General features: G+C 72.0%; 104 protein-coding genes and 4 tRNA genes. 41 read left to right on the top strand and 67 right to left on the bottom strand.

Annotation, left to right across the window (positions count from 1 at the left end; genetic code table 11):
• Positions 1 to 70: 70 nt before the first annotated feature.
• The gene (gene secE / locus ACIO5D_RS05480) at positions 71 to 430 is read right to left on the bottom strand and encodes a preprotein translocase subunit SecE (protein ID WP_363605860.1); all 360 of its coding nucleotides are present in this window, start codon (positions 428 to 430) and stop codon (positions 71 to 73) included.
• Between the two features lie 150 nt (positions 431 to 580).
• Positions 581 to 653: transfer RNA gene (locus ACIO5D_RS05475), tRNA-Trp, on the bottom strand.
• 239 nt (positions 654 to 892) lie between these two features.
• Between ACIO5D_RS05475 and ACIO5D_RS05470 the strand changes: the two genes are divergently transcribed.
• Positions 893 to 2,140 (top strand): pyridoxal phosphate-dependent aminotransferase, encoded by a 1,248-nt coding sequence (locus tag ACIO5D_RS05470; protein ID WP_363605861.1) that lies wholly within the window; start codon positions 893 to 895, stop codon positions 2,138 to 2,140.
• Between the two features lie 150 nt (positions 2,141 to 2,290).
• Complete coding sequence (locus tag ACIO5D_RS05465) at positions 2,291 to 3,343, top strand: adenosine deaminase (protein WP_363605863.1); 1,053 nt, start codon at positions 2,291 to 2,293, stop codon at positions 3,341 to 3,343.
• Here ACIO5D_RS05465 and ACIO5D_RS05460 read toward each other — a convergent pair.
• The 6 genes from ACIO5D_RS05460 to ACIO5D_RS05435 all read right to left on the bottom strand — a co-directional run bounded on the left by ACIO5D_RS05460 (position 3,333) and on the right by ACIO5D_RS05435 (position 5,904).
• Positions 3,333 to 4,373: a UDP-N-acetylmuramate dehydrogenase gene (locus tag ACIO5D_RS05460; RefSeq protein WP_363605865.1), complete on the bottom strand. Its 1,041-nt coding sequence runs from the start codon at positions 4,371 to 4,373 to the stop codon at positions 3,333 to 3,335. The genes ACIO5D_RS05465 and ACIO5D_RS05460 overlap by 11 nt on opposite strands.
• A gap of 54 nt (positions 4,374 to 4,427) precedes the next feature.
• Positions 4,428 to 4,850, bottom strand: coding sequence for a MaoC family dehydratase (locus ACIO5D_RS05455; RefSeq protein ID WP_363605866.1), 423 nt, complete (start codon positions 4,848 to 4,850; stop codon positions 4,428 to 4,430).
• Positions 4,851 to 4,854: 4 nt separating this feature from the next.
• Positions 4,855 to 5,313 (bottom strand): MaoC family dehydratase N-terminal domain-containing protein, encoded by a 459-nt coding sequence (locus tag ACIO5D_RS05450; RefSeq protein ID WP_363605867.1) that lies wholly within the window; start codon positions 5,311 to 5,313, stop codon positions 4,855 to 4,857.
• Positions 5,314 to 5,467: 154 nt separating this feature from the next.
• Entirely contained in the window at positions 5,468 to 5,632 is a 165-nt protein-coding gene (gene rpmG, locus ACIO5D_RS05445; RefSeq protein ID WP_006604855.1) for a 50S ribosomal protein L33, read from the bottom strand.
• An 83-nt stretch (positions 5,633 to 5,715) separates the two neighbouring features.
• Positions 5,716 to 5,788: transfer RNA gene (locus ACIO5D_RS05440), tRNA-Met, on the bottom strand.
• 43 nt (positions 5,789 to 5,831) lie between these two features.
• A tRNA-Thr gene (locus tag ACIO5D_RS05435) sits at positions 5,832 to 5,904 on the bottom strand.
• A gap of 253 nt (positions 5,905 to 6,157) precedes the next feature.
• Here ACIO5D_RS05435 and ACIO5D_RS05430 point away from each other — a divergent pair.
• Positions 6,158 to 7,429: a hydrolase gene (locus tag ACIO5D_RS05430; protein WP_400794006.1), complete on the top strand. Its 1,272-nt coding sequence runs from the start codon at positions 6,158 to 6,160 to the stop codon at positions 7,427 to 7,429.
• A 257-nt stretch (positions 7,430 to 7,686) separates the two neighbouring features.
• On the opposite strand, the gene ACIO5D_RS05425 is transcribed toward ACIO5D_RS05430, so the two are convergent.
• The 8 genes from ACIO5D_RS05425 to ACIO5D_RS05390 form a co-directional block, all read right to left on the bottom strand.
• Positions 7,687 to 8,361, bottom strand: a complete 675-nt coding sequence (locus ACIO5D_RS05425; RefSeq protein WP_363605871.1) for a response regulator — start codon at positions 8,359 to 8,361, stop codon at positions 7,687 to 7,689.
• Positions 8,362 to 8,464: 103 nt separating this feature from the next.
• A complete protein-coding gene (locus tag ACIO5D_RS05420; RefSeq protein WP_400794005.1) occupies positions 8,465 to 11,089 on the bottom strand; it encodes an ATP-binding protein in 2,625 nt (874 codons plus the stop codon).
• 103 nt (positions 11,090 to 11,192) lie between these two features.
• Positions 11,193 to 11,822 (bottom strand): potassium-transporting ATPase subunit KdpC, encoded by a 630-nt coding sequence (kdpC, locus tag ACIO5D_RS05415; RefSeq protein ID WP_400756186.1) that lies wholly within the window; start codon positions 11,820 to 11,822, stop codon positions 11,193 to 11,195.
• 14 nt (positions 11,823 to 11,836) lie between these two features.
• Complete coding sequence (gene kdpB / locus ACIO5D_RS05410) at positions 11,837 to 13,951, bottom strand: potassium-transporting ATPase subunit KdpB (protein WP_363605876.1); 2,115 nt, start codon at positions 13,949 to 13,951, stop codon at positions 11,837 to 11,839.
• The gene (kdpA, locus tag ACIO5D_RS05405) at positions 13,951 to 15,612 is read right to left on the bottom strand and encodes a potassium-transporting ATPase subunit KdpA (RefSeq protein WP_363605878.1); all 1,662 of its coding nucleotides are present in this window, start codon (positions 15,610 to 15,612) and stop codon (positions 13,951 to 13,953) included. Before kdpA ends, kdpB begins: the two co-directional genes overlap by 1 nt.
• A 1-nt stretch (position 15,613) precedes the next feature.
• The gene (kdpF, locus tag ACIO5D_RS05400; protein WP_097237446.1) at positions 15,614 to 15,703 is read right to left on the bottom strand and encodes a K(+)-transporting ATPase subunit F; all 90 of its coding nucleotides are present in this window, start codon (positions 15,701 to 15,703) and stop codon (positions 15,614 to 15,616) included.
• Between the two features lie 408 nt (positions 15,704 to 16,111).
• Positions 16,112 to 18,106: an APC family permease gene (locus ACIO5D_RS05395; protein WP_363606049.1), complete on the bottom strand. Its 1,995-nt coding sequence runs from the start codon at positions 18,104 to 18,106 to the stop codon at positions 16,112 to 16,114.
• A 298-nt stretch (positions 18,107 to 18,404) separates the two neighbouring features.
• Positions 18,405 to 20,237, bottom strand: a complete 1,833-nt coding sequence (locus tag ACIO5D_RS05390; protein ID WP_400794004.1) for an APC family permease — start codon at positions 20,235 to 20,237, stop codon at positions 18,405 to 18,407.
• 391 nt (positions 20,238 to 20,628) lie between these two features.
• On the opposite strand from ACIO5D_RS05390, the gene ACIO5D_RS05385 reads away from it, so the two are divergent.
• The gene (locus tag ACIO5D_RS05385) at positions 20,629 to 21,303 is read left to right on the top strand and encodes an HAD family hydrolase (RefSeq protein ID WP_363605880.1); all 675 of its coding nucleotides are present in this window, start codon (positions 20,629 to 20,631) and stop codon (positions 21,301 to 21,303) included.
• 82 nt (positions 21,304 to 21,385) lie between these two features.
• Here the strand turns inward: ACIO5D_RS05385 and ACIO5D_RS05380 are convergent.
• Positions 21,386 to 21,467 (bottom strand) — tRNA-Tyr (locus ACIO5D_RS05380).
• A gap of 216 nt (positions 21,468 to 21,683) precedes the next feature.
• Here ACIO5D_RS05380 and ACIO5D_RS05375 point away from each other — a divergent pair.
• Positions 21,684 to 22,172: a YajQ family cyclic di-GMP-binding protein gene (locus ACIO5D_RS05375; RefSeq protein ID WP_363605881.1), complete on the top strand. Its 489-nt coding sequence runs from the start codon at positions 21,684 to 21,686 to the stop codon at positions 22,170 to 22,172.
• 62 nt (positions 22,173 to 22,234) lie between these two features.
• On the opposite strand, the gene ACIO5D_RS05370 is transcribed toward ACIO5D_RS05375, so the two are convergent.
• Positions 22,235 to 22,723: a hypothetical protein gene (locus tag ACIO5D_RS05370; RefSeq protein WP_363605882.1), complete on the bottom strand. Its 489-nt coding sequence runs from the start codon at positions 22,721 to 22,723 to the stop codon at positions 22,235 to 22,237.
• A gap of 223 nt (positions 22,724 to 22,946) precedes the next feature.
• On the opposite strand from ACIO5D_RS05370, the gene ACIO5D_RS05365 reads away from it, so the two are divergent.
• From ACIO5D_RS05365 to mug, 4 genes are all read left to right on the top strand, one after another.
• Positions 22,947 to 24,299 carry a dipeptidase gene (locus ACIO5D_RS05365; protein ID WP_400794003.1) on the top strand — a complete coding sequence of 451 codons (1,353 nt, stop codon included), beginning with the start codon at positions 22,947 to 22,949 and terminating at the stop codon, positions 24,297 to 24,299.
• Positions 24,300 to 24,477: 178 nt separating this feature from the next.
• On the top strand, positions 24,478 to 25,557 hold the full coding sequence (locus ACIO5D_RS05360; protein ID WP_400654557.1) for an aminopeptidase P family protein: 1,080 nt from the start codon (positions 24,478 to 24,480) through the stop codon (positions 25,555 to 25,557).
• 102 nt (positions 25,558 to 25,659) lie between these two features.
• Positions 25,660 to 26,670, top strand: coding sequence for a phosphatase PAP2 family protein (locus ACIO5D_RS05355; RefSeq protein ID WP_400756193.1), 1,011 nt, complete (start codon positions 25,660 to 25,662; stop codon positions 26,668 to 26,670).
• Between the two features lie 150 nt (positions 26,671 to 26,820).
• Positions 26,821 to 27,363 carry a G/U mismatch-specific DNA glycosylase gene (mug, locus tag ACIO5D_RS05350; protein WP_400756195.1) on the top strand — a complete coding sequence of 181 codons (543 nt, stop codon included), beginning with the start codon at positions 26,821 to 26,823 and terminating at the stop codon, positions 27,361 to 27,363.
• Positions 27,364 to 27,449: 86 nt separating this feature from the next.
• Here mug and ACIO5D_RS05345 read toward each other — a convergent pair whose 3' ends face one another.
• On the bottom strand, positions 27,450 to 28,139 hold the full coding sequence (locus tag ACIO5D_RS05345; protein WP_363605889.1) for a response regulator transcription factor: 690 nt from the start codon (positions 28,137 to 28,139) through the stop codon (positions 27,450 to 27,452).
• Positions 28,118 to 29,347 carry a sensor domain-containing protein gene (locus tag ACIO5D_RS05340; protein WP_400794002.1) on the bottom strand — a complete coding sequence of 410 codons (1,230 nt, stop codon included), beginning with the start codon at positions 29,345 to 29,347 and terminating at the stop codon, positions 28,118 to 28,120. The genes ACIO5D_RS05345 and ACIO5D_RS05340 overlap by 22 nt, the downstream gene beginning before the upstream one ends.
• 277 nt (positions 29,348 to 29,624) lie before the next feature.
• Here ACIO5D_RS05340 and ACIO5D_RS05335 point away from each other — a divergent pair, with 277 nt between their 5' ends.
• Complete coding sequence (locus ACIO5D_RS05335; RefSeq protein ID WP_400794001.1) at positions 29,625 to 31,535, top strand: FtsX-like permease family protein; 1,911 nt, start codon at positions 29,625 to 29,627, stop codon at positions 31,533 to 31,535.
• Positions 31,536 to 31,625: 90 nt separating this feature from the next.
• On the opposite strand, the gene ACIO5D_RS05330 is transcribed toward ACIO5D_RS05335, so the two are convergent.
• Complete coding sequence (locus tag ACIO5D_RS05330; RefSeq protein ID WP_400794000.1) at positions 31,626 to 32,531, bottom strand: LysR family transcriptional regulator; 906 nt, start codon at positions 32,529 to 32,531, stop codon at positions 31,626 to 31,628.
• A gap of 136 nt (positions 32,532 to 32,667) precedes the next feature.
• Here ACIO5D_RS05330 and ACIO5D_RS05325 point away from each other — a divergent pair, with 136 nt between their 5' ends.
• The gene (locus tag ACIO5D_RS05325) at positions 32,668 to 33,678 is read left to right on the top strand and encodes an NADP-dependent oxidoreductase (protein ID WP_400793999.1); all 1,011 of its coding nucleotides are present in this window, start codon (positions 32,668 to 32,670) and stop codon (positions 33,676 to 33,678) included.
• A gap of 69 nt (positions 33,679 to 33,747) precedes the next feature.
• On the opposite strand, the gene ACIO5D_RS05320 is transcribed toward ACIO5D_RS05325, so the two are convergent.
• On the bottom strand, positions 33,748 to 34,647 hold the full coding sequence (locus ACIO5D_RS05320) for a sigma-70 family RNA polymerase sigma factor (RefSeq protein WP_363605897.1): 900 nt from the start codon (positions 34,645 to 34,647) through the stop codon (positions 33,748 to 33,750).
• A 76-nt stretch (positions 34,648 to 34,723) separates the two neighbouring features.
• Between ACIO5D_RS05320 and ACIO5D_RS05315 the strand changes: the two genes are divergently transcribed.
• Positions 34,724 to 35,419 (top strand): FMN-dependent NADH-azoreductase, encoded by a 696-nt coding sequence (locus ACIO5D_RS05315; RefSeq protein ID WP_400793998.1) that lies wholly within the window; start codon positions 34,724 to 34,726, stop codon positions 35,417 to 35,419.
• A 61-nt stretch (positions 35,420 to 35,480) separates the two neighbouring features.
• Here the strand turns inward: ACIO5D_RS05315 and ACIO5D_RS05310 are convergent, their stop codons facing one another.
• The 12 genes from ACIO5D_RS05310 to ctaD form a co-directional block, all read right to left on the bottom strand.
• The gene (locus ACIO5D_RS05310) at positions 35,481 to 37,217 is read right to left on the bottom strand and encodes a SpoIIE family protein phosphatase (RefSeq protein WP_400793997.1); all 1,737 of its coding nucleotides are present in this window, start codon (positions 37,215 to 37,217) and stop codon (positions 35,481 to 35,483) included.
• A gap of 20 nt (positions 37,218 to 37,237) precedes the next feature.
• Positions 37,238 to 37,447: a hypothetical protein gene (locus ACIO5D_RS05305; RefSeq protein WP_363605902.1), complete on the bottom strand. Its 210-nt coding sequence runs from the start codon at positions 37,445 to 37,447 to the stop codon at positions 37,238 to 37,240.
• 108 nt (positions 37,448 to 37,555) lie between these two features.
• Complete coding sequence (locus ACIO5D_RS05300) at positions 37,556 to 37,957, bottom strand: YccF domain-containing protein (RefSeq protein WP_363605904.1); 402 nt, start codon at positions 37,955 to 37,957, stop codon at positions 37,556 to 37,558.
• Between the two features lie 133 nt (positions 37,958 to 38,090).
• Entirely contained in the window at positions 38,091 to 38,645 is a 555-nt protein-coding gene (locus tag ACIO5D_RS05295; protein ID WP_400756202.1) for a hypothetical protein, read from the bottom strand.
• Between the two features lie 38 nt (positions 38,646 to 38,683).
• Positions 38,684 to 39,157, bottom strand: a complete 474-nt coding sequence (locus ACIO5D_RS05290) for a hypothetical protein (RefSeq protein ID WP_400654459.1) — start codon at positions 39,155 to 39,157, stop codon at positions 38,684 to 38,686.
• Between the two features lie 33 nt (positions 39,158 to 39,190).
• Positions 39,191 to 39,979 carry a hypothetical protein gene (locus ACIO5D_RS05285; protein WP_363605908.1) on the bottom strand — a complete coding sequence of 263 codons (789 nt, stop codon included), beginning with the start codon at positions 39,977 to 39,979 and terminating at the stop codon, positions 39,191 to 39,193.
• A 69-nt stretch (positions 39,980 to 40,048) separates the two neighbouring features.
• On the bottom strand, positions 40,049 to 40,474 hold the full coding sequence (locus tag ACIO5D_RS05280; RefSeq protein WP_400654455.1) for a hypothetical protein: 426 nt from the start codon (positions 40,472 to 40,474) through the stop codon (positions 40,049 to 40,051).
• A 41-nt stretch (positions 40,475 to 40,515) separates the two neighbouring features.
• Positions 40,516 to 42,072: a hypothetical protein gene (locus ACIO5D_RS05275; protein WP_400793996.1), complete on the bottom strand. Its 1,557-nt coding sequence runs from the start codon at positions 42,070 to 42,072 to the stop codon at positions 40,516 to 40,518.
• 10 nt (positions 42,073 to 42,082) lie between these two features.
• A complete protein-coding gene (locus tag ACIO5D_RS05270; RefSeq protein WP_400793995.1) occupies positions 42,083 to 43,666 on the bottom strand; it encodes a pyridoxal phosphate-dependent decarboxylase family protein in 1,584 nt (527 codons plus the stop codon).
• A 435-nt stretch (positions 43,667 to 44,101) separates the two neighbouring features.
• Positions 44,102 to 45,052, bottom strand: coding sequence for a M56 family metallopeptidase (locus ACIO5D_RS05265; RefSeq protein WP_363605913.1), 951 nt, complete (start codon positions 45,050 to 45,052; stop codon positions 44,102 to 44,104).
• A 3-nt stretch (positions 45,053 to 45,055) separates the two neighbouring features.
• A complete protein-coding gene (locus tag ACIO5D_RS05260) occupies positions 45,056 to 45,481 on the bottom strand; it encodes a BlaI/MecI/CopY family transcriptional regulator (RefSeq protein ID WP_363605914.1) in 426 nt (141 codons plus the stop codon).
• A gap of 109 nt (positions 45,482 to 45,590) precedes the next feature.
• A complete protein-coding gene (gene ctaD, locus ACIO5D_RS05255; RefSeq protein WP_363606052.1) occupies positions 45,591 to 47,249 on the bottom strand; it encodes a cytochrome c oxidase subunit I in 1,659 nt (552 codons plus the stop codon).
• Positions 47,250 to 47,524: 275 nt separating this feature from the next.
• Here ctaD and ACIO5D_RS05250 point away from each other — a divergent pair, with 275 nt between their 5' ends.
• On the top strand, positions 47,525 to 47,995 hold the full coding sequence (locus ACIO5D_RS05250; RefSeq protein ID WP_363605916.1) for a hypothetical protein: 471 nt from the start codon (positions 47,525 to 47,527) through the stop codon (positions 47,993 to 47,995).
• Positions 47,996 to 48,141: 146 nt separating this feature from the next.
• Here the strand turns inward: ACIO5D_RS05250 and htpX are convergent, their stop codons facing one another.
• The 11 genes from htpX to ACIO5D_RS05195 all read right to left on the bottom strand — a co-directional run bounded on the left by htpX (position 48,142) and on the right by ACIO5D_RS05195 (position 59,182).
• Positions 48,142 to 49,005 carry a zinc metalloprotease HtpX gene (htpX, locus tag ACIO5D_RS05245; RefSeq protein ID WP_363605918.1) on the bottom strand — a complete coding sequence of 288 codons (864 nt, stop codon included), beginning with the start codon at positions 49,003 to 49,005 and terminating at the stop codon, positions 48,142 to 48,144.
• Positions 49,006 to 49,147: 142 nt separating this feature from the next.
• Positions 49,148 to 50,782, bottom strand: coding sequence for an NADH-quinone oxidoreductase subunit N (locus ACIO5D_RS05240; RefSeq protein WP_400654446.1), 1,635 nt, complete (start codon positions 50,780 to 50,782; stop codon positions 49,148 to 49,150).
• A gap of 2 nt (positions 50,783 to 50,784) precedes the next feature.
• On the bottom strand, positions 50,785 to 52,341 hold the full coding sequence (locus ACIO5D_RS05235) for a NuoM family protein (protein ID WP_400654444.1): 1,557 nt from the start codon (positions 52,339 to 52,341) through the stop codon (positions 50,785 to 50,787).
• A 56-nt stretch (positions 52,342 to 52,397) separates the two neighbouring features.
• Complete coding sequence (locus ACIO5D_RS05230; protein WP_400793994.1) at positions 52,398 to 54,425, bottom strand: NADH-quinone oxidoreductase subunit L; 2,028 nt, start codon at positions 54,423 to 54,425, stop codon at positions 52,398 to 52,400.
• Positions 54,422 to 54,793, bottom strand: a complete 372-nt coding sequence (gene nuoK, locus ACIO5D_RS05225; protein ID WP_363605921.1) for an NADH-quinone oxidoreductase subunit NuoK — start codon at positions 54,791 to 54,793, stop codon at positions 54,422 to 54,424. Before nuoK ends, ACIO5D_RS05230 begins: the two co-directional genes overlap by 4 nt.
• Positions 54,793 to 55,497, bottom strand: coding sequence for an NADH-quinone oxidoreductase subunit J (locus tag ACIO5D_RS05220; protein WP_400793993.1), 705 nt, complete (start codon positions 55,495 to 55,497; stop codon positions 54,793 to 54,795). Before ACIO5D_RS05220 ends, nuoK begins: the two co-directional genes overlap by 1 nt.
• Positions 55,494 to 56,054, bottom strand: a complete 561-nt coding sequence (locus ACIO5D_RS05215; protein WP_363605923.1) for an NADH-quinone oxidoreductase subunit I — start codon at positions 56,052 to 56,054, stop codon at positions 55,494 to 55,496. The genes ACIO5D_RS05220 and ACIO5D_RS05215 overlap by 4 nt, the downstream gene beginning before the upstream one ends.
• A complete protein-coding gene (locus ACIO5D_RS05210) occupies positions 56,051 to 57,004 on the bottom strand; it encodes a complex I subunit 1 family protein (protein ID WP_363606055.1) in 954 nt (317 codons plus the stop codon). The genes ACIO5D_RS05215 and ACIO5D_RS05210 overlap by 4 nt, the downstream gene beginning before the upstream one ends.
• A 2-nt stretch (positions 57,005 to 57,006) precedes the next feature.
• Entirely contained in the window at positions 57,007 to 58,134 is a 1,128-nt protein-coding gene (locus tag ACIO5D_RS05205) for an NADH-quinone oxidoreductase subunit C (protein ID WP_400793992.1), read from the bottom strand.
• A complete protein-coding gene (locus tag ACIO5D_RS05200) occupies positions 58,131 to 58,775 on the bottom strand; it encodes an NADH-quinone oxidoreductase subunit B family protein (protein ID WP_363605925.1) in 645 nt (214 codons plus the stop codon). Before ACIO5D_RS05200 ends, ACIO5D_RS05205 begins: the two co-directional genes overlap by 4 nt.
• Complete coding sequence (locus ACIO5D_RS05195) at positions 58,766 to 59,182, bottom strand: NADH-quinone oxidoreductase subunit A (protein WP_400756212.1); 417 nt, start codon at positions 59,180 to 59,182, stop codon at positions 58,766 to 58,768. Before ACIO5D_RS05195 ends, ACIO5D_RS05200 begins: the two co-directional genes overlap by 10 nt.
• Positions 59,183 to 59,566: 384 nt before the next feature.
• Between ACIO5D_RS05195 and ACIO5D_RS05190 the strand changes: the two genes are divergently transcribed.
• Positions 59,567 to 60,706, top strand: coding sequence for a sensor domain-containing protein (locus ACIO5D_RS05190; protein ID WP_363606057.1), 1,140 nt, complete (start codon positions 59,567 to 59,569; stop codon positions 60,704 to 60,706).
• 139 nt (positions 60,707 to 60,845) lie between these two features.
• On the opposite strand, the gene ACIO5D_RS05185 is transcribed toward ACIO5D_RS05190, so the two are convergent.
• Positions 60,846 to 62,015, bottom strand: coding sequence for a trypsin-like peptidase domain-containing protein (locus tag ACIO5D_RS05185; RefSeq protein WP_363605927.1), 1,170 nt, complete (start codon positions 62,013 to 62,015; stop codon positions 60,846 to 60,848).
• Between the two features lie 123 nt (positions 62,016 to 62,138).
• Here ACIO5D_RS05185 and galE point away from each other — a divergent pair, with 123 nt between their 5' ends.
• Complete coding sequence (galE, locus tag ACIO5D_RS05180) at positions 62,139 to 63,125, top strand: UDP-glucose 4-epimerase GalE (RefSeq protein WP_363605928.1); 987 nt, start codon at positions 62,139 to 62,141, stop codon at positions 63,123 to 63,125.
• Between the two features lie 25 nt (positions 63,126 to 63,150).
• Here galE and ACIO5D_RS05175 read toward each other — a convergent pair whose 3' ends face one another.
• On the bottom strand, positions 63,151 to 65,592 hold the full coding sequence (locus ACIO5D_RS05175) for a PQQ-binding-like beta-propeller repeat protein (protein ID WP_400793991.1): 2,442 nt from the start codon (positions 65,590 to 65,592) through the stop codon (positions 63,151 to 63,153).
• Positions 65,593 to 66,039: 447 nt separating this feature from the next.
• On the opposite strand from ACIO5D_RS05175, the gene ACIO5D_RS05170 reads away from it, so the two are divergent.
• Positions 66,040 to 66,687: a TetR family transcriptional regulator gene (locus tag ACIO5D_RS05170; protein ID WP_363605931.1), complete on the top strand. Its 648-nt coding sequence runs from the start codon at positions 66,040 to 66,042 to the stop codon at positions 66,685 to 66,687.
• Between the two features lie 204 nt (positions 66,688 to 66,891).
• Here the strand turns inward: ACIO5D_RS05170 and ACIO5D_RS05165 are convergent, their stop codons facing one another.
• The 6 genes from ACIO5D_RS05165 to ACIO5D_RS05140 form a co-directional block, all read right to left on the bottom strand.
• A complete protein-coding gene (locus ACIO5D_RS05165; RefSeq protein WP_363605932.1) occupies positions 66,892 to 67,836 on the bottom strand; it encodes a beta-ketoacyl-ACP synthase III in 945 nt (314 codons plus the stop codon).
• A gap of 130 nt (positions 67,837 to 67,966) precedes the next feature.
• Positions 67,967 to 69,169 carry a L,D-transpeptidase family protein gene (locus tag ACIO5D_RS05160; protein ID WP_400793990.1) on the bottom strand — a complete coding sequence of 401 codons (1,203 nt, stop codon included), beginning with the start codon at positions 69,167 to 69,169 and terminating at the stop codon, positions 67,967 to 67,969.
• 129 nt (positions 69,170 to 69,298) lie between these two features.
• The gene (mqnE, locus tag ACIO5D_RS05155) at positions 69,299 to 70,462 is read right to left on the bottom strand and encodes an aminofutalosine synthase MqnE (protein WP_363605933.1); all 1,164 of its coding nucleotides are present in this window, start codon (positions 70,460 to 70,462) and stop codon (positions 69,299 to 69,301) included.
• A 51-nt stretch (positions 70,463 to 70,513) separates the two neighbouring features.
• A complete protein-coding gene (locus tag ACIO5D_RS05150) occupies positions 70,514 to 71,476 on the bottom strand; it encodes a threonine/serine dehydratase (RefSeq protein ID WP_363605935.1) in 963 nt (320 codons plus the stop codon).
• 5 nt (positions 71,477 to 71,481) lie between these two features.
• The gene (locus tag ACIO5D_RS05145; protein ID WP_363605937.1) at positions 71,482 to 71,943 is read right to left on the bottom strand and encodes an Lrp/AsnC family transcriptional regulator; all 462 of its coding nucleotides are present in this window, start codon (positions 71,941 to 71,943) and stop codon (positions 71,482 to 71,484) included.
• 129 nt (positions 71,944 to 72,072) lie between these two features.
• Positions 72,073 to 72,732: a UbiX family flavin prenyltransferase gene (locus tag ACIO5D_RS05140; protein WP_363605939.1), complete on the bottom strand. Its 660-nt coding sequence runs from the start codon at positions 72,730 to 72,732 to the stop codon at positions 72,073 to 72,075.
• 67 nt (positions 72,733 to 72,799) lie between these two features.
• On the opposite strand from ACIO5D_RS05140, the gene ACIO5D_RS05135 reads away from it, so the two are divergent.
• The 3 genes from ACIO5D_RS05135 to ACIO5D_RS05125 all read left to right on the top strand — a co-directional run bounded on the left by ACIO5D_RS05135 (position 72,800) and on the right by ACIO5D_RS05125 (position 74,796).
• On the top strand, positions 72,800 to 73,555 hold the full coding sequence (locus ACIO5D_RS05135; protein ID WP_400654425.1) for a cyclase family protein: 756 nt from the start codon (positions 72,800 to 72,802) through the stop codon (positions 73,553 to 73,555).
• Positions 73,556 to 73,623: 68 nt separating this feature from the next.
• Positions 73,624 to 74,334, top strand: a complete 711-nt coding sequence (locus tag ACIO5D_RS05130) for an MOSC domain-containing protein (RefSeq protein WP_363605942.1) — start codon at positions 73,624 to 73,626, stop codon at positions 74,332 to 74,334.
• Between the two features lie 219 nt (positions 74,335 to 74,553).
• Positions 74,554 to 74,796 carry a DUF4287 domain-containing protein gene (locus tag ACIO5D_RS05125; protein ID WP_363605943.1) on the top strand — a complete coding sequence of 81 codons (243 nt, stop codon included), beginning with the start codon at positions 74,554 to 74,556 and terminating at the stop codon, positions 74,794 to 74,796.
• Here ACIO5D_RS05125 and mqnP read toward each other — a convergent pair.
• Positions 74,774 to 75,679: a menaquinone biosynthesis prenyltransferase MqnP gene (mqnP, locus tag ACIO5D_RS05120; RefSeq protein WP_363605944.1), complete on the bottom strand. Its 906-nt coding sequence runs from the start codon at positions 75,677 to 75,679 to the stop codon at positions 74,774 to 74,776. The two genes, ACIO5D_RS05125 and mqnP, sit on opposite strands and share 23 nt — an antisense overlap.
• Positions 75,676 to 77,133 carry a menaquinone biosynthesis decarboxylase gene (locus tag ACIO5D_RS05115; protein ID WP_400793989.1) on the bottom strand — a complete coding sequence of 486 codons (1,458 nt, stop codon included), beginning with the start codon at positions 77,131 to 77,133 and terminating at the stop codon, positions 75,676 to 75,678. Before ACIO5D_RS05115 ends, mqnP begins: the two co-directional genes overlap by 4 nt.
• Positions 77,134 to 77,224: 91 nt before the next feature.
• Here ACIO5D_RS05115 and ACIO5D_RS05110 point away from each other — a divergent pair, with 91 nt between their 5' ends.
• The 4 genes from ACIO5D_RS05110 (at position 77,225) to ACIO5D_RS05095 (ending at position 80,801) form a co-directional block, all read left to right on the top strand.
• A complete protein-coding gene (locus ACIO5D_RS05110) occupies positions 77,225 to 77,629 on the top strand; it encodes a PLD nuclease N-terminal domain-containing protein (RefSeq protein ID WP_363605947.1) in 405 nt (134 codons plus the stop codon).
• A 438-nt stretch (positions 77,630 to 78,067) separates the two neighbouring features.
• Positions 78,068 to 79,669, top strand: coding sequence for an acyl-CoA carboxylase subunit beta (locus ACIO5D_RS05105; RefSeq protein ID WP_363605948.1), 1,602 nt, complete (start codon positions 78,068 to 78,070; stop codon positions 79,667 to 79,669).
• Between the two features lie 77 nt (positions 79,670 to 79,746).
• Positions 79,747 to 79,956 carry an acyl-CoA carboxylase subunit epsilon gene (locus ACIO5D_RS05100; RefSeq protein ID WP_363605950.1) on the top strand — a complete coding sequence of 70 codons (210 nt, stop codon included), beginning with the start codon at positions 79,747 to 79,749 and terminating at the stop codon, positions 79,954 to 79,956.
• 221 nt (positions 79,957 to 80,177) lie between these two features.
• Positions 80,178 to 80,801, top strand: coding sequence for a ScbR family autoregulator-binding transcription factor (locus tag ACIO5D_RS05095; RefSeq protein WP_400654419.1), 624 nt, complete (start codon positions 80,178 to 80,180; stop codon positions 80,799 to 80,801).
• Positions 80,802 to 80,886: 85 nt separating this feature from the next.
• On the opposite strand, the gene ACIO5D_RS05090 is transcribed toward ACIO5D_RS05095, so the two are convergent.
• Positions 80,887 to 81,510: a ScbR family autoregulator-binding transcription factor gene (locus tag ACIO5D_RS05090; protein ID WP_400654417.1), complete on the bottom strand. Its 624-nt coding sequence runs from the start codon at positions 81,508 to 81,510 to the stop codon at positions 80,887 to 80,889.
• A 350-nt stretch (positions 81,511 to 81,860) separates the two neighbouring features.
• Between ACIO5D_RS05090 and ACIO5D_RS05085 the strand changes: the two genes are divergently transcribed.
• On the top strand, positions 81,861 to 82,943 hold the full coding sequence (locus ACIO5D_RS05085; protein WP_400793988.1) for a ScbA/BarX family gamma-butyrolactone biosynthesis protein: 1,083 nt from the start codon (positions 81,861 to 81,863) through the stop codon (positions 82,941 to 82,943).
• Between the two features lie 20 nt (positions 82,944 to 82,963).
• Here the strand turns inward: ACIO5D_RS05085 and ACIO5D_RS05080 are convergent, their stop codons facing one another.
• The 7 genes from ACIO5D_RS05080 to hemL all read right to left on the bottom strand — a co-directional run bounded on the left by ACIO5D_RS05080 (position 82,964) and on the right by hemL (position 89,946).
• Complete coding sequence (locus tag ACIO5D_RS05080) at positions 82,964 to 83,368, bottom strand: hypothetical protein (RefSeq protein ID WP_363605955.1); 405 nt, start codon at positions 83,366 to 83,368, stop codon at positions 82,964 to 82,966.
• Between the two features lie 122 nt (positions 83,369 to 83,490).
• On the bottom strand, positions 83,491 to 84,621 hold the full coding sequence (gene ccsB / locus ACIO5D_RS05075) for a c-type cytochrome biogenesis protein CcsB (RefSeq protein ID WP_363605956.1): 1,131 nt from the start codon (positions 84,619 to 84,621) through the stop codon (positions 83,491 to 83,493).
• A 3-nt stretch (positions 84,622 to 84,624) separates the two neighbouring features.
• Entirely contained in the window at positions 84,625 to 86,409 is a 1,785-nt protein-coding gene (locus ACIO5D_RS05070) for a cytochrome c biogenesis protein ResB (RefSeq protein ID WP_400793987.1), read from the bottom strand.
• A gap of 3 nt (positions 86,410 to 86,412) precedes the next feature.
• A complete protein-coding gene (locus tag ACIO5D_RS05065) occupies positions 86,413 to 87,186 on the bottom strand; it encodes a cytochrome c biogenesis protein CcdA (RefSeq protein ID WP_363605959.1) in 774 nt (257 codons plus the stop codon).
• The gene (locus tag ACIO5D_RS05060; protein WP_363605960.1) at positions 87,183 to 87,791 is read right to left on the bottom strand and encodes a TlpA disulfide reductase family protein; all 609 of its coding nucleotides are present in this window, start codon (positions 87,789 to 87,791) and stop codon (positions 87,183 to 87,185) included. Before ACIO5D_RS05060 ends, ACIO5D_RS05065 begins: the two co-directional genes overlap by 4 nt.
• Before the next feature lie 110 nt (positions 87,792 to 87,901).
• A complete protein-coding gene (locus tag ACIO5D_RS05055) occupies positions 87,902 to 88,549 on the bottom strand; it encodes a histidine phosphatase family protein (RefSeq protein WP_363606060.1) in 648 nt (215 codons plus the stop codon).
• A gap of 68 nt (positions 88,550 to 88,617) precedes the next feature.
• A complete protein-coding gene (gene hemL, locus ACIO5D_RS05050; RefSeq protein ID WP_400756225.1) occupies positions 88,618 to 89,946 on the bottom strand; it encodes a glutamate-1-semialdehyde 2,1-aminomutase in 1,329 nt (442 codons plus the stop codon).
• Positions 89,947 to 90,236: 290 nt separating this feature from the next.
• On the opposite strand from hemL, the gene ACIO5D_RS05045 reads away from it, so the two are divergent.
• Complete coding sequence (locus ACIO5D_RS05045; RefSeq protein ID WP_363605963.1) at positions 90,237 to 90,866, top strand: hypothetical protein; 630 nt, start codon at positions 90,237 to 90,239, stop codon at positions 90,864 to 90,866.
• 66 nt (positions 90,867 to 90,932) lie between these two features.
• On the opposite strand, the gene ACIO5D_RS05040 is transcribed toward ACIO5D_RS05045, so the two are convergent.
• Positions 90,933 to 92,234: a tyrosine-type recombinase/integrase gene (locus tag ACIO5D_RS05040; RefSeq protein ID WP_400793986.1), complete on the bottom strand. Its 1,302-nt coding sequence runs from the start codon at positions 92,232 to 92,234 to the stop codon at positions 90,933 to 90,935.
• A gap of 601 nt (positions 92,235 to 92,835) precedes the next feature.
• Between ACIO5D_RS05040 and ACIO5D_RS05035 the strand changes: the two genes are divergently transcribed.
• From ACIO5D_RS05035 to ACIO5D_RS05005, 7 genes are all read left to right on the top strand, one after another.
• A complete protein-coding gene (locus tag ACIO5D_RS05035; RefSeq protein ID WP_243436521.1) occupies positions 92,836 to 93,051 on the top strand; it encodes an AlpA family transcriptional regulator in 216 nt (71 codons plus the stop codon).
• Positions 93,052 to 93,198: 147 nt separating this feature from the next.
• Entirely contained in the window at positions 93,199 to 94,368 is a 1,170-nt protein-coding gene (locus ACIO5D_RS05030) for a DUF3631 domain-containing protein (protein ID WP_400793985.1), read from the top strand.
• An 883-nt stretch (positions 94,369 to 95,251) separates the two neighbouring features.
• Positions 95,252 to 95,806, top strand: a complete 555-nt coding sequence (gene mobC / locus ACIO5D_RS05025; protein ID WP_400793984.1) for a plasmid mobilization relaxosome protein MobC — start codon at positions 95,252 to 95,254, stop codon at positions 95,804 to 95,806.
• Positions 95,803 to 97,527 (top strand): relaxase/mobilization nuclease domain-containing protein, encoded by a 1,725-nt coding sequence (locus tag ACIO5D_RS05020; RefSeq protein ID WP_400793983.1) that lies wholly within the window; start codon positions 95,803 to 95,805, stop codon positions 97,525 to 97,527. The genes mobC and ACIO5D_RS05020 overlap by 4 nt, the downstream gene beginning before the upstream one ends.
• Before the next feature lie 209 nt (positions 97,528 to 97,736).
• Positions 97,737 to 98,120, top strand: a complete 384-nt coding sequence (locus ACIO5D_RS05015) for a hypothetical protein (RefSeq protein ID WP_400793982.1) — start codon at positions 97,737 to 97,739, stop codon at positions 98,118 to 98,120.
• 137 nt (positions 98,121 to 98,257) lie between these two features.
• A complete protein-coding gene (locus ACIO5D_RS05010; protein WP_400793981.1) occupies positions 98,258 to 98,590 on the top strand; it encodes a hypothetical protein in 333 nt (110 codons plus the stop codon).
• A gap of 226 nt (positions 98,591 to 98,816) precedes the next feature.
• Positions 98,817 to 99,773: a hypothetical protein gene (locus ACIO5D_RS05005; RefSeq protein ID WP_400793980.1), complete on the top strand. Its 957-nt coding sequence runs from the start codon at positions 98,817 to 98,819 to the stop codon at positions 99,771 to 99,773.
• A gap of 33 nt (positions 99,774 to 99,806) precedes the next feature.
• On the opposite strand, the gene ACIO5D_RS05000 is transcribed toward ACIO5D_RS05005, so the two are convergent.
• Both ACIO5D_RS05000 and ACIO5D_RS04995 read right to left on the bottom strand, forming a co-directional pair.
• Entirely contained in the window at positions 99,807 to 100,742 is a 936-nt protein-coding gene (locus ACIO5D_RS05000) for an SUMF1/EgtB/PvdO family nonheme iron enzyme (protein ID WP_400793979.1), read from the bottom strand.
• Between the two features lie 59 nt (positions 100,743 to 100,801).
• Positions 100,802 to 101,575, bottom strand: coding sequence for an aminotransferase class IV family protein (locus tag ACIO5D_RS04995; RefSeq protein ID WP_400793978.1), 774 nt, complete (start codon positions 101,573 to 101,575; stop codon positions 100,802 to 100,804).
• 252 nt (positions 101,576 to 101,827) lie between these two features.
• Between ACIO5D_RS04995 and ACIO5D_RS04990 the strand changes: the two genes are divergently transcribed.
• From ACIO5D_RS04990 to ACIO5D_RS04970, 5 genes are all read left to right on the top strand, one after another.
• Complete coding sequence (locus ACIO5D_RS04990) at positions 101,828 to 102,403, top strand: ATP-binding protein (protein ID WP_400793977.1); 576 nt, start codon at positions 101,828 to 101,830, stop codon at positions 102,401 to 102,403.
• A 212-nt stretch (positions 102,404 to 102,615) separates the two neighbouring features.
• On the top strand, positions 102,616 to 103,215 hold the full coding sequence (locus tag ACIO5D_RS04985; protein WP_400793976.1) for a hypothetical protein: 600 nt from the start codon (positions 102,616 to 102,618) through the stop codon (positions 103,213 to 103,215).
• A 46-nt stretch (positions 103,216 to 103,261) separates the two neighbouring features.
• Entirely contained in the window at positions 103,262 to 104,302 is a 1,041-nt protein-coding gene (locus ACIO5D_RS04980) for a glycosyltransferase family 4 protein (RefSeq protein WP_400793975.1), read from the top strand.
• Between the two features lie 54 nt (positions 104,303 to 104,356).
• Complete coding sequence (locus ACIO5D_RS04975) at positions 104,357 to 105,238, top strand: radical SAM protein (protein WP_400793974.1); 882 nt, start codon at positions 104,357 to 104,359, stop codon at positions 105,236 to 105,238.
• Positions 105,235 to 105,900 (top strand): PIG-L deacetylase family protein, encoded by a 666-nt coding sequence (locus tag ACIO5D_RS04970; RefSeq protein WP_400793973.1) that lies wholly within the window; start codon positions 105,235 to 105,237, stop codon positions 105,898 to 105,900. The genes ACIO5D_RS04975 and ACIO5D_RS04970 overlap by 4 nt, the downstream gene beginning before the upstream one ends.
• An 11-nt stretch (positions 105,901 to 105,911) precedes the next feature.
• Here the strand turns inward: ACIO5D_RS04970 and ACIO5D_RS04965 are convergent, their stop codons facing one another.
• Positions 105,912 to 107,618: a proline--tRNA ligase gene (locus ACIO5D_RS04965; RefSeq protein ID WP_400793972.1), complete on the bottom strand. Its 1,707-nt coding sequence runs from the start codon at positions 107,616 to 107,618 to the stop codon at positions 105,912 to 105,914.
• Between the two features lie 176 nt (positions 107,619 to 107,794).
• On the opposite strand from ACIO5D_RS04965, the gene ACIO5D_RS04960 reads away from it, so the two are divergent.
• The 4 genes from ACIO5D_RS04960 (at position 107,795) to ACIO5D_RS04945 (ending at position 111,754) form a co-directional block, all read left to right on the top strand.
• Positions 107,795 to 108,661, top strand: a complete 867-nt coding sequence (locus ACIO5D_RS04960) for a class I SAM-dependent methyltransferase (RefSeq protein WP_400793971.1) — start codon at positions 107,795 to 107,797, stop codon at positions 108,659 to 108,661.
• A gap of 440 nt (positions 108,662 to 109,101) precedes the next feature.
• Positions 109,102 to 110,016 (top strand): hypothetical protein, encoded by a 915-nt coding sequence (locus tag ACIO5D_RS04955; RefSeq protein WP_400793970.1) that lies wholly within the window; start codon positions 109,102 to 109,104, stop codon positions 110,014 to 110,016.
• Between the two features lie 357 nt (positions 110,017 to 110,373).
• A complete protein-coding gene (locus ACIO5D_RS04950) occupies positions 110,374 to 111,204 on the top strand; it encodes a hypothetical protein (RefSeq protein WP_400793969.1) in 831 nt (276 codons plus the stop codon).
• A 232-nt stretch (positions 111,205 to 111,436) separates the two neighbouring features.
• Complete coding sequence (locus ACIO5D_RS04945; RefSeq protein ID WP_400793968.1) at positions 111,437 to 111,754, top strand: transposase; 318 nt, start codon at positions 111,437 to 111,439, stop codon at positions 111,752 to 111,754.
• The last annotated feature ends 67 nt before the right edge of the window (positions 111,755 to 111,821 follow it).

Raw genomic sequence — 111,821 nt, 5'->3', positions numbered from 1 at the left:
GCGCCGACAGCTCGACCCGGGCCGAGGATCGGCCCGGGTCGGGAAGCTGTTTCACAGGTGGGACGCTCGGTCAGCCGAAGATCCAGAGGCTGAGCTTGGAGAATCCGTAGTCGAGGCCGGCCACGAAGGCCATCACCACGACGACGAACACGACCACGACGGTGGTGTAGTTGACCAGCTCGCTGCGGGTGGGCCAGACGACCTTGCGCAGTTCGGCGATGATCTGGCGGTAGAACAGGGCAAGACGGGCGAACGCGCCCTTCTTGGCCCGCTTGCCGGACTTCTTGTCGCCTGAACGGTCTGCCCGCTTGCGGTCGCGGCGCGAAAGGGCCTTCTCATCGCCCTCGGCGGGCGTGGTCTCGGCAGCGCCGTCGGCACCCTCGGGGTTGCCGCTCTCAGGCGTTGCGGTGGAGCCCGTGGTCTCCGTCACTCGTCCTCACCTGAATCCGGGTCCTGCCGAGCATCACCTGCGTGCCCGACAGGGCACGAGCGGCCGGCTAAAGCGGGTGCTGATCGGTGCCCTCTCCGCATCAAGCCCGCTCGCTCTGTGGAGCGAACGGGCTGAATACGGATCAAGCAGCAGGGCAAGAGGGACTTGAACCCCCAACCGCCGGTTTTGGAGACCGGTGCTCTACCAATTGAGCTATTGCCCTACGGTGCCTCGCGGCTCCGGTAGCGACCACCAACCTACCTCATCTCCCGCCGCTGTCTGTACAGGCAGTGGAAGCTTTGGCTTCTCGGTGGCCGTCGAGCAGTGAGTGTACGTGGTCCGGGGGTGTTTGGTCGAACCTTTTCTTCGAGCCGTCGCAGGTCCGGGCCGCCATGTGGACGAGCGGGTACGCATGGTGAAACCGCCATGCCCGGTCCGTCCCGGTTCTGCGACGATGCAGGCATGAGCGCTTCCACCCCGCAGCCCGACAGTTCCGTCCGCCCCGCCGACCGACGGGTCTCCGCCCGGATCGGCGCCATCGCCGAGTCCGCGACCCTCGCCGTCGACGCCAAGGCCAAGGCCCTCAAGGCGGCCGGCCGTCCGGTGATCGGCTTCGGTGCCGGTGAGCCGGACTTCCCGACCCCGGACTACATCGTCGAGACGGCCGTCGAGGCCTGCCGCGACCCGAGGAACCACCGCTACACCCCGGCCGGCGGCCTGCCGGAGCTGAAGGCCGCGATCGCCGCCAAGACGCTGCGCGACTCCGGCTACGAGGTGGACGCCTCCCAGGTGCTGGTGACCAACGGTGGCAAGCAGGCGATCTACGAGGCGTTCGCCGCGATCCTCGACCCGGGCGACGAGGTCATCATCCCGGCCCCGTACTGGACCACCTACCCGGAGTCGGTGCAGCTGGCCGGCGGTGTGCCGGTGGAGGTCGTGGCCGACGAGACCACCGGCTACAAGGTCTCGGTCGAGCAGTTGGAGGCCGCCCGCACCGAGAACACCAAGGTGGTGCTCTTCGTCTCGCCGTCCAACCCGACCGGCGCGGTGTACACCGAGGCCGAGGCCGAGGCGATCGGCCGCTGGGCGCTGGAGCACGGCCTCTGGGTGCTCACCGACGAGATCTACGAGCACCTGGTCTACGGCGACGCGACGTTCACCTCGCTGCCGGCCCTGCTGCCCGAGCTGGCCGACAAGACCATCGTGGTCAACGGGGTCGCCAAGACCTACGCGATGACCGGCTGGCGGGTGGGCTGGGTGATCGGCCCCAAGGACGTCGTCAAGGCCGCGACCAACCTGCAGTCGCACGCCACCTCGAACGTCTCCAACGTCGCGCAGCGCGCCGCGATCGCCGCCGTCAGCGGCGACCTGACGGCCGTCGAGGAGATGCGCACCGCCTTCGACCGCCGCCGCAAGACCATCGTGCGGATGCTCAACGAGATCGAGGGCGTGCTCTGCCCCGAGCCCGAGGGCGCGTTCTACGCCTACCCGTCCGTCAAGGGCGTGCTGGGCAAGGAGATCCGCGGCAAGCGCCCGCAGACCTCCGGCGAGCTGGCGGCGCTGATCCTGGACGAGGCCGAGGTCGCGGTCGTCCCCGGCGAGGCCTTCGGCACCCCGGGCTACCTGCGGCTGTCCTACGCGCTCGGCGACGCCGACCTGGCCGAGGGCGTGAGCCGGATCCAGAAGCTGCTCGGCGAGGCCCGCGACTGACCCGCGACTGACCCGCGCCGCACCGCCCCCGTCGGCGCCGACCCGGCGCATTGACGGGGCGCGTTGAGTGGAACCGCCCCCTTTTCACCCCTTCGGGGGATGCGAAGGGGGCGGTTCCCGTATCCGGGCCCGATACGGCAGTATCGGCGAATGGAACGCCTGCCAAATCCGCGAGACGTCAGGGACCTCCCCAAGGCCCACCTGCACCTGCACTTCACCGGCTCGATGCGCCCCGCCACCCTGCTGGAACTGGCCGACAAACACGGCATCCGGCTGCCGGAGGCGCTCAGCTCCGGCGAGCCGCCCAGACTGCGGGCGACCGACGAACGCGGCTGGTTCCGCTTCCAGCGCCTCTACGACACCGCCCGCTCCGTCCTGCGGGGCGAGGACGACATCCGCCGGCTGGTGCTGGAGACCGCCCAGGACGAGCGGCGGGACGGCTCCCGCTGGCTGGAGATCCAGGTCGACCCGACCTCGTACGCGCCCATGCTCGGCGGGCTGATCCCCGCCCTGGAGCTGATCCTGGACGCCGTGGAGCAGGCCGCCGAGGCCACCGGGGTGGGCATCCGGGTGCTGGTCGCCGCGAACCGGATGAAGTCCCCGATGGACGCCCGGACCCTGGCCCGGCTGGCCGTCCGGTACGCCGACCGGGGCGTGGTCGGCTTCGGCCTCTCCAACGACGAGCGCCGCGGCCTCGCCCGGGACTTCGACCGGGCCTTCGACATCGCCCGCAAGGGCGGTCTGCTGGCCGCCCCGCACGGCGGCGAACTGGCCGGGCCGGAGTCCGTCCGGGACTGCCTGGACGACCTGGGCGCGGGCCGGATCGGTCACGGCGTCCGGGCCGCCGAGGACCCCTGGCTGATGCAGCGGCTGGCGGACCGCCAGATCACCTGCGAGGTCTGCCCGTCCTCCAACGTCTCGCTGGGCGTCTACGAGTTCGCCGAGGACGTCCCGCTGCGCAGGCTGTTCGACGCCGGCGTGCCGCTGGCGCTCGGCGCCGACGACCCGCTGCTGTTCGGCAGCCGGCTGGCCGACCAGTACGCCCTGGCCCGCGACGTGCTCGGCTTCGGCGACGCCGAGCTCGCCGAGCTGGCCCGCCAGTCGGTGCGCGGCTCGCGCGCCCCGGAGAGCGTCCGCAAGGAGCTGCTGGCGGACATCGACACCTGGCTGGGGGACGGCACCGGCCCGTGGCCTACAGCCTGACGCCCACCATCACCGGCTCGTTGACCAGCTCGACGCCGAAGGCCGCCCGGACCCCGTCGCGGATCTCCCGGGCCAGCGCCAGCAGGTCGTCGGCGGTGGCGGCGCCGCGGTTGGTCAGGGCCAGGGTGTGCTTGGTGGAGAGGGTGGCCGGGCCGTCGCCGTAGCCCTTGCCGAAGCCGGCCCGGTCGATCAGCCAGGCCGCCGAGGTCTTGGTGCAACCGTCCGGCGCCGGGTAGGCGGGGGCGTTCTCGGTGCCCGGGCGGGTGCGGAAGGACTCGTACTGGGCGGCCGTCAGCACCGGGTTGGTGAAGAAGGAGCCCGCCGACCAGGTGTCGTGGTCGGCCGCGTCCAGCACCATGCCCTTGCCCGAACGCAGCGCCAGCACGGCGTTCCAGGCGACGTCGACGCCGACCCGCTCGCCCTGCTCGACGCCCAGGTGGCGGGCCGTCTCGGCGTAGCGGACGGGGGTGGAGAGGCCGCCGTTGTCCTCCAGCGCGAAGCGCACCCGGAGCACCACGTAGCGGTCCGGGTCGGCCTTGAAGCGGCTGTGCCGGTAGGAGAAGACGCACTCGGCGTTGGAGAGGGTGACCACCTCGCCGGCCCGGCGGTCGTACGCGACCACCTCGGTGACGGACTGCGCCACCTCTTGGCCGTACGCGCCGACGTTCTGCACGGGCGTGGCGCCGGCCGAGCCGGGGATGCCGGCCAGGAACTCGATGCCGGCCAGGCCGTGACCGACGGTGCGGGCCACCGCGTCCTCCCAGACCTCGCCGGCGGCCAGCTCCAGCGTGAGGCCGTCCAGCGCGAAGCCGGTGGTGGCGATCCGCAGCACGGTGCCGGCGAAACCGGCGTCACCGATCACCAGGTTGGAGCCGCCGCCGATGACGAGCAGCGGCTCGCCGGCCGCGTCGGCCTCACGGACGGCGGCCACCACCTCGTCGTCGGTGTGCGCGGACACCAGTCGGCGGGCCGGGCCGCCGAGCCGGAGGGTGGTGAGCGGGGCGAGGGGGGCGTCGAGTTCTACCAGCACGCCCACCAGCGTACGGGGAGGGCGCGGCGCCCCTCTCCCCGTACGCCCCGGGGCTCAGGCCAGCCGGACGACCGCGCGGGACATGCCCAGCACCTTCCGGCCGTCGGCGGTGGCCAGCAGGTCGACCTGGACCCTGCGGTCGTCCAGCAGCTTGGCCACCTTGCCGGTGACCTCGATCACGGCGCCGACGCCGTCGTTGGGCACCGGCACCGGGCGGGTGAACCGCACGCCGTACTCGACCACCGCGGCCGGGTCGCCGACCCAGTCGGTGACCACCCGGATCGCCTCGGCCATGGTGAACATGCCGTGCGCGATGACGTCCGGCAGGCCGACCTCCAGGGCGAACTTCTCGTTCCAGTGGATCGGGTTGAAGTCGCCGGAGGCACCCGCGTACCGCACCAGGGTGGCGCGCGTCACGGGAAAGGACTGCGCGGGCAGCTCGGTGCCGACCGCGACCTCGTCATAGCTGATCGCCATCGCGTTACTCCCCCGCCTCGTCGGCGGCCCGGGCCACCAGGGTCATGATCGACGTCACCACGTGCTCGCCGCTGCCGTCCGTCACCTCGCCACGCACCGTGAGGACGTCGTTGCCGGCGAGCGACTTGATGTTGTCGATGGTCACCGCGACCGAGAGCCGGTCCCCCGCGCGCACCGGCCGGGTGTAGGCGAACTTCTGGTCCCCGTGCACCACCCGGGTGTAGTCCAGGCCCAGCTGCGGGTCCTCGACCACCTGGCCGGCGGCCTGGTAGGTGATCACGAACGGGAAGGTCGGCGGGGCGATCACGTCCGGGTGGCCGAGGGCCCTGGCGGCCTCCGGGTCGCTGTACGCGGGGTTGGCGTCGCCCACGGCGACGGCGAACTCGCGGATCTTCTCCCGGCCGACCTCGTACGGCTCGGTGGGCGGATAGGTCCGCCCGATGAAGGAGGGGTCGAGCGCCATGGGCAACTCCTCAACTGTCCGGTGCCACCGAAGTGGGTCACAGAGAGCGGGTCACGGAAACGGGTGACAAAAAAGACTCCGGACCGCACCCAGTGAGGGATGCGGCCCGGAGTCGAAGACCTGAGTCACACAGGCCCGATGCCCTGCAACAGGGTCAGCGGGTCTCGCGGTGCGCGGTGTGCGAGTTGCAGCGGGGGCAGTGCTTCTTCATCTCAAGACGGTCCGGGTCGTTACGCCGGTTCTTCTTGGTGATGTAGTTCCGCTCCTTGCACTCCACGCAGGCCAGCGTGATCTTCGGGCGGACATCGGTGGCAGCCACGGGAGTGCCTTCCTTGGACAATGAATAAGAACACAACAAGAGTAGCCGACCGGGAGTGCGATCTCCCGACCGACTACGCGGGGTAGCGGTGACCGGACTTGAACCGGTGACACAGCGATTATGAGCCGCTTGCTCTACCAACTGAGCTACACCGCCACAGTGATCCGCAGCACAGCCGTAGCTGACCGCTTTTCACCAGAGCCCCCATGCGGAATCGAACCGCAGACCTTCTCCTTACCATGGAGACGCTCTACCGACTGAGCTATAGGGGCGAACGAGGAAGAGATTACACGTTCCGCGCCCAGAGGTGAAATCCGTATCCCGGCGCGAAGACCGCAGGTCGGCGGGGTGCGCGGATGACCGATCGAAGGCCGGGCGTTCGACCACCCCCCCGGCCGCGCGGCCCGACCCGATACGACTATTGCCCGCCTCCCGTCGCCCCGCGCCCGGCCGCCATAGGCTCGTCGCTCATTGATCGGGACGGGCCGGGGTACGAGACGGGCCAGCGCGAGAAGGAGCCGGGCGATGGACAGCGCACCCGCCGACGGGCCTCAGCCGGGACCCGGCCCGGCGGCCAACCCGCTCGGGCACGGCCCCGTCCTGCTGCTCACCGACGCCCGGCTCGCCGACGGCCGGGTGGTGGACGTACGGATCAGCGGCGACCGGATCCAGGCCGTCGGCACCGCCGGCAGCCTCGGACCGCTGCCCGCCCTGCCGGGCACCCCCACGGCCACCACCGGCGCCCGGATCGACCTCAAGGGCTACCTGCTGCTGCCCGCCCCCGCCGAGGCGCACGCCCACTACGACGTCGCCTTCTCCGCCGCGCTGCCCGCTCCGCCGCCGGAGACCCCCACCGACCTCACCCGCCGGGTCACCGAGGCCGCGCTCACCTCGCTCGGCTACGGCGCCACCGCCCAGCGCACCCACGTCCGGATCGGCGACGTGCACGGGCTGCGCCGGCTGGAGGCCGTGCTCACCGCCCGGCAGGCGCTGCGCGGCCTGGCCGAGCTCCAGGCGGTCGCCATGCCCCGGCTGCTCACCGGCCGCGCCGGGGCGGACGGCCGGGCCCAGCTGCGCGAAGCCCTCAAGCTGGGCGCCACCGCGGCCGGGGGCTGCCCCGAACTGGACCCGGACCCGGCGGGGTACGCCCAGGTGCTGCTGGAGGCCGCCCGGGAGGCGGACTGCCCGGTCGACCTGCACGCCACGGCCGCCGACCCGGCGCGGCTGGCCCGGCTGGCGAGCGCGCTCGCCCCGCTGCGGCCGCGGGTGATGCTCGGCCCGTGCGGCGCGCTGGCGCCGGGCTCCCCTGCGGTGCTGGCCGGTCACGGCATCCGGGTGGTCTGCCTGCCGCAGAACGGCTGCTGCACCGGGCTGGAGGGCCGGCCCAGCGGGCTGCGGCCGGGGCTGCTGCGCGAGCTGGCGGAGGCCGGGGTGCCGCTCGCGGCGGGCAGCGGTTCGCTGCGCGACGCCGCCAACCCGGTCGGGCGGGCCGATCCGCTGGAGGCCGCGTACCTGCTGGCGGCGAGCGGGGTGCTGACCCCGGAGGCGGCGTACGACGCGGTGGCGAACCAGGCGCGGGTGGCGCTCGGGCTCCCCCCGGTCCGGGTGGACGCCGGGTTCCCGGCCGAGCTGCTGGCGGTGCGCGGGGACAGCCTGGCGGGGGCGCTCGCGGGCGGTCACAGCCGCCTGGTGGTGCACAGCGGACGGATCGTCAGCCGGACCAGCGCGGTCCGGGAGTTCGCCGACACGGTGGCGCTGGCCCTGCCCCGGCAGTCCGGCGGTGCCGGCGGCGGCTGACCGCGGGCCGGGGCCGAAACAGATGGGGGCGCGCGGTGTTGAACCGCGCGCCCCTCCCCCACCTGCTGGCCGCCGATGACGTCGGTGGGCCCCACCGGCGGCGGAGCGGCCCCAGGCATCCCCCACATGGAGCGGGGCCGCTCTCCCAGCGCTGACGCTACGCCCACGGACGACCCGTTCCGCCCGCTCTTGACGCCCTCCTGTCGTGCGACTGGCCCCCCTTGACGGACCGTTGACACCGCGGGGTTCCCGTCCGGTCAGGGCTCGTAGCGGTAGCCGATGCCGGGCTCGGTGATCAGATGGCGCGGCCGGGCCGGGTCGCGTTCCAGCTTGCGGCGCAGGCCGGCCAGGTAGACCCGCAGGTAGTTGCCGCGCTCCTCCTGGGCCGGCCCCCAGACCTCGCGCAGGATCCGCCGGCCGGGCACCAGCCGGCCGGGGCTGGCGAGCAGCAGGGCGAGGATGCGCCACTCGGTCGGGGTGAGCCGGACCGGGCCGTCCGGGCCGCTGACGGTGGTGGCGGCGAGGTCCACGGTGTGGTCGCCGATCACCGGTGCGGGCAGGGCGATCCCGCCCGGTGGCCGGCGCAGCACGGCGCGCAGCCGGGCCAGCAGCTCCTCCATCAGGAAGGGCTTGGTGAGGTAGTCGTCGGCGCCGGCGTCGAGGGCGCCGACCTTGTCGGCGGCGCCGGCCCGGCCGGAGAGCACGATGATCGGCACGGCGCTGCGGCTGCGCAGGCTCCGGATCACCTCCATGCCGTCCAGGTCGGGCAGGCCGAGGTCGAGCAGCACGGCGTCGGGCGCGGTGTGCGCGGCCCGGTCGAGGGCCTCCCCGCCGCTGGCCGCCGTCCGGACGGCGTACTGCCGGGCGCTCAGGTTGATCCGCAGGGTGCGCAGCAGCGCGGGTTCGTCGTCGACGATCAGGATCTCGCTCATGCGCGCGCCACTCCCCCGGTCCCGGAGGCCGGAAGGTGCCCCCGTCGCCCGGCGCCCGCCTCGCGGGACAGGCGCGTTTCGGTCATTCGTCGGCTTCGCTCTCTCATACGGGCGCTTCTCCCGGGTGGGCGGCGGGCAGGGTGAGCAGCATGGTGGTGCCGCCACCGGGGGTGTCCTCGACCTCCAGACTGCCGCCCATGGCCTCGGCGAGGCCGCGGGAGAGGGCGAGACCGAGGCCGACGCCGGTGGTGTTGTCGGTGTCGCCGAGGCGCTGGAAGGGCAGGAAGACCCGGTCGCGGTCCTCGGGGGCGATGCCGGGGCCGCGGTCGATCACCCGGAGCTCGACCTGGTCCCGGTGGTGGCTGGCGGTGACCAGCACGGGTGCGCCGGGGGCGTTGTGGCGCAGGGCGTTGGTGATGACGTTGGCGAGGACGCGTTCCAGCAGCGGCGGGTCGGCGAGGACGGCGGGCGCGGTGTCCAGGTCGAGCGGCTGGACCGGGGCGTACGGGGCGGGGAGGGTGTCCAGGGCCCGGGGCAGGATCTCGTCGAGGTGGGTCTCGGCGAGGTGCAGGGTGAGCGCGCCCGCCTGGAGGCGGCTCATGTCGAGCAGGTTGTCGACCAGCCGGGTGAGCCTGACCAGGGACTCGTCGGCGGTGGCGAGGAGTTCGGCCTGGTCCTCGGCGGAGAACTCGACGTCGGGGCTGCGCAGCGAGCCGACCGAGGCGAGGGCGGCGGCGAGCGGGGTGCGCAGGTCGTGGCTGACGGCGGCGAGCAGGGCGGTGCGCATCCGGTCGGCGGCCTTGATGGGTTCGACCTCGGCGGCGACGACGGCGAGCCGGTCGCGTTCGAGGGCGGCGGCGACGTGGGCGGCGAAGGCGGTGAGGACGCGCTGGTCGGCGGCGGGCAGCCGGCGGCCGGTGAGGACCAGGACGGCGTCCGCGCCGACCGGGACCTCGGTGGTCTCGCCGGTTCCGGCGCTTCCGGCGCGGTCGGGGGCGGCGGGGGTGTCGGGGGCGCCGTCGGCCGGGGCCTCCCCGTCGCAGCGGGCCAGCACCTCGCCGCCGGCGCGTTCCAGCAGGGCGACGGAGTCCATGCCGAAGGCCGTCCGGGACTTCTCCAGCAGGGCGGGCAGGGCGTCGGCGCCCCGCAGCACGCTGCCGGCGAGGGTGGAGAGGGTCTCGGCCTCGGCGGTGGCCCGGGCGGCGCGGCTGGTGAGCCGGGTCGCGTGGTCGACCACGGTGGAGACGGCGAGCGCGACGGCGGCGAAGACCACCAGCGCGACGATGTTGTTGGTCTCGCCGATGGTCAGGGTGTGCACGGGCGGGATGAAGAAGTAGTTCAGCAGCAGCGAGGCGACCACCGAGGCCAGCAGGGCCGAGGTGGCACCGCCGAGCAGGGCGACGACGACCACGCCGAGCTGGAAGATCAGCGCGTCGGTGGTGAGGTTCACCCGCTCGGGCGCCTGCGAGAGCAGGGCCGTCAGCAGCCAGGGCAGGACGAGCCCGGCGAGGTAGCCGGCGATGGTGCGGCGCCGGGAGTGGCGGCGGCCGAGCGAGGGCAGCCGGCCGCGGCCGGTGAACTCGTGGGTGACCATGTGGACGTCGATGTCCTCGGAGGCGTCCACGGTGGTCTCGCCGATGCCGGGGCCGGTGAGGAAGCGGGTGATCCGGCCGCGGCGGCTGGTGCCCAGGACCAGCTGGGTGGCGTCGTGGGCGCGGGCGAAGGCCAGCAGCGCGGTGGGGATGTCGTCGCCGACGACCACGTGGTAGCTGCCGCCGAGGGTCTCGACCAGCTGCCGCTGCTGGGCGAGTGCGCCGGAGGAGGCGCCGGCCAGGCCGTCGCTGCGGGTGACGTGGACGGCCAGCAGGTCGCCGCCGGCGGTGCGGAGGGAGGGGCGGCGCGGCGCGTCGCCGTCGGGGGCGGTGGTGGGCGACGGGCGGGAGATCCGGGCGGCGCGGCGGATCAGGGTCTCGCCCTCGGGGCCGCCGGTGAGGGCGACCACGACGCGTTCGCGGGTCTCCCAGACCCGGTCGATGTTGTGGCTGGCCCGGTAGTCGCGCAGGCCCTCGTCGACCCGCCCGGCCACCCAGAGCAGGGCGAGTTCGCGCAGGGCGGTGAGGTTGCCGACCCGGAAGTAGTTGGAGAGCGCGGCGTCCACCTTCTCCGCCTTGTAGACGTTGCCGTGGGCCATCCGGCGGCGCAGCGCCTGGGGGGCCATGTCGACGAGCTCGATCTGGTCGGCCCGGCGGACCACCTCGTCCGGGACGGTCTCGCGCTGCGGGATGCCGGTGATCTTCTGGACGACGTCGTTCAGCGATTCCAGGTGCTGGATGTTGACGGTGGTGATGACGTCGATCCCGGCGTCCAGCAGTTCCTCGACGTCCTGCCAGCGCTTGGCGTTGCGGCCGCCGGGGATGTTGGTGTGGGCCAGTTCGTCCACGAGGGCCACGGACGGACGGCGGGCGAGGACGGCGTCGAGGTCCATCTCCTCGAAGTCGCTGTCGCGGTAGGAGCGGCTGACCCTCGGCAGCAGCTCCAGGCCGTCCACCAGCGCCTCGGTGTAGCGGCGGCCGTGGCACTCGATGTAGCCGACCACCACGTCCGCGCCGCGTTCCCGTCTGCGCCGGGCCTCGTCCAGCATCCGGTAGGTCTTGCCCACACCGGGGGCGGAGCCGAGGTACACCCTCAGCCGGCCTCGGCGGGAGCCGGGGGTGAGGTCGCGGGCCATGGGCGCTCTTTCGTACGAGGGAGGGTACGGCGGCGGCCGACCCCGGCCGGGGGCTGCTGCCCCGGCCCGGGTCGGCCTGTTCAGGGATTTTTCGGACGGATCGTCACTTCTGCTCCGACAGCGCGGTGTTGAGCAGTACGACGTTCACGCCCTCCTGTCCGAGGAAGCCGAGCGAGCGCCCCTCGGTGTACTTCTCGACCAGCCTGCGCACGGTCTCCTCGGGCAGGTCGCGGGCCTTGGCGACCCGGGCGACCTGCTCCTTCGCGTAGGCGACGGAGATCTGCGGGTCGAGGCCGGAGCCGGAGGCGGTGACCGCGTCCACCGGCACGCTCGCCGGGTCGACGCCGTCGAACGCGGCGACGGCCGCACGGCGGTCCTCGACGGTCTTCAGCAGGTCCTCGCTGTTCGGGCCGAGGTTGGAGGCGCCGGAGCTCTTCGGGTCGTAGCCGCCGGCGGAGGGCCGCGGCTGGAACCACTTCGGGTCCGGCCTGGCCTCCTCCTTCTCGTCGTCCGGGTTCTGCTTGGGGAGGTTGTAGCTCTGGCCGAGCAGGCTGGAACCGACCTCCTTGCCGTCGAGCTCCACGATCGAGCCGTTGGCCTTGTCGTCGAGCACCAGCTGGCTGATCCCGGTGATCAGCAGGGGGTAGGCGAGACCGAGGATCACCGTCATCACCAGCAGCATCCGCAGCGCGGTGAAGTGCGTGCGCACGGTGGTGGGCAGGGGCTTGGACATCAGGTGCTCCTTTCTCAGCTCAGGCCGGGGACGAACTGGACGACCAGGTCGATCAGTTTGATCCCGGCGAAGGGGACGATCAGACCGCCGAAGCCGTACAGCCCGAGGTTGCGGCGCAGCAGGGAGCCGGCGTCGGACGGGCGGTAGCGGACGCCGCGCAGGGCGAGCGGGATGAGGCCGATGATGACCAGGGCGTTGAAGATGATCGCCGAGGTGATCGCGGACTGCGGGCTGTGCAGGTGCATGATGTTGAGCTTGTCGAGGCCCGGGTAGACCGCCGCGAACATCGCCGGGATGATCGCGAAGTACTTCGCGACGTCGTTGGCGATGGAGAAGGTGGTCAGCGCGCCGCGGGTGATCAGCAACTGCTTGCCGATCTCGACGATCTCGATCAGCTTGGTGGGGTTGGAGTCCAGGTCGACCATGTTCCCGGCCTCCTTGGCCGCCATGGTCCCGGTGTTCATCGCGACACCGACGTCGGCCTGGGCGAGGGCGGGGGCGTCGTTGGTGCCGTCCCCGGTCATCGCGACCAGCTTGCCGCCGGCCTGCTCCTTCTTGATGAGGGCCATCTTGTCCTCGGGGGTGGCCTCGGCGAGGAAGTCGTCCACGCCGGCCTCCTCCGCGATCGCCCTGGCGGTCAGCGGGTTGTCGCCGGTGATCATGATGGTCTTGATGCCCATCCGGCGCAGCTCGTCGAAGCGCTCCCGCATGCCCTCCTTGACCACGTCCTTGAGGTGGATGACACCCAGGACGCGGGCGGGGGCGGAGCCCACCCTGTCGGCGACCACGAGCGGCGTGCCGCCGGCCGCGGAGATCCCGTCGACCAGCGCGGAGACCTCGCCGCCGACCGAACCGCCCTGCTCGGTCACCCAGTTGGTGACCGCGGCGGCCGCGCCCTTGCGGACCTGGTGGACGGCCTCGGCCTCGTCCAGGTCGACGCCGGACATCCGGGTCTGGGCCGTGAAGGGCACCCAGGTGGCGTGGGTCAACTCGCCCTGGGCGCGGGCCCGCAGGCCGTACCCGGTCTTGGCGAGGACCACGATCGAGCGGCCCTCCGGGGTCTCGTCGGCGAGCGACGACAGCTGCGCGGCACCGGCCAGTTCCTCCGTGCCCACGCCGGGGGCCGGCAGGAACTCGGCGGCCTGGCGGTTGCCGAGGGTGATGGTGCCGGTCTTGTCGAGCAGCAGGGTGTTGACGTCCCCGGCCGCCTCGACGGCCCGGCCGGACATCGCCAGCACGTTGCGCTGCACCAGCCGGTCCATGCCGGCGATGCCGATCGCGGAGAGCAGCGCGCCGATGGTGGTCGGGATGAGCGCCACGATCAGGGCGACCAGCACGATCATCGACTGCGGGGCGCCCGCGTAGGTGGCCATCGGCTGGAGCGTGACGACCGCGATCAGGAAGACGATGGTCAGCGAGGCCAGCAGGATGTTGAGCGCGATCTCGTTCGGCGTCTTCTGCCGGGCGGCGCCCTCGACCAGGGCGATCATCCGGTCGATGAAGGTCTTGCCCGGCTCGGAGGAGATCTTCACCACGATCCGGTCGGAGAGCACCCTGGTGCCGCCGGTCACCGCGGAGCGGTCACCGCCCGACTCGCGGATCACCGGCGCGGACTCTCCGGTGATCGCCGACTCGTCCACGGACGCGACGCCCTCGACCACGTCACCGTCGCCGGGGATGATCTGCCCGGCCTCGACCACCACGTGGTCGCCGAGCGCCAGCGCGGTGCCGGAGACCTCCTCCTCGGCCCGCGAGGCCGGCCAGTCGGTCAGCCGCCGGGCCATGGTGTCGGTCCTGGTCCTGCGCAGGGTGTCCGCCTGCGCCTTGCCGCGGCCCTCGGCGACGGCCTCGGCCAGGTTGGCGAAGACGGTGGTCAGCCAGAGCCAGACGGTGATGGACCAGGCGAACACGGACGGGTCGGCGATCGCGGCGACGGTGGTGACCACCGAGCCGACCTCGACCACGAACATGACCGGGTTCCTGACCATCACCCGGGGGTCCAGCTTCTTCACCGCGTCCGGGAGGGAGGCGACTATCAGCCTGGGGTCGAGGAGGCCGTTGGAGACTCTGTGCGGCGCCGCGCTCTCCGTCTTCTCGAGCGGTGCGGGGGTGAGCGTAGGGGTGGACATCAGGAGAGACCTTCCGCGATCGGCCCGAGAGCGAGGGCCGGGAAGTAGGTGAGACCGACGACGATCAGGACGACGCCCGACAGCAGGCCCACGAAGAGCGGCTTGTGGGTGGGCAGGGTGCCCGGAGTGGCGGGAACCGGCTGCTGCCGCGCGAGCGAGCCCGCCAGCGCCAGCACGAAGACCATCGGCAGGAAGCGGCCGAACACCATCGCCAGACCGATCGCGGTGTCGTACCAGTCGGTGTTGACCGTGATGCCCGCGAACGCCGAGCCGTTGTTGTTGGCACCCGAGGTGAACGCGTACAGCACCTCGGAGAAGCCGTGGGCGCCCGAGTTAAGCATCCCGGCACGCTCGCCCGGCAGCGACATCGCCAGGCCCGTGCCGACCAGCACGATCGTCGGCGTGGTCAGGATGTACAGCGAGGCGAACTTCATCTCGCGGCCGCCGAGCTTCTTGCCCAGGTACTCCGGCGTCCGGCCGACCATCAGACCGGCCACGAAGACCGCGACGACCGCCAGGATCAGCATGCCGTACAGGCCGGAGCCGGTACCGCCGGGCGCGATCTCACCCAGCATCATGTTGAACATCGCGATCCCGCCGCCGAACGGCGAGTACGAGTCGTGGAAGGAGTTCACCGCGCCGGTCGAGGTCAGCGTGGTGGAGGCGGCGAACAGGCTGGAGGCCGCGATACCGAACCGCTGCTCCTTGCCCTCCATCGCCCCGCCGGCGGCCTGCATCGCGCTGCCGGAGTGCTGCGTCTCGGAGAAGGTGATCAGCGCGGCCGAGGCCACCCAGAACAGGCCCATCACGGCGAGGATCGCGTAGCCCTGACGGTTGTCCCCGACCATCCGGCCGAAGGCGCGGGGCAGCGCGAACGGGATCAGCAGGATGAGGAAGATCTCCACCAGGTTGCTGAACCCGGTCGGGTTCTCGAACGGGTGCGCCGAGTTGGCGTTGTAGAAGCCGCCGCCGTTGGTGCCGAGCAGCTTGATGACCTCCTGCGAGGCCACCGGACCGCCCGGGACCGACTGCGGGTCGCCGGCCAGCGTGGCGACCTCGTGGAAGCCGTGGAAGTTCTGCACCACGCCGTTGGCGACCAGCACCAGCGCGAAGACGATCGCGATCGGCAGCAGCAGGCGCAGCGTGATCCGGGTGAGGTCCACCCAGAAGTTGCCGACCCGGTCGGTGCGGTTGCGGGTGAAGCCCCGGATCAGCGTGGCGACGATCGCGATGCCGACGGCCGAGGAGACGAAGTTCTGCACCGCCAGGCCGGCCATCTGGGCCACGTGGCCCATCGCGGACTCACCGCCGTAGGACTGCCAGTTGGTGTTGGCCACGAAGGAGATCGCGGTGTTCCAGGCCTGGTGACCTTCCATCTGCGGCACGCCGAGGCTCAGCAGCAGATATCCCTGAAGGCGGATCAGCCCGTACAGGAAGAGGACCGAGACGGCCGAGAAGGCCAGCACCGAACGGAGGTAGACCGGCCAGCGCTGGTCGGCGTCGCCGTCCACGCCGATGACCTTGTACAGGCCGCGCTCGACTCCGAGGTGCCTGGGAGTGGTGAGGATTCTGGCGATGTAGTCGCCGAGGGGGCGGTAGCACAGGGCCAGCGCGCCCACCAGGGCGAGGGCCTGCAGCCAGCCCGCGAGGGTGGAACCCATGTCAGAACTTCTCCGGGTAGATCAGCGCCACGACGAGGTAGCCGACGAGGGCGACGGCGACGATGAGACCTGCGATGTTCTCGGCGCTCACAGCTTCTCCACCCCCCGTGCGATCAGGGCGATGACGGCGAACACGGCGACCGTGACACCGACGTAGATGAGATCGGACATGGGCTCCACCACAGTGGTTCGGAGACGGCCGCGGCCGGGCCCGGAGGCACCGCACGGCACCGGCGGAAGACCGGCTGAAGCAGCAAACCAGCCGGTTGAGGGGCGCTACGGTTCCCTGACGCCCTCCATACGGGCGGATACGCGACGTTGACGCGACCTTGACGCCCGCGTCACCGGGCCGAGACCGGCCGTGTGCGGAAACGTTTCGGGCCCCGGACAGCGATGCTGTCCGGGGCCCGTTCCGGTCGGTCGTGCCGGGGTCGCCCGGGCACGTCTCCGGGTGCCGTGCGGGCGTTCTCCGGTGCCGGCAGGCGTTCCTGGGTGCCGCTCAGGAGTTCTCGGGCGCCGGCAGCTTCTCGTGCTCCGACCGCCCCACCGGCTCACCGCGCCGCACCGCGCCCGGGGCCCGGCGGGACGGGTGGTACGCCTTGCTGGAGGAGGTCAGCTGCCAGGGCACGCTGATCACCATCACGCCCGGGGTGAACAGCAGCCGGCTCTTCAGCCAGAGCGCCGACTGGTTGTGCAGCAGGTGCTCCCACCAGTGCCCGACCACGTACTCGGGGATGAACACCGCGACCGCGTCCCGGGGGCTGGTCCGGCGGTACTCGCGCACATACGCCACCACCGGCTTGGTGATCTCCCGGTACGGCGAGTCCAGCACCTTCAGCGGCACCTGGACGTCGAGCTCCCGCCACTGCCGCTCCAGTTCGCCGGTGGCCTCCTGCTCCACCGCGACGGTCAGCGCCTCCAGCGAGTCCGGCCGGAACGCCTGCGCGTAGCCGAGCGCCCGCAGGGTGGGCTTGTGCAGCTTGGAGACCAGCACGATCCCGTGCACGCTGGACGGCCGCACCGACTCGGCGTGCGGGTCGTCCACCGCCAACTCCTCGGCCACACCGTCGTAGTGCCGCCGGATGCCGCGCATCATCACCCAGAGCACGACCGCCGCGACCACGGCCAGCCAGGCGCCCTGGGTGAACTTGGTCAGCAGCACGATGACCAGCACCAGGGCGGTGGTGACCGCGCCGAAGGCGTTGATCACCCGGGAACGCTGGGCCGGGCCGCGGACGCCCGGCTCGGTCTCGGTGCGCAGGACGCGGTTCCAGTGCTTCACCATGCCGATCTGGGACAGCGTGAAGGAGGTGAACACGCCCAGGATGTAGAGGTGGATCAGGCTGGTGACGTCCGCGTCGTACAGCCAGAGCAGCCCGCCGGCCACCACCGCGAGGGCGATGATGCCGTTGGAGAACGCCAGCCGGTCGCCGCGGGTGTGCATCTGCCGGGGCAGATAGCGGTGCTCGGCCAGGATCGAGGCCAGCAGCGGGAAGCCGTTGAAGGCGGTGTTGGCCGCCAGGATCAGCACCAGCGCGGTGACGGCCTGGACGAAGTAGAAGAGCACGGAGTGGTCGCCGCCGAAGATCGCGGCCGCCAGCTGGGCGATCACGGTCTGCTGCGGGGCGGTGTGGCAGTCGCCGGGGAACCCGGTCAACTGGCAGGCGTCGTCCGTGATGTGGACCTTGGAGATCAGTGCCAGCGCGGTGATGCCGACGAACATGACCACGGCCGTGGTGCCCATCACGGCCATCGTGGTGGCGGCGTTCCTCGACTTCGGCGCCCGGAAGGCCGGCACGCCGTTGGAGATCGCCTCCACACCGGTCAGCGCGGTACAGCCGGACGCGAACGCCCGCAGGCCCAGCATCAGCAGGCCCAGCCCGGCCAGGGTGTCCTTGCCGTCCACCGGCAGGACCCCGTACGAGGCGCTGGACGCCACCGGCGCGTGGCCGAACGCGACCCGGATCAGACCGGTGACCACCATCAGCAGCATGCCGCCGATGAAGAGGTACGTCGGCGCCGCGAAGGCCTTGCCGGACTCCCGGACACCGCGCAGGTTCATCGCCGCGAGCAGCGCGACGAAGCCGACCGCCAGCTCCACCCGGTGGTCCGCGAGCGCGGGCAGCGCCGAGATGATGTTGTCCACCCCGGAGGCCACCGACACCGCGACCGTCATCACGTAGTCGACCAGCAGCGAAGCGGCCACCACCAGGCCGGAGTTGGCCCCCAGGTTGCGGGACACCACCTCGTAGGAGCCGCCGCCGCTGGGGTAGGCGTGCACGACCTGGCGGTACGACATCACCACGACCGCCATCAGCGCGACCACACCGGCCGCGACCCACGGGGTCAGGTAGAGGAACGCGGTGCCACCGACGGTGAGCACCAGCAGGATCTCCTGGGTCGCGTAGGCGACCGAGGAGAGCGGGTCGGAGGCGAAGATCGGCAGCGCCAGCCGCTTGGGGAGCAGCGTCTCGCCCAGCTCCTCGCTGCGCATGGCCTTGCCGATCACTAGACGCTTGAGCGCCTGGGGCACGTTGAACACATGGGCGAGCGTAAGGGCCGAAAACAGCCTGACAATGGGCCCCGAAGGCGTGCCGAAAAGGCCCGGCACGCCGATCGGGAGGAGTGTTCCCGCAGGTCGGAGCCGCTATGAGCACGCACCTGCCGGGCGTATCAACGGCGTTAAGCCCCCCCGTTAAGACATCGTCAAGATATGACGATCCGATAGGACATTTAGCCACATATAGGGCAATTTGCCCGCGCCGCGACCGCGGCGCACGGCCCGCCCAGGCCTACATCCGCATCCGGAGCCGGCAGACCACGGCATCGGTGTGGCGGCGCAGCGCCCGGTCGATCACCGCCCCGCGCCGGTTCTGCAGCGCCCGCTGCCAGGGGCGGGCCGGCTCGACCTCGGGGATGAGGACGGTGAGCCGGTCGTACGCGCGCTCGGCGCCGAGCCGGTTGACGAAGGCGGCGATCGGCGGGCCGAGCCGGCGGTGGCCGTCCGGGATCTCCACCAGGGGCACGCCCGGCCGCCACAGCTCCCAGTCCCGGCGCAGCGCCTCGGCCTCCGCCGGGTCGTGCACCACGGTGACCGCCAGGACCTCGTCGCCGAGCGAGAGCGCCGCGCTCAGCCCGTCCCTGGTCAGCCGGGTGATCGCGGTGACCGGGACGACGACCAGGCTGCGCCGGCGGGTGACGGCGCCGGGCACCCGCCCCAGCTCCAGCGCCTCGCCGATCCGCGCGTAGCCGCGGTGGACCGCCTCGAAGAGCAGGACGAGCAGCGGCAGCGCCAGGCAGATGCCCCAGGCGCCCTCGGTGAACTTCGTCCCGGTGACGACCACCGCCGCGACGCCGGTGAGCAACGCGCCGAAACCGTTCAGCGCCGCCCTGGCCCGCCAGCCCCGCTGCCGCCGGACGCACCAGTGCCTGACCATGCCGACCTGGCAGACGGTGAAGCCGACGAAGACCCCGATCGCGAACAGCGGCACCAGGCTGTTGACGTCCCCGCCGGAGCCGGCCAGCAGCGCCGCGGAGACCAGGGCGAGGAAGAGCACGCCGTGACGGTGCACCTGGCGGTCGGCGCGCAGCGCGAAGACGTGCGGCAGGTGGTTGTCGCGGGCGAGCAGGTGCAGCAGCACGGGCAGGCCGCCGAAGGAGGTGTTGGCGGCCAGGCCCAGCAGGATCACGGTGGCGAACTGGACCAGGTAGAAGCCGGCGCCGTGGCCGAGCGAGGCGTCGGCGAGCTGGGCGAGCACGGTGACGCCCTCCACCGGCTGGAGGTGGAAGCGGCCGATCAGCACGGCCAGTCCGATCAGCATCACGCCGAGCAGCGCGCCGAGCGCGACCTCGGTGCGCTGCGCCCGCTTCACGCCCGGCGTGCGGAAGGACGGGACGGCGTTCGCCACCGCCTCCACCCCGGTCAGCGCCGAGCAGCCCGCCGCGAACGCCTTGAGCAGCAGCAGCGCGCCGACCGCGGTCGCGTTGCCGGCCAGCGCCGAGGCGTGCCCGGTGGCCGCCTCGGTGCTCACCGGGGCGTCCCGGAACAGGCCGACCGCGATGATCGCCAGGATGGACAGCACGAAGACGGCCGTCGGCGCCATGAACCAGCGGGCCGACTCGGCGATCCCCCGCAGGTTGACGGCGGTGACCAGGGCGAGCACGCCCAGGCAGAGCCAGACCCGGTGGCCGTACAGGCCCGGCACGGCCGAGGTCAGCGCGGCCACCCCCGCGGTCACCGAGACCGCCACGTTCAGGATGTAGTCGATCACCAGGGAGGCGGCGGCGGTCAGCGCGGTCCGTCGGCCCAGATGCTCCCTGGCCACCGCGTACGAGCCGCCGCCGTCCGGGAAGGCCGCGATCACCTGGCGGTAGGAGGCCACCAGCACCGCCAGCAGCACGGCGATCGCCGCCGTCACGGGGAGCGTGAAGCCGAGCCCGTACGCCCCGGCCGCGGCCAGGACCAGGACGATCGACTCGGGCCCGTACGCGACGGAGGCCATCGCGTCCAGGGAGAGCGCGGCCAGGCCGCCGAGGGCGCTGAGGCGGTGCCGGTCACCGGCCGCGCCGGTATCCGGGGGCTCGGGCTCCGCGGCGACGGCCGGGGTGGTGGTGGCGCTGGACATCGGGCAGGACCTCCGCAGTCGGGTGCTGCTCCGATCCTGCGGGCCGGGTGCCGCCCCGCTCCCCTGCCCCTACGCGTTCCTGACGCCTCGACGTGCGCCTTTGACGATCCGTTGACGCCATGTGGCGGCCGGCCCCGGGGGGCGTGGACGGGGCGGGTGGGCCGATGTCCCGGCGGGCGCCGGTTGGGAAGACGATCAGCACTGTCGGAGGACTCCCGGCGCGCACCTGAGCACGCCCGGGACTTCTCAGCTGGGAGGCTGAACGGCCCACCCCACCCCTGAGGACACTCTGCTGCCTGCCAGGAGTAATTGCAAGTAATGCGCAATAGTGCGCCCGCCCGCCGATGCCAGGAATTCCCACTCTCCGCCCCCGCCGCACTACGCTCCGCACATGGATCGCCCCGCCCGCCCCTCGCGTCCCCTTCTCCTCATCGACCTCGACCACACCCTGGTCGAACGCGACGGCCCCGCCGATGCCTGGACCGGCGGATTCTGCGCCACCCACGGCATCCCCGCCGACGCCGCCCCCGCCGTCTTCGAGCTCTACCGCGCCGACCGCTCCCCCGCCGGATTCACCCGGATCGCCGCCCGCTACGGACTGCCCGACTCCGGCGCAGCCCTCTGGGAGGAGCACGTCACCCGCGAGGCCGCCCGCACCCACCTGCTCCCCGGCGTCCCCGACGCCCTCGCCGCCCTGCGCGACGCCGGCTGGACCATCGCCGTCGTCACCAACGGCTCCACCGGCATCCAGCGCGCCAAGCTCGCCCGCACCGGCCTGCTCCCCCACGTCGACGCCGTCTGCGTCTCCGAGGAGGCCGGCGCCCGCAAACCCGCCCCCGCGATCTTCCACCTCGCCGCCGCCCGCCTCGGCCGCACCCTCACCCCCGACGACTGGATGGTCGGCAACAACCCCGCCACCGACCTCCGGGGCGCCCACGCCACCGGCCTCCGCTCGATCTGGATCACCCCCACCCCACCCCCGCCGCTCCCCGCGGACCACCCCGCCCCCACCCACACCGCCCCCGACACCCCGGCCGCGGCGGCCCTCCTCCTCGGCTCCCCCTGACGCCCCGTCGCCCCTGCGCCCGGGCACGACAAAACGGCCCCTGATCCACGTTTCCGCAGATCAGGGGCCGTTCTCTATCCGGTGGCTGGTGTAGGGTTCGAACCTACGTAGGCTATGCCGGCAGATTTACAGTCTGCTCCCTTTGGCCGCTCGGGCAACCAGCCAGGATGTTCGTCTCGCGGGGCGCTGCCCCGTTCGACTGGATAAACCATACCCGATGCCGGGGGGTGGTTCGCCACCCCTTTGGCCATCGGAGGATCAAGAAACGCGGCGCGGCGGGCCCGGGCGGGGGCGGGGTGGCGCTGGATAGGCTGGGGCGGCGGGCGCCCGGTGGGGCGGGCCGTGTCAGTGAAGCCAGAACATCAAGGAGACCAACACCCATGGCCGACTCCAGTTTCGACATCGTCTCGAAGGTCGAGTGGCAGGAGGTCGACAACGCGATCAACCAGACCTCCCGTGAGATCGCCACCCGCTTCGACTTCAAGAACGTCGGCGCCGAGATCAGCCGCTCCGGCGAGAAGATCGAGATGAAGGCCAACGGCGAGGAGCGCGTGAAGGCCGTCCTGGACGTGCTGCAGAGCAAGTTCATCAAGCGCGGCCTGTCGCTGAAGGCTCTGGACGCCGGGGAGCCGCAGCTCTCCGGCAAGGAATACAAGATCTTCGTGAACGTGAAGGAGGGCATCACCCAGGACGATGCCAAGAAGATCGCGAAGATCATTCGCGACGAGGGCCCGAAGGGCGTGAAGGCCCAGGTCCAGGGTGACGAACTGCGCGTGACCTCGAAGAGCCGCGACGACCTGCAGGCCGTGCAGGCGCTGCTCAAGGGCAAGGACCTGGACTTCGCGATCCAGTACGTGAACTACCGCTGACCCCGCGGGCGCGGCCCCGGTCCTGAGCCTCCTCGGGGCCGGGGCTTTCCGTGTCGGGAGGCTCAGTCGGCCGGGGCCCAGCCCCCGGTGCTGCGGTGGGCGGGCAGGCCGACCGCCTCGAACTCGTCGAAGTGGTCGCCGTCCACGCGGGCGCCGATCCGGCGCAGGGCCTGGGATATCGGGCTGCCCTCGGGCGGGAAGCGTTCGGACTCGGCCTTGGTGAGCGGGCCGAGCTCCAGCCGCCCGTCCGCCCAGACGGCGGCGCGCTGGGTGCCGGTGCCGCCGAAGTAGTCGGCCTCGACGCAGGCGATCGGGCCGGCCTTGGACCAGGCGGCGAGCCGGCGCTCGAAGCCCTCCGGGAACCACTCGAACCCGGACGCGCGGCCGGATGCCCCGTCGCCGCCCAGGCGGAGCGCGGCCAGGAAGGCGGGCGTGGCCGGGATCAGCGCCAGCCCCTGGGCCAGCGGGGCGAGACGGGCGGCCGGGACCTCCGCGGCCGCCACCCTGAGCAGCTCCAACGGGCCGATCAACGCCTGAAGTTCGTATGGCATTCAGTCATCCTGGCTCAACCCGCCGACGATCGGCCCGATATTTACGATTCCGTGCCTCGAAGGGAATCAGCCCGAGAGGACCGGGCCCCGTCCGCCCGCACCTCCGCCGCTCCGCTCCGGCCCCCGGTCACCCGTGCGGCGCACGCCGCGTGCGGCGGCCTCGGCAACCGGGTGAACTGGCCGGGTACGGCCTGTCCCGGGCCGTACCCGAGGAGCCGTACCCATGACCGACGAACTCGCCCGCCGGATCGCCGCTCTGATACCCCGGGCCAAGGCCGACCTGGCCGAGCTGGTTGCCATCCCCTCCGTCGCGGACCCCCGCCAGTACCCGCCCGAGAAGTGCCGCGAGGCCGCCGAGTGGGTCGCCGCCGCGTTCACCGAGGCCGGACTGCGCGACGTCCACCTGGAGGAGACCCCGGACGGCAGCCACGCCGTGATCGGCCACCGCCCGCCCCCGCCCGGCGCCCCGACCGTCCTGCTCTACTGCCACTACGACGTCCAGCCCCCGCTCGACGCCGCCGCCTGGACCTCCCCGCCGTTCGAACTCACCGAGCGCGACGGCCGCTGGTACGGGCGCGGCAGCGCCGACTGCAAGGGGAACATCGTCATGCACCTCACCGCGCTGCGGGCGCTCGGCGACGATCTCCCGGTGGGCGTCAAACTCGTCGCCGAGGGTTCGGAGGAACAGGGCACCGGCGGCCTGGAGGCGTATCTGCCCCCGCACGCGGGCGAGTTGCACGCCGACGCCCTGCTGGTCTGCGACACCGGCAACGCCGCCGTCGGCGTGCCCACCGCCACCACCTCGCTGCGCGGGGTCACCACCGTACTGGTCACCGTCTCGACACTCGGCGGCGACGTGCACTCCGGGATGTTCGGCGGCCCCGCCCCGGACGCGCTGGCCGCGCTGATCCGGATGCTCGACTCGCTGCGCGACGCCGACGGCGGCACCCGGGTCGACGGGCTGGACTGCCGGGGCACCTGGGCCGGCGCCGGCTACGACGAGCAGCGGTTCCGTACCGACGCGGGCGTGCTGGACGGCGTCCGGCTGACCGGCGGCGGCACGGTCGCCGACCGGCTCTGGGCCCGGCCCGCCGTCACCGTGCTCGGCATCGACTGTCCGCCGGTGGTCGGCTCGGCCGCCGCGATCCCGGCCACCGCCCGGGCCCGGGTCAGCCTGCGGGTGCCGCCCGGCACCGAGGCGTTCCCCTCCCAGGAGGCGCTCATCGCCCACCTGCGGGCCGCCGCACCCTGGGGCGTCCGGGTGGAGATCGAGCGGGAGAGCGCGGGATCGCCGTTCCGGGCCGCCACCGGCGGGCCCGCGTACGCCGCGCTCGACCGGGCCGTGCGGGAGGTCTACGGCACGGCGCTGTCCTTCCTGGGGCAGGGCGGCTCCATCCCGCTCTGTGACGTCCTCGCCCGGACCTACCCCGAGGCGGAGATCATCCTGATGGGGGTGGAGGAGCCGCGCTGCCTCATCCACGCGCCCAACGAGAGCGTCGACCCCGGCGAGATCGAGCACATGGCCCATGTGGAGGCGCTGTTCCTCCGGAACTACGCGGACTCCGCGCGACCGTGACGGCGACCGCCCGGGCCGCGCCCGGGCACCGGAACGCCCCTCACCCACCCGGCCGAACCACCGCCACCGGGCCCGTGACAAGCCGTCAGCACCGGAACCCGGCAGCACACCGTCGACACAAGGAAGGCGGGAGACACCCGTGCCACGACCGTTCACCACCGAGGACTACACCGCCCGGATGACCCGGGCCACCGCCGAGGCGGCCGCCGCCGGACTCACCGGTCTGGTCGTCGCCCCCGGCCCCGACCTGCTCTACCTCTGCGGCTACCAGCCCACCGCCATCACCGAGCGGCTGACCGCCCTCCTCCTCACCGCCGGGCGCGAACCCGCCCTGATCGTCCCCAAGCTGGAGCGCCCCGACGCCGAGAAGGCGGCCGGCGCCCCCGCCCTGCGGCTGGTCGACTGGACCGACGGCGAGGACCCGTACACCGCCGCCGTCCCGCTGCTCGACCCCGCCGGGCGGTACGGCATCTCCGACAACGCCTGGGCCATGCACCTGCTCGGCCTCCAGGCCGCCCTGCCCGGCACCGGCTTCTCCTCCCTCACCGAGGCGCTGCCGATGCTGCGGGCGGTCAAGGACGGCGACGAGCTGGAGCGCCTGGCCGCGGCCGGCGGCGCCGCCGACGCCGCCTACCGGGGCATCCTGGAGGTGACGTTCGCCGGCCGCCGGGAGACCGACGTGGCCGCCGACCTCAGCGCGCTGCTGATCCAGTACGGGCACAGCCAGGTCGACTTCACCGTGGTCGGCTCCGGCCCCAACGGCGCCAACCCGCACCACGAGGCCGGCGACCGGGTCATCCGGCCCGGGGACACCGTCGTCCTGGACTTCGGCGGCCTCAAGGACGGCTACGGCTCCGACACCACCAGGACCGTCCACGTCGGCACGGACGTGCCGGACGAGGTGCGGAAGGTGCACGACATCGTCCGGCTGGCACAGCAGACCGCCTTCGAGGCCGTCCGGCCCGGGATCAGCTGCCAGGAGATCGACCGGATCGCCCGACGGGTGATCATCGAGGCCGGGTACGGCGAGTACTTCATCCACCGCACCGGCCACGGCATCGGCATCACCACGCACGAGCCGCCGTACCTGATCGAGGGCGAGGAGCGGCCGCTCGTCCCCGGCATGTGCTTCTCGATCGAGCCCGGCGTCTACCTGCCCGGCCGGTTCGGGGTGCGGATCGAGGACATCGTCACCGTCACCGAGCACGGCGGGCGGCGGTTCAACAACACGCCGCACGAGTTGGGCATCGTCTCGTAACGGGCGCGCCCGGCCGGGCCGTTCCGCTGTCTGAGTCTTTGCTGAACGACAGGCCGTATACGTAAAGAGTTCTCCAAGAATGCCTTGCTAGCTTCAATCGGTATGACCAAAATGCTCCGCCCGGCGCCGCCCCCACCCGCGCGCGCCGGGCGGCTGCGTCCGGTGACCCAGCCCCGTGCGCACACCACCGCACTGGCCCGGCTGCGGCTACTGGCGTGGCCGCTCTATTTCCTCGCCCTCTTCTGGTACCTGCGCACGTACGGCATGCCGTACGCCAATGACGTGGTCTTCTGCTGGCTGATCGGCGCGCTGCTCGCGGCCGCCGTGCACAGCGGCCACGGGCGGCGCGGCTTCCTGCTGGTGCTGCGCGACTGGGTGCCCGTCATGGCCGTGGTCTGGGTGTACTCGCTGCTGCGCGGCTACGGCGCGCACACCCCGTGGGCCCCGCACTGGCGGCCGCAGTTGCGCGCCGACGAGCTGCTCGGCCTCGGGGAGACCTGGACCGTCCGGCTGCAGCACGCGCTGTACACCCCCGGCTCGCCGCACTGGTACGACTACGCGGCCGTCACCGTCTACATGTCGCACTTCTTCATGATCTTCGTGATCCTGGCGGTGCTCTGGCGGCGCCGCCACGACCGCTTCCGGCACCTGCTCACCTGCTACCTCGCGCTGACCTTCGCCGGCTTCGCGACGTACATCCTCTATCCGGCCGACCCGCCGTGGCTCACCGGGCAGGAGGGGAACATGCCGGAGCTCACCCGGGTGGTCTCCGACGTACTGACCGAGAGCGGGCTGCCGCGCGCGGGGTCGATCTTCGAGAACGGCAGCCAGTTCGCCAACGACGTCGCCGCGATGCCCTCGCTGCACTCCGCCTACCCGGCGATGCTGCTGTTCTTCTTCTGGCCGACGGCCGCGCGGTGGCTGCGGGTGCTGCTCGTCGCGTACCCGCTCGCGATGGCGTTCACCCTGGTGTACGGGGCGGAGCACTTCATCGTCGACATCTTCGCCGGCTGGGCGTACGCGGCGGCGGTGGTGTTCGGCCTGCGGTGGCTGCGGGAACGGCGGGCCGGGACCGGACGGCTCACCCTGGCCGCCGGAGAGGCCACCGGGTGACAGCGGCGGCCCGGTGGCGGGGGCGCCCGGGATGAACGGGGCGCCTCCGGGCCGGCCGGGCCGGGCGGGCAGACTGGACGGATGCGGAAACCCACGAAGCCGGCACAGCCCGTCGCGGAGCCGGTTCAGCCGGTTCAGCCGGTTCAGCCGGTGAAGCCCACCGCGGAGCAGTTGCTCGCCGCCCGGGACACCACCATCCCGGACGTCGCCGGGCCCGGGCTGCGGGTGCTGTTCTGCGGCATCAACCCCGGTCTCTGGTCCGGCGCCACCGGCCACCACTTCGCCCGCCCGGGCAACCGGTTCTGGCCCGCCCTGCACCGCTCCGGCTTCACCCCGCGCCAGTTCCGCCCGGACGAACAGGGCGAGCTGCTCGGCCTCGGCCTCGGCATCACCAACGTCGCCCCGCGCGCCACCGCCAAGGCGGACGAGCTCACCGCCGACGAACTGCGCGCGGGCGGCGCCGCGTTGACCGACCGGGTGCTGCGGCTGCGCCCCCGCGCCCTGGCCGTCCTCGGCATCGGCGCGTACCGGACCGGCTTCGGCCGCCGCGGGGCGGCGGTCGGCCGCCAGCCGGAGGGCATCGGCGACACCGAGGTCTGGGTGCTGCCCAACCCGAGCGGCCTCAACGCCCACTACACCCTGGACACACTGGCCGAGGAGTTCCGCCGGCTGCGGGAGGCGCTGGAGCGGTGAGCGGTGAGCGGTGAGCGGTGAGCGGTGAGCGGTGAGCGGCGCCGCGGTGAGGCACCGCATGGCGGGCGCCGGGCGGTGACAGCGGCTCAGGCGCGCAGGAACTCCAGCACCGCCAGCACCCGGCGGTGCGTCTCCTCGGCCGGTGGCAGGTCCAGCTTCATCAGGATGTTGCCGATGTGCTTGCTCACCGCGGCCTCCGACACCACCAGTTCGCGGCAGATCGCCGCGTTGGACCGGCCCTCGGCCATCAGCGCCAGTACCTCGCGTTCGCGCGGGGTCAGCCGGTCCAGTGGATCCCGCCGACGCCGCAGCAGCTGCCGCACCACCTCCGGGTCGACCACCGTGCCACCGGCCGCCACCGTGCCGACCGCGGCCACGAACTCCTCGATCTGGCCGATCCGGTCCTTCAGCAGGTAGCCCACGCCCGAACCGTCCCCGGAGTCCAGCAGCTCCGCGGCGTAGGAGCGCTGCACGTACTGGCTGAGGACCAGGACGGGCAGTCGCGGGCGTCGCTCGCGCAGGGCGACGGCGGCGCGCAGGCCCTCGTCGGTCTGGCCCGGTGGCATCCGGACATCGGTGATGACGATGTCCGGCTCGTGCTCGGCGACGGCCGTACGCAGGGCCTCGGCGTCGCCGACGGCGGCGGCCACCCGGTGGCCGAAGCGGTCCAGCAGACCGATCAGGCCCTCGCGCAGCAGGACACCGTCCTCGGCGAGGACCACGCGCAGTCCGGCCGGTCGGGGCCGGGGCCGGTCTACGGCTTGATCTGGGTACAAGGGATCTCCACACGCAACAGGGTCGGTCCGCCGGGCGGGCTGCTCACCGTCAGTGTGCCGTCCACCACCGCGACCCGGTCGGCCAGCCCGGTGAGACCGGTGCCGCCCGCCGGGTCCGCGCCACCGCGACCGTCGTCCGCCACCTCGATGGTCAACAACCCTCCGGTGTAACGCCCGTGGATCCGGGCGGCGCGCGCACCGCTGTGCTTGGCCACGTTGGCGAGCGCCTCGGAGACGGCGAAGTAACCCGCCGACTCGACCGGCGGCGGCAGCCGGCCGGGCAGGTCGAAGCCGACCTCCACCGGGACGGGTGAGCGGTCGGCGGCATCCGCGCAGGCGTCCGGCAGGCCCCGGTCGGTGAGCACCTGCGGATGGATGCCGTTGATCAACTCCCTTATCTCGGCGAGCACTTCGCCGGCCGCCAGCTGAGCCTCGGCGAGCCGGCCGGCCAGCGGTCCGCCCGGCGGCGCGTCCAGCCGGGCCAGCCCGAGGGCCATCGTCAGCGCCACCAGGCGCTGCTGGGCGCCGTCGTGCAGATCGCGTTCGATCCGGCGGCGCTCCGCCTCGAAGGCGTCCACCAACCGGGCCCGGGAGCTGACGAGTTCACCGATCCGCCGCTCCTGCCCGCCCTGGCCGAGCACCAGCCGGACGAGCGCGGCCCGGCCGACGGCCACCGCCGTCAGCGGGTAGGCCGGCAACGGGAGCAGCAGCAGGCCGCCCAGTCCCAACAGGGCGGCCAGGAGCGGGGAATGGACCTGGAACAGCTTCAGCACGTTCACCTGCTCACCGTCCAGCAGCAGCAACGGCAGGGCGGCGAGCAGACAACCCGGCACCGCCAGCGCGCAGCCGGCGACGACCAGATCGACCGGCCACAGCACGAACGCGGCGAGCACCGCGAAGCCCAGCTCCCGCCAGGTCGCCTGCTCGCGGTAGCGCAGCCGCAGCCACGCGGGCAGTCCGGGGCGGCTCGGCACGAGATGCGGGCCGGGCACCGGCGTGCTGTCCAGCAACCTCAACAGCCGCCGCTCCCACGCCGCGTACGGCACCCCGACCAGCGCCAGCGCCGCCAGCAGCGGCAGCCCGATCAGCAGCACCGCCAGCAGCCCGGCAGCGGTCGCCGCCACCAGCAGCCCGGCGCAGAGCAGCAGCCCGGCCGTCCCGCTCGCCAGCAGGTAGGCCGCCGCCCGCCAGGGATTCACCGCCGCCATGAACTCCGGCCGGGGCAGCGCTCCCCACGCCCCGGGCCCACGACCACCGCCGTCCATCGCCCCGCCTTCCCCCCTGTGTCCGCGCCGGCGCCCGCTCCCGTGCGGGTGCGGGTGCGGGTGCCCGTGCCGGTTCGGGTCCGGCTCCGGCCCGCCGCCTCGTTCGGGCCGACGCCCACCCTAGGCACCCGCCGGGACCGCGTCGGTAGGGCCCGCCCCACCCCACGGAGTAGACCCTGGCCCGCTGACCGGCCGTGCCCGCCGACGGTTGGCTGGCGGCATGGGAATGGTACGGATCGCGATCACCTCGCTGAAGACCCGCTGGACGTCGCTCGTCGGAGCGTTCGTGGCCCTCGCGCTCGGGGTCGCGATGACGGCGGTGATGCTGCTGGGGCTCGCCACCGCCGTCGGCGCACCCGGCGGGGAGGCGCTGGTCTCGCTGGTGGCGGCGCTCGGCACGGCGGGCGGGGTGAGTGCCTTCGTCTCGGCGTTCGTCGTCGCGTCCACCTTCTCCTACGCCGTCGCCCAACGCCGCCGCGAGTTCGGCCTGCTCCGGCTGGCCGGCGCGACCCGGGCGCAGGTCCGGCGGAGCGTTCTCACCGAAGCGCTCCTCCTCGGCGCGGCCGCCTCCGCCGCGGGCTGCGCGCTCGGACGGCTCGCCGCGCCGGGCCTGGTGCGATGGCTGGTGGAGGCCGGCATGGCGCCGCCCGGCTTCGTACCGGGCCAGCAGGCCTGGCCGCTGCACGCCGCGTTCTGGTCCGGTCTGCTCGTCACCCTGTCCGGGGTGGCGGTGGCGGCCCGCCGCGCCGGCCGGGCCGGCCCCCTGGACGCCCTGCGGGTGGCCGACCTCGACACCGGCGTGATGACCTCGGGCCGGTGGCTCTGGGGCCTCGGGCTGCTGCTGACCGCCGCCGTGCTGACCGGAACGGCGCTCGTCACCGACCCCGCCGACCTCCTGCACCGCAAGACCTACACCACCCAGCCGATGCTGCTGATCAGCGCCTGCGGGCTGCTCGCCCCGGTCCTCGCCCGCCCGGTGATCCGCGCCCTCACCTGGCTCCCGGCCCGGCTGACCCGGTACACCGGCCGGCTGGTCCGGGAGAACGCCACGGCGGCCCTGCGTCGCAGCGGGGCGATCGCCGCACCGGTGCTGATCGCGGTGGCCCTGACCGGTTCGCTCGCCGGGGCGCTGGACACGGTGAGCGCCGCCCGGACGGCCGAGGCCGACGCGCGGACCGCCGCCGATCTCGTGGTCGTCCCCGGCACGACGGCGACCCCGGCCCCGACCCTGGCTGCGCTCACCGAGGCGCTGCGCGCCGTCCCCGACGTCACCGTCTCCCCGTCGGGGCCCACCACGCTCGCCCTGGTCGAGCCGGACGGCATCGCCGTCGGGTCCGAGGCCCGGACGGCCGATCCGGCCGGGCTGGCGGCGGTCGCACGGCTGCCCGTGACGGCCGGCTCGGTGACCGCCCTGGACGACGACGGCATCGTGCTGCCCGCCGGGTGGGGGCGGACGACGGTCGGCGAGCCGGTGCCGGTGATCCGGGCGGACGGCAGCCGGACGACGCTGCGGGTGGCCGCCGTCCTGCGCGACGGCCTCGGCGACAACGGCCTCTATGTGACCGCCCGCAACGCCCCGGGCGCACGGGTCGACCGGATCGAGGTCCGGTTCGCCCCCGGCACCGACCGGGCCGCCGCCACCACGCGGGTACGGGCCGCCGCCGGGCCGTCCGGCGCGACGGTCCGCACCCGGGACGACTGGCTCACCGCCACCGCACCCGCCACCGGCCGGATCGCCTGGCTGCGCACCGTCCTGGTCCTCGGCCTCGCCCTGGTGTACACCGGCCTCGCGCTCGCCAACACCGTCGTCATGGCCACCGCCGACCGGCGCCGGGAGCTCGCCCTGTGGCGGCTGGCGGGCGCCACCCGGGCCCAGGTGGTGCGGCTGGCGACGGCCGAGTCGGCGCTGGTGGCGGCGGTCGGCGCGGTGCTGGGCTGCGCGGTGGCCGCCGTCCAGCTGGCCGCCATGCGAACCGGGTTGGCGCTGCTCGGGGTGCCGGCGCCGTGGGTGGTGCCGTGGCGGCCGGTCGGGCTGGTGGCCGGGGTGTGCCTCCTGGTCGCGGTGCCCTGCGCCGCGTCGGCGGCCGCCTGGGCGCTACGCCACCGACCGGTCTCGGCGGTCGTGCGCTGACGAAGACGACGGGCGGGCGGGTGTCGGGCAAGCGGGCGTCGGGCGAGCGGGCATCGGCGGGCGGCTCGGCTGCCTGACGGCCCTCATGTGTCAGACCCGCTCCAACCCCTCCGGCAGGGCGAGCGCCCGCAGTTCGCGGATCAGCGCCCGGACGGGCGCCGTACCGGCCAGTTCGGGCGTGGTGACGTACCCGACGAACCGGGTCGGCGGCCGCGGACCGAGGCCGGTGACGGCCAGGCCGTCCGGGGCGCCGAGCAGGGCCGTCCGGGGCATGATCGCCATGCCGAGGCCCTGGGAGACCAGCGAGACGGCGACCGAGTCGTCCTCGACGTCGATGGTCGCGGGCGGGATCCAGTCCTGCCGGCCCCACCAGTCGCGGGTGTAGGAGCCGCAGTTCTCGTCCCAGTCGACCAGCGGCAGCCCGCGCGGCGCCGGATGGCCCTGCGGGTGCACCAGCGCGTACGACTCCTCGAAGAGCCGCACCGCCAGCAGACCGGGGACGGGCGGCGGGGCGGAGTCGTCGAGTGTGGCGAGCCCGAGGTCGGCGCGGCCGTCGGCGACCTCGCCGGCCGCGCCGCGGCCGAGCTCGCGGACGATCCGGACCTGCGGCGTCAGCCCGGGGTGGCGGGCGGTGAGCCGGGCCAGGACGGGCGGCAGCAGGTGGGCCGCGACGCTGCGGAAGGCCACGATCCGCAGCGGCCCGGTCACCTCCCCGGCCGCGTCCCCGGCCCCGGCGCCGCGCACCTCCGGTCCCATCACCTCCAGCAGCCGCAGGATCCGGCGGGCGTACGTGACGGCCCGCGCGCCGGCGTCCGTGGCGCGGGCGCCGTGGCGTCCGCGGTCGAAGAGCACCGCACCGAGCTTCCGTTCGCAGGAGCGCACGGCGTGCGAGACGGCGGACTGGGTCATCCCCAGGCGCGCGGCCGCCGCCGTGAAGCCCTGTTCCTGCTCGACGGCGACCAGGATGCGCAGTTCGTGCGGGGCGAGATCGCTCATGCGCCGAATCTACCGGCATCCATCAATGCTGCTCATGGAACCCGGCCTTCCATCGACGCCGGCCCCTGCCCGGGACCCGGCCGCCTTCCTACGGTGATCACGTCCGCCGCGCCCGCCACCACCCCCGGAGCACCCGATGTCCCGCCCCATCGCCCGCGTCGTCCACCAGGTCGCCCGCCCGTCGGGCCCGCCCACCGCCGACGACTTCGCCTTCCTCGACGAGACCGTCCCCGCGCTCACCGCGGGCGAGGCGCTCGTCGAGAACATCCACCAGTCCGTCGACCCGTACATGCGCGAGGAGATGGAGGAGGGCGGCTGGGAGCTCAACGCCCCGCTGGAGGGCCGCACCCTCGGCCGGGTGGTCGAGTCCCGCACCCCCGCCCTGCCGGTCGGCGAACTGGTGTTCCACCGCAGGGCCTGGCGCACCCACTCGGTGGTCACCGCGGCCGAGGCCACCCCGCTGCCCGCCTTCGAGGGCGTCCCGCTCACCGCCCACCTCGGCGTCCTCGGCGGCACCGGGCTGTCCGCCTGGGTCGGCCTGACCAGGGTCGCCCGGCTCCAGCCCGGCGAGACGATCTTCATCTCGGCGGCCGCCGGCGGCGTCGGCACCGCCGCCGGCCGGCTCGCCCGCCTGCTCGGCGCCGGCCGGATCATCGGCAGCACCGGCTCCGCCGCCAAGGCCCGGCACCTCACCGAACACCTCGGCTTCGACGCCGCGTTCGACTACCACGACGCCCCGATCGCCGACCGGCTCCGCGAGGCGGCCCCCGACGGCCTCGACGTCTACCTGGACAACGCCGGCGGCGACCACCTCGAAGGCGCGATCACCGCGCTGCGCGAGCACGGCCGGATCGCCTGGTGCGGCGCCGTCGCCCAGTACAACCACCTACGGCAGCCGCCGGCCGCGCCCCGCAACCTCTTCGACGTGGTCGGCAAGAGCCTGCGGCTGGAGGGCTTCCTGGTCCGCAACCACCTGGACGCCAGGCCGGAGCTGTACGACTTCCTCGTCCCGCATCTGCGCTCCGGCGCCGTCGTGCCGGACGAGACCGTCGTGCGGGGCTTCGAGCACGTGGTGGACGCCTTCCTCGGCATGCTCCGGGGCGCCAACACCGGCAAGATGATCGTCCAGATCGCCGAGGCGCCCTGACCTGACCTGACCGAGCCGGTCAGGTCAGGTCAGGACAGGACAGGGCAAGTCAGGACACGGCCCCGGCGGTCACCCGTCCGGCAGCAGGGCCAGGTCCAGCCGCGCGATCCGCTCCGGATCGGCGATCACCTCGTACGCCGCGACCCGCCCCCGCTCCACCGTCACCAGCAGGACCAGCCGCAGCCGCCCGCCCGGCGCGACCACCACCCCCACGTCCCCGTTCACCAGGGCGGGCGCCGCGAACCGCGCCCGCCGCCCGAACACCAGCGTCTCCCCCGCGACGACCAGGGCGCCACGCGCCACCGCCGCCCGCCCGGCGGGCAGCGCGGCCGGATCGGCCCGGCGGACCACGTCCGGCGCCAGCACCGCGAGCAGCGCGTCGAGGTCGCCGCCGCGCGAGGCGGCCAGGAAGGCCTCCACCACCTCGCGGTGCCCGGCCAGTTCCGCCGCCGGCACCGCGGCCGGGCCCCGCACCCGCTGCCGGGCCCGGCTGGCGAGCTTCTTGGCGGCCACCGTGGTGCGCCCGACGATGGGCGCGATCTGTTCGAAGGGCACCGCGAAGCCGTCGTGCAGCACGAAGGCGACGCGCTCCGCGGGCCCGAGCCGGTCCAGCACCACGAGCAGGGCCCGGCCGACCTCCTCGGCCAGCAGCGCCGCCTCCTCGGGACCACCGTCCTCGCCGGCCCCGTCCGGCAGCCGCTCCCCCGCCGGCTCCTCCCGCCGTACCGCCCGTGCCCGCAGCAGGTCGAGGCAGATCCGGGAGACGACGGTGGTCAGCCAGCCGGGCAGGTTCTCGACCGCCGCCGCGTCCGCCCGGCCGAGCCGCAGCCAGGCCTCCTGCACGGCGTCCTCCGCCTCCGCCGCCGAGCCCAGCATCCGGTGCGCGACGGCCCGCAGCCGGCCGCGCTCGCCCTCGAACCGCGCCGCCAGTTCCTCGCACCCGTCCGCCGGTTCCTCGCGTCCGTCCATCGGTCACCTTTCCTCGGGCCACCCCGTCACGGAGATGACGATCCACCCACCACCGAGGTGACGAGGAGAGACCCCGATGACCACCACCACCCTGCTGCACCTGGATTCAAGCGCAGACCTCCCGGGCGAATCGGTCAGCCGTGACCTGACCGCCCGCTTCGCGCACGCCTGGCGGGCCCGGCACGGCGCGTCCGGCTACCGCTACCGGGACCTCGCCACCGACCAGGTGCCCCTCCTGGGCCCCGCCTACGCCCCCCTCGGCCGCCGGGCCGAGCGGCGCGGCGTGCTGTCGCCCGCCGAGGTGTCCGCGCTGGCCGAGGGCCCGGACGAGCGGCGCGAATGGGCCCTCACCCAGCCGCTGATCGCCGAACTGCTGGCAGCGGACACCGTGCTGCTGGGCGTGCCGATGTACAACTTCACCGTTCCCGCCGCGCTGAAGGCCTGGATCGACCGGGTCAGCTTCCCCGGCGCGTACACCGATCCCGCCACCGGCCGGAGCCTCCTGGACGGTACCCGCGTCGTGGTGGTCACCGCCTGCGGCGGCGGCTACGGCCCGGGCACCCCGCGCGAGGCCTTCGACTTCCAGACCCCCTACCTGCGCGCCTACTTCACCAATCTCGGCGTCCCCGACAGCGCACTGCACTTCGTCCACGCCGAACTCACCCGGGCCGACGACATCCCCGCCCTGGCCGGCCTCCAGCCGCTCGCCGCCGCCTCCCTGGCCGCCGCCCGCTCCGCCGTGGCGGACCTGGCCGCCTCCCTGACCGGCTGACCGGCCCGCTGACCGACCGCCCCGGCCGTGGCGGTCGGTCGGGCCGCGCCCGGGCCGACGCTCAGGCCGACGGCAGCCGCAGAGCGAGGAGGGCCGTGTCGTCGGTGCTGCCGGACGGCACGCTCCGGAGGATCCCGTCGCAGAACTTCCCCAGCGGACGCCCCGCCAGGCCCGCGCCGAGCTCTCGGAGCCGTTCCAGACCGGCCCCCAAATCGGCGCCCGGCACCTCGACCAGGCCGTCGGTGAAGAGCAGCAGCGTCGAGCCGGGCGGCAGCCGCTCGACCCCGTCCCGGCGCCCGGAGTCACCTCCCGCCCCGAGGAGCAGGCCCTGTCCCGCCTCCAGGTAGCGCGCGCCGTCACCGGGCGCCCCGCCACCGGCCGGGCCGGCCGCCGCCGCTACCAGCAGCGGCGGCGGATGTCCCGCGCTGGTCCAGCGCAGCAGCCAGGGCCCGCCCGCCGGGCCCTCGACATACGCGAGGACCATGGTGGCCATCGGGACGTCCGTGAGACCGGCCATGGCGTCGTCGAGCCGCGCGACCACGGCGGCGGGCGGCTCGCCCCGGTCCCAGGCCAGCGCCCGGAGGATGTTCCGCAACTGCGCCATGCGGGCGGCGGCCTGCAGATCGTGGCCGATGACATCGCCGATCACCAGCGCGGTCGTCCCGTCCTTCAGCAGGAAGGCGTCGTACCAGTCGCCGCCGACCCGCGACCCCGCCGGAGCGGGCTGGTACCGGGCGGCCAGCCGCAGGTCCCGGCCCTGCGGCAGGTCGGTGAGCAGGTGGTGCTGCATGGCCGTGGCGATGTCGCGCTGCTCCCCGAACAGCCGGGCGTTGTCGATCGCCACGCCCGCCCGGTGGCCGATGTCGGCGAGCAGGGCGAGCTCGCGGGCGGTGAACGGCCGGTCGCGAACGGTCCGGACCGCCGTCATCGCGCCGGTGATCTCACGGGCGCTGGTCAACGGGACGACGGCCGCCGAGGTCGCCCCGAGCGCGCGCAGGAAGCCGGCCTGTACGGCGGCGAGCGGGTCGTCCGGCAGCCGGGCCATCTCCCGGGCGTCGATCACCACGGGCTCCGCACCGTGCAGGACGCGGGCCAGCGCCGACCGGAACTCCGAGGTGGGCGGGGGGAGCGGTCCCCGCCACGCCTCCAGCGCGGTGGCCCGGCCCTTCGGTCCCAGCACGGCGACCCGGCGGACGTCGCCCTCGGCGGTCCGCAGGTCGACGGCCACCCAGTCGGCCAGCTGGGGCACGAGCAGCGGGCCCAGCCGGTCCAGCGCCTCCTCGATGTCGAGCGTCTCCGACAGCACCTCGGTGACCTCGCCGACCAGGGTCAGCCGCTCGGCCAGGTCCTCCAGCAGGTCCACCCGGCCCGCCTCCCGCCCGACCGGCGCGCTGCTTCCGGCGATATCGGCGAACAGCACGGCCAGCCCCAGAACGCGCCCGTCCCGGGTCACCGGCGCCGCCGACCACCGCACCGGCAGTACCTTCCCGTCCCCGGTCAGAAAGGTGTCGCTCTCCCCCCACGCCGGCCGGCCGTGCTCGGCGACCGCCAGCAGGACGCACAGCTCGCGCGGGATCTCCGTGCCGCCCGGCCCCCGGTGCAGCAGCTCGTGGGCGTCCTCCCCGGCCATCGCCGCCGCCCGGCGGCCCAGCAGTTCCTCGGCCCTCGGGTTGGCGGCCAGGATCCGCCCGCCAGGGTCCAGCACGAGCAGGCCGGCCGAGAGCCCGGTGAACACCGAGCCCAGCAGCCGGGGGTCCACCCCCGGCGTGCCGCCACTCCTCTCGGAACCGCCCGCCATCACGCCACCTCCGGCTCCGGCTACAGCTGCTGCTCCGGGCTGGAGGTGGCGGCCGCTCCCCGGCCGCCGGTCACCAGGGCGTACGCGTGCGCCAGCTCGACCAGGGCACGATGGTGCTGCCCCGGGTACCCGCCCAGCGCGTGGACCTCGTCGGTGATCGCCCGCAGCAGCTCGACCCGCGCTTCGGCCTCGGCCGACCGCTCCGCGTCCGGCGGCTCGTTCGGCTCCATCGCATCTCCTCACGCCACCGCCCGGCGCCCGGACGTCGAACCCCCCGTGCCCTCCATGCTGCGGCCCCCGGCGCCACCCCGCACCCCCGGCCGGACGGCCGGCCGGGTTCAGCGCCCGCCGAACCGCTCGTCCGTGGCGACGACCTCGCGGCCCAGCGGCATCAGCGAGATCGGGATCATCTTCAGGTTGGCCCAGCCGAACGGGATCCCGATGACCGACAGGAACAGCGGGATGCTGGTGATCAGGTGCCCGATCGCCAGCCACCACCCGGCGAACACCAGCCAGATGACGTTCCCGACGCAGGACGGCGCGCCCGCGCCCGGCTTCTCCACGGTGGTGCGGCCGAACGGCCAGATCACATAGCCGGCGATGCGGAACGACGCGATGCCGAACGGAATGGTGATGATCAGGACGCAGCAGATGATGCCGGCGACGACATAGCCGATGGCCATCCAGATGCCGCAGAAGATCAGCCAGAGCACGTTCAGGACGAAATCGATCACCTTCATACTGCCCAGCCTCCCACGGACGGTCTCCCCCGGTGGCCTATACCCGTTCCGGTGGGTCCCCACCGGCTCCGGAACGCCGCGACGGCCCGCCGGGGGCAGACCGGCGGGCCGTCGTGGAGGGCGTGGGCGGGGGTCAGACCGCGAGGACCCGCAGGGCGGGGTGGTCGACCGTGTTCAGGTAGAGCTTCTCCTTGGTGTGCTCCTGCTCCAGCTCGACGACCAGCCGGTACCGGTAGAGGCCCGGCTTGGCGGTGCTGAGCACGGTGCCCGCCCAGTAGTAGTAGACGGGGGTGAACTTGTCGCGCATGCGGTCGGGCATGCCGTAGATCTTCAGCTCGGTGAAGATCTTCCGCTCCGCGACGTCCTCCTCGTCACCGGCCTCGGTGTCCAGGAAGACGATGTTGTTGATCTTCGGCATGGGCGGCCAGGTGCCGTCCAGCCGCTTCTCCATGTCGATCGGGCGGATGATCCAGTTCAGGACCTGGCCCTGCTTGCAGACCGTCTCCAGGTGCGACGTGCCCTGGCCGGAACCGCCGACGCTGTTGTCCATCATGTACATCGCGTCGGCGAGCGAGCCGGTGGCGGCCGCCCGCTCCATGTTGACCAGGGTGACGACGTTGAGCTGGACCGAGTTCAGCTGGCCCGGATTCTGCTTCTCCTCAACGCTGTTGAGCTTCGCGCTCGTCAACGTTCCTCCTTCGGTGTGGAGTTGGGTGCGAAAGTGGTCTAGCCGACCAGGGCCGGCGACAGCGCGGCGGTGATCGGCGCGTCCCGGGTGCCCAGCTTGAACTTCAGCCGGTACGGGACCACGCCGCCGGCGTCCTTCTTCACCGTCGCGGTCCAGTAGGCGACGTCGGTGCCGGGGTACACCTTGCGCTCCGGCTCGCAGATGTCCGGGTCGATCACGATGTCGTCGATGGCGACGAACGCCTCGCACTCCAGCGCCAGGACGTTCCAGAGCAGCTGGTCGCCGGCCTTGACCTTGGTACGCAGCTCCTCGGTGCCGAACCCGGTCGAGCCGCCGGCCCTGTTGGTGTCGTACAGGTAGAGATGGCCGCTGGTGCTGCGGGACGCCAGGGCGCCCACGCAGTCCACGACGGCGGTGATCGAGATCGGCCGCTGCGAACCGGCCTTGCGCGGGGCCTGCTTGGCCTTGCCGCCGCCGGTGCTGCTACCGCTGTTGCTCGCGGGGGTGGTCATCTGCTCTCCTCCTCGTTCGTCGACGGTGGCGGATCAGGCGGGGGCGCCGAGCGGGATGGGGAGGTAGCCCATGCCCGTCCCGGTGAAGGCGTTGCGCCGCGGCTCGGTGACGATCTTGAGCCGGGAGTCGAAGCTGAGGTTCACCGGCTCCCAGACCCAGTCCTCCCCCTTCCGCACCAGGTCGTGGAGCTGGATCTTCATCGTGTAGCGGTAGGTGCCGGGCCGGGAGGTGTCGATCGTCGCGGACCAGTACCAGCCGTCCGTCACCAGGTCCGGCGAGCCGTACTCGGCCGGGTAGATGATCTTCTGGTCCACCGCCTCGCCGATGATGTCGGTGATCACCGGGGAGGGGTAGCTGTGCGCGGACGTCCCGCCGTCGGCGACCAGCTGGCCGGTCACGTCCAGCATCTTCTGGCCGGAGAGGCCGCGGGTGCCGGCCGTGGTGCGCACCCGCTTGCCGGCGGTGCGCCGGATCCGGCCGAGATCGGCCGCGCTGACCGTGCCCGATCCGTCGGCCAGCGCCGCCAGTTCCGTCAGCGCCTGCTGGTCGGCCTGCCGCGCCCGGTCGGCGTGGTAGCCGCGCGGGACCGTCGGCGGGATCGAACCGAGGCTGTAAGGGAGCCAGTTGAGCACCTGCTCGCTCGCCTGCGAGCCGTCCTGCCAGTAGGAGCCGTTGATGATGGTCACCAGGTCGCCGGTGCCCTCGCCCTCGGAGCCGTGCAGCTTCATGTTGTCGAACAGGTAGGTGTTGTCCCGCAGCGTCCGGGCCGCCAGCGCGTTGCCGACGTCCACCAGCACGATGACCGCTAGCTGTTGGGGCATGAGCCCGCCTTTCTCGTTGTCGTTCGGGGGAGTTCCGTCAGATCCGCGTGCCGTGGACGGCGCGTGCCGTCAGATGCACATCAGCGCGGGCGAGTCGATGTGCAGCACGCTGTGCGGGCCCTCGTACATCTGCAGTTCGAGGCGGTACCGGTACGGCACCCCGGGGGTCATGTACGGCGGCACCACGCCGGTCCAGACGTCGAGGTCGAGCTTCTCGCCCTCCTCGGTGAAGTCCTCCGGGTCCGGCTCCGCGCCGTGGCCCGCCCCGAGGAAGGTGATGCTCCTGATGTCGACCGGCGTCTGGAGGTCCACCGCGAGCGCGGACCACTGGATCACCTGGCCGGGGGCGACGACGGTGCACAGCTCGGGCGTGCCCTGGCCGGTGCTCTGGAACGATCCGTCGTCCACCAGGGTGAGGTTCCCGTCGAGCAGCGTGCCGGCCGAGAGCGCCCCGATGACGTCCACCACCACGGCGATGTTGACCTGCGGCTTCATAACACTCCTGTCCTCTACGGTTGTTCGGTGTCGGGTCCGCGCTAGCCGCGGTCCCGGACCAGCGGCACCTTGCCCACGCTCGTCCGCTCGATCTCGGTCGAGGACCGGGGCACGAAGGTGAGCAGGAACCGGTAGCCGGTCTTCTCGATCGACGCCGGGTTCGCCTCGCCCTGGTTGAACAGGGACAGGGCGCGCGGCAGGGCGTTGACGAAGACGCGCTGCAGCCCGTACGGCCCGAGCCCGGTGTCCGCCCGGTAGGTCAGGCCGGGCACGTCGTCCACCGAGGCGAGCAGCGTGATGGTCCTGCTCTCCCGGTGGTTCACGAACTGGATCTCGTGCGCCACCTCGTCCAGGTCGACCGTCCCGGCCCGCCGCAGCTCGTCCCGGAGGGCCTCGTAGGCGCGCCGGGCGGAGTACTGGCTGTCGTTCAGGTGCAGGATGTCCCCGGTCCGGCCGGCGAACTCGAACTGCTCGGCCTTCAGCCCGGGCCCGTCCAGCCGCGGCCGGCGGATCATCCGGTCGCCGAGCTTGAGCCGCAGCAGCGGCGCCTCGTGGGCGTGCAGCCGGGTGACGACCAGCTCGCCCTCCTCGCCCTCGGCGACCCAGCGGCCGTGCTCGTCCACGATCTCCACCAGGTGCAGACCGGGGACCGCGGCCAGGAAGGGCGACTCCTCCCGCAGCTGGAGGCCGATGGTCTCGGCCTGGGTGGCGGCGAAGTAGCTGAGGATCGCCAGGTTCGGGTACATCGCCTGCAGTTCGGCCCGCTTGCGCTGCGGCAGCACCCCGCTGCCGTACAGCGCGACCCGGAAGCTCTCCTTGGCCTCCCGGCTCATCCCGGCGCCGAGTTCACCGAGGATCGCGATGCCCGCGGTGATGCCCATCAGCGCCTTGGGGCCTGGGTAGGAGAACATGTGCTCCAGGACCGGGGCGGTCACCGGGCCGGCGCCGATGTAGTTGATGCCGGGCACGTTGGCCAGCACCCCGCCGACCATGGTGCCGCTGCTCCACATCTGGTAGTCGGCCAGCGTGGTGTAGAGCCACTTGGGATCGGTGCCGCCCAGGTACTCGTCGAGCTGGTACGTGCCCATGAAGTGGCCGGCCACCTCGTAGGTGTCGCGCAGCTCCCGCAGCGAGTAGACGGTCTCCAGCGGGCGGCCGCTGGTGGTGCCGCCGCTGGCCACGATCTCGAAGCCGCCCGCCGCGATCGGCACCACCATGCCGGGGCGGCCGTCCATGAAGAAGTCGCGCTGGACGTCCTTGTCGGAGAGCGGGACGCGCTGCCAGTCCTCGTACGTCGCGGGGGCGCCGGCGATCCCACCACCGGCCAGCCGCTCGCGCCAGAGCGGGTTGAGCAGCGCGGTGTTGACCATCTGCTGCAGCCGGCGCAGCACCAGCGCGTCCTGCACCTCGTGCGGGAGCTCGCTGTACGGGGCGTGGCAGGCCCGCTCGGCCTCCCGCATCCGGCTGAGGAAGGTGGGGAGCTTGCCGACCGCGTCGACCGAGTCCGGCTTCAGCTCGCAGTCGGGGATCAGCCGGACCGCCAGCTCGGCGGCGTCGACGGTCGGCGTCCGGGTCTGCGGAACGCTCACTGGGCTCATCGTCGAATTCCTATTCACTGTCGCTGCTGTGGTCGCGGTGGCGCAGGTCGTATCCGGCCCGCCTGATCTCGCCGAGCAGCATCCGGAAATGCTCGGTGGTGGTCCGGTGGTTCATCATGACCACCCGCAGGGCGGCCACCCCGTCGATGTCGACCTTGGAGATGAAGAAATTGCCCTGGATTTTGAGCCGGTTCCGGATATCCAGCTGGAGGCGGTGCACCTCGTTCTCGCCGAGGCCGTCCGGCAGGTGCCGGAAGCAGAGGATGTTCGCCTCCGGCCGGTGCACGGGTTCGAAGTCCGGCTCGTCCACCAGAATGCGGTGGATATCCTCGGTCAGCTGGCAGAGGTATTCGATCTTCTCCGCGAAAAGGGCCCGCCCGTGGATGCTCCAGAGCGCCCACAGCGGCATGATCATCGGGCGCTTGGTGCACTCGAAGTTCTTGTCCCCGCTGTCCAGCGCCGTGTAGATGTCCGGCTGCTCGTCGAAAACGTAGCTGGCCTGCTGGCGGAATGCCCCGAGACTGTCCCGTTTGTCCCGGTAGAACAGCAGGGTGCAGGGCGCCGGGACGAACATCATCTTGTGCGCGTCCCAGGTCAGCGAATCCGCCTTCTCGATTCCGCCGAGCTTTCCCCGGAGTTTGTCGGAGACCAGCAGGCTGGCGCCGTGGGCACCGTCCACGTGCAGCCAGATGCCCTTCTCCCGGGCGAGGTCGGCGAGCCCGTCGATCGGGTCGAAGGCGCCCACCGCGGTGGTGCCGGCCGAGGCGACCAGGCAGAACACCTCCAGCCCGCGCCGCTCGGCCTCGGCCAGCGCCGCACGCGCCCGGTCCAGGCAGATCCGCTGGTCGGCGTCGAGGGGCAGGCGGACGAGCTGCTCGTCGCCGATCCCCATCACCCCGGCCGCCCGCGAGACGCTGTAGTGCACGTCCGCGCCGACCGCGATGGCGGGCCGGGGCCGCCCGGCGAGCGCGCCGCCGCCCTGTGACCAGTAGTCCGGGAAGTGCTTGTTCCGCGCCGCCAGCAGCGCGGTGAGATTGGCCAGGGAGCCCCCGGAGGTCGTCACCATGGCGAAGCTGTCCGGTTCCCACCCGATGAACCGGTTGAGCTCCTCCGCCATGATGCGTTCCGCCACATTGGGCAGCTGGCCCGCCTCGTAGAACGAGGACGGCTGATTGACCACCGAACTCACGAAATCGACGACCCCGGCGAGCGGGATCACCCCCGAGAACTGCCGCCCCATGGCCCCGGGAGAGTGGACCTGGATTCCGGTCCGGACATAGAGGTCGACGATTGCCGACAACCGCTCCTCGTCGAAGGCGGCGATCCGGTCCCGTTCCGGGGTCATCAGCCCGCGGGCCGTCTTGGTCAGGATTTCGGGATCGGTGAGTTCGAGCCCTCGGATCGCCACGCCGGCCAGGTGCTTTTCCAGCCGGCTGGCCACCGATTCGGTACTGGCCCGGAACAGCCGGGCATCGAACACCTCGGCCAGGGTGCCGGCCCACAGGGTGGTGGCCGCGATCGGGGCGGTGCGTAACTGACGCCTGGTGTCACGTTGCTGGATAACGGGGGCCGACTCTGCTCGGGCTTCCGCCACGGGATGTCTCCCAAGAATTCCGCTGACCGGCCTGCGGTCAACTCGGCATACGTGATTGGTCCTTACTTCGCGTCAAGATTGTCGACACCCCGGCGGCCTGTCCAGCCCCGTCACCCCTAGGAGTGATAAGTTCAGATCACAAATCGATAGTTAAGAAAATATGACTATCGATCGGCCGGTCGGCCGGTTTTTTCGGACCCGCAGACCGGCCCGGAACGGCGGTTTCTCCACGGAAGGCACGCCCTCACCAAGGGAGGAATCGATTCCGCACAGCCCGGCACCGGCGTGCAAAACGCCGCGCACGCCCTCATATGCAGCCGGGCGCCCCCTTGGGCGCCATGCATACGAACCCCTGCCTCAATAGAACAGGAAGGAACAAACGTTCGATCGACGGCCGCCGACCAGGCCAGGGCCGGCCCCGAGGGCACGGCGGGCCTACAGCGGCGTAACGGCCTTCAGCACCAGCAGCAGCGCGACCGCCGCGTTGAGCGCGCAGAGCGCCGACGCCGCGGTACCCACCGCGGCGACCATCGCGGCCAGCCCCGCCCGGGTGTGCGCCGGCGGCCAGTTCCGCGTGGACGGCACCGGGCCGAGCAGCGCGGCCACCCGGCGCGGCACCGGGCCGGGAACGGGCGCCGGGGCGGCGAAGGCCGCGAACCCGGGGGTCGGCGCCTGGCGCGAGACCAGCGCCGCCCGCGCCACCGCGCGCGCCGTGATCCGCCGGTCCCCCACCGCCTGGGCCGACTCCTCGTCCGCCCAGCGCTCCGCACTGAACGCCACCGCCTGCCGCAACGGCCGCAGGAACGGGTTGACGCTGCCCGCCAGCTGAGTGGTCAGCAGATAGCGGTGGTGCCGGTGGACGAGGTGTGCCCGCTCGTGCGCGAGCAGCGCCTCCCGCTCGTCCTCGGCCAGCCCGGCCAGCATGCCGGTCGACACCACCACCCGCCCGGGCGACCCGGGCAGCGCGTACGCGTACGGGCTCTCGTCCGGCAGCACCGCGAGATCGTCGGCCGGCCCGGCCGGCAGCCCGTCCAGCGCCCGCCGCGCCCGGGCCCGCACCCGCAGGTGCCGCACGACCGTCCGCAGGCAGGCCCCGGTCACCACGACCAGCAGGCAGATCGCCGCCGTGCCGACCGTCTCGTGGTACGGCAGCGCCGCCCGCACCTCCGGGTCGGACCAACTGTCCGGCAGCGGGTTGCCCGGGATCTGCGCCGTGCCCACCACGCCGATCAGGCCGAGGCAGAGCGCGCTGCACACCGCCATCACCGCACTGATCACGGTCAGCAGGCGGGTCGCGGCCCGCGGATGCAGATGCTGCTCGGTGAGACGGGCGATCGGCACCGCCGTCAGCGGCAGGATGAGCGGGAGGAAGACGAAGAAGCCCACGGGTCAGCTCTCACGGTCGGCCACTGCCGGATCGGCGGACGCGGTGTCGAGCAGCGCCCGCAGCAACTCCTCGTCGTGCGGCAGCAGAGCACTGACGAAGCTGGCCAGCACGGCGTCCCGGTCGGCCTCGCCGTCGAGCATCCGGCGCATCCGCAGCGCGGCCAGACCCGCCGCGTCGGAGGACGCCTGCCACAGGTACGAACGGCCCGAACGCGTCCGGGAGACGGCCTTCTTGGCGTGCAGCCGGGACAGGATGGTCATCACGGTGGTGTACGCCAGGTCGCCGTCCAGCCGCTCCTGCACCCACCCCGCCGTGGCCGGTCCCGGCGCCCGCTGGAGCACCGCCAGGACCTGGGCCTCCAGCTCGCCCTGGCCGCGCCGCCGGGCACGCGGATCCCCGGCCGCCTGGCCGTGTCTCTCCTCTGCCATGACGGCCACTCCCTCCGGATGGTGCGCCCCGCGGCCGGCGGGACACGCTGTCATCCTAACGAGCGGCCCGGGGCGGCAGCGCGGCCCGGCAGCGCGGCGGCCCGGCCGGTCAGCGCAGCGGTTCGCGCGCGTTCTCCCGCCGGTCGAGCGCGGCGATCCCGGGGTGGTGCAGGTCGAAGGCCGGGGACTCGGAGCGGATCCGCGGCAGGGTGACGAAGTTGTGCCGCGGCGGCGGGCAGGAGGTGGCCCACTCCAGCGAGCGGCCGTAACCCCACGGGTCGTCCACGGTGACCTTCTCGCCGTACCGCGCGGTGTGCCAGACGTTGTAGAGGAACGGCAGCGTGGAGATCCCCAGCAGGAAGGATCCGATGCTGGAGACGGTGTTCAGGGTGGTGAAGCCGTCCGTGGCGAGGTAGTCGGCGTAGCGGCGGGGCATGCCCTCGGCGCCGAGCCAGTGCTGCACCAGGAAGGTGGTGTGGAAGCCGACGAAGAGCGTCCAGAAGTGGATCCGCCCGAGCCGTTCGTCCAGCATCCTGCCGGTGAACTTGGGCCACCAGAAGTGGAAGCCGGCGAACATCGCGAAGACGACGGTGCCGAAGACCACGTAGTGGAAGTGGGCGACGACGAAGTACGAGTCCGAGACGTGGAAGTCGATCGGCGGGGCCGCCAGCAGAACGCCCGTCAGACCGCCGAAGAGGAAGGTGACCAGGAAGCCGACCGTCCAGAGCATCGGCGTCTCGAAGCTCAGCGAGCCCCGCCACATGGTGCCGATCCAGTTGAAGAACTTCACCCCAGTCGGCACCGCGATCAGCATCGTCATGATCGAGAAGAACGGCAGCAGCACCTGCCCGGTGACGAACATGTGGTGCGCCCAGACCGTGACCGACAGCCCGGTGATGGTGATGGTCGCCCCGATCAGGCCGGGGTAGCCGAAGACGGGTTTGCGGCTGAAGACCGGGATCACCTCGGTCACGATGCCGAAGAACGGCAGCGCGATGATGTACACCTCCGGGTGGCCGAAGAACCAGAACAGGTGCTGCCAGAGCAGGGCCCCGCCGTTGGCCGCGTCGAACACGTGCGCCCCGAACTTGCGGTCCGCCTCCAGGCAGAGCAGCGCCGCCGCCAGCACCGGGAAGGCGAACAGCACCAGCACCGCCGTCAGCAGGATGTTCCAGACGAAGATCGGCATCCGGAACAGCGTCATCCCGGGGGCCCGGAAGCAGACGACGGTGGTGATGAAGTTGACCGAGCCCAGGATGGTGCCGAAGCCGGAGAACGCCAGCCCCATGATCCACAGGTCCGCGCCGATACCGGGGCTGTGCTCGGCTCCGTTCAGCGGCGCGTAGGCGAACCAGCCGAAGTCGGCCGCGCCGTCGGGGGTCAGGAAGCCCGCCATGACGATCAGCGAGCCGAACAGGTAGAGCCAGTAGGCGAGCGCGTTCAGCCGGGGGAAGGCCACGTCGGGCGCGCCGATCTGGAGCGGCATGATCCAGTTGGCGAAGCCGGCGAACAGCGGCGTCGCGAACATCAGCAGCATGATCGTGCCGTGCATGGTGAACAGCTGGTTGAACTGCTCGTTGGAGAGCAGCTGGAGCCCCGGCCGGGCCAGCTCGATCCGCATCAGCATCGCCATCACCCCGCCGGCCAGGAAGAACAGGAACGCGGTGGTGATGTAGAGGGTGCCGATGCGCTTGTGGTCGGTGGTGGTCAGCCAGCCCACCAGGGCCTGGCCGCGGCGGCGCCGCCGGACGGAGAGCCAGCGGTCCAGCCGGGGGGCGTGCGACGGGTGCGGGGCCTGCTCCACGACGTCCTGCGGCAGAAGAGTCACGCACCGCGCCTTCCGTGCTCGGGGCCGGACCGGGCCCGGACAGTGGTCGGACAACCACTACCAGTCGCCGCCGGTGGGCGTCCGGGGCACGCACGACGCGTCACCCGAACAGGCGCGGCCCGGTTGCCGGCCGCCCGGGCCCGGCAGACGGTCGAAGTCCGAATGTCCGTTCGGCTTTTGGAGGAGCACATGTCCGTTCGGCCCTGGAGGAGCAGATGAACAGCGCTTCGGGCACCCCGCCGGCCGGCCCCGAGCAGCCACAGCCCTGGCGCGCCGGGTCCGGCGCCCCGCCCGGGCAGCGGTTCAGCGACTGGGCCCCCGGCCTGGTGATGTTCGCGGGTGTCCTGATGCTGCTGAACGGCTTCATGGAGGTGCTGCGGGGCATCATGGCGGTCTCGAACGACGAGCTGTTCATCGCCACCCCGCGGTACGTGTTCCGGTTCGATCTCACCGGATGGGGCTGGATCGAGATCGTCGTCGGCGCGCTGGTCGCGGTGGTCGGTCTCTTCGTCCTCCGGGGAGCCGCCTGGGCCCGGTACGCCGGTATCGTCCTCACCGTGCTGAGCGCCGCCGAGAGCTTCCTGTCCATGCCGTACTACCCGCTCTGGTCGCTCGTCGTGATCGCGCTCGACGTCTTCATCATCTGGGCGCTCTGCGTCTACCGCCCGGAGCAGGCCGCGCACTGACCGCGCTCCGCGCCACCCGGCACCACAGGCCCGTCCACGCGCCCGTACCCCCGTTCAGGTACGGGCGCGCTGCGTGACCGGCTGACCCGGGCCGCGCCAGGGCCGACAGAGGGCCGCCAGGGCCACCCGGGCCGCGAGCCGGCGGCTCAGCCGCGGTGGCCCGCCATCCGCTCCAGCCGGGCGATGCGCTCGGCCATCGGGGGGTGGGTGGAGAACAGCTTGGCGCCGGCCTCGCCGGGCCGGAACGGGCTGGCGATCATCATGTGGCTGGCGGTCTGTAGCTGAGGCTCCGGCGGCAGCGGCAGCTGCCTGGTCCCGATCTCCAGCTTGCGCAGGGCGCTCGCCAGGGCGAGCGGGTCACCGGTGATCCGGGCGCCGTCGGCGTCGGCCTGGTACTCGCGGGAACGGCTGACGGCCAGCTGGATCAGCGAGGCCGCGAGCGGGCCGAGGATCATGATCGCGAGCATCCCGAACAGCCCCGGGCCGTCGTCGTCCTCGCTGCGGCCGAAGGGGATCAGCCAGGCGAAGTTCACCAGGAACATCACCACCGAGGCGAGCGCCCCGGCGACCGAGGAGATCAGGATGTCCCGGTTGTAGACGTGGCTCAGCTCGTGCCCCAGCACGCCCCGCAGCTCGCGTTCGTCCAGCAGCTGCAGGATGCCGTCGGTGCAGCAGACGGCGGCGTTGCGCGGGTTGCGGCCGGTGGCGAAGGCGTTCGGGGCCGGGGTCGGCGAGATGTAGAGCCGGGGCATCGGCTGGCGGGCCGAGGTGGAGAGCTCGCGGACGATCCGGTACAGCTGCGGCGCCTCGATCTCGCTCACCGGGCGGGCCCGCATCGCGCGCAGGGCGAGCTTGTCGCTGTTCCAGTAGGCGTAGGCGTTGGTCCCGAGGGCGACCAGCAGGGCGATCACCAGACCCGTACGGCCGAAGAAGCTGCCGATCACCAGGATCAGCGCCGAGAGGCCGCCGAGCAGTGCGGCGGTCCTCAGTCCGTTGTGCCGGCGGTGCACGGCAGGCCCTCCAATGGTGCGCGGTGGGGAAGCCCTTTCTGCCTCGTCCCTCTGCCCGCTCAACGGGTGGGGCCGTCGGCCTTGTTCCCTTGTGACCACCGCGACACCCGGTCGCCGGATCCCCCGCACCGCCGGCCGGGGCTCAGAACAGCGTGCCGCCGGCCACCTGGAGGACCAGCTGCGGAGCCACCGAGAGCACCACGGCGGCCGAGGCGGTGAGGCCGAGGGTGGCGGCCAGCGAGGCGGGCAGCCGTGGCTCGGGGGCCGTTACCGCCGCCTTCCCGCCGTCTGCCGCCGGCGCGAAGAGCCGCGCCGTCCAGAGCAGGTAGTAGTACAGGGCGATGACCACATTGACGGCCATCACCACGGCCAGCCAGCCCAGCCCGGAGTCGACGGCGGCGCGGAACACCACCACCTTGCCGAACAGACCGACCACGCCCGGCGGCAGCCCGGCCAGGCAGAGCAGGAAGAAGGCGAGCGCCAGAGCCGTCCAGCGGCGCCGGGCGAACAGGCCGCGGAAGTCGTCGACCCTGGTCCCGGCCCGGCGGCCGACGGCGGCGACCACACCGAAGGCGCCCAGGTTCACCACGCCGTAGATCAGCGCGTACGCGGCGGTGGCGCCGAGCGGGTCGGTCCCGGTGGGCGCGTAGCCGGCGGCGGCCAGCGGCACCAGCAGATAGCCGGCCTGGCCGACGGAGGACCAGGCGAGCAGCCGCACCGCGCTGTACGAGGTGTCGAAGCGCTGGCGCAGCGCGCCCACGTTGCCGACCGTCATGGTGACGGCGGCCAGCACCGCGAGCGCCAGACCCCAGGTGTGCGCGTACGGGCGGAAGGCGATCGTGGTGACCAGCGCCAGACCGGCCAGGCCCGCCGCCTTTCCGACCACCGAGAGGTAGCCGGCCACCGGCAGCGGGGCACCGGTGTAGGTGTCGGGCACCCAGAAGTGGAACGGGGCGGCGGCGACCTTGAAGGCGAAGCCGACCAGGGTGAGCACCGCACCGGCCTCGGCCAGCGGCTTGAGCTGTCCGGGGACGCCGTCCAGGCCGTGGCCGATCAGCGCGAGGTGCAGGCTGCCGCTGGCGGCGTAGACGAAGCCGACGCCCAGCAGCATCACGGCGGTCGCGGTGACGGAGGAGAGGAAGAACTTCAGCGCGGCCTCGGCACCCCGGCCGTCGCGGCGCAGCGCGACCAGCGCGAAGGCCGGCAGCGAGGCCACCTCCAGGGCGACCACCAGGGTGGCGAGGTCACGGGCGGCGGGCAGCAGGGCGGCACCGGTGGCGCTGGAGAGCAGCAGGAACCAGTACTCGCCGCGGGGCAGCCCCGCGGCGGAGCCGCCGCCCGGCGCCTCCTCGTCCACGGTGTGCATCGACAGCAGCGCGGCGATCAGCGCGCCGCCGAGCGCCAGCAGCTGGAAGACCAGGGCGAAGTGGTCGGCCACGTACGAGCAGCCGGCGTTCTGGGCGTCGGTGCCGGTGTCCCGGACGCAGAAGGTGCCCCGGGGCCCGCCGCCGGTCAGCGGGAGGAGGGAGACGAGCGCGAGGGCGAGTCCGGCCGCGGTGAGCCGGCCGAGCAGCTTCTTGTGGCGCGCGGGCAGGAAGAGGTCGGTGACCAGCACGGCGAGGGCGGCCACGGCGGCGATCAGCGGGGGCGCGATCGCCACCCAGTCCACGGACTGGATCAGGCTGCCCGGGTTGGCTACGGCGAGGGAGGTCACAGTGGGCTGCCCCGTGGAGTGAGGTCCGAGTGCGAGCTGGGCTCCGAGCGCGGTGCCGAGCATGATCAGCCACCCCCGAGGAGGTGCTTGACGGCGGGATCGGAGAGACCGAGCAGGAGCGCGGGCCAGAGGCCGGCGAGCAGGGTGAGGGCGGCCAGCGGCGTCCAGCTGACGGCCTCGTACGGGCGCAGATCGGCGAGCTCCGGCACCGGGGCGGGCTGCTTCGGGTCGCCCATGCAGACGCGCTTGACCACGATCAGCAGGTACGCAGCGGTGAGGAGGGTGCCGAGACCGGCCAGGACCATGTAGGTGACGAAGGCGGGGCGCGACAGGCCCTCGGCCGGATCGAACGCGCCGAACATCGCGAGCAGCTCGCCCCAGAAGCCGGCCAGCCCGGGCAGGCCGAGGCTGGCGACGGCCGCGAATGCGAGCAGGGCGCCGATCCGCGGCGCCCGCCCGTAGAGGGCGGCGCCGGTGGAGCCGGCGAGGGTGTCGAGGTCCGCCGTGCCGTAGCGGTCCTTCAGCGCGCCCACCACGAAGAACAGCAGGCCGGTGATCAGGCCGTGGGCGATGTTGGCGAACAGGGCACCGTTGACGCCCACCGGGGTGAGGGAGGCGATGCCCAGCAGCACGAAGCCCATGTGGCCGACGGAGGAGTAGGCGATCAGGCGCTTGAGGTCGCCCTTGGCTCCGGACCGGGCGAGCGCGAGGCAGACCAGCGAGCCGTAGACGATGCCGACGGCGGCGAACGCGCCCAGGTAGGGGGCGAGCGTCGCGGTGCCGTCGGGGACGACCGGGAGGAGGACGCGGACCAGACCGTAGGTGCCCATCTTCAGCAGCACACCGGCGAGCAGCACGGAGCCGACGGTCGGGGCCGCCGTGTGCGCGTCCGGGAGCCAGCTGTGCAGCGGCCAGGCGGGGGCCTTGACCGCGAGCCCGATCATGATCGCCAGCGCGGCGATCACCTGGGTGGTGTGGCTCAGGCCGCTGCCGTGGGCGGCGGCCAGGGCCTGCATGTCGAAGGTGCCCGCCTTGCTGCCGACCAGCAGGAAGCCGAGCAGCATCACGGCCGAGCCGAGCAGCGTGTACAGGATGAACCGGTTGGCGGCCGGCACCTTCGCCCCGCTCCCCCAGCGGGCGATCAGGAAGTACATCGGGATCAGCACGATCTCGAAGGCCAGGAAGAAGAGCACGAGGTCCAGCACCGCGAAGGTGGCGAGCATGCCGGTTTCGAGGAGGAGGAAGAGCCCGGTGAAGGCCCGGGCGGAGGGCACGTGCTCCCCGCTCGGCAGCCGCCGCTCCGAGTACAGCGCGCAGAGGAAGGTGAGCAGCGAGGTCAGCACGATCAGCGGCAGCGAGACGCCGTCCACACCGAGGTGGAAGCGCACACCGATGGCCGGGATCCAGGACACGTCGGTGGTGGCCTGCATCCGGGCGGGCTCGTCGTGGTCGAAACCGGCCGCCAGGACGACGGTGAGGACGAGGACGGCACCGGTGAGGACGGTGTTCAGCCGCAGCGCGCGCCGGTCGGCGACGGCCGGGTCGGTGCCGAACACCGGCGCCAGGGTGAGGGCCGCACCGAGCAGCGGCAGTGCCAGGAGGGCGATGAGGACTGCGTTCATCGGTGGCTCCTACGGGCTGCGGTCGGCTGGACGGGGTGGGTCGGCTGGGGCATGCGCTACACCGCCACCAGGACGGCCAGCAGCACGACGCCGGCGAGCAGCGCGCTGAGGTAGGTCTGCGCGTTGCCGGTCTGCGCCAGCCGGACGGCCCGGCCGAGCAGGTTGGCGCCGAGCCCGCCGCTGCGGACGTACGTCTCGACGACCTCGCGGTCGAGGAAGCGGACGAGCCGCGCGGCGGCGGTCACCGGGCGGACGAACAGCGTGCTGTAGAGGCGGTCGACGCCGAAGCCGTGCCGGGCCGGGCCGAACAGCGGGCCGAGCAGGGTGCGCCCGGGGTCGGCGACGATCACCTCGGCGGCCGGGGCACCGGCCTGCCCGGGCACCCGGCCCTCGGCGGCGCGGGCCGGCCGGCCCGCGCCGAGCCGTGCGGTCGCCGACCGCCAGGCCCCGTACGCCAGCAGCACGCCCACCAGGGCGAGGCCGGTGCCGGTCACCGCGGTGACCGCCGACGGCCGCAGCGAGCCGCCGTCCAGCAGCGCGGGCAGCCAGTCGGAGCGCAGGCCGGCGACGCCGAAGCCCATGGTCGGGACGGCGAGCACCCAGAGCGGCCAGCGCATCGCGGGCGGCTCGGCGGTGGCCGGGTCGGCCTCGTCCACCTCGGGCGAGTACGGCGCGTCCGCCTCCGGCCCGGCGGGAGCGGCAGCACCGGCGGCGGCCGCCGGGCCGTGGAACGCCACCAGGAACAGCCGGGTCGCGTACGCGGCGGTGATCAGCGCGGTGAGCCCGGCCGAGATCAGCACGATCCAGCCGGCCGTCTGCGGCACGGCCGAGGCCGGGCCGAGGCCGTTGGTCAGCGCCTCGCCGTTGGCGGCGTGCTCGGCCGCGGTCAGCACCGCCTCCTTGCTGAAGAAGCCGGAGAACGGCGGCAGCCCGACCAGGGCGACCAGCGCGATGCCCATCGTCCAGTAGGCGTCCGGGACGCGCCTGCGCAGCCCCGGCATCCGGGACATCGCGGAGATCGAGTTGGTGTGCGCGGCGTGGATCACCACACCGGCGGCCAGGAACAGCAGCGCCTTGAACGCGCCGTGGCTGACCAGGTGGAAGACGGACGCCTCGCGGTCGCCACTGGCCAGCGCGCCGGCCATGTAGCCGAGCTGGCCGACGGTCGAGTAGGCGAGCACCCGTTTGAGGTCGTCCTGGGCGAGCGCGCAGAGCGCCGAGCCGATCATCGTCACGGCGGCCATCACCGCGAGCACGACCAGCGCCGCGCCCGAGAGCAGGAAGACCGGCAGCAGCCGGGCGACCAGGTAGATGCCGGCCGCGACCATGGTGGCGGCGTGGATCAGCGCGGAGACCGGCGTCGGGCCGGCCATCGCGTCCGGGAGCCAGGTGTGCAGCGGGAACTGCGCGCTCTTGCCGGCCACACCGGCGAGCAGCAGCAGCGCGATCAGCGTCGGGTGGCCGAGCCGCCCGTCGGTGGCCGCGGTCAGCACGTCGGGGATCCGGAAGCTTCCGGCGTCGGCGCCGAGCAGGAAGATGCCGAACAGGAACGGCACGTCGCCGAGCTTGGTGACCAGGAAGGCCTTCAGCGAGGCCGAACGGGCGTCGGCGGTCTCCCAGTGGTGGCCGATCAGGAAGTACGAGCAGATGCCCATGACCTCCCAGCCGACCAGCAGCACGATCAGGTCGCCCGAGTAGACGACCAGGAACATCGCCGCCGTGAACAGCGAGACCAGCGCCGCGTAGGACGGGTAGCGCGGGTCGTCCTTGAGGTAGGCGGTCGAGTAGACCTGCACACAGGTGGCGACCAGGCCGACCAGGACGGAGATCAGCGAGCTGAAGCCGTCCAGGTGGATGCCGAGCGCGATGTCGGGGCCGCCGGTCGGGGTGAGCCGGGTGGCGGCGTCCAGCGTCTGGCCGGTGCCGAGCTGGAGCGCGACGACCAGGGCCAGCACGGCCGAGACCGCGACCGGCACGATCGCCAGCGGCCGGGCCAGGCCCGGGGCGCGCCGGCCGGTGGCCAGGGTGGCCGCGGCGCCGAGCGCGGGCAGGGCGGGGACGAGGGCGGGCAGGGCGAGGTTCATACGGCGGCCTGGCCCTTCAGCGCCTCGGCGCCGGCAGGCGCCTCCTCGGCGGTGGACTCGGACGGGTCGCCGAGCGCGGTGACCTTGTCGATGTCCGCGGTGCCCCGGGCCCGGAACAGCAGCAGGACGATGGCGAGCCCGAGACCGATCTCGGCGGCGGCGATGGTGATGGTGAACAGGGTGAGCGCCTGGCCGGCGTGGAGTGAGTCGCGCAGCCAGGCGTCGAAGGCGACGAGGTTGAGGTTGACGGCGTTGAGCATCAGCTCGACCGACATCAGCACCAGGACGACGTTGCGCCGGGCGAGCACGCCGTACACGCCGACGCTGAACAGCAGCGCGGCGAGGACGACGGGGTAGGCGAGATGCATCAGCCCTCCTGCGGCGGGGTCGTCGAGGCGGGACCGGCCGGCGCCCCGGGCGTACCGGCGGCCTTCGCCGCGGCGGCGACGGTCACGTTGGACCCCACCGGCCGCCCGGCCCGCAGTCGGCCGGCCCGGGGCGGCGGCACCCGCCGCCCGGCCCCGCGCGACAGCACGATCGCCCCGACCAGCGCCGCCAGCAGCAGCACCGAGAGCGCCTCGAAGGGCAGTACCCAGGTCCGGAACAGGCTCGCGCCCGTCACGGCCGCCGAGCCGCCGCCCGCACCGAGGTCGATCCAGGAGGTCCGGAAGGCGTCCACGACCAGCGTCACCAGGGTGCCGGCCGAAGCCAGCGCCACCACCAGGGCCACCCACCGGTTGCCCGAGTCGGCGTCCGGCGAGCGCCCGATCGGCGCCTTGGTGAGCATCAGCCCGAACAGCACCAGCACGACCACCGAGCCGAGGTAGATCAGCACCTGCACCCAGGCGATGAACTCGGCGGTGAGCAGCAGGAACTCCACCGCCAGCCCGCCGAGCGCGACGACCAGCCAGAGCGCGGCGTGCACCAGCTGCCTGGTGGTGACGGCGACCACGGCCGAGCCGAGCACGGCGATGCCGACCAGCAGGAAGACGATCTCCACCCCGGTCGGGGAGAGGAAGGACCGGGCGGCCGGATCCAGCGGCCCGGTCGCGGCGAGCAGCAGCGGGCTCATTCCGCGGCACCCCCCTCGTCCGAAGCCGCGGCGGCAGCGGCGGCGGCCAGCTTGTCCGCCGCCTTGCGCGCGGTGGCGATCTCCTTGGGCTCCTCGGCCGCCGGGTCCAGCGCCGGTGGCGCCGGGACGGTCCACATCCACTCGCGGAGCCTGTCCCGCTCATGGGTCAGTTCCAGGATGTCGGTCTCCGCGTACTCGAACTCGGGCGACCAGAACAACGCGTCGAACGGGCAGACCTCGATGCAGATCCCGCAGTACATGCAGAGCGAGAAGTCGATGGCGAACCGGTCCAGCACATTGCGGGTGCGGGCGCGGGCGTTCGGATCGGCGGCCGGCAGCGTCTCCTTGTGGGAGTCGATGTAGATGCACCAGTCCGGGCACTCCCGGGCGCAGAGCATGCAGACCGTGCAGTTCTCCTCCAGCAGCGCGATCACGCCGCGCGAGCGCGGCGGCAGCGCGGGCTGCACCTCGGGGTACTGCGCGGTGACGCTCTTCTTCGTCATCGTCCGCAGAGTGACGGCCAGGCCCTTGGCCAGGCCGGCGCCGGGGAAGCTCATGAGATCGCCACCTTGATGATGCCGGTGAGGGCGAGCTGGACGAGGGCGAGCGGGATCAGCACGAGCCACGCGAAGCGCATCAGCTGGTCCTCGCGCAGCCGCGGGAAGGTGACCCGCAGCCAGATCACCACGAAGGCCAGCGCGAAGGTCTTCAGGATCGTCCACAGCCAGCCGAGCTGGTCCGGCAGCGGGCCGTGCCAGCCGCCCAGGAACAGCACCGCGGTCAGCGCGGACACCACCAGGATGCCCACGTACTCGGAGAGCAGGAACAGCGCGAAGCGCAGGCCGGTGTACTCGGTGTACGCGCCGAAGATGATCTCCGAGTCGGCGACCGGCATGTCGAACGGCGGGCGCTGGAGCTCCGCGAGGCCGGCCGTGAAGAACACGAACGCGCCGATGATCTGCCACGGGATCCAGTACCACTGCCAGGCGTCCATGATCCCGGGCAGCGACAGCGTCCCGGCGGCCATCGCGACGGAGGCGGCGGCGAGCACCATCGGCAGCTCGTACGACATCAGCTGCGCGGCCGTGCGCAGGCCGCCGAGCAGGGAGAACTTGTTCGCCGAGGCCCAGCCGGCCATCAGCTTGCCGAGCACGCCGACGCCGAGCACGGCGAGGACGAAGAACAGGCCGGCGTCCACCGCCTGGCCGACGAAGCCGTCCGGGCCCACCGGGATCGCGAGCAGCACGAACAGGTACGGCAGCAGCGAGACGGCGGGCGCCAGCTGGAAGATCCGGCGGTCCGCCCCGGCCGGGACGATGTCCTCCTTCTGCGCGAACTTCACGCCGTCGGCGACGAGCTGCGCCCAGCCGTGGAAGCCGCCGGCGTACATCGGGCCGAGGCGGCCCTGCATGTGCGCCATCACCTTGTGCTCGGTCTGGCCGATGACCAGGGGGAGGGTGAGGAAGACGACGAGCGTGGCGACGCAGCGCAGCAACGTGTCGAGCAGGTTCACGCGCTGTCTCCGTCCTGGTCGGCCGGTGCGGCCGGCTTCTCGCTCCCGGTCCCGGGCTGCTCCGCGCCGTCCGGTTCCGCCGCGCTCCCGGGCTCGTCGTGCGCGGGCACCGGCGAGTGCCAGGGCGCGTCGGCGGACCGGGTACGGGCGGGCGCCGACCGCTCCGGCTTCGGCTCGGCGTCCTCGGCGGGCTCAGCGGGCGCGGCGGCCTCGGCGGGCTCAGCGGGCGCAACGGGCTCAGCGGATGCGGCAGGCCCGGCGGCCTCGGCGCCCTGGCTGACCGACCCCTCGCCGACGGTCCTGGTCCGCCGCGGACGATCCGCCCGCACCGGCGCGGCACCCTCGGCCGCGGGCGTGCCCTCGGCGGCACCCTCGCCGCCCTGGCTGACCGACCCCTCGCCGACGGTCCTGGTCCGCCGCGGACGATCCGCCCGCACCGGCGCGGCACCCTCGGCACCGGCCGCACCAGCACCGGCCGCCGCACCGGCCGCGGCCCGCGGCGTACGCGCCGCCCCCGCCGCCCGCGCGCCACGCGCGGGCCGCTCGGCGACCGGCGGCAGGGTGCCCTTGAGCGGCCCCCACTCGTTCGGGTCCGGCACACCGGCCGGCTGCATCTTGCGTCGCGCCGGCCCGTCGCCGTGGTCGGACTCGCCCGGCTCCTTGGCACCCGGCCAGGCCTTGGCGACCCGGGCCGCGAGGACGAACTCCTTGCGCAGCGGGTACCCCTCGAAGCCGTCCGGCAGCAGCAGGGTGGCCAGGTAGGGGTGCCCGGGGAAGTCGATGCCGAACATCTCGTGGGTCTCGCGCTCGTGCCAGGCGGCACCGGCGTACACCGCCACGGCGGTCGGCAGCGCGGCCTTGTCACGCGGTACCCGGGTGCGCAGCACCAGGTGGCGCACGCCGGGGGCTTCCGGGGCGGCCAGGTGCGCGACCACGGAGAAGCCCTCGGCCAGCCCGTCGACGGCGCTCAGCCAGTCGAAGAAGGCCAGGCCCAGCCCGTCCCGGGCGGCGGTCAGCGCCTCGATCCAGTGCTCGGCGGGCACGTCGACGGTGATCAGCCCGTATGCCTCGGCGCCGGTGGCCCACTCGCCGACCGACGCCGCGTACTGCTCGGCGGTGCTCATGAGGCCCCTCCCTCGGGTGCCGGGCCGGCCACCAGCGGACGCCGCAGCGCCGCGGCGGGCGCGGCGTAGCGGGCGGGCAGCGATTCGGCGGCGATCTTCTCCTGGAGCTTGAGGATGCCCTGGAGCAGCGCCTCCGGCCGGGGCGGGCAGCCGGGTACGTAGACGTCGACCGGGATGATCTGGTCCACGCCCTTGGTGACGGAGTAGGAGTCCCAGTACGGGCCGCCGGAGTTGGAGCAGGCGCCGAAGGAGATGACGTACTTCGGCTCGGGCATCTGCTCGTAGAGGCGCTTGACGGCGGGCGCCATCTTGTCCGTCACCGTCCCCGAGACGATCATCAGATCGGCCTGGCGCGGCCCGGGCGCGAACGGAATGACACCCATCCGGATGAAGTCGTGCTTGGCCATGGACGCGGCGATGAACTCGATCGCGCAGCAGGCCAGGCCGAAGTTGAAGCACCAGAGGCTGTAACGGCGGCCCCAGTTGAGCACGACCTTGACCGGGTCCGGCGCGAGCCTGGCCAGCGGGCCGATACCGTGCGGCTCGACCGCGGCGCCGGGGCGCGACGGGTCCGGGAGGCCCAGCGGGACGGGGCCGCCGGCGGCGCCGTGCCCGTGCGAGTGGTTGTGCGTCACGTCCATTCCAGAACGCCCTTCTTCCAGGCGTAGAGCAGCCCGACCGCGAGGAAGCCGATGAAGACGAACATCTCGATCAGCGTCCCGGCGCCGTACCCGTCGGCGGCGAAGACGGTCGCCCACGGGAACAGGTAGATCGCGTCGACCGCGAAGATCACGTACAGGAAGGCGTAGACGTAGTAGCGGACCTGCGTGTGCGCCCAGTCCTCCCCCACCGGGTCCACGCCGCACTCGTAGGCGAGGAGCTTCTCCGGCGAGTACACCACCGGCCGCAGCAGCCGGTTGGCGGTGAACGCCACGGCGACGAAGAGCACGCCGACGACGGCGAGCAGGCCCATCGCGGCATACGCGTCGAAGTAGCCGCTGCCGACCGCCGGGTCGGCCGCGACGGCAGCCGCCTGCTGCCCCTCCATGCCTTCGCCTCCACATCGGCCGTGAAAACCGCCCTACAAGGCAGTTCTACGACGTTTCTTTACACGGTCATAACCATCGCCAATGCGTGAGTCTAAGTGCACGGCTCCCCACCCCCGCACCCCGCCCGATCCGCAAGACGGCCGGTGGACAACCCGTGGACACCCCGGCGCCGCGCGGCGGTCTCCCCCGAAGGTGGGGTTAACCCCCGCCCGGGGAGACGTATCACCCCCATGGCCACGCCCCGCCCCCTCCGGGGAAGCTTGGACCACCAGCTCGATCAAGAGGGACGGTAGATCCAGATGAAGCCTCTGCACCGCCGCGCCGCGGATGCCATCAGAGAGCAGGACGCGCGCATCGGACGTGCCCCGCTGTACGGCGCGCGGATGTGGAAGCAGGCCGGGCAGCTGATGTTCAACCTGCCGCTCGGCATCATGGGGTTCGTCTTCACCTTCGCGATGCTGAGCATCGGGCTGGCGCTGTCGATCACGGTGGTCGGCCTGCCGCTGCTGGCCGCCGGGCTGGCCGGCTGCCGGGGCCTGGGCGCGTTCGCCCGGCGCCGGGCCCGGTCCGCGTACGACTCCGGCGTGACCGAGCCGGAGCCGGTGCGCCGGACCAGGCCGGGTGCCATGGGCTACGCGGTCGCCCACCTGACCGACGCGCTGAGCTGGCGCTCGGCCCTGTACAACATCCTGCTGCTGCCCTGGGGCGTGCTGAGCTTCACGGTGACACTGATCTGTGTGATCGTCGGCTGGCCGGTCCTGCCGTGGGTGGTCCGCTTCCAGGCCGCGGTGGACCGGATGCTGGTGGAGCTCCTGCTCTACCCCGGCGCGCTGTCCGAGCGGGTGCGCGAGCTGGAGGACGACCGCGGCACGGTGGTCGACACCGCCGCCGCCGACCTGCGCCGGATCGAGCGCGATCTGCACGACGGCGCCCAGGCCCGGCTGGTGGCGCTGGCGATGGATCTGGGCCTGGCGAAGGAGCGGCTGAAGGAGACCGAGACGCCCGACGACGTGGCCGCCGCCGCCAGAATGGTCGACAACGCGCACGGCGAGGTGAAGCTCGCCCTGCAGGAACTGCGCGACCTGGCCCGGGGCATCCACCCGGCGGTGCTCACCGACCGCGGCCTGGACGCGGCGCTCTCCGCGGTGGCCGCCCGCTGCACCGTGCCGGGCGGGGTGCGGGTGCAGGTCGAGCTGAAGGGCGACGACGGCGCCGTGGAGCGCCCGGACTCGGCGGTCGAGGGCATCGCCTACTTCACCGTCAGCGAGCTGCTGACCAATGTCTCCAAGCACTCCGGTGCCCGCACCGCCACGGTCGACGCCTGGCGGGCCGGTGACCAGTTGATGCTGCTGGTCCAGGACGACGGCAAGGGCGGGGCCGCCGCCTACCCGGGCAGCGGCCTGGCCGGTCTGGCCGAGCGGGTCCGCGCGGTCGACGGGGTGTTCCTGGTGGAGAGCCCGGACGGCGGCCCGACCACGGTGACCATCGAGCTCCCCTGGCGGACCCGCACCGCCCGCCGCTGACTCCGGGCGGCGCGAGCCCGCCGGTACGCCGAGAGCCGGGACCTCGTCGAGGCAGTGACGAGGTCCCGGCTCCTTCCGCCCGTACGGCGGCCGGCCCGCGCGGCCCTTGCGCGGCTGCAGGCCGGCCGCCGTACGGGGCCTACGGGGTGGCCAGGGTGCCCAGGGTGACGTCGGCGGTCCTGCTCTGGCCGTCCCGGACGTAGGTGACGGTGACCTTGCTGCCCGGGGTGAGCGAGGCCAGCGCGGTGGTGAGCGAGTTCAGCGAGTCGACCGGGGTGTCGTCGATCTTGGTGATCACATCCCCGACCTGGAGGCCCGCCGCGGCGGCCGGGCCGCCGGAGGTGACCGCCACGATCGCGGCACCCGCCGGGCGGAACTTCTGGTCGAAGAAGGTCCGCGCGGTGATGCCCAGCGCGGCCCGGCCGGAGTTGGTGACCTTGCCGTCCTTGATCAGCTGGTCCGCGATGCTGGTGATGGTGGACGCCGGGATGGCGAAGCCGATACCGGGCGCGGCGGCGCCGTTGGCCTCGGGCTCGGTGGCGGCGAGCGTGTTGATGCCGATCACCTGGCTGTCCAGGTTGACCAGCGCACCGCCGCTGTTGCCCGGGTTGATCGCGGCCGAGGTCTGCACCATGTTGCCGATGGTGGCGCCCGGAGAGGCCCCCTCGTTGGGCTCGGAGACGGTCCGGCCGGTGGCCGAGACGATGCCCTGGGTGACGCTGCTGGAGAGCCCGAGCGGGCTGCCCATGGCGAGGGTGATCTGGCCCAGCTCGACCTTGGTGGAGTCCCCGAAGGTGGCCGGTTTGAGATCCTTCGGCGGGCTGGACAGCTTGATCACCGCGAGGTCGGAGTCGGGGTAGCTGGCGACCAGGCTGGCGTCGAGGGCCTTGGTGCTGTTGGCCAGGGTGACGGCGAAGGTGCCGGCGGTGCCGACCACATGGGCGTTGGTGACGATGTCGCCCTTGTCGTCGTAGACGATGCCGGAGCCGAGGCCGTTGGCGGTGGTGATCTGCACCACCGAGGGCAGGACGTCGGCGATCACCTTCTGGTACGCGTTCTGGAGCTGGTTGCCGTTCGCCACGGACGACGCCGAGGCGGACGCCGGGGCCGAACCGGTCGCCGGGGCGGCCGACGAGGAGGAGGACGAGCCGCTGCTGCATCCGGCCACCACCAGTGCCGCCAGCGCGGCGGCCACCCCGGGGACGACCAGGCGGGCGGTGAGCGGCACGCGCCCGGCCGGGCGCGGCCGGACCGGGAACGGGCGGGTGGCTTCCTTCTTGCGGTTCACCTTGGCTGCCTCCGATTCCATCGCCACACGGGGGTCACCCGGATCGCAGGTTTCCCACTACAGAGATCTTTGTCAGCATTTCACCGATATGCCCGAATCTGAGGCCCGACTCGCCCGGCACCCGGGCACCTTAGGATCGAGGCCATGACTTGGTTGATCACCGGTGGCGCCGGATACATCGGCAGGCACGTGGTGCACCAGCTCGTGGCGGCCGGCGAGCGGGTGGCCGTGCTGGACGACCTCAGTACCGGTGACCCCACCCGGCTGCCGCCGGGCGTCGCCCTGGTCGAGGGCTCCACGCTGGACCGGGCCGCCCTGGACGCGGCGATCCGCGCGCACGACGTGCGGGGCGTCCTGCACTTCGCCGCGAAGAAGAGGGTCGGCGAGTCGGTCGAGCGGCCGTTCTTCTACTACCGGGAGAACCTGACCGGCCTGCAGAACGTGCTGGAGGCGGTCGCCGAGGCGGGCGTACGGCGCTTCCTCTTCTCCTCCTCCGCCGCCGTCTACGGCATGCCGGACACCGAGCTGGTCACCGAGTCCGCGCCCTGCGCGCCGATGAACCCGTACGGCGAGACCAAGCTGGCCGGCGAGTGGCTGGCCGCGGCCGCCGGCCGGGCCCACGGCATCTCCACCGCCTCCCTGCGCTACTTCAACGTGGCGGGCGCGGCCTCGCCCGAGCTGTCCGACGAGGGCGTGTTCAACCTGATCCCGATGGTCTTCGAACGGCTCACGGCCGGCCGGGCCCCGCAGATCTTCGGTGCCGACTACCCGACCCCCGACGGCACCTGCGTACGGGACTTCATCCACGTCTCCGACATCGCCTCGGCCCATGTGGCGGCCGCCCGGCGGCTCGCCGCCGACCCGCCCGGCGAGACCTCGCTGGTCCTCAACATCGGCCGCGGCGAGGGCGTCAGCGTCAAGGAGATGCTGGACGTGATCGGCCGGGTCACCGGCTACGACGCCACCGGCGAGATCGCCCCGCGCCGGCCGGGCGACCCGGCCCGGGTGGTGGCCTCCGCCGAGCTGATCCGCCGCGAGCTGGGCTGGAGCGCCAGGTACGGCGTCGAGGAGATGGTCGCCTCGGCCTGGGAGGGCTGGTGCGCCCGCCACCCGCGGGCCCGCCGGCGGTAGCCCCGCCCGCAGGCCCGCCCGCCCGTCAGTGCGGTGGCACCGCCGTGCCGTAGAAGGCGTCCAGCGCGTAGACGCAGCGGTCCTTGCTGCCGACGAACACCCGCCCGCCGACCGCCACCGGTGAGCCGGTCAGCTCGCCCTTGGTCCCCAGCTCCCAGCGCAGCTGACCGCTCGCCAGGTCCAGGGTGTGCAGCGAGTGGTCCCGGCTGCCGAGGTGGACCAGGCCGTCGGCGACCGCCGGGGAACCGACGATCTCGCCCCGCGCGGTGTAGCGCCAGCGCTCCCGGCCGGTGGCCGCCTCGAAGGCGTACAGCACCTCGCCGCTGGCCAGCAGTGCCAGGCCGTCGCCGACCACCACCGGCTCGGCGCCCTGCCGGTTGCCGGTGACCCCGCGCCAGCGGTCCCGGCCGGTGGCCGCGTCCAGCGCGTACACCGTGCCGAGGTAGTCGGCGACGTACACCGCGTCCGCGTCCAGCGCCGGCGGGGTGAACAGCACCACCGGGGCCTCGAAGCGCCAGCGCTCGGCGCCGGTCGCCGCGTCCAGCGCGTACACCCGGGTACCGGCCGTCACGTACAGCACCCCGGCCCGCTCGGCCGGGCGGGAGGGCACGTCCTCGCCGACCGGGAAGGACCAGCGCAGGCCCGCGCCGCGCGGGTCCACGCAGCGCAGCCGCCCGCCGCCGTAGTAGTACGCGGCACCCGCCACCAGGGCCGGCCCCGACTGCGGGTTCTCGTAGTTCTGCTGGGCGTCGTCGGCGCGCCACAGCTCGGCGCCGCCGGCCGCCGAGCGCAGCCGCACCCCGCCGCCCCGGATGCCGCAGCAGAGCACGCCGTCGGCGGCGTCCAGCGAGTACACCCAGCCGTCCAGCGAGCTGCGCCAGCGCTCGGTGCCGTCCGCCACGTCCACCGTGTACAGGTGCGGGCCGTCGGCCGCGTGCACCCGGCCGGCGTCCACCGCGAGCGCCCAGGCCACGTCCAGGGTCTTGTAGCGGCGCTGACCGGACGCGATGTCGAGGGCGTGCACCTCGAGGCTGGAGACGAAGAGGGTGCCGCCGGCGACCACCGGGGTGCCCCAGACGTCGCTGGACATCCGGAACCGCCAGGGCCGCCAGCGGGCGGCCGGCACCGGCGGCGGGGTGATCCGGCGGACCCAGTCGGTCTCGGCGGGCGCGTCGCCCGGCCCGGCCTGCTCGGCGCGCGGCCCCGGGCCTATCCGTACCGAGGCGCCGGACAGCCGCACCTCGGCGACGTCCTCCGCGGCACCGGGGGCGCGGTGGCGGCGGCGGGCGGAGATCTTCTCGGTGGCGGCCTCGGCGTCCGCCCCCCGGTGGACCGACGCGGCGTGCACCGGCCCGGCCGCGAGCGGGGCGTGCGGCCCGCCGGGGTGCCGGGTGCCCGGGCCGTCCTGGCCGGGGCGCTCCAGCGACACCGGCCGCTGCGGCGGGTACCCGTACGTCGGGACGGCCTGCGGCGGCTCGGCCGGGCGCAGCGGCGCGGTGCCCGGCGGTACGGCGCCCTGCGGTACGGCGCCCTGCGGCGGGACGGCCGGCGCGGAAGCGGACGCCGGCGGCACCTGACGGCGGCTGCGCTTGCGCTCGATCAGCTCCAGCGCGTTGGGAGGCAGCCAGTCGCCCGCCTCGCCGGAGGCGTCGTCCCGGGAGAACAGGTGCGGGGCCAGTTCGGCCTGGATCTGCGCCGGGGTCGGCCGGTGCTCGGGCGACGGCCGCATGCAGGCGCGCACCAGGTCCACCAGCTCGGCCGGCAGGCCGGAGAGGTCGGGCTGGTCGCGCAGCAGCTGGAAGACCGTCTCGACCGGGTTGCCGCCCCGGTAGGGCGGGTGTCCGGTGGCGCAGAACACCAGCAGCGAACCGAGCGAGAAGACGTCGCTGGCACCCCTGACACTGCGGCTGTCGCGGGCCTGCTCGGGCGACATGTACGCCGGGGTGCCGACGGCGACGTTGGTCATGGTGAGCCGGGTGTGCGAGACACCGGCGGCGATGCCGAAGTCGATCACCCGCGGACCGTCCTCGACCACCAGTACGTTGGAGGGCTTGAGGTCGCGGTGGATCAGCCCGACGGCGTGGATGGACTGCAGCGCCTCGGCGATGCCCGCGATCAGCCAGCGCACCGCGCCCACCGGCAGCGGCCCGCACTCGCCGACCAGGTCCTCCAGGGACGGCGCCGGGACGTACGCGGTGGCCAGCCAGGGCACCCGGGCGTCGGCGTCGGCGTCCACCACGGCCGCGGTGTAGAAGCCGCCGACGGTCTTGGCGGCCGCGATCTCCCGGGCGAAGCGGACCCGGAACAGCTCGTCCTCGGCCAGCTCGCCCCGGACGGTCTTGATGGCCACCCGCCGGCCGGACGCGGAGCGCGCCAGGTAGACCAGCCCCATCCCGCCCGCGCCGAGCCGCCCCAGCACCTCGAAGGGCCCGATCCGCCTCGGATCGTGCGCCGTCAGCTGGTCCACTCGCTGCCACCTCCCCGTCTTCCGCACCCGCCGCGGGGTGCCGGACCCGATTCTCCAATGCCGCCCGGGTCATCTCCAACCTCCCCCGCTCTGATCCGGCCCGGGAGCGGCCGTCGGCCGGCGGCCGCTCACCGTCCGGTCAGCGCCTCCGGAACGGCCGGATTCTGACGCCCGCTCCGGCTGCGGCTTGCGCGCGACACGCCCGGAACTTTTTCGCGGGCCACGTCACACCCGGCCCGCGATCGTCACGCTCTGTCACTCGATCACCCCTCAGCGGACTCGCCGTCACGCTGTGGGGTCATAAGCACACGGGGGGGCTTCAACAGGGCCTCCGGGGGGTGATGAATATCCGTCCAAAGCGCTTCACGCCCCCTATACCAACCCCCGGGCGGAGTAATAGTCGCATCACCGAATCGCGCCAAGATCGTGCCACGGTAAGCTGACGGCATGACAGGACAAGTTCGCACCGTCGACGGTCGCGTCGCCGGGCGACGCGGACAGGAGACGCGGCAGAAGCTGCTCGACTGCCTCCGCGAGATGCTCAGCACGTCGCCCTATCGGGACGTCAAGGTCATCGACGTCGCCCGTATGGCGGGTACCTCCCCCGCGACCTTCTACCAGTACTTCCCGGATGTCGAGGGCGCTGTCCTCGAAATCGCCGAGGAAATGGCCAAGGACGCCGACACCCTCAAAGAGCTGGTGGCCGGAAAGTCCTGGGCAGGGAAGTCCGGCTCGGCCACTTCGGAAGAACTGGTCGACGGATTCCTCGCCTTCTGGCGCAAGAACGACGCCATTCTCCGAGTGGTCACGCTCGGTGCCGCCGAAGGGGACAAGCGGTTCTTCAAGATCCGCATGACGGTCCTCAACGCGGTCGCCAAGCCGCTCACGGAGGCCATCAAGGAACTCCAGGCGAAGAACCAGGCGGACAAGTCGCTCGACGCGGCCGCCGTCGCCGGATCCCTGGTCTCGCTGCTCGCCTCGGCGGCCGAGCACCAGAAGGCCTTCACCTCCTGGGGCGTCAAGGTCAAGGACCTCAAGCCCAGCCTCGCTCCCCTGGTGTACCTGGGTGTCACCGGCAAGAAGCCGCCCAAGTAGACCGATCCGCCTACCCACCCATCCGCTCCGCGCGCAGCCCCGGCCTCCTGTCCGGGGAACGGCGGACGGCGGCCGTGTCCTCGGGGGAGGTCCGCCGACGTACCGCAGCGCGCCAGACATGCCGGTGGGCGGGCGCCCCTCACAAGGGGTGCCCGCCCACCGGCATGTGTGCGTCCGTGGCCGTAGAGGGCCCTCCAGGGCCCTCTAGGGGCAGCGCACGACCTGCCCGGCGTACGCCAGGCCGCCGCCGAAGCCGAAGAGCAGCACCGGGTCGCCGGGCGACAGCTCGCCGCGCTCGACCAGCTTGGAGAAGGCCAGCGGGATGGACGCGGCCGAGGTGTTGCCGGACTCCACCACGTCCCGGGCGACCACCGCGTCGGGGGCGCCGAGCTTGGCGGCGATCGCGTCGATGATCCGGAGATTGGCCTGGTGCGGCACGAAGCCCTTGAGCTCGGACGGGTCGATACCGGCCTGCTCGCAGGTGCGGCGGGCCAGCGGGGCGATCTGGGTGGTGGCCCAGCGGAACACCGACTGGCCCTGCTGGCTGATCACCGGGTCCCAGCCGGTGATCACCACGGCATCGCTCTTCTCCGGCTCCGAACCCCACACCACCGGGCCGATACCGGGCTCGGCGCCCTCCTCCTGGGCCTCCACGACCGCGGCGCCGGCGCCGTCACCGAAGATCACACAGGTGGTCCGGTCGGTCCAGTCGATGGTGTCCGACATCCGTTCGGCACCGATCACCAGCGCGAGCCGCGCCGCGCCGGCCCGGATCGCGTGGTCGGCGGTGGCCAGCGCGTACGAGAAGCCCGAGCAGACCGTGTTGATGTCGTAGGCGGCCGGGGCGCGCACACCAAGGCGGGCGGCGACGGCGGCAGCGGTGTTGGGGCTGCGCTCGACCGCGGTACAGGTGGCGACCACGATCAGGTCGACGTCGGAGGCCGACCGGCCGCTCTTGGCCAGCGCCTTCTGGGCCGCCTCGGTGGCGAGGTCGACCAGGGTCTCGCCCTCGGCGATGTGCCGGGTCCGGATCCCCACCCGGCTGCGGATCCACTCGTCATCGGTGTCGACCAGCACCGCCAGGTCGTCGTTGCTGAGGACCTTCGGGGGCTGGTAGTGGCCGAGTGCCACAATGCGCGAACCGCTCATGCTGCCACTCAACCGGGTTACCCGCTGGTCCGCGGGGCGCGACCGGCTACAGGATCCGCCCCCGGAACCTGTAGGAGGCCAACAAGGACCGTTGGGGGGACTGGGGCCACGTCCCCCGGCCGGGAGCGGGTCAGACGGCCAGCGAGGCCGCGTCACCCATCACGATCACCGGATGGGCCGCCGGATCGAGGGTGCGCAGCAGCTCGGCCATCTTGTCCTCGGGGACGGAGACGCAGCCGTGGGTGGGGCCGCCGTGGTCGACGTGGATCCAGATCCCGCCGCCCTTGGTGGAGCCGCTGGGACGGCGCGGGTCGAGCGGCGAGTTGCCGGGCACCCGGTTGTAGTTGATCGCGACGACGTAGTCGAAGGAGCCGGCCAGCGGCTCGCCGGCGAAGCCCCGCCCGGAGACCACGAAGTTGGGGTCCTTGTCGTACGGGAGCCTGCTGCCCGGGTCGGCGTTGCGACCGCCCGCGTCGGTGAGCGAGAAGACGCCGATCGGGCTGCGCAGGTCGCCCTCGTTGTGGTCGGTGGTCCAGCCCTTGTTGGCGTTGTGGCCCTGCCAGCTCTCGCCGGCCAGCCAGCGGCCCTCGGGGGTGCGGGTCCAGAGCGTCACGGTGGTCTTGTTGGCGTCCCGGCCCTGGCCGGAGGCGAGCACGACCTGGGTGGTCTCGGCGGGTATCCGGGCCGTGAAGGTGGCACCGACGCCGGGTATCGCGGCGACCGAGCCGTCCGCCCGGGCCTCGCTGCGGGTGACGGCCGGTGCCCCGGTGTGCCGGTCGGCGGCGGGCTGGGCGCCGGGGACGGCGGCCGGGGAGGGCTGGTCGGGGGCGGCGACGCCGTCGGGGCCGGGGCCGTCGGCGCTGGTCACGCCGGGCTGGGCGGAGTCCTGGCCGACGGTGTACCAGCCGGCGGCGGCCGCGAGCAGCAGCGCGGTACCGGCGGTCACGGCCCGGCCGTGGCGCTTCTTCTTGGGCTTGCGCCGGTGGCCGCGGGCCGCCCTGGGCTCCACCGGCACGGCGGCGGGCGCGGTGTCCGCGACCGGTCCGGCCTGTCCGGGTACCGTGCCGGCCTCGGTGTGGACGGGCTCGGTGTGGACGGGCTCGGTGTGGACGGGCTCGAACGGCTGGTCGTACGCCTCGTAGTCCTCGTGGGCCGGGTACGCGTCGTAGGCCCCGGCCGTGTGGACACCGTACTCACCGGCCGGCCGGGGCGTGCCGTGGTCCGGGTGGACCGGCTGCTGGTACACCCCGGAGAACTGCTGCGGCGCCCCGTACGCCGGCTCGGGCATCGGCTCGTACGGGGGGTACGCGGTGGCGCGATGAGAACCGGACATGCGGCCGATCCTGCCAAACGAGGGGGCCGATAGGAAACCCGGGGCGCTGTACGAGCCCGGTGAAGAAAACGCCTCCCGAGCCCGGTACGGGGCTCGGGAGGCGGAGAACCGCTGGTCAGAGGCGGATCGTCAGAGGCGCATCGCCTGCGGGGTCTCGCGACGCGTCAGGTCGGGGCCGTCGTACTCGCGGATGATCTCGTAGCGGGTGTTGCGCTCCACCGGGCGGAAGCCGGCGTCCCGGATCAGGTCGAGCAGGTCGTCGCGGCCGAGCTTGTTCGGGGTGCCGAAGTTGTCCGCGTCGTGGGTGATCTTGTACTCGACCACCGAGCCGTCCATGTCGTCCGCGCCGTGGCTGAGCGCCAGCTGGGCGGTGGTGACGCCGTGCATCACCCAGAAGACCTTGACGTGCGGGACGTTGTCGAAGAGCAGCCGGGAGACCGCGAAGGTCTTGAGCGCCTCGGCGCCGGTCGCCATCTCGGTCCGGGCCATCAGCTTGTTGCGCACGACGCCGTCCTTGGAGTCGTGGAAGTCGTGCTGGTAGCGGAGCGGGATGAAGACCTGGAAGCCGCCGGTCTCGTCCTGGAGCTCGCGCAGCCGCAGCACGTGGTCCACCCGGTGGCGGGGCTCCTCGATGTGCCCGTACAGCATGGTGGCGGGCGTCTTGAGGCCCTTGCTGTGGGCGAGGCGGTGGATCCGCGACCAGTCCTCCCAGTGGGTGTCGTGGTCGACGATGTGCTGGCGGACCTCCCAGTCGAAGATCTCCGCGCCGCCGCCGGTCAGCGACTCCAGACCGGCGTCGATCAGCTCGTCCATGATCTCGTCGGCGGGCAGGCCGCTGATCTTCTCGAACCAGTGGATCTCGGTGGCGGTGAAGGCCTTCAGCGAGACGTTCGGCAGGGCCGCCTTCAGCTCCCGCAGCGAGCGCGGATAGTAGCGCCACGGCAGGGTCGGGTGCAGGCCGTTCACGATGTGCAGCTCGGTGAGGGAGTCGACCTCCATCGCCTTGGCCAGCCGGACGGCCTCCTCGATGCGCATCGTGTACGCGTCCTTCTCGCCCGGCTTGCGCTGGAACGAGCAGTACGCGCAGGACGCGTTGCACACGTTGGTCATGTTGAGGTGGCGGTTGACGTTGAAGTGGACGACGTCGCCGTTCTTCCGCGTCCGCACGTGGTGGGCCAGCCCGCCCAGCCAGGCCAGGTCGTCGCTCTCGTAGAGCGCGATCCCGTCCTCGCGGGTCAGCCGCTCACCCGCGTAGACCTTCGCCTCCAGCTCGCGCTTGAGCCCTGCGTCCATGCGGTGCCCCGCCTCCTCCGACTTCGATTCCTTGCCGGAACGAGCGTACGCCTATGCCGACAGCAGCTCGGCGAGCAGTACCGGTTCGATGTTGCCACCGCTGACCACGGCCGCCACCATTCGTCCGCCGACGGCGTCGGCGCGGTGGAAGTACGCGGCCGGGGCGACGGCTCCGGACGGCTCGGCGACCAGCCGGCCGCGCCGGGCCAGCAGGGCGACGGTGGCGCGGATCTCGTCCTCGGTGACGGTGACGATGTCGTCCACGTACGCGGTGAGGTGTTCGAACGGCAGCTCCCCGACCGAGGGGGTGCGCAGGCCGTCCGCGATGGTCCGGTAGGTGTCGGCGACCGGCCAGCTGAGCCGCCGGCCGGCCCGGAAGCTGGCCTGGGCGTCGGCGGCCAGCTCCGGCTCGACCCCGACGATCCGGACGCCCGGGCGGGTGAGCTTGAGCGCGGCCGCCGTCCCGGAGATCAGGCCGCCGCCGCTGACCGGCACCAGCACGGTGTCCAGCTCGGCCGGGGCGTCCTCGGCGATCTCCAGGCCGACCGTGCCCTGGCCCGCGATGATGAACGGGTCGTCATACGGCGGCACCCAGACGTAGCCGTGCCGCTCGGCCAGTTCGGCGGGCACCGTGTCGCGCTCCTCGGGCGACACCAGGACCACCTCGGCGCCGAACGAGCGGGTGCCGTCGACCTTGACGGCGGGCGAGGTGTCCGGCATGACGATCACGGCCTTGATCCCGAGCAGCCCCGCCGCGTACGCCACCGCCTGCGCGTGGTTGCCGCTGGACTGGGCGACCACGCCGCGGGCCCGTTCGTCCCCGGTGAGCGCGGCGAGGCGGTTGTAGGCGCCCCGGGCCTTGAAGGCGCCGGTCGGCTGGAGGTTCTCCGGCTTGAGCCAGAGCCGGCGCTCGCCGTCGCCCGCCCAGGGGGCGGGGACCAGCGGGGTGCGCACCGCCACCCCCGCGATCCGCCGCTGGGCCGCGCGCAGCTCCTCCAGGCCGACCAGTGCCATCGTCGTTACTCTCCTTCGACCAGGGGGAGTTCGCTCACCCGGTTCTCCCACTTGGTGGAGAGTACGACGGTGGTGCGGGTACGGGCCACGCCCTTCGTCCCGGAGATCCGCTTCACCACCGACTCCAGGCCCTCCACGTCGGGGACCCGGACCTTGAGCATGTACGAGTCGTCCCCGGCGATGAACCAGCAGTCCTCGACCTCGCCGAGGTCCTTCAGCCGGTGCGCGACGTCCTCGTGGTCGGCCGCGTCGGTGAGTTGAAGGCCGATCAGGGCCGTGACGCCGAAACCGAGCGAGGCCGGGTTGACCGTCGCGCGGTAGCCGGTGATGACACCGGCCTGTTCCAGCCGGTTGATCCGGTCCGTCACGCTCGGGCCGGAGAGGCCCACCAGTCGGCCCAGCTCGGCGTAGGACGCACGGCCGTTCTCCCGGAGCGCCTGAATGAGCTGTCTGTCCACCGTGTCCATATACCGTCCGCGTCCTTCCGAACCTCGCCAGACCCACAGATCATTATCCGGATTCCAAGGCGCTATGCGCGGACCAACCCGGATATCGCAGAGAACATACTCTCCCGTCACCGGGCTCCCCACTCCCCCTCACGCGTCGCGGCCGTCCCGGCGGGCCGCCGCGCCCAACTCGCCCTCCCAGCGGAGGTACAGCGAGTGCGGCACGCCGACGGCGTCCAGCACCCGGCCGGCGACGAAGTCGACCAGCTCACGGACGGTGGAGCCGCCGGCGTAGAAGCCCGGCGAGGCGGGGAGCACGACGGCGCCCTGCGCGTCCAGTTCCACCAGATGCTTCAGCGTCACCCCGTTGAGCGGCGCCTCCCGGACGCACACCACCAGCGGACGGCGCTCCTTCAGGGTGACGCTGGCGACCCGCTGCAGCAGGTCCTTGCTCAGCCCGAGCGCGATCCCGGCCACCGCCCCGGTGGTCGCGGGGACGACCAGCATGCCCTTGGCCGGGTACGAGCCGCTGGACGGGCCGGCCGCGAAGTCCCCGGCCGGCCAGTAGCGGACGTCGTCGAGGTCGTCCGTGCCCAGCCACCGCGCGAGGTCCTCGCGCCAGTGCGCGTCGCGGAAGGAGATGCCGGTCTCGTCCAGGATGGTGAGCCGGGCCGCGCGGCTGACCACCAGGTCCACCGCCTCCCCGGCGGCGAGCAGCGCCCGGATCACGGAGGCGGCGTACGGCGTCCCGGACGCGCCCGAGACCCCGACCACCCATGGCTGACGTACCGGCTGTTTCGCTGTTCCCATGGCCCATTTCTATACGGCCCCACCCGGAGCGGCTCCATCCGGACACGGCCCTGCGAGGATGGGCGCCATGGCAGCGACCCTCGTCGACCTCACCCATCAGGTGACCACCGCGATGCCGGTCTACCCCGGCGATCCGGCGGTCGCCCTGGAGCCCGCCCTCACCACCGCCACCGCCGGGGTGAACGTGCTGGCCCTGCACCTCGGCTCGCAGTCCGGTACCCATGTGGACGCGCCGTACCACGTGGACGTCACCTGGCCCACCCTGGACGGCCTGCCGCTGGAGCTGTTCACCGGCCCGGCGGTGGTCGCCGACCTGCGCGGCCTGCCGCCCCGGACACCGGTGACGCCCGAGCTGCTCGGCCCCGCGCTGGAGCGGGCCGCGTCCGCCGGGGAGGGTGTCGTGCTGCTGCTGGCCACCGGCTGGGCCCGGCACTGGGGCACCGACGCCTACCTCGCCCATCCGCACCTGACCGCGGCGGCCGCCGAGGCGATCGTCGCCGCCGGGGTGCGGACGGTCGGCCTGGACGCGCTCAGCGTGGACCCCACCCCCGATCCGGGCCCGGGCGACCCGGCGGTGGCCGCCCTGCTCGCCGACCTCACCGACGAGCACGACCGGACGGCGGGCGCCGAGGAGCCGACCCTGGCCGCCCACCGGGTACTGCTCGGGGCACCCGGCGGCGGTGTGATCGCCGAGAACCTGACCGATCTGCGGGCGCTGCTGGACGCCCAGGAGGCCGGCCGGCCGGTGGAGATCTCGCTGTTCCCGCTCCGGCTGGTGGCCGCCGACGGCGCGCCGGTGCGGGCGGTGGCCCGGCTCGGGTGAGCGGGCGCGGCCGGAACGGGCACCTTGGTCTAGACCATCCCCGTCGGGCGCCGCTACGCTTTCCGGCCATGGCAGAGATCATCGGAGTGATCGAGCGGCTCTGGCGCTACCCCGTGAAGTCCACCGGCGGCGAGCGGCTCGACTCCGTCGAGGTGGACGAGCGCGGCCTGGCCGGCGACCGTCTCTACGCCGTGCGCGACAGCGCCGGCAAACTCGGCTCCGGCAAGAACACCCGGCGCTTCCGCCGGATGGACGGCCTGCTCCGCCTCTCCTCCCGGCTCGGGCACCGGCTCGACGGCCCCGAGCTGTTCGACCCGCTCGGCCGGCCGGTCGCCGACACCACCGCCTTCCTCCGCGCCTACCTGCAACGCCCGGACGTCGAGCTCGCCCGCGAGGACGCCGTCTCCCACTTCGACCAGCTCCCGGTCAGCGTGCTCACCACCGCCACCCTGGACTGGGTGCGGGAGGCCGTCCCGTACGCCGTGGTCGACGAACGGCGCTTCCGCCCCAACATCCTGCTGCGCACCCCGCCCGGCACCCCGCCGTTCGTCGAGGACGCCTGGTTCGGCCGCGAGGGCCGCGGCGGCTCGGGCGTCCGGCTCGGCTTCGTCCGCAGCAGCGAGCGCTGCGTCATGACCACCGCCGCCCAGCCCGGCCTCCCGCACGCCCCGGAGATCCTCAAGGCCATCGCCCAGGCCCACGACAACCGCCTCGACGCCCTCGCCGAGGTCGCCTCCCCCGGCCGCCTCAGCGTGGGCGACGCCCTGTCACTCGACTGACGGCGGCCGGCCGCAGGACGGTGGGGTCGTCGCCCCGCAGCGCGCTGCCGATCCGGTCGGCCCGCCAGTCGGCGGCCACCTCGGATCCGTCCATTCGCGCGTTCCCCTCACTCCGGGATCGCCCTGTGACCTGAATCACCCTCACCGGACCGATGAGTTCCCGCCCGGCCGCCGGTCCAACTGACAACAGCCGTACGAACCGATGGGACACCGATCGACATGACCGAAGCCGTGAAGGGCCCCGCCAGCTACTTCCCCTCGATCGAGAAGAAGTACGGCCGTCCGATCGCGGAGTGGAAGGACCTGATCCACTCCTCGCCCCTGACCAGGCACATGGAGCTGGTCTCCTGGCTCAAGGCCGTGCACGGCCTGGGCCACGGCCATGCCAACGCCCTGGTCGCGCACACCCTCGCCGAGGGGAGCGGCGGCCAGGGCGCGGTCACCCGCCCAGGCCGCGGATGACCAGGTCCACCAGGGCGAAGAAGAACAGCGAGATGCCGACGAAGCCGTTCGTCTGGAAGAACGCCCGGTTCAGCCGCGACAGGTCGTTCGGCTTCACGATGGTGTGCTCGTAGACGAACGCTCCCGCGACGACCACCAGGCCGAGCCAGAACGCCGGGCCCGCGTGGGTCAGCACCGCGAACCAGACGAGCAGCGCCGTCGTGATCACGTGGCAGACCCGCGCGCCGCGGATCGCCGCCGGGACGCCGAAGCGGGCCGGGACGGAACGGACGTTGCCGGCCCGGTCGGAGGCGACGTCCTGGCAGGCGTAGATCAGGTCGAAGCCGCCGATCCAGATGCCGACGGCGAGGCCGAGCACCACCGCGTCCCAGGACCAGCTGCCGGTCACCGCGAGCCAGGCGCCGACCGGCCCCATCGCCTGGGCGAGGCCGAGGATGGCCTGCGGGAAGTCGGTGAACCGCTTGCCGTAGGGGTAGACGACCATCGGGACGACCGCGACCGGGGCGAGCGCCAGGCAGAGCGGGTTGAGCAGGGCGGCCGCGCCGAGGAAGACGACCAGCGCGACCGCCGAGCCGACGTACGCGGTCTTCAGCGACACCGCGCCGGTGACCAGTTCGCGGCCGGCCGTGCGCGGGTTCCGGGCGTCTATCTCGCGGTCGATGATCCGGTTGGCGGCCATCGCGAAGGTCCGCAGGCCGACCATGCAGACGGTGACGACGAACAGCTCGCCCCAGTGCACCCGCCGGTCGGCGAGGAACATCGCGGTCAGCGCGGCGATGTAGGCGAAGGGCAGCGCGAAGACCGAGTGCTCGATCATCACCAGGCGCAGGAACGCCTTGACCTTGCCCGGCGGGACCTCGGGGAGGGCGGCAGCCGTGCTCACAGCCCGTACTCCTTCCAGCGGCGGTCGACCAGGGCGGCGGTGGCCGGGTCGGAGCTGACCATCTCCGGCCAGCCGCCGTCCCGGATGTAGCCCTCCTCCGGCAGCTTGCGGGTCGCGTCGATGCCCGCCTTGCCGCCCCAGAACTGCTGGTAGGAGGCGTGGTCGAGGTGGTCGACCGGGCCTTCGACCACGGTGAGGTCCCGGCTGTAGTCGACGTTGCCGAAGGCCCGCCAGGCCACTTCCTGGTAGTCGTGCACATCACAGTCGGAGTCCACCACGATGATCAGCTTGGTCAGCGACATCATGTGGGCGCCCCAGATCGCGTGCATCGTCTTCTGGGCGTGCTTGGGGTACTTCTTGTCGATCGAGACGATCACGCAGTTGTGGAAGCCGCCTGCCTCGGGCAGGTCGTAGTCGACGATGTCCGGGATGATGATCTTCAGCAGCGGCAGGAAGAAGCGCTCGGTGAACTTGCCCAGCGGCCCGTCCTCGGTCGGCGGGCGGCCGACCACGATGGACTGCAGGATCGGCCGGCGGCGCATCGTCACACAGTCGATCGTCAGGGCCGGGAACGGCTCCTGCGGGGTGTAGAAGCCGGTGTGGTCGCCGAACGGGCCCTCGGGCAGCATCTCGCCGGGCTCCAGCCAGCCCTCCAGCACCACCTCGGCGTCGGCCGGGACCTGCAGCGGAACGGTCTTGCAGTCGACCATCTTCACCCGCTCGCCCGCGACGAAGCCCGCGAACAGGTACTCGTCGATGTCGCCCGGCAGCGGCGCGGTGGCCGCGTAGGTGACGGCCGGCGGACAGCCGAAGGCGATCGCGACCGGCAGCCGCTCACCGCGCCTGGCGGCCACCGCGTAGTGGTTGCGGCTGTCCTTGTGGATCTGCCAGTGCATGCCGATGGTGCGCCGGTCGTGCCGCTGGAGCCGGTAGAGGCCGAGGTTGCGGATGCCGGTGTCCGGGTCCTTGGTGTGGGTCAGGCCCAGGTTGAAGAAGGAGCCGCCGTCCAGCGGCCAGGTGAACAGCGCGGGCAGCTCGTCCAGGTTGACGTCGTCGCCGGTGAGCACGACCTCCTGGACCGCGGCCTCGCCCGGCTTGACCTTCCGCGGCGGCACATGGGCCATCGAGGCGAGCTTGCCGAAGGCGTCCCGGAACCCGGTGAAGCCGTGCGGCAGCTCGGGCTTCAGCAGACCGGCGATCTTCTCGGAGATGTCCTCCGGGCCCTTGAGGCCGAGCGCCTTGGCGAGCCGGCGCTCGGTGCCGAAGACGTTCATCGCCAGCGGCATCGAGGAGCCCTTGACGTTTTCGAACAGCAGCGCGGGGCCCTTGGCCTTCTGCACCCGGTCGACGATCTCGCCGATCTCCAGGTGGGGGTCCACCTCGGCCTTGATGCGCTTGAGGTCGCCTTCGCGGTCGAGGGCCCGCAGAAACGAGCGGAGATCGTCGTATGCCATGCCAGCCAGTATCCGCCACCCGATAGCCTGGCCCGGTCAAGGGCCCCTGAGAAGTCCCGCCCAACCGCCGTCGCCGGGGGAGATCGCCGCCGTGCTGAGGATTCTGACCTTCGTGCTCCCGCTCGCCCTCTGGGTGTGGGCCTTCATCGACTGCCTGACCACCCCCGAGGACGAGGTGAAACACCTGCCCAAGGTGGTCTGGGTCATCATCGTGCTGCTCTTCCCGCTGGTCGGCTCCATCGCCTGGCTGGTGGCCGGAAAGCGGCGCGACGGACTACGGACGGCGACGGCCGGGTCCACCGCCGGCTACCCGGAGTACGACCGCCCGCGCGGCGGCCGCCCGCTCGCGCCGGACGACGACCCGGAGTTCCTGGCGTCGTTGAAGAAGGACAACAAGCAGCACGAGGACATGCTCAAGCAGTGGGAGGCGGATCTGCGCCGCCGCGAGGAGGAGCTGCGGGGCAGGGACGAGCCGGAAGACGGCCGCAAGAGCTGAGGCGACTCCCTCAAACAGCCCACCCGGGAACATGCGGGTGGGCTGCGGTGTTTTTGGCGCATCCCTACGACTGCCGGGCGGCAGATCGCTTCCCGCCACCATGCCCCGATCGGCTTTATCAGGCCTTGAGCAATCCTCCAAAACGGTCCGCTACCGTAGTGATTGACAGCCCTGACCTGCACGTTTCTTCATGCTCAGATCATCCGATGACCATCTTGGCGACAACCCCCGGTATTCGAACAGACACCGAGCGCACAGGACGGAGCGGCTCGGTTTCTGTCCAGCCCTGACATCTAAACGGACGCGACCTTGTACGGAATCGACGCCGAAACCAGCGTGCGGCCCCTCGTACAGTCATAAGTGAAGAAGTGATTCGCAGCCGGGGGCACAGCAGACGTTGGCTGTCGGACAGTTCCCTCACCCTTGGAGTGGTTCGAGATGACGGTTGTGCATGAGGCGCCGATCGGTGACGAGGTCCCCGAGATCCCGGCCGACGCCCACGGGCGGGTCGCCGAGCTGCACGAACTGCGCAACCAGGTCCGCCAGGGCCCAGGCGAGAAGGCCACCGCGGCCCAGCACGCCAAGGGCAAGCTGACCGCCCGCGAGCGCATCGACCTGCTGCTCGACGAGGGCTCCTTCCACGAGGTCGAGCAGCTGCGCCGGCACCGCGCCACCGGCTTCGGCCTGGAGGCCAAGAAGCCGCACACCGACGGCGTCATCGTCGGCTGGGGCACCGTGCACGGCCGGACGGTCTTCACCTACGCGCACGACTTCCGGATCTTCGGCGGAGCGCTGGGCGAGGCCCACGCGCAGAAGATCCACAAGATCATGGACATGGCCATCGCGGCCGGCGCACCCCTGGTCTCGCTGAACGACGGCGCCGGCGCCCGTATCCAGGAGGGCGTCACCGCCCTCGCCGGCTACGGCGGCATCTTCCAGCGCAACACCAAGGCCTCCGGCGTCATCCCGCAGATCTCCGTGATGCTCGGCCCCTGCGCCGGCGGCGCCGCCTACTCCCCGGCCCTGACCGACTTCGTCTTCATGGTCCGCGAGACCTCCCAGATGTTCATCACGGGCCCCGACGTCGTGCAGGCCGTCACCGGCGAGAAGATCACCCAGAACGGCCTCGGCGGCGCCGACGTCCACTCCTCCACCTCCGGCGTCTCGCACTTCGCCTACGACGACGAGCAGTCCTGCATCGAGGAGGTCCGTTACCTCCTCTCGCTGCTCCCCCAGAACAACCGCGAGATGCCCCCGCCGGTCGCCGGCGACGACCCCGTGGACCGCCGCAACGACGTCCTGCTCGACCTCGTGCCCGCCGACGGCAACCGCCCGTACGACATGCGCAAGGTCATCGAGGAGATCGTCGACCACGGCGAGTACCTGGAGGTCCACGAGCGCTGGGCCACCAACGTGCTGTGCGTCCTCACCCGGATCGACGGCCACGTCACCGGCATCATCGCCAACCAGCCGCAGTCGCTGGCCGGCGTGCTCGACATCAACGCCAGCGAGAAGGCCGCCCGCTTCGTGCAGATGTGCGACGCCTTCAACATCCCGCTGGTCACCATGCTCGACGTCCCCGGCTTCCTGCCCGGCGTCGACCAGGAGCACGACGGCATCATCCGCCACGGCGCCAAGCTGCTCTACGCCTACTGCAACGCCACCGTGCCGCGCATCCAGCTGATCCTGCGCAAGGCCTACGGCGGCGCCTACATCGTCATGGACTCCCGCTCCATCGGCGCGGACCTGTCCTACGCCTGGCCCACCAACGAGATCGCCGTCATGGGCGCCGAGGGCGCGGCCAACGTCATCTTCCGCCGTGACATCAACGGTGCCGAGGACCCGGACGCGACCCGCGCCCAGAAGATCAAGGAATACAAGAGCGAGCTGATGCACCCGTACTACGCGGCCGAACGCGGCCTCGTGGACGACGTCATCGACCCCGCCGAGACGCGTCAGGTCCTCGCCTCGGCACTGGCCATGCTCCGCACCAAGCACGCCGATCTGCCCAGCCGCAAGCACGGCAACCCGCCGATGTAGCACCGCGCACCTCGCTGACGCGACACCAGGCGCCACCCCACACCACACCACGCAGCCACCGGGGGAGAAACCAGATCATGACCGCTTCCGCCGAACCTCTCGTCCGTATCGTCCGCGGCTCGCTCGACGCCGAGGAACTCGCCGCCCTGACCGCCGTGCTGATGGCCCGTGCCGCCGCCCAGCAGGCCGCGGCCGCCGTCGCGCCGGTCGAGCCGATCGCCAGCTGGCAGCGCCTGGAGCGCCGCCCGGCGTACTACTCCCCGGTCAGCTGGCAGCAGGCCGCCTGAGCCGCGGACCCCGGACCCGTTCCGGCGGCCGGCCACCCCACCCGGGTGGCCGGCCGTCGGCGTTCCGGCCCGCGCCGGCCCGGCCTCCCGCCGCCGCGCACGCACGATCGGGCCCCGGGCGGCTCGGTAGAATACCTACTGGACGGTATGCGGCCCGCAGCGCCGTCGGCCCCCATAGGATCGGCCGCTGCCGAGGACCAGAACTATCCAGGGAGGCTGCGATGGCCAGGCAGGCCCGTGCGCTGGCGACCCGCCAGGCGGTACTCCTCGCGGCGGCCGAGGTGTTCGACGAACGCGGCTACGCCGCCGCCACCATGTCCGAGATCCTGGAGCGGGCCGGCGTCACCAAGGGCGCGCTGTACTTCCACTTCCGCTCCAAGGAGGAGCTGGCACTCGCCGTCATCGAGGGGCAGGGCGCCTGGCTCTCCACCTGGCGGCCGACCTCCGAGAGCCCCGTCCAGACGCTGATCGACCTCGGCTACGCCTTCGCCCACGCCCTGCTGGACGATCCCATGGTGCGCGGCAGCATCCGGCTGACCATCGAGCACGGCAGCTTCACCCAGCCGCAGGCCGACACCTACCAGGGCTGGTCGGACGTGACCCGTGGGCTGCTGGAACGCGCCCGGGAGGCGGGCGACCTGCACCCGGGCCTGGACGTGGCGGCCGCGGCCGGGGTGATCACGGGCGCGGTCACCGGAATCCAGCTCAGCTCGCAGGTGCTGACCGGCCGCCAGGACCTGGTCCAGCGGATGGCCGACCTGTGGACGCTGATCCTGCCGGGGCTGGTCCAGCCGCACGCGCTCGCCCGGCTGAGCGTCGCCGAGCGGGTGCCGGGGCGTTCCTGAGCCGCCCACGGGCAGGCCTTGAGCGGTTCCTGAACGGCCCGTCGGCGGTTCCGTACACCCCCCCGCACCGGCCGGGCGGACCGGGTCAGGTGCGGTACGCGGCGCAGCGCTCCCCCGGCACCAGGGCCGGCAGGGCCGCGGCCCAGAGGCCGCGCACCGCCTCCGGTCCCAGCCGGTCCGCGTCCTCGGCGGAGAGCAGCACCAGGCCGGCCGCCAGGGTGGTGAGCAGCTCGGCGGCCTGCCGACGGTCCACTCCGGGGCGCAGCTCACCGGTCGCCTCGGCCCGGTCCAGCAGCCGCCGGACCACGGCGGTCAGGCTGCGCCAGGTGGCCGCGGTGCCGGCCGGCCCACCGCCCCGGCGGGCCTCCTGGCCGCCCTGGCCGAGCTGGACACCGGCCCGCACCACCACGTCCTCGCGCAGCAGGCGGGCCAGCTCGTGCGAGAAGTCGATCAGGCCCTGGAGGGCGGGGCCGCCGCAGCGCAGCGCCCGGAGCGCGGCGGAGCCGATCTCGCGCCCGGCCGCCGCGCGGACGCCGTCGGCGAGCGCCTGCTTGGAGACGAAGTGGAAGTAGAGCGCGCCCTTGCTGACGCCGGCCCGGCGGCTGATGTCGACCAGGCTGGCCGCCTCGAAGCCCGCGTCCGCGAAGGTGTCCGCCGCGGCGAGCAGGACGGCCTGCCTGGTCCGCCCCGCACGTTCCTGCTTGACCACTGGGCCCCTCCGGCCTCCGCCCGCGCGAGATCCCGGCTCGCGCGGCTGCTGTCAGGGCGCCGTCGTCGGTGGTGCGACGCCTCGCATGCGGACGGCACGGCCCGAAACCGCATGGTTGGTATCTAATCTACCGCCTCGGCGGCCCCCACCGTCCAGCGGGTGCCGACCCCCGCCCGAGGTCCGCCACCACCCGCCCGGACATTCCCGCAGACCAGCGGCCGGGTACCGTGATCACGCCGGGCGTCCGGCAGGGGCGACCCCGCACGCGGAGTACAAACCGGGTGGTCTGTATGTTTTCTCTGGGCCGCCCGCCGTGGCCGGTCGACCGACACCCGGAAGTGGGGCCAGTCATGCCATTGATCGAAGAACCGGGCGCCCATGGTCCGTATCCGCACTTCGGCCCCGGCTACGACTTCCACGAGCGGACCGTCTCCCGCCACCTGGTGCACCGGTCCTCGGTGTCCGAGGTGTTCATCACCGGCTGGCAGGCCACCGGCCCGTACGACTTCCTGCTCGGCGCCCAGTGGCCCCGGCTGCACGGCTTCTACCGGCTGCCCGGCGACCGGCACCACGACCCGGTACTGATGGCCGAGACCGTCCGCCAGGCCGGACTGCTGATCGGCCACGCCGGCTTCGGCGTCCCGCGCGGCCACCACTTCGCGATGGACGAACTCTGCTACGCGCTCGGCCCGGCCGGCCTCGACGGCCTCGCCGTCACTGCCGGGCCCGCCTCGCTGATGCTCCGGGTGGCCTGCCAGGACGTCCGGATGCGGCACGGCCGGCTGGCCTCGCTGCGGGTGCACGCCGAGATCGAGCGGGACGGCCGCCCGGTCGGCCACGGCTCCGGCCAGCTGCGGGTGATCTCCCCCGCCTCGTACACCCGGCTCCGCGGGTCCGGACGACGGACCGCCGCGCCGGTCCGGCCTGGCACGCCCACCGCGCCCGGGCTGGTCGGCCGCGAGCAGGCCGCCGACGTGGTGCTCAGCCCGTCCCCGCTGCCCGGCAGCTGGCTGCTGCGCACCGACGCCGGCCACCCGGTGCTGTTCGACCACACGCTGGACCACGTGCCCGGCATGCTCGTGCTGGAGGCCGCCCGGCAGGCCGCCCAGCGGCTGCGGCACCCCGAGCCGGTGGTGCCGGTCGAGCTGGTCTCGTCGTTCAGTCGTTTCATCGAGCTGGACCGGCCCTGCCTGGTCCGGGCCGTCCGCGAGCGCGGGCAGGACGGGCAGGGCGGCCAGAACGGTCCGGGCAGGCGCCGGGTGCCGGTGCGGGTGCTGCTGGTGCAGGACGGCCGGACAGCGGCCGAGTGCCGGCTGCTCACCGAGCCGGCCGGCGCACCGGCCGGCGGGCCGGACCGGCGGGACGCCTTCGACGCCTTCGAGGACGCCCCCGCCGGGCCCGGCCGCGGCCCGGGCCTGCCGCTCGCCGGCTGACCCGGTGACCGCGGCCGGGGTCAGGCCGCGACCAGCGCGGACGGCCGCCCCGCGTGCATCACGCTGAGGTTGGCGGCCAGCCGGCTCGGGTCCTGGGCCAGCCAGAGCCGCAGCGCGGCGCCCAGCATGGCGCTGGCCGACCCGATCCGCACCTCGGTCACCTGCGCGATCCGGGCCGCCCCCGGCACCAGCAGGTCGGCGAGCGGCGTCGGCAGCCAGACCGTCAGCGCGCAGGGCGCCGGAGCCGTGAGGGCCCCCAGCAGCCGGTAGGCGTCCGTGTGCGAGCTGAGCGTGGGAATGATGTCCAGCAGGCCGTCGGCCACGACCTCCGAGACATCGCTGCGGTGCCCCTGGGCAAGCCGGCGGAGCAGCATTCGCTCGGCGGCGGTGATTCGGACGGTCAGCATGACCTCGTCGCACTCCATTGCGCGATTTCCTCCTCGTTCCTCCCCGTGCCGGCACCGGTGGCCGGCACGAACTACCCCCGTCGCACCTCGGCCCGGCTTCCGTTCTTCGGAGCGCCGGGCCGGTGGGTGGTCTTTCCTGGTCAGATCCCGGCGTACGAGTGCTTTCCGGTGACGAAGATGTTCACCCCGTAGTAGTTGAACAGGTAGCAGGCGAAGGCCAGGACCGCCAGGTAGGCGGCCTTGCGCCCCTTCCACCCGGCGGTGGCCCGGGCGTGCAGGTAGCACGCGTAGGCGACCCAGGTGATGAACGACCAGGTCTCCTTCGGGTCCCACTCCCAGTACTTGCCCCAGGCCGCCTCGGCCCAGATCGCGCCCGCGATGATGGTGAAGGTCCAGAGCGGGAAGACCATCGCGTTGATCCGGTACGAGAACTTGTCCAGCGACGACGCGGCGGGCAGCCGGCGCCAGATGGACGCCGAGGTGCCGAGCGGGCCGGTGGTGAGACCGGCGGCCATGCGCTTGTCGAAGGAGTCCTTGCCCAGGTACAGCAGGGTGCCGATGAAGGCCGCGTACATGGCGCCGCCGCAGACGATCGCGGTCGAGACGTGGATCGCCAGCCAGTACGAGTGCAGGGCCGGAACGAGCTGCTCGGATTCGGTGTACAGCACCGAGACGGCGATACCGAGGGTGAGCACGACGGCCAGGGTGACCGGCAGGCCGAGCCAGCGGGCCTTCTTCCTGGCGGCCAGCAGCCCGAGGTAGGCGACCGTCATGGAGAGCGCGAAGGCGCAGGAGAACTCGTACATGTTGCCCCACGGCCAGCGGGACACCGAGAGGCCGCGGGTGAGCACGCCACCCGCGTGCAGCAGCGCGCCGAGGACCGTGAGCGAGACGGCGATGCGGCCGGAGAGGTCCGCCTTCTCGCTGTTGCCGGCGGCGCCCGGGCCGTCCTGCTCCTCCTCGCCGCGACCGCTGGTGACCACCGTCGCGCCCTCACCCGCCAGGGCGGTACGGGTCAGCGTGGTGGTACCGCCGCCGGCCGAGGCGACCGTGACGGTGACCTTCTTGGCGGCCTTGGCCCTGGCCTCGGCCACGGTCTCGGCCAGGCCGCCCGCCTGCTCGACCGAGCGGACGGCGACGGCACCCTTGCTGCCGAAGGTCCACTCGAACATGTAGCAGAACATAGCGATCAGGTAGACGGCCATGGCCGAATAGATCAGCTTGTTGGAGAGGTCGGCCAGGCTTGGGTCGACCGCCGAGGCGAGGTGCACCGTCTACTCCTTGGAGTTCTGGTCGGCAGGGACAGCGGGGTCCGAGGGCGCGTCCGGGGCGGCTGCGGGCTCCCCCTCCGCCTCGGGGTCATCGGTCGCGGGGGCGTCGTCCGGCGCGTCGTCCGTGGGATCGTCGTCCGGGTCGTCCGACGCGGGCGCGTCGTCCTGGAGGTCCACCGCGAGTTCGGCCAGCTCCTCGGCGATCTTCGCCGACTCGCTGCGGGCCAGCCCGGCCAGCTCGACCAGGGTGCCGCCGCCGGGCAGGGCCACGGCCCGCACCCAGATCCGGCGGCGCTGCACGAACAGCGAGCCGATCAGGCCGAGGATCGCCAGCACACCGCCGGCCAGGGCGACCGAGTTGCCCGGACGGTGCGAGACGCTGAAGCTGGCCCACTCCTTGTAGCCGTCGAAGGTGACGGTGCCGTAGCCGTCCGGCAGGGTCCAGCCCTGACCGGGCTTGAGCCGGGCCTTGGCGGGCTCGCCCTCCTGCTGGAGCTGCTTCAGGTTCTTGGTGTTGAGCTGGTAGATGTTCTGCGGCAGACCGGAGTCGGTGCCGAGGTCGCCCGCGAAGGCGTTGAGCACCAGCGCCGGGTCCGCGTCGCCCGGGAAGAGCGAGCGCGGACCGGTGTTCTTGTCGAAGGCCACCGGGGCGGTCGGCAGGAAGAAGCCGGAGAAGCCCAGCTGGGTCTTCTCGCCGTCCTTCTCGCCGTAGTCGGAGACCTTGATGACACCGGTGGAGGTCAGGTTGGCGTCCTGCGGCAGGAACGGCGTGGCGCCGGTGTAGACCACCTCGCCGGCCGCGTTCTTCACGGTGATCACCGGGGCGTAGCCGTGGCCGATCAGATAGACCTTGCTGTCGCCGATCTCCAGCGGGTGGTTGACCTCGATCTTGCCCTGGGTCAGCTTCGACGCGTCGCTGCCCTCGTAGTACTCGACGTTCGCGGTGAACTGCCGGGCGCTGCCGATCTGGTCGCCGCTCGTCTGGAAGCGGGCGGTGAAGCCGTTCAGCTTGAGGTAGAACGGGTCGATGTCGTCGGTGGTGTAGAACGGGGAGCCGGTGAAGTCGTCCAGCTGGGTGATGGTGTTGGCGTAACCCTCGCCGGCGACCATCAGCTTGCCACCGGTACCGCTGGCCAGGCTCGCCCAGGCGAAACCGCCCAGCAGCGCGAAGAGCGACAGGTGGAAGACCAGGTTGCCGACCTCGCGCAGGTACCCCTTCTCGGCGGCCACCGAGCCACCCGCCAGGCCGGCGCGGAAGCGGCGCTGGCGGAGCAGCCGGTGCGCGGCGGCGTTCACCGTCCCGGCGTCCGCCTCGGTGCGCCAGGCCGCGTAGACCGGCATCCGGGTCAGGACGCGGGGGGCGGCGGGCGGCTGGGCCCGCAGCACGCCGACGAACTGCCAGGTGCGCGGGACGATGCAGCCGGCCAGCGAGACGAACAGCAGGATGTAGATCGCCGAGAACCAGACCGAGCTGTAGACGTCGAACAGCTGGAGCTTCTCGTAGACCGGTGCGACCGTGGTGTGCTGAGCCTTCCAGGCCTCGACCTTGAACTGGTTCTGGCCGTTCTGCGGGATCAGCGAACCCGGGATGGCGGCCAGCGAGAGCAGGAAGAGCAGGATCAGCGCGACCCGCATCGAGGTCAGCTGGCGCCACATCCAGCGCAGCCAGCCGAGTACCCCGATTCCGGTCGGGCCGTCCGACTCGACCGGGGCGGTGGTCAGCCGCTCGGCGGCGTCCTCCGTACTGGGCGAGGACACCTGCTCGGTATCGGTCGCGGTCTTGCTCACGGGTCAGATTCCGATCTGGAAGTCGCCGAACTGGGTCTGCAGGTCGTTCACCATCGAGTCCCAGACGCCGGTGACGAGCAGCAGACCGACCGCGACGAGCATGCCGCCGCCGATCCGCATGACGAGCGGGTAGTGCCGCTTGACCCAGCCGAAGGCGCCCAGCGCCCGGCGGAAGGCCACCGCGGCCACGATGAACGGTACGCCGAGGCCCATGCAGTAGAAGAACATCAGCAGGGCGCCGCGCTGGGCGTCGGCCTGGTTGAGCGCCAGGTTCGTCACGGCCCCCAGGGTCGGCCCCATGCACGGCGTCCAGCCGACCCCGAAGACCACGCCGAGCAGCGGCGCGCCGAGCAGACCGATCACCGGACGGCGGTGCGAGCGCACCTCGCGCATGCTCAGGCCGGGCACCAGCCCCATGAAGGCCAGCCCCATGACGATCGTCACCACGCCGAGCACCCTGTTGATGACCTGCTGGTGCTCCTTCAGCGTGTCACCGAACTGGCCGAACAGCGCCCCGCCGGAGACGAAGACCGCGGTGAAGCCCAGGATGAACAGCAGGGCCCCGAGCAGCATCCGGCCGCGCCTGGTCCCGCGCGCGTCCGCGAGGTCGGCGGCGGAGAATCCGGTCACGTACGAGAGGTAGCCGGGGACGAGCGGCAGCACGCAGGGCGAGAAGAACGAGACCAGGCCCGCCAGCAGCGCGATCGGCGCGGCCACCAGCAGCGCTCCGCTCTGGATGGTCCCGATGTTGTCGGCGAGCTGCAGCGACGCGCTCACCGCTTCGGCTCCGCGACCACCGGCTGCAGCATCGACTCCAGGGCATCGTCGGTCTGGCCGCCGACGGCCCGGGCGGCGAGCCCGCCGTCGCGGTCGACCACGATGGTGGTCGGAATGGACTGCGAGTTGAGGCTGCCCTTGGGGAACTTGAGCAACTGGGCCCCGGCGGGGTCGTAGATGCTCGGGAAGGTGACGCCCTTCTCCTGTTCGAAGCGGATGGCGTTGGAGACATCGCTGTCCCGGGTGTTGATGCCGAGGAACTGGACGTCCTGGTCCTTGTACTTCTGCCAGACCCGTTCCAGGTCGTCCGCCTCGCTCCGGCACGGACCGCACCAGGAGCCCCAGACGTTGAGGACGACGACCTTGCCGCGGTAGTCGGAGAGCTTGGTCGGGGTGCCCTCCAGCGTGTTGCCGGAGATGTCCGGCGCGTCCTGGCGGTGGCCGAGCGCGGCCTTGGAGATGTTGGTCCCCTTGGCCGTCACGAAGCCGACCTGGCCGTCACCGCCAGCCGACGAACCCGACGAGGAACAGCCGGTGAGGACGAGCGCGGCGGCGGCCGCGGTGGCGGAGGCCGCGGCGGCGAGACGGGGACGGGGGCGCGTCATGCCAGACATGTGAAAAGTTTCGCATGGAGGCCCGGGCAGGTTCGGGGGGGTCCGACATTCCGTGTCGAACCCCCTCTGACCTGCACCTGGACCAGACCATTCGGTGGCGGTCAGGCCCCGAAGCTCTTACCCACCGGCTTGTCCTTGCCGCCCTTGCCGATCAGGTGCGCGGGCAGCAGGTCGCGGGCCGGCTCGCGGTAGCCGACCGAGACGATCCTGTCGCCCTCGAAGGTGAAGCTGGTCAGCGAGGCCAGCGAGCACTGGCGGCGGCGCGGGTCGTGCCAGAGCCGGCGGCGCTCCACGAAGGAGCGGACGATCCAGACCGGCAGCTGGTGGCTGACGCAGACCGCCTCGTGCCCGCGCGCGGCGTCCCGGGCGGCGCCCAGCGCGCCCATCATCCGCACCACCTGGTCGAGGTAGGGCTCGCCCCAGGACGGCTTGAACGGGTTGGTCAGGTACTTCCAGTAGGCCGGGTTCCGCAGCGAGCCGTCGCCCACCCCGAAGGTCTTGCCCTCGAAGATGTTGCCCGCCTCGATCAGCCGCTCGTCCACCGCGATGTCCAGGCCGTGCGACTTGGCGATCGGCTCGGCGGTCTCCTGCGCCCGCTCCAGCGGGGACGCCACCACATGGGTGATGTCCCGGCCGGCCAGGTCCTCGGCGACCCGGTCGGCCATCTGCCGGCCGAGCTCGGACAGGTGGTAGCCCGGCAGGCGGCCGTACAGGATGCCCTCCGGGTTGTGCACCTCACCGTGCCGCATCAGATGGACGACGGTGATCTCTTTGGCGCTCACTTCTGGGTTCTCCTGGGCTTCGTGGGGTGTACGGGCTAGGCCGTGGCCTCGGCGGCGGCGCGGGCGGCCGCCGGCAGGGCGGCGGCGATCCGCTCGATCGCCCGCTCGTCGTGGGCCGCCGAGACGAACCAGGATTCGAAGGCGGACGGCGGCAGGTAGACGCCCTGGGCGAGCATCGCGTGGAAGAAGGCGGTGAAACGGTACGCCTGCTGGGTCTTCGCCTCGTCGTAGTCGGTGACGGCGGCCTCGGTGAAGAACACCGAGAACATGTTCCCGGCGGTCTGCAGCCGGTGTGCCACGCCCTCCTTGGCCAGCGCGTCGGACACCAGGGTGGAGACCTCGGCGGCGACCCGGTCCACCGTGGCGTACACCTCGTCGGTGCAGCCGCGCAGCTGGGCCAGGCCGGCGGCGGTGGCGACCGGGTTCCCGGAGAGGGTGCCCGCCTGGTAGACCGGGCCGACCGGGGCCAGGTGCGCCATCACGTCCTCCCGGCCGCCGAAGGCCGCCGCCGGGAAGCCGCCACCCATCACCTTGCCGAAGGTCAGCAGGTCCGGCGCCCAGCCCTCGTTCGCCGCCTCCAGGCCGTACCAGCCGGCCCTGGAGACGCGGAAGCCGGTCATCACCTCGTCCGAGATGAACAGCGCGCCGTTCTCCCGGCAGAGCCGGGCCAGACCGCCGTTGAAGCCGGGCAGCGGCGGGACGACGCCCATGTTGCCGGGCGAGGCCTCGGTGATCACGCAGGCGATCTCGCCCGGGTGCGCCTTGAACGCCTGCTCGACGGCGGCCAGGTCGTTGTAGGGCAGCACGATGGTGTCCCCGGCCTGGGCGCCGGTGACGCCCGGGGTGTCCGGCAGACCGAAGGTCGCGACCCCGGAACCGGCGGCGGCCAGCAGCGCGTCCACATGGCCGTGGTAGCAGCCGGCGAACTTCACGACCTTGGCCCGGCCGGTGAAGCCGCGGGCCAGCCGGATCGCCGACATGGTGGCCTCGGTGCCGGAGGAGACCAGGCGGACCTGCTCGACCGGGGCGATCCGGGCGACGATCTCCTCGGCCAGCTCGACCTCGCCCTGACCGGGCGTGCCGAAGGAGGTGCCGCGCGAGACGGCCCGCTGGACGGCGTCGATCACCGCGGGGTGCGCGTGGCCGAGGATCATCGGGCCCCACGAGCACACCAGGTCGACGTACTCGCGGCCGTCGGCGTCGGTGAGGTAGGGGCCGGTGCCGGACACCATGAAGCGCGGCGTACCGCCGACCGCGCGGAAGGCGCGCACCGGCGAGTTGACGCCGCCGGGCGTGACGATCGAGGCGCGGTCGAAGAGCGACTGGGACTGGGGTGCTTCGTAGGGGTAGCTCACAGAAGACATGGTCTCAAATCGTGTCCTTCACCTCTGCATGTCGGACCTCATCATCTGGAACGATGATCCGGGTGCCGAAGTCTGTACGGTTATCCGTATGACGGGGCCCTGGCTGCTCCCACTGCACGGACCAGTCAGACTATGTACTCCGAGTGTGCAGACACTCCGGGGTGTGCAGGGGTGAGTGCAGGACTGCCGCGTACCGCGACTGGGTACGGCGGCGCATGACGGGTAAGGAGCACGTCCGGAGGGACGCCGGACGTGCGGGGGTCTGTCGATTCCGGCGAATTCCGGTGAGGATGGTCCGAGTGTCCGAGGCGCAGGACGGCTACGACGAGGCGGCGGGTGGCTCCCGCAGGCGCGCCGAGGCCGCACGCGGGGGTACGGGAGCGGGTACGGGTCGCGGCGGTCGCGGCGGCGAGAGGCGGGGTGAGGGACGCGTGGGGGTGACATACAAGTACTTCGGCGCACCCGACCGGGCCACCGCCGCCAGAGTCCCCACCGCGCTGGGCCCTGGCGGGCTGGGCCTGGACGCGGGCGAACTCGGCTCGCTGGGGCGGCTCGGCGACCTGATGGAGACCAGCGGCTCCCCCAACGGCCACCTCTCCACCAAGATCAAGCCGGAGACCATGAGCGCCATGGTCCTCACCGGCATCCAGGGCGTGCCGCTGCACCAGGTCCCGCCGCTGGAACTGGTCGTGCTGCACCCCGACTACGCGGTCGTCCAGCTCCCCCAGAACGTCGTCGAGCCGCTGCGCAAGGCCGACGAGACCGAACTCGGCGCCGCCGCCTTCATCTGGTCCACCGTGCCCGACCGCCGGGGCCCGCGCGACGCCTTCGTGATCTACAGCATGCTGCACGAGTGGCAGGACTTCGCCAACCGGCTGCACGACGCCGGGCACCAGCTGTACTGCCTGGTCTGGCCGTGACCTGCGGGTTCGCCCACTTCTGATCACTCGTCAACAGGATCCGGGGCGGGCACCCGAAAGGTGCCGTCAGGCCGCCAGGGCACATCCAGGGCACACGGGCCCGGAAGTGCCCTGGCCGCGCTCCTGCCCGGCCACGCCGAGGAGGAAGTCGTCGGTGGCCGAGCGGGCACGGCCCTCGCTGCTCGGCATGAGGTGAGTGTAGGTCCGGAGCGTGAAGCCGGGATCCGAGTGGCCGAGGTAGACCGCGAGGGCCTTGATGCTGGTACCGCCTTCGAGCTGGGCCGAGGCGTACGTGTGGCGGAGAGCGTGCATGCCGTCGTCGGGCGCCGCCTCGAAGTACTGCGAGCCGCTCGTGCGGGGCGGGATGACACCGGCGTACACCAGGGCGCGCTTCCAGAGGCCCTGGTTGAAGACGCTCCGGTTGTACGGCTTCCCCTTGGCGTCCACGAAGAGGAGCTTGAGGGTCTTCGGCTTGCCGTCGGGCTTGTGCCACGGCAGCGTCGCAGGCGTCGGCTTGAACGCCGCGAGATGGGCTCGAAGAGCCGTGGCCGTGGCCGGCGACAGCGGCACGGAGCGGATCTTGTCGCCCTTCGGCAGTGCGAACACCGTCTTCGAGCCGACGAAGCGGATCTGCTGGTTCACGTGCAACCAGCCGCCCTCGAAGTCGATGTCATCCTCCGTCAGCGCGAAGATCTCACCCTGACGGAGGCCACAGCCGACACCCACCGCGCCGCCGGCGCGGAAGCTCTCGGGAAGCCCCTCCAAGACCGCCATTACCCGCTCACGGGTCCACGGCACGACGGGCTTCGGCGGGATTTTGGGCCACGACACGGAGGACGCCTTGCACGGGTTGCGCCTCAGGATGCCGGAGTCGACGGCGGCATCGAAAATGCTGCTGAGCACGTCGCCGATGCCACCGATCGTGGAAGCCGCCAGCGGGACCTCCAGTAGCTCCCTGATCCAGGCGCGAACCGGCTCGGGGTCGTTGAACACCCGCATCTCGTGGTGGCCGAGGCGCCCGACGATGTGGTTCCGGACCACGCCCTCGTAGCGAACCTCTGTCGTCGGGCCCGCAGTGTTGTTCTTGAACCACTTCGTGGCGTACGCGCCGAGGGTGATCCTGGTCGCCGCAGGGTCGATGTACGTGCCGTCGTCCAAGGCAGCCTTGAGCTCGGCGACGCGGCTGTCGGCCTTGGTCTTGAGCTCGAAGTCCTCCTTCTTCTGGGCCCCCTGGGGGTCGCGGTAGCGGACCTGCCAGCGCTTGCCCTTGCCGTGCTCGACCGTGGGGTACTTGCCCTTGTGCTCGCGGCAGGGCTTGTCGGTCGGGCGGGGATAGGTCTTGTGCCAGGTGTCGTAGACGGTCGCCATTCGGCTCCTTCGCGCTGGGGCATGAGGGGGCACGGCCTGTGGCCGGCGGTGAGGTGGAAGTGGCGGCGCGCGGACGGCGGCGCCGGTGAACCGCGAATGCGGAACGCTCGCGGAAGCGCCCCTCGGGGCGGGTGTTGGATGTTTATCGACCGCGATCAGTTTGTCAAATTGGAGATCCCCAAAGGGGCACTTGAGTGCCAATTCATGCCCGATAGTGCCGGATAATCCCGAGCCCGCTGGCGCCCATGTGCACTCACCGCCGCCCAGGAGCGCTCGCGACGTTTGATCGCGGATGCAATGCGCTCTGACCTGGCTAGTTGCTCGGGAAGGGGTCATCCCCGGCAGAGCGATCAAGATCTTTTGTGGGATTTTTCCGAACTCCTTGCACGATAGCCATTGCGGGCCCTACGTTCGTTAATGCCGCTCAGCGAGGTCGTGTCACGCCACTTCGCGACGGGCTGGCCGCCCGGCCGACCCGGAGCCTTTTTAGGTTCCGAGCCGGGTCGCGTGGAGACTTCTCTCCCCGCGTAGAGCCGTTCCCCTTTTCCAGGGGCTCTTCGGCGCGCCCGCACACCCTTATCCCCTGCCTGCTGGAGACCTCTTGCCCACGACCTTCCGTGCCACCACCCCCGATCGCCGCCCGCTGGCCACTGCGGAGGAGCTCGCCGCGTACCTCGGAGTCCCGCTCGGGACCGTGTACGCATGGCGACACCGCGGCCAGGGCCCCGTGGCGATCAAGGTCGGCCGGCACCTGCGCTACCGCTGGGCGGAGGTGGAAGCCTGGCTGGACGGCCAGAGCGCCGACCAGGCCGCCTGACCCGACCGCCCCTCGCCGCCGGATCCCACTCCCCTTCTCGTTCCTGCCCCCCTACCGGCGGCGCGCGGCCCCCCGCCGCGTGCCGCGATCTGGAGTCTCACCATCACCTCTCTGTCCAACCCCCTCGCCGCCGACGCCGCCGGGGAGATGCCGGCCGCAGACGGCTCCGCGGCGGGCGCTCTCCGGACCATCGACACGGCGCCGGACACGTCCGAGTCGCCGGGCGCCGCTCTGCTGGCCAAACTGCGTGACCACATCCGCCAGTACGCGGTCCTGCCCTCAGCGGAGGCGCTCGACGCGGTCACGCTGTGGGTCGCCGCGACGCACCTGCAGGCGGCGTGGCACCACGCGCCGCGTCTGGCGATCGTGGCTCTGGCCCGGCGGTGCGGAAAGTCCCGCCTGCTCGACATCCTGGTCGAGACCGTCCACGATCCACTGATCACGGTCAACACCAGCGCGGCGGCGATCTATCGTTCGATCAGCGACCGGCCCAGGACCCTGCTGGTCGACGAGGTCGACACCATCTTCGGCAACCCCCGCACGGCCGAGATGAACGAGGGCCTGCGCGGCCTGCTGAATGCCGGTCACCAGCGCAACCGGCCCGTCACCCGGTCGGTCGGCAACGACCACCAGGCCCGCGAGTTCGACACCTTCGCCATGGCCGCCCTCGCCGGGATCGGCGACCTGCCCGACACGATCATGGACCGGTCGGTCGTGATCCGCATGCGCCGTCGTGCCGACGGCGAGGTCGTCGCCCCGCTGCGGGATCGCCGCGACGGCGTCCTATTGCGGGAGACCCGCGCCAAGCTCGCCCTGTGGGCTTCCCTCGTGCGAGAGAAAGCCGAGGCCCTGCATCCGGACATGCCGGTCGAGGACCGCGCCGCCGACACCTGGGAACCCCTGGTGGCCGTCGCCGACCTCGCCGGCGGCTCGTGGCCGGGCCGCGCCCGCCTGGCGTGCGCGCACATGGTCGCGGCCGAGGAGGAGATCGAGGAGGACAGCTGCGGCGGCGCGCGGATCCTCGCCGACATCCGCCGGATCTTCTTCACCCACGGCGACACGGACACCTTGCCCACCACGGCGATCCTCGCGGCGCTCAACGACGACCCCGAGGCGCCGTGGGCCGAGCACGGACGCGGCGGCCTCACCGCCCGCGCGTTGGCCGGGCTGCTCAAGGACTACCGCATCTCTTCGGCCAACATCCGCCTGCCCGACGGAACCCAGCGCAAGGGCTACACCTTCAACAAGCTCGCCGACTCCTGGCGCCGCTACTGCCCCAAGGTCCACCCGCTCCCCCAGCGCGCCCCGGCCGGCTGACCCCGCCCCCCGGGTGCGGTAGATGCCGTCACCGACGTCGCATCCGCTCTCCCGCACGCCCGCGACCGGGACGGCAGCCTTCCGCGAGCCGTCCGCAGGGCCTGCTGAGCACAAGTCAGGCAAACGGACCGGTCCGGTACAGCCGGACCGCACCGGACCGGCTGTACCGGACCAGGACGGTAGCGGGACGGAGCGACCATCCGCACAGGCCAGTCGTGGCAACAGACTTCGGCACACAAGACGGATGAAACGGACCGCGGCACTCAACCCCACCGGACCGGACGGTCCGCCACCCGCAGGCATGCGGACCGCCCGGACCGGTCCGGTGTCCTGTCCGAACGCACGGTCCGGAAGCTGCCGGACCGTCTCCCGCGCAGACCAGGCCATCGGACCGTCCGGACCATCCCACCACCCTGCGCGAACCGGCACGCCGGTCCATTCACGCTCCGGACCGGACGGTCCGGACCGGACCGGACCGAGATCTGCCGACCGCACTGACGGACCGCGCCGGCGAATCGGACCGTCCGGAACGTGGTCCGCCGAACCGGCTGACCGAAATCCGCTCACCGACCAAGCGGACCGGACCGGTGGACCGGACCGCACAGTCCAACGGTCCATTCACGGACCGGACCGTCCGCCTTGTGATCCGTCCGCACCTCGCCCGTATGGCCGATCCGCCCGAAGACTCAGGAGGGACTCCCTGACCGATCACCAGCACGGCCCCGAGCGCGCCGACAGCCCCGATGTCGGCCTGGAAGCGCTTCTCGACTCGCCTACGTTCGCCCGTGACCTGCGACGGGCGTTCGGCCCGGGTGCTCCTGGCGGAGCCAGTAGTACCCCGAGTCCGACTCGCGGCCGGACACGGGGAGGCTCCGCCCCAAGGGTGGCGGAGCAGGCCCGGCGCGAGGGCGCGCCGGGCCAGGGGTTCGAGGCCGAGAGCGGCCCCGAACCGGACGAACTCCTCGTCGTCCAGACGGCGGTCCTCACCGACCACCGCCAGCACGACAGCCCCACCGAGGCCGGCGGAGCCGAGCCGCGGAACCGCCGGTTCGAGGGCATCAAGCGCGAGGACCGCGTCGGACCGCTGCGGTTCAAGCCCGACGAACACGCAAGGCTGCAGGCGGCTGCCCTCGCCCACGGCTACAACGGCGTGTCCGGTTTCGCCGCCGACGTCGTCATGGCGTTCATCGACGGCCGGTTCTTCATCGACCTCCCCCTCGCTGAGGAGCGGCGGGCCACCCACCACTTCCGCTCGGTCTTCCTGCGCAAGCACGACCGCCTGGGCAACAACCTCAACCAGATCGCCCGCGCCGACAACGGCGGCTACGACCGGCCGGACCACAGCTCCCGGACCATCGACCAACTGCTCCGCCTCCAGACCGAGATCGCCCACGCCTTCCGCCCGTCCGCCGACCAGGAGACCCCGCCCCGCCCGTGATCGCCGCCATCAAGGACCCCGGCTCCAACACCCGCGGCCTGCTCGCCTACCTCTACGGCCCCGGGCGCCACGACGAGCACCACGACCCGCACATCGTGGCCGGCTTCGCGATGCTCGCCATGCCCGACCCCGGCCGCGACGAGCAGGCGACCCTCACCCAGCTCGCCCGCTACCTCGACGAGCCGGTCCACCTGCGCAACAGCGAGGTCGGCCTCAAGCTCACCGGCCACGTGTGGCACTGCCCCGTCCGCGCCGCCCCCGAGGACCGCTTTCTCTCCGACACCGAGTGGGCCGACATCGCCCGCCGCATCGTGCAGGCAGCCGGCATCGCCCCCGACGGCGACCACCTCGCCTGCCGCTGGATCGCCGTACGCCACGCCGACGACCACATCCACATCGTCGCCACCACCGTCCGCGAGGACGGCCGCCGCCCCAAGCTCCACGGCAGCGGACGACGCGCCGCCGACGCCTGCCGCCAGATCGAGAAGGACTACGGCCTGCGCTGGCTCAAGCCCGGCGACGGCACCGCCGCCAAGCGCCCCACTCAGGCCGAGATGCACAAGGCCAAGTGCCTCGGCTGGAAGCAGACCAGCCGCGACTGGCTCGAAGACCGCATCCGCGACGCCATCCCCCACGCCGCCGACATCGAGGAGTTCCTCGCCTACCTCCAAGCCGACGGCGTCGAGGTCAACCTCCGCCGACTGCCCTCCGGCGACCTGAAGGGCTACTCCGTCGCCCGGCCCGGCGACCTCAAGGCCGACGGCACACCCAACTACCTCTCCGGCAGCAAGATCGCCCCCGACCTCTCCCTGCCCAAGCTCCAAGCACTCCTGGCCACCAGCACCCCGGAGGAACACCCCACCGCCCGCCGCCACCGCCACAGCACCAGCTGGCAACGCACCACCGACGCCCTCGACACCCTCCACCTCGCCGAAACCGACGCAGACACCGGGACCGACACCCTCGCGCAGGCCCAGATCACCGCCCTCGGCGACATCATCAACGCCACCACCCAAGCCGCACCCCACGAGCTGCGCGCCGAACTACGAGCCGCCACCCGCATGTACGCCCGTGCCCAGCGCTCCCGGGTGCGCGCCGACCACCAGGCCGCCGCCGACCTGCGACGGGCCGCCCGCGACATCCTCCACGCCGCCGACGGGCCCGGCGGCAACGCCCTCGCTGTTCTGATCGCCGCGCTCGTCTGGGCGGCGGTCCTCGCCGGCCGCTGGCACCAGGCCCGAGGCCACCACCAGCAGGCCCACGCCGCCAACCTCGCCGTCCAGCACCTGCAGGCCGCCTACGACCAGGCCGCCGCCGAACACCTCACCGCCCTCACCCACCGCCAGCCCGCCCAGGAGACGATCAACGACCTCGCCCACGACCTGCGCGCCGTCGTCCCCGACCACGCCGCACGCATCCTCACCGACCCCACCTGGCCCGCCCTCGCCACCGCTCTCGCCGACGCCGAAGCCGGCGGTCACCAGCCCCGCCAACTCCTCACCGAGGCAGCCGCCCGCCGCGAACTCGGCACAGCCCGCCAGCCCGCCAAGGTCCTCCTCGGCCGCATCCAGCACACCAGCCGCAACCCCCCACCCAACCGCGCCGCCGACGCCGCCCGCCTGCGCACCACCAAGCTCACCAACCCCAGCCGCGACACGGCCCAGCCCACGCCCGCGCCTTCGCTGCGGCCCGGCACCCGCCCGCAGCACCGCAGGCGCTGAAACTCCAGGGCCAGCCTGTCTCCGCGCAGGAGGAGTCTCCTCAGCCCCTGGCCCCACACCTTCCCAGCGCCAGCCCAGGCCGCCGCCGAGCGGCCCCCGCAGCCCACGCCTGCGGGCCACGCCCCCGGTCGCCCGCCCACCGCCGGACGTCGAGCACCACCGCCAGCAGGACCACACCCAGCCCCCATCCCCCACCGCAAAGGACCCCCGTGACCGACACCACCACCTTCGTCAGCCGGAACATCATGAAGCTGCTGTTCGACGCCGACTTCGTGTACCGCGACGACACCGACACCTGGTCCCACCAGGACGGCCGACCGTTCAGCGAGCCCGAGCAGGCCATCGCCGAAGCCGCCGGGGAGGAAGAGCTCGAAGCCCTCTTCGACGTGTACAAGCTCCTGCTCAAGCGCGACCTCGTCGACCCGATCGACGCCCTCCGCGTCCTCACCTACCGGTACTGGATCACGATCCCCGACTACGACGCCGACAGCACTGACCTCCTCGCCGCCATGACCGACCAGGACCGCGCCGAGTTCGCGCGCCTCTCCGACGCCCTCACCCCCGCCCAGCGCATCGCCCTCATCAAGAGCTGACCCTCCACCTCGCCCTGGCCGGGTACCTGCCCGGCCGGGGTGTCGATTTGATGTCTTCCTGCGCGATCGGGAAGCATCTCAGCCCCTCCGTCGTCGTGTGGTGCTTGAACCCGTCACACCACGGAAGGGCACCGCACTTGACCAACCCCGCCGACGCCGACCGCAACCCCCACCGCAACGTCGTCCTCGCCGTTCCCCACCCCGCACCCCTCAACCCCTGCGGCATCACCATCACCTGCGCCATGTGCGACGCCACCCGCGACTGGCTGCTGATCCACGTCCAACCCGACATGGTCTTCGTGCGCTGCCGATGCGCCCACGAGTGGCGCGAGCACGACCTGGAGACCGCCGACGTCACCACAGCCCGAGACGACACCGGGGACCACCAGGAGTGGGAGTCGTTCGAGCAGATGTACCGCGGACTCGGCTTCGACGGGCTGCTCGCGGGAACGGTGTGGAACCTGGAATGACCGGCCCGAGGCCGCCACCAACCGGTGGCGGCCTCCTGCGGAAGCCAGTCCGGCCCGACGGACCAACTCACCTGCCGTCATTGGCCGCAGAGTGTGATCGTGATCGCTCACGGTCCTTGGATCTTCCGGCCGTACGTGTGCTACGTTCCGTGGTCCAACCGAAAATAGGCGACCCCGGCGGTGCTACCAACACCCCGGGGTCCGGCAACAGGAGCTATCACTCCCGATGCGTGTCCATCGTAACGCCCACGCGCGCAACTTCACTGTGCTGCCCAACGCCGTCCTGCAGTACCGACGGCTTTCCTACACCGCCCGCGGCCTGCTCGCCGATCTCCTCTCCCGCCCCGACGGCTGGCGCGAGGACGGCCGGCACATGGCCGACACCAGCCCTCAGGGGCGCGGCGCGATCCGCAAGGCCCTGAAGGAGCTGGCCGAGGCGGGCTTCTACCGGGTCGAGAAGATCCGTATGCCCGACGGCACCATTCGTACCGAGACCCACGTCTACGACACCTCGCAGCTGGCGCTGCCGGGTGCCACCCGTCCGGTCTCCGGTGAAGCGACCACCGGCGGTGCTGACGCCCTTGTAGTAAAGAACCGGTACCAAGAACCCTCCCACCCCACCGACGAGGCCGACGACCGGCCGAGCGCCGACGAGGCGGGCGAGGAGCCGGGAGGGCGGGAGGAGGACCACCAGGACGCCATGGACACCCCGGCGATGCCGGACGAGCAGGTGCGCGAGGCGGTCGCCGTCCTGTTCCGGGTGATTCGCCCCGAGCCGCGCCTGCACCTCGGCGAGGCCGAGGCTAGAACGCTCGCGCCCCTGCTCACCCAGTGGCTGGAGCGCGGCGCCTCCCACACCGACCTCGCGCACGCCCTGCTGCCCGGCCTGCCCGCCCCGCTGCACTCGGCCGTGGCGGTGCTCCGCAACCGCCTGGAGCGCAAGATGCCGCCCGTACAGGCCGCTGCACGGCCCGCAGCGGCTCGGTACGCCGAGTGTGCCAAGTGCCACGACCCTGTGCCCCAGCCGGGCATCTGCGGCCCCTGCGCGGGCCTGGCGCCCCGAACGCCCGGGGTCGACGGCCGCGAGGCTTCCACCCGCAACGGTGCGGCCCGCGCCAGGGCGGCCCTGCGCTCGGCGAAGACGGTCGGGCTGGGCCTGGGGGGCCTGTCCACCGCAGGGTAGGTACCTGCGGGTGCCCACCGCGCCCTCGGGGCGCTACGACAAGTCGGGCGGCCGCATGCCCACCGCGCAGCAGCGGAAGCCCGTGTCGTCGTCCAGCATGGTCGACGCCGCGTCGTTGAAGGCGGACGGTACGACTCGGGCGAACGGGCTGGTGAAGGCGCCGGCCTTGAGTTCGTGACGTCCTGGGGAGGGCTGGTCCTGGCACCACTCCCAGGTGTTGCCGCACAGGTCGTAGACGCCGTACGGGCTCACACCGCTGTGGTAGCAGCTGACGGGAGTGGTGGAGCAGAGGCCGCTCTCGCGACTGTTGCACTTCGCCGGCGTCGGCTGATCGCCCCACGGGTAGATGTGGCCTCGCGGTCCGCGAGCGGCCTTCTCCCACTGGTGGCTCGTGGGCAGGGACTTTCCCGCCCACTGCGCGTACGCCGTCGCGTCGTCCCAGGTGATGAAGACCACCGGGTGGTCGAGCAGCTCGTCCGGGCAGCTTCCTTCAAGCCAGTGCCGGGGCACGCGGTGAGAGGTGGCCGCGACGAAGCGTGAGTAGTCCCCGTTCGTCACCGGGAAGACGTCGATGTAGTAGTCGGGCAGCCAGACCGGCTCCTTGCCGGGCCCGGCAAGGAACACCCCCGCCTCGACGAGCGCCATCCGGCGGCCGTCGCCCAGGTGCCGGAGCTGGTGCTGGCGGGGAAGTGCCAGGCCGTTGTCGCCGTCCGGGTTGGGCAGTACCGAGGGCGACCCGGCGGTGAGTCGGGCGAAGCGTTCGTGAACCTCGGGGTCCGAGGAGGCCAGTGACGTGTCCAGGGCCGCCTGGTTCACCGGCCGGGGCGTGATGTCCGCACCCCGGGCCTCCCACTTGGACACCATCCGGGCGCTGATGCCCAGGTGAGCGGCGAACGATTCGATGCTCATCCGCTTCGCCTGCCGCAGCGCCCTGACCTCGGTACCGGTCCATGTCTCTACGGTTGCCACCGCAGCTCCCCCGCCCCCACCGCCGTCGCGCCCCCGCGCGCTCCTGTTAAGAGGGTCAACTACAGCAGATCACTGCTCAGTTCGTCGTACTCCTTGCGAAGCCGCTCGATGACCGGGTGGGTGCCGGGCAGGGTGCGCTCGTCGACCGCGCCGATGGCGCGCACCCCGATGCCGATGTTGGTGGCGAACGCGGCGTCGAAGCTGGCGACGTCCGTCAGGCGGACGCTCTGCATGGTGGACGGGTGGGCCTGGCGCAGGAGCTCCATGGTGGTGCCGACCAGGCAGTCGGCGTCGGGCCAGATGACCTCGCCGTCCTTCACGAAGCCGATGTTCCAGGTCCCGCCCTCGGAGATGACCGACTCGGTGTCGACGAACAGCGCGTCGTCGAAGCCGGCGCGCTGGGCGGCGCGCCGGTGACGGAGCGAGCCGAACAGGCCGACGCTCTTCACCGACGGCATGTCGCGCGTGTAGACGACAGACTGAACTCGCATGGGGGGAAGGGGGAGCGACCCGGCCGGCCGAGTCGTCACGAGGACCTGGGGCTGCGCGTCCGACCCGACGTGCCCGAGATCCAGCGCGGGATCGAAGATCGTCACACGCACCACGCTGGCGCCGCTGGCCGGCACCAGGCGGCGGGCAAGCTCGCGGACGTGGTCCAGGTCGAGTTCCGTGTCGAACACGGCCTGGCAGTCACGAGCCAGCCGGGCCATGTGCAGGGCGAGGCCGCGAACGCGACCGTCCTCGACGCGCATCGAGGTGAAGTGGCCGTAGTTGGTCAAGGCAAGCGCCTGGAGAGACTCCAGAGCGATCGGGGTGCCGTTCAGTTCCGCCATGCGCCCAGCATGGCACCCGGGCCACCCGCCGGACCTGGCTTCTCCCAGACGCAGTGATCGAAGTTCAGTGAAAGTTCGGCACCGGGGCAGAGGCAGGACATACCAGCTCGATCACCTAAAGCGTCAGTCTGGTCACTCAAAGTTGGCGCCCCCGGCAAGACCGTCCGCCTACCCCGCTTTCGTCGCGGGGAGGCGCGCGGCTCGCGGGCAGCCCGCAGCCCTTACCCGGCTCCCGACCTGGGAGGACGCTCCGTGTCACAAGCACGCCCCGGCTTCAGTCAGTTGGAGCTGGCAGACAGCCCGAACCCGGTCGCCTGGGCCCGCCGCCACACGGTCGACATCCTGGGCCGCTGGCAGGTCCCGCCCGACGTCATCGAGACCGCTCGCCTGCTGGTCTCCGAACTCACCACCAACGCCATCCGGCACCCGAAGAACGACACGACCACTTCGCTGTTCTCGGAGACCTGCCCGGTTCGGACGATCACCTTGGTACTGGTGATCGACCGGGGTCGACTCGTCCTCTCGGTACGGGACAGCGACCACCGCCCACCCGTGGTCAAGGCGGTGGGTGAGGACGCGGAGGGCGGCCGGGGACTCTTCCTGGTGGAAGCCCTGAGCGAACGCTGGGGCTACTACCACCTCCCGGAGCCGGCGGGGAAGGTCGTCTGGTCAGAGCTGACGTTGGTCGCGCGAGACCCCCGGTTCGGAACCGAGCGTCCCCCGAAGCCCTCCAGCCCGACCGAGAGCGACCAAGTGGCCGACCCAAAACGCGGTCAGGCCCCGCCGCTGCTGATGGCCCGCGCTCTGGTTGGCCTTCGAGAGCTCTGACGCAGAGCATGCCCACGCCCACCCTGGTGGGCCCATGAACGAGTGGCCGGCACTGGAATCCCCCACGGCGACGGCCACTCAGAGCGTCCCCGCAGCCCGCGTGATCTCGGCGGTCGGCGAGTTCATCGCGTGATCGCTGCGGGGGCGCTCACCGACGGAGGCGGCCCGATCCCGGCCGCTTCCGACCCGGCACCTCTACCGATGCAACCGCGATGGGAGAGAACGTGCACGAGTCCGTCCCCGCACCACGCCAGCCCGGGACACCGCCTCCCGGCTACCGCTACCTGGACTTCCTCGGCGGCCCCAGCCACCTCGTCGACGAGGGCACCTGCCGGGGCTGCTTCATGAACCAGGCGGAATCCCGCCTGCCGGACATCCTCGCCCCCGTCTACGACGACGGCACCATCACCGTTCGGCAGGACGCCGAATGGGCCGTGCCGGGATTCATGGTCGTCGGCATCCGGCCGCACATCGGCGCGCTCGACGAGATGGACCTCGCGCTCGTCGAGCGGATCGCCCGGGTCACCCATTTCGTCCGCCGGGCCATGCGGGAGCGGCTGGGCCTGGCCGCAGTGCAGATGTACCAGGAGGAGAAGCTCGACCGCCCGCACTTCCACGTGTGGATGCTTCCCCTGTGGCCGGACACGATGGCCGCCCACAGCATCAACCCGCGGATCTATGAATCGAATATCGCCCGGTACCTCACCCTCTTCGCCCTCGGCCCCCACGAGGCAGCCATCCGGAGGTGCGCGGACGAGGTGCGCGACTTCCTCGCCGGAGTACCCGAACTGCAGCTCGGCTCATCCGCCTGACGCGGTTCGCCGGCCAGGCGAACGGCCCCTCCACGAGGAGACGAACATGCGCATCGCTCACGTAGCCCCGCTGTGGGAGAGCGTCCCGCCCAAGGGTTATGGAGCCGTCGAGACGCTGGTCGCCGAGCTCACCACGGTCCAGGTCCTCGACGGGCACCAGGTCACGGTCTTCGCCTCCGGCGACTCCAAGGTGGCCGGCAACCTCCACAGCATCGGCGCGACGGCGCTGCTCGCAGACCCTCGGATCCGCGAGCCCGAGGTCTACCGCATGCTGCAACTGGCGGAAGTCCGTGACCGAGCCGACGAGTTCGACGTCATCCACTCCCACGTGCACTCCAACACCGGATGCCTGGCCATCCCGGTGCTCCAGGGTCTGTGCACGCCGGTGATCCACACCGTGCACTGCTTCTTCAACGACGACAACGCACCGCTCTTCCGCCGGTTCGCCGGCGAGCGGTACGTGGCGATCAGCCACGACCAGCGAGCCCGTCTCCCCGACCTCAACTACCTCACCACGGTCCACCACGGCGTCGACCTGCAGACGTTCCCCTTCGGTGCCAAGGCCGGCCCACGCCCGTACGTGGTGTTCCTGGGCAGGATCAGGCCCGAGAAGGGCGTTCACCTAGCCATCACGGCGGCGCGCCTTGCCGGACTACCGCTCAAGATCGCTGGTCGGATAAAGCCCGGTGACCTCACGTACTTCGAGCAGCAAGTACGACCACACCTCGACGGTGAACAGGTCACCTTCCTCGGCGAGCTGGACTTCGCGAGCAAGACTGCCCTGCTCGCAGGCGCCGCCGGCACCCTGATGACCTCGCTCATCCCCGAGCCGTTCGGACTCGTCCCCATCGAGTCCATGGCGTGTGGGACGCCGGTGGTGTCCCTGCGGACCGGGGCGGCTCCAGAACTCGTCCGACATGGCATCACCGGCTACCTGGCCGACACCGCCCAGGAACTGGCCGACGCCATCGTCCACCTCGAAGCGATCGACCGTGCCGCCTGCCGCGCGCACGTGGCCTCCGAGTTCTCGATCCGCCGGATGGCCGACGGATACGACGCTGCCTACCGGAGGGCCCTACACGGCTGATCCGCCAGGCACCGCACTGCACAACTCCCGTCTCCACCAATTCAGTGAGGCACCATGCGCAGTGTCATCCTCAGCGCGGGCAAGAGCTGCTTCGTAGCCTGTCCCGGCTGCTACAACTACTTCGGCCGAACCATCAGCGACACCAGCCACGTGCTGAACTTCGCAGCCGGCCTGCGCGATCGGTTCGGCATCGAGAAGATCACCGTCGGAGGTGGTGATCCACTCACCCGACCGGACATCCTCCCCCTGCTCAAGGGCCTGCACGGCCTGGGCTTCGGCATCCGGCTGGACACCGTGGGCACCAACTTCCTCGGCCCTGCCCGCATCCGCTTCATGGGCACCGGAACGGCCGACCACGTGTCCGCGGCAGAGGTGGCCGCCGTGACCGATCTGATCGGCATCCCCCTCGACGGCAGTACCGACGCCATTCAGCAACAGTTCCGCCGACACGCCACCGTCTCCTCCCAGTTGGCGATCCTCGCGCAGCTGGAGGAAATCGGCGCAGCCACCTGTATCAACACGGTCGTTCACGCCGGCAACACCGACGACCTCGCGGCCATGGCCGAACTGCTCCGTGGATATACCTGCATCCGTGAGTGGCAGCTCTTCCAGTTCATGCCCATCGGACCGCTCGGTCACCACAACCGCAACCGCTACCTCGTCAACGGCACCGACTTCGAGCAGGCTGCCAGGATCGCCCGGGAGAACGCCCCGGGCGGACTGACGGTCGTGGCCAAGAGGGCACACGGCCGCAAGCACCGATACCTGCTGATCGACTCCGCCGGACTGGTATGGACCCCCGAGCAATCGCCCGCCGCCTCGTGGCAGAGCGAGGACACCAACGATCGACGGCACATGATCGGCAACATCAGCGATTCCGACATCCTCGACCGGCTGACCGCCCTGGACGACGTCGACACAGAGGTCGGGGGATGACCAGAGCCGACCTGCTCGTCGTCCTCGCACATCCCGACGACGAGACGCTGCACTGCGGGGGACTCATCCACCACACCGCCCGGCACGGCGGCACCGTGGTCACAGTCACCCTCACACGCGGCGGCGCCGGCAGAACCCTCGGCATGTGCACCGAAGCCGAGCTGCCAGCCGTTCGCGAACGGGAACTGCGTCGGGCGGTCGAGTCCCTGGGCGTTTCCCAGGCCGAGGTTCACGACCTGCCCGACGGCCGTCTCGTGGACCACGAGACGGAGGCAGCGGGCCTGGTGCTGGACTCGCTCCGGCGCTGGACACCGCACCGGGTGGTGGCCTTCCCTCCCAACGGGATGAACGGCCACCCGGACCACCGTTCCGCCCACCGGATCGCCCTCGCCGCGCTCGACCGCTACGACCTGACCCCGGAGGTTCTGCTGGTGACCAGTACGACTCCGTACACCGAACCGGCCAGACCAGGCTTCCTGGACCCCGCGCAGGTCGAGGCGATGCGCCTACCAGCCACCCTCCGCACCCAGGTGGGCGACAGCCTGGAAGCGAAGCTGCGCGCCATGGGCCACTACGAGACCCAGGCGCGCAGCACCGCGAAGATCCTTCGCCGCTATCCGGAGACGCTTCTCACCGAGGCGTTCCACCGGGTAACCGGCTGAGGAGCCGACCCCTACACAGCGGACGTCAGCAGCTTACGGACGTGTTCCACCGCCTCGGCCACCGGCACCGACTGGGTCTCGCCGGTGGCCCGGGTGGTGACCTCGACCGTGCCGTCGGCCAAGCCGCGGGCGCCGACCGTGATCCGGTAGGGGATGCCGATCAGCTCGACGTCGCGGAACTTCACGCCGGGCCGCTCGTCGCGGTCGTCCAGCAGCACGTCGACCCGCTCGCCCTGCAGCTGCCGGTACAAGCCCTCGGCGGCCTCGACCACCTTCTCGTCCTTGGCGCCGAGTACGACGACGGCCACCTCGAACGGGGCGACCGCGACGGGCCAGACGATGCCCTTGTCATCGTGGTGCGTCTCCACGATGGAGGCAAGCGCGCGCTCCACGCCGATCCCGTAGCTGCCCATGATCAGGACGACGCGCTCGCCGTCACGCCCGAGGACGGTCACCCCCAGGGTCTCGGTGTACTTGCGGCCGAGCTTGAAGATGTGGCCCACCTCGATCGTGACCACCACCTCCAACGGTGTGCCGCACTGCGGGCAGGGCTCGCCGGCGGTCACCTCGCGCAGGTCCGCCCACCGCTGTACGGCGATGTCCCGCTCGACGGAAACGCCGCGCAGGTGGACGCCGTCGGTGTTGGCGCCGGCGGTCATGTCGGTCCGACCGCGCAGGGCCTCGTCCGCGAGGACGGGCAGCTCGGCGACGCCGACCGCGCCCAAGCTGCCGGGGGACGCGCCGAGCGCCGCCTGGATCTCCTCGGCGGTCGCGGGCCGCACCGTCTGGGCGGCGAGCGTGTCGATGAGCTTCTGCTCGACCAGGGAGTGGTCACCGCGGACCAAGACGAGGGTCAGCTGGTCGTCGACCACGTACACCAGCGTCTTGATCTGCCGCTCGGCCGGCACGCCGTGCTGGACGGACAGCTCCTCGATGGTGCGCGCGTTCGGGGTGTCGAACCGCTCCGGGGCGTCCAGGCCGGGGCCGTCCACCACAGCGGGCAGGGCGGAAGTCGCCTTCTCGGTGTTCGCCGCGTAGTCGCAGCCCGGGCAGCGAACCACCAGGTCCTCACCGGCGTTCGAGGGGCTCATGAACTCCACCGACGCGCTGCCGCCCATGCTGCCGCTGGACGCCTGCACCGGGATAGCGGGCAAGCCCAGGCGGGCGAAGATCCGCTCGTAGGCGGCCTTGTGCAGATCGAAGGAGCGATCGAGTCCGGCCGACTCGATGTCGAAACTGTACGAGTCCTTCATCGTGAACTCGCGCACCCGCAGCAGGCCGCTCTTCGGGCGGGCCTCGTCGCGGAACTTGGTCTGGAACTGGTACCACATCTGCGGCAGGTCCCGGTACGACTTCAGCTCCTGCGACAGGACGGTGAAGATCTCCTCGTGCGTCATGCCGAGGGCCAGGTCCGCGCCCTTGCGGTCCTTGAGCCGGAACATCTCCTCGCCCATCACCTCCCAGCGACCGCTGCGCTGCCAGATCTCGGCCGGGTGCATGGCGGGCAGGATGAACTCCTGGGCGCCGATCGCGGCCATCTCCTCGCGGATGATGTCCACGATCTTGGCGCGGACGCGCACGGCCAGCGGCAGCAGGGAGTAGTGGCCGGCCATGAGCTGCCGGACGAACCCCCCTCTCACCAGCAGGCGGTGGCTCACCGCGTCCGCGTCCGCCGGGTCTTCCCGGAGTGTGGGCACGTACAGCTGGGACCAACGCATGGGACCGGAGACCGTCCTCTCGGTGGAACTGCGGAGTGTCGCGGCGGCGCTCACGCCGACATCACGACGGGAGACGCATTCTAGTGGCGGAGCCCTGCCCGAATCGCTCCGTTTTGAGAAGCCCAGGCCAGAGCACGTGGACAGGTCGCATCCACGTTCGGCGAACGGACGGAGGCATGTTGGCAGACACCACGGACGGCACACCCAGCAGTAACCGTTCCGTCGACGCCGTCCGCCGCTACTACGACGACTTCGCCGAGCAGGAGCAGGACCGGCTCGCCAAGGATGTAGCGGGCCGAGTGTCCTTCGAGATCCACCGTCGCTTCGTGGAGAGATACCTGAAAGAAGGTCAGCGAGTTCTTGAGGTCGGGGCCGGCCCCGGCCGCTTCACCACCGTGCTGGCCCAGCACGGTACCCGCATCGTCGTCACCGACATCTCCCCCGTTCAACTCCGGCTGAACGAGGCCAACGTCACCGCCGCGGGCGCCGAGCCAGCCGTCGAGGCGCGCCACACCCTCGACGTCCGGGACACCAGCCGCTTCCCCGATGCCTCGTTCGATCTCGCCCTCGCCTACGGCGGCCCGCTCTCGTACGCCTTCGAACAGGAACGCCCAGCCCTCGTCGGCCTCCTCCGCGTCCTGAAGCCCGGTGGCATCCTGGTCGCCTCGGTCATGTCCCTCTGGGGCAGCTGGCGAGCCAGGCTCCCCGGAGCCACCCAGCTCGCCATCCGCTACGGCACCGACGTCACCGACGCCGTCATCCGGACTGGCGACCTACGCCACGTACCTGGCATGGTCCACGTCTGCCGCATGTTCACTTGGGAACAGCTCGCCATCCTCATCCCCGAATGCGGCGGCGAGATTCTGGCGGGATCCGCCAGCAACTGGGCAAGCCTCGAAGACCCCACTGTCCTTGACAGAATCGAACATGACCCGGAGCTCTGGGCACGGTTCCTCGCCTACGAGACTGCCGCCTGTTCAAGCCTCGGCGGTCGAGACGGTGGCACACACATCCTCTTTGCCGCACGACGCGGCAAGGGCTGAGGTTGCCATCACGTTCCATACGTAGTGCAGGACCTCGGGCCGCGACCCGCACCGACGGGTGGCAGAAGCTGGACTCGCGCCGCCCCGGCGGGCCGCCAGCGTCCGGGCTTCAGTGCCCGCCTCACGGGCCGCGATGGGCTGCGAAGCCCAACCCCCTATCGCCTCAGGCCGAACAGCACCAGGCGCCCGGTCTGAGACGGCCCTCACCAGGTCGGACAGATCTCCAGGGCCCCGGCACGTGCGGGGAACGCTCGGGCTTACAGCGTCGCCTCCGATCCGTGGTTACAAAACGCCGCCCCACGAGTGCGTCCACCGTGGCAGCCTTTGGATGCCAGCTGGGCAACTGAGGAGGCACGTTGGGGCTCTGGCGATGGGCATGGGCTAACAGGCTGGAGCGTCGGGCGGTCCACCGCAGGGCTCGCAAGGCGCGCGTCGAGCTCGTGGAGTACATCCAGGAGCTGGAGTCAGCACTGAGCGAGACCGGCGTTGTGGAAGGGGTGCATCCGAACACACGCCGAGCCCTCTGGGGACATTTCCTGACCGGACAACTTGCCCTCTCTGCGACACTTACGCACGCGCTGGGCCTTGCAATATGCCTGCTCGCGCCTATCCCCGCCATGGCAGCGGTGGGGTACCTCTTTCCTCCGGCCATCGCCGACCTGGCAAAGCAGACGGTCAGAATGTTCGCCATCATGGGCTTGCTCTACTTTCCTCTGGGCGCCCTCCTCGCCGCCCCCCTCGCATCGTTGAACAGGGACAGCTCCTTCCGCTTCGGGAGGCGATATCTCCTCGTCCACAACGTCACCGAGGTAGCCATCCAGGCCAGCAAGGTAACGGCCCGACCCACAGAAGCCGAGGCGGTGCTTGAACTCTCGAGGCGCATTCGGAGGTGTGAGGAAAGCATTCTCCGTGCCCACCGAACCCGAGGGACCGTCATCTTCCGTTCCCACCGGCGGCCGGAGCTCAGGAAGCATGCCCGGACCGTTGTGGCCCGCCTGCGGCAAGCTGAGACCGGACTGGACACAGATCTGAACGTAGCGACAAGAGAGATCGTCAGACTCCTTTGCGAGGTCTCCGACAACTACCTCGCTGACGCCGGGCGACTTGGCAGGCTCCTGCCGCCCGAAACCGAACTCAAGGACCTCGAACCAGTTCGGGACTATGCCGAGCTAAAGAGTGCCCTGCGCTACGCCGCAGGCATCGCAGTTTTCGGTGTGTCTGCATGGGGATCAGATCGACTCGGTATCCCCGCGCCATACAACTTCGCCGTTGCCGCAATACCGACTGTTCTGCTGGTCCCATCCGTTGGGAGGCCACTTCTTGATGCCGTCACATCGAAGGTTGGCGGTCCGTAAAGCCATGCCTCAATTCTCCCGCTGCGCGCTCACAGAGACCGCCCGCAAGGGCCCCGCAGGAGCCCCCGAAGGTCAGCTATGCCGAGTGCACCCAGTGCCACGATCCGATGCCGCAGCCGGGCATCTGAACCGCGTGTGCACGCGAACGGTCCAGGGCGGCGCTGGGGCAGCCGTTGCCGCTGCCGGGGCCGCGCGTGTCCGGGCGGCCGTGCTCGCGGCCAGGTCGACCGTGGGTGCGGGGCGGCTATCCGCAGCAGGCGCCCGGTAGGCCGGTCAGCGCTGCGGACCCGGCCACCGAGTCGACCCAGTGCCACCTAGGATCGGCCGGGCAGAGCACAGAGCCCGAGAGGAAACCCGATGGCTGACGCGAGCATCATCCCGGACGATATCCAGCGTCGCATCGACGAGGTCCAGGCCCGGATGACCGAAGAGGTCTTCGAGGAGATGCTCGCGAAGGCAGGGGTCGACCCCGCCGATCTGGCCGCGCTGCTGGACGTCCTCGCGATCGGCATCACCAATGGCGCCTGGCGCAATAGCTGCGTCGAGAACTGGCACGCCGAGGGGCGCCTGTCCGACGGCGACATGATGCGGGTCAACAGCCACACCACTCATGGTGTGCGCCAGCGGCTCCGAGGATGGACGAAGGAGTTCGGTGTCAGCGCGAGCACCAGTGAAGGGCTGGCGGAGCTCGCTGTGGAGGATGCAGATGCGCTCGGCTACCGGCTCTTCCGCTGGTTGACCAACCCCGCGCGGAAGCTCGCGACCGGTGCAACGCTCGGCGAGCTTGCGAAGACCGAGATGAACCTCGACGAGTACGTGGAGCACGCCGACCAGAGCCTTCGTGGCTTCATCGCGCAGATGGAGGACAAGGGCGTCCGATTCGGCCTGCTCCGCACGGCTTGCCATGGCGCGCTGGCCTGCCAGCAGTGGTGGGGCCACCCCACCTGGCCGGCCCGCGTGGACCGGTTCATGGCCATGCTCGACAACCCCGAGGACGACCAGTGGGGCCCCAGCGCGGCCTACCGCGAGCGACTGCTGCCCGAGCCGTCGGACCTGCAGGACCGCAGCGCACTGCGCGCAACGCTTCTGAAGGAGCCATGGGAACTGGGCAGCACCACCGCCGATTGGATCACGGACGCCGGCATCGGCTACCTGACGCCGCTGACGAACACGTCCCGCATGAGCTGACAGGGCATGCCGCCGCAGTGCCCCGCAGCACGAACGCGGACGTCCACTCCAGTTCGGGGAAACCATCACCATCACCCGCCTACGCTGTGCTCCTCCTGTCCGAGGTAAAGAGCCAAGCAGCCAGGTAGAGCGGCACAAATAGGAAGGCCAGGAAGAGAGCGGCCACCCCAATCATCACTGAACCGCTGCGGGTTTGACCGAGACTCGTTCTCTTGGAAGGATCGAGTCCGTTATGAGGAAGCCATACCCCAGTGAGGTCCGGGAGCGGGCGGTGCGCCTGGTGCTGGAGACCCGCGATCAGTACGAGACCGAGTACCAGTGCATCCGGTCGATCGGCGCCAAGCTCGACGTTGGCCCGGAAAGCCTGCGCAAGTGGGTCCGCCAGGCCCAGACCGACGCCGGCACCCGGCCTGGCACCACGACCGAGGAATCCGCCGCGATGAAGGCGCTCAAGCGGGAGAACGCCGAACTCAAGCGGGCCAACGAGATCCTCAGGGCCGCGGCGTCTTTCTTCGCGGCCGAGCTCGACCGGCCACACACACGCTCGTAGCGTTCATCGACGAGCACCGGGACCGCTTCGGCGGAGTCGAGCCGATCTGCAGGACGCTCACCGCGAA

Source organism: Kitasatospora sp. NPDC087315 (genome assembly GCF_044744345.1).
In the GTDB taxonomy this organism is placed as follows: domain Bacteria; phylum Actinomycetota; class Actinomycetes; order Streptomycetales; family Streptomycetaceae; genus Kitasatospora.
This window is presented reverse-complemented; position numbering and strand designations above follow the sequence as displayed.

Excerpts from the sequence above, each read along its gene's own strand:
- ACIO5D_RS05470 (WP_363605861.1), top strand. The coding sequence starts at position 893 with ATGAGCGCTTCCACCCCGCAGCCCGACAGTTCCGTCCGCCCCGCCGAC.
- ACIO5D_RS05465 (WP_363605863.1), top strand. The coding sequence starts at position 2,291 with ATGGAACGCCTGCCAAATCCGCGAGACGTCAGGGACCTCCCCAAGGCC.
- ACIO5D_RS05455 (WP_363605866.1), bottom strand. The coding sequence starts at position 4,850 with ATGGCGATCAGCTATGACGAGGTCGCGGTCGGCACCGAGCTGCCCGCG.
- ACIO5D_RS05450 (WP_363605867.1), bottom strand. The coding sequence starts at position 5,313 with ATGGCGCTCGACCCCTCCTTCATCGGGCGGACCTATCCGCCCACCGAG.
- ACIO5D_RS05430 (WP_400794006.1), top strand. The coding sequence starts at position 6,158 with ATGGACAGCGCACCCGCCGACGGGCCTCAGCCGGGACCCGGCCCGGCG.
- ACIO5D_RS05425 (WP_363605871.1), bottom strand. The coding sequence starts at position 8,361 with ATGAGCGAGATCCTGATCGTCGACGACGAACCCGCGCTGCTGCGCACC.
- ACIO5D_RS05420 (WP_400794005.1), bottom strand. The coding sequence starts at position 11,089 with ATGGCCCGCGACCTCACCCCCGGCTCCCGCCGAGGCCGGCTGAGGGTG.
- kdpC (WP_400756186.1), bottom strand. The coding sequence starts at position 11,822 with ATGTCCAAGCCCCTGCCCACCACCGTGCGCACGCACTTCACCGCGCTG.
- kdpB (WP_363605876.1), bottom strand. The coding sequence starts at position 13,951 with ATGTCCACCCCTACGCTCACCCCCGCACCGCTCGAGAAGACGGAGAGC.
- kdpA (WP_363605878.1), bottom strand. The coding sequence starts at position 15,612 with ATGGGTTCCACCCTCGCGGGCTGGCTGCAGGCCCTCGCCCTGGTGGGC.
- ACIO5D_RS05395 (WP_363606049.1), bottom strand. The coding sequence starts at position 18,106 with ATGCGCAGCGAGGAGCTGGGCGAGACGCTGCTCCCCAAGCGGCTGGCG.
- ACIO5D_RS05390 (WP_400794004.1), bottom strand. The coding sequence starts at position 20,237 with ATGTCCAGCGCCACCACCACCCCGGCCGTCGCCGCGGAGCCCGAGCCC.
- ACIO5D_RS05385 (WP_363605880.1), top strand. The coding sequence starts at position 20,629 with ATGGATCGCCCCGCCCGCCCCTCGCGTCCCCTTCTCCTCATCGACCTC.
- ACIO5D_RS05375 (WP_363605881.1), top strand. The coding sequence starts at position 21,684 with ATGGCCGACTCCAGTTTCGACATCGTCTCGAAGGTCGAGTGGCAGGAG.
- ACIO5D_RS05370 (WP_363605882.1), bottom strand. The coding sequence starts at position 22,723 with ATGCCATACGAACTTCAGGCGTTGATCGGCCCGTTGGAGCTGCTCAGG.
- ACIO5D_RS05365 (WP_400794003.1), top strand. The coding sequence starts at position 22,947 with ATGACCGACGAACTCGCCCGCCGGATCGCCGCTCTGATACCCCGGGCC.
- ACIO5D_RS05360 (WP_400654557.1), top strand. The coding sequence starts at position 24,478 with ATGACCCGGGCCACCGCCGAGGCGGCCGCCGCCGGACTCACCGGTCTG.
- ACIO5D_RS05355 (WP_400756193.1), top strand. The coding sequence starts at position 25,660 with ATGACCAAAATGCTCCGCCCGGCGCCGCCCCCACCCGCGCGCGCCGGG.
- ACIO5D_RS05340 (WP_400794002.1), bottom strand. The coding sequence starts at position 29,347 with ATGGCGGCGGTGAATCCCTGGCGGGCGGCGGCCTACCTGCTGGCGAGC.
- ACIO5D_RS05335 (WP_400794001.1), top strand. The coding sequence starts at position 29,625 with ATGGGAATGGTACGGATCGCGATCACCTCGCTGAAGACCCGCTGGACG.
- ACIO5D_RS05330 (WP_400794000.1), bottom strand. The coding sequence starts at position 32,531 with ATGAGCGATCTCGCCCCGCACGAACTGCGCATCCTGGTCGCCGTCGAG.
- ACIO5D_RS05325 (WP_400793999.1), top strand. The coding sequence starts at position 32,668 with ATGTCCCGCCCCATCGCCCGCGTCGTCCACCAGGTCGCCCGCCCGTCG.
- ACIO5D_RS05320 (WP_363605897.1), bottom strand. The coding sequence starts at position 34,647 with ATGGACGGACGCGAGGAACCGGCGGACGGGTGCGAGGAACTGGCGGCG.
- ACIO5D_RS05315 (WP_400793998.1), top strand. The coding sequence starts at position 34,724 with ATGACCACCACCACCCTGCTGCACCTGGATTCAAGCGCAGACCTCCCG.
- ACIO5D_RS05310 (WP_400793997.1), bottom strand. The coding sequence starts at position 37,217 with ATGGCGGGCGGTTCCGAGAGGAGTGGCGGCACGCCGGGGGTGGACCCC.
- ACIO5D_RS05305 (WP_363605902.1), bottom strand. The coding sequence starts at position 37,447 with ATGGAGCCGAACGAGCCGCCGGACGCGGAGCGGTCGGCCGAGGCCGAA.
- ACIO5D_RS05300 (WP_363605904.1), bottom strand. The coding sequence starts at position 37,957 with ATGAAGGTGATCGATTTCGTCCTGAACGTGCTCTGGCTGATCTTCTGC.
- ACIO5D_RS05290 (WP_400654459.1), bottom strand. The coding sequence starts at position 39,157 with ATGACCACCCCCGCGAGCAACAGCGGTAGCAGCACCGGCGGCGGCAAG.
- ACIO5D_RS05285 (WP_363605908.1), bottom strand. The coding sequence starts at position 39,979 with ATGCCCCAACAGCTAGCGGTCATCGTGCTGGTGGACGTCGGCAACGCG.
- ACIO5D_RS05280 (WP_400654455.1), bottom strand. The coding sequence starts at position 40,474 with ATGAAGCCGCAGGTCAACATCGCCGTGGTGGTGGACGTCATCGGGGCG.
- ACIO5D_RS05275 (WP_400793996.1), bottom strand. The coding sequence starts at position 42,072 with ATGAGCCCAGTGAGCGTTCCGCAGACCCGGACGCCGACCGTCGACGCC.
- ACIO5D_RS05260 (WP_363605914.1), bottom strand. The coding sequence starts at position 45,481 with ATGGCAGAGGAGAGACACGGCCAGGCGGCCGGGGATCCGCGTGCCCGG.
- ACIO5D_RS05250 (WP_363605916.1), top strand. The coding sequence starts at position 47,525 with ATGAACAGCGCTTCGGGCACCCCGCCGGCCGGCCCCGAGCAGCCACAG.
- ACIO5D_RS05240 (WP_400654446.1), bottom strand. The coding sequence starts at position 50,782 with ATGCTCGGCACCGCGCTCGGAGCCCAGCTCGCACTCGGACCTCACTCC.
- ACIO5D_RS05235 (WP_400654444.1), bottom strand. The coding sequence starts at position 52,341 with ATGAACGCAGTCCTCATCGCCCTCCTGGCACTGCCGCTGCTCGGTGCG.
- ACIO5D_RS05230 (WP_400793994.1), bottom strand. The coding sequence starts at position 54,425 with ATGAACCTCGCCCTGCCCGCCCTCGTCCCCGCCCTGCCCGCGCTCGGC.
- nuoK (WP_363605921.1), bottom strand. The coding sequence starts at position 54,793 with ATGCATCTCGCCTACCCCGTCGTCCTCGCCGCGCTGCTGTTCAGCGTC.
- ACIO5D_RS05220 (WP_400793993.1), bottom strand. The coding sequence starts at position 55,497 with ATGAGCCCGCTGCTGCTCGCCGCGACCGGGCCGCTGGATCCGGCCGCC.
- ACIO5D_RS05215 (WP_363605923.1), bottom strand. The coding sequence starts at position 56,054 with ATGAGCTTCCCCGGCGCCGGCCTGGCCAAGGGCCTGGCCGTCACTCTG.
- ACIO5D_RS05205 (WP_400793992.1), bottom strand. The coding sequence starts at position 58,134 with ATGAGCACCGCCGAGCAGTACGCGGCGTCGGTCGGCGAGTGGGCCACC.
- ACIO5D_RS05200 (WP_363605925.1), bottom strand. The coding sequence starts at position 58,775 with ATGGACGTGACGCACAACCACTCGCACGGGCACGGCGCCGCCGGCGGC.
- ACIO5D_RS05195 (WP_400756212.1), bottom strand. The coding sequence starts at position 59,182 with ATGGAGGGGCAGCAGGCGGCTGCCGTCGCGGCCGACCCGGCGGTCGGC.
- ACIO5D_RS05190 (WP_363606057.1), top strand. The coding sequence starts at position 59,567 with ATGTGGAAGCAGGCCGGGCAGCTGATGTTCAACCTGCCGCTCGGCATC.
- ACIO5D_RS05185 (WP_363605927.1), bottom strand. The coding sequence starts at position 62,015 with ATGGAATCGGAGGCAGCCAAGGTGAACCGCAAGAAGGAAGCCACCCGC.
- galE (WP_363605928.1), top strand. The coding sequence starts at position 62,139 with ATGACTTGGTTGATCACCGGTGGCGCCGGATACATCGGCAGGCACGTG.
- ACIO5D_RS05170 (WP_363605931.1), top strand. The coding sequence starts at position 66,040 with ATGACAGGACAAGTTCGCACCGTCGACGGTCGCGTCGCCGGGCGACGC.
- ACIO5D_RS05165 (WP_363605932.1), bottom strand. The coding sequence starts at position 67,836 with ATGAGCGGTTCGCGCATTGTGGCACTCGGCCACTACCAGCCCCCGAAG.
- ACIO5D_RS05160 (WP_400793990.1), bottom strand. The coding sequence starts at position 69,169 with ATGTCCGGTTCTCATCGCGCCACCGCGTACCCCCCGTACGAGCCGATG.
- mqnE (WP_363605933.1), bottom strand. The coding sequence starts at position 70,462 with ATGGACGCAGGGCTCAAGCGCGAGCTGGAGGCGAAGGTCTACGCGGGT.
- ACIO5D_RS05150 (WP_363605935.1), bottom strand. The coding sequence starts at position 71,476 with ATGGCACTGGTCGGCCTGGAGGAGCTGCGCGCGGCCCAGCGGCGGATC.
- ACIO5D_RS05145 (WP_363605937.1), bottom strand. The coding sequence starts at position 71,943 with ATGGACACGGTGGACAGACAGCTCATTCAGGCGCTCCGGGAGAACGGC.
- ACIO5D_RS05140 (WP_363605939.1), bottom strand. The coding sequence starts at position 72,732 with ATGGGAACAGCGAAACAGCCGGTACGTCAGCCATGGGTGGTCGGGGTC.
- ACIO5D_RS05135 (WP_400654425.1), top strand. The coding sequence starts at position 72,800 with ATGGCAGCGACCCTCGTCGACCTCACCCATCAGGTGACCACCGCGATG.
- ACIO5D_RS05130 (WP_363605942.1), top strand. The coding sequence starts at position 73,624 with ATGGCAGAGATCATCGGAGTGATCGAGCGGCTCTGGCGCTACCCCGTG.
- ACIO5D_RS05125 (WP_363605943.1), top strand. The coding sequence starts at position 74,554 with ATGACCGAAGCCGTGAAGGGCCCCGCCAGCTACTTCCCCTCGATCGAG.
- ACIO5D_RS05115 (WP_400793989.1), bottom strand. The coding sequence starts at position 77,133 with ATGGCATACGACGATCTCCGCTCGTTTCTGCGGGCCCTCGACCGCGAA.
- ACIO5D_RS05105 (WP_363605948.1), top strand. The coding sequence starts at position 78,068 with ATGACGGTTGTGCATGAGGCGCCGATCGGTGACGAGGTCCCCGAGATC.
- ACIO5D_RS05100 (WP_363605950.1), top strand. The coding sequence starts at position 79,747 with ATGACCGCTTCCGCCGAACCTCTCGTCCGTATCGTCCGCGGCTCGCTC.
- ACIO5D_RS05095 (WP_400654419.1), top strand. The coding sequence starts at position 80,178 with ATGGCCAGGCAGGCCCGTGCGCTGGCGACCCGCCAGGCGGTACTCCTC.
- ACIO5D_RS05085 (WP_400793988.1), top strand. The coding sequence starts at position 81,861 with ATGCCATTGATCGAAGAACCGGGCGCCCATGGTCCGTATCCGCACTTC.
- ACIO5D_RS05080 (WP_363605955.1), bottom strand. The coding sequence starts at position 83,368 with ATGGAGTGCGACGAGGTCATGCTGACCGTCCGAATCACCGCCGCCGAG.
- ACIO5D_RS05060 (WP_363605960.1), bottom strand. The coding sequence starts at position 87,791 with ATGACGCGCCCCCGTCCCCGTCTCGCCGCCGCGGCCTCCGCCACCGCG.
- ACIO5D_RS05055 (WP_363606060.1), bottom strand. The coding sequence starts at position 88,549 with ATGCGGCACGGTGAGGTGCACAACCCGGAGGGCATCCTGTACGGCCGC.
- hemL (WP_400756225.1), bottom strand. The coding sequence starts at position 89,946 with ATGTCTTCTGTGAGCTACCCCTACGAAGCACCCCAGTCCCAGTCGCTC.
- ACIO5D_RS05045 (WP_363605963.1), top strand. The coding sequence starts at position 90,237 with ATGGTCCGAGTGTCCGAGGCGCAGGACGGCTACGACGAGGCGGCGGGT.
- ACIO5D_RS05040 (WP_400793986.1), bottom strand. The coding sequence starts at position 92,234 with ATGGCGACCGTCTACGACACCTGGCACAAGACCTATCCCCGCCCGACC.
- ACIO5D_RS05030 (WP_400793985.1), top strand. The coding sequence starts at position 93,199 with ATGCCGGCCGCAGACGGCTCCGCGGCGGGCGCTCTCCGGACCATCGAC.
- ACIO5D_RS05005 (WP_400793980.1), top strand. The coding sequence starts at position 98,817 with ATGCGTGTCCATCGTAACGCCCACGCGCGCAACTTCACTGTGCTGCCC.
- ACIO5D_RS04995 (WP_400793978.1), bottom strand. The coding sequence starts at position 101,575 with ATGGCGGAACTGAACGGCACCCCGATCGCTCTGGAGTCTCTCCAGGCG.
- ACIO5D_RS04985 (WP_400793976.1), top strand. The coding sequence starts at position 102,616 with ATGGGAGAGAACGTGCACGAGTCCGTCCCCGCACCACGCCAGCCCGGG.
- ACIO5D_RS04980 (WP_400793975.1), top strand. The coding sequence starts at position 103,262 with ATGCGCATCGCTCACGTAGCCCCGCTGTGGGAGAGCGTCCCGCCCAAG.
- ACIO5D_RS04975 (WP_400793974.1), top strand. The coding sequence starts at position 104,357 with ATGCGCAGTGTCATCCTCAGCGCGGGCAAGAGCTGCTTCGTAGCCTGT.
- ACIO5D_RS04970 (WP_400793973.1), top strand. The coding sequence starts at position 105,235 with ATGACCAGAGCCGACCTGCTCGTCGTCCTCGCACATCCCGACGACGAG.
- ACIO5D_RS04965 (WP_400793972.1), bottom strand. The coding sequence starts at position 107,618 with ATGCGTTGGTCCCAGCTGTACGTGCCCACACTCCGGGAAGACCCGGCG.
- ACIO5D_RS04960 (WP_400793971.1), top strand. The coding sequence starts at position 107,795 with ATGTTGGCAGACACCACGGACGGCACACCCAGCAGTAACCGTTCCGTC.
- ACIO5D_RS04950 (WP_400793969.1), top strand. The coding sequence starts at position 110,374 with ATGGCTGACGCGAGCATCATCCCGGACGATATCCAGCGTCGCATCGAC.
- ACIO5D_RS04945 (WP_400793968.1), top strand. The coding sequence starts at position 111,437 with ATGAGGAAGCCATACCCCAGTGAGGTCCGGGAGCGGGCGGTGCGCCTG.